Consider the following 111,661-nt stretch of genomic DNA (forward strand, 5'->3'; position numbering starts at 1 on the left):
TTATACCCCTGAAGCTCGCGGGTATGAATCACGCAGGCGGGATGGCGACAACCAAATTAATAGGTCCAGAACCTAGGTTAGGTGTTGCCGCCATACTAAACAGTGATTTAACCCGGTATAGCGCTGACTACCAAAGGCGGCGTTCTGCTCTAGCCAAATTGTCCGAAAGCCGCCGCCGCGCTATAGCTTCGTATCGATTGTCTCGTTCCTGTGTCCCGAAGGTCGCGTCCGGCTATACTGAAAGCTGCCACCGTACCACTGTCAATTGCCGCGCCGCGCTATACTGGGAAAGGCTGGGAGAGAGATGAAAGACAAGGATAGTTTGAAGGTTTGTTCGAACGCACGAAGTTGGTACGTGTTTGCAGGTGATCACATAATTTCTGATCCGGTTTTCAAGACACTCCCAGAAGCAGTTCAGCGCGATTTAGTTACGATTGTTCAAAATCCGGATCACCCCCTCCGGGAAGAAAGAGCTTCTGCAGTGTCTAGACACAACGCGCGTATCCAAGCTGTCGTAAAAACAAGAAGACAACGAGAGGAGGCAGAGATGGAGAACATCGAAGTTTTCTTCAGCAAAAAGACCTATGTTTGTATTGGTGTTTTGTGGCTTGTTCTCGCAATCGGTTCTATTGCAGGCCTTCTGATATTCGATTCATAGGCTACGACCTTCGTATTGTCCGGGAAATCGCTCCAAATTGTCCGAAAGCTACCGTCGCGCTACAACTACGGACTTTTTTTGTTGCTGGCATACGGGGGTTGGCAAAACTGCACCTCGCATCAGACTGACGACGCGCGTCCTGATTGCCGGTTCGCCCCAACTGCACTCAAAAATTGCGCAAGCGCGAAACGCGCCAAACACGATTGCCGATTAGGTTTTTGATTTGGATGGCAGGGGCAGCAGGGTTCGAACCCGCGACCTACGGTTTTGGAGACCGTCGCTCTACCAACTGAGCTATACCCCTGTAGTGCGCCCCAGATATGACAGCCGCGCGGCGGACTCAAGAGGCTTTTTCGGATTCCACACCACTATCTGAACCGACAAACAAGTTGCGCAAAATGTGCAGTGCGCTAAGACAAGGTCCGGTCAGCAAAAGGAACCCCGCGTGAACCTCCGCAAGAAGATCGCAGACAGCGAAGCCGTGCTGAACTGGGTGGCCCGACGGATTGCCACTTACATTCGATTGGTCAACCGCAACACACGCTGGCATCGCATAGGGTATGAAGAACTGGACCAGTTGGCCGAACAAGGTGAGCCGGTCATCGTTGTGCTCTGGCACCAGCGGCTGGCGCAGTCGCCCTATTTCTTTCCGCTGGACAAGGCGCGCATCTGTTCGATCACCTCCTCTGCCCGGGCGGGCAGTATGGTGGGCCGGGTACAAAAGTTGTTTGGCATGGATACGATTGCCATGGCCAGCAAGACACGCCACGTCGCCTTGTCACGCCAGGTTCTGGGCAAGATGAAGCAGGGTATCTCAATTGGGATCGCGGCAGACGGCCCGCGTGGGCCAGAACGGGTTCTGTCGACGGTTCCGTTGGTATGGGCGCGTACCTCGGGCAAGCGCGTATTCGGTATCACCTATTCAACAAAACATGGTCGCGAAGCGGGAACCTGGGATCACCTTCTGATGCCCCGCCCCTGGCGCAATGAGGGCGTGTTTCTGTGCCGGGAATGGACTGAAACAGTGCCCCGCAAGGCAAGCGAAGAGGAAATCGAGACCCTGCGCCTGAGCCTTGAGCAGCACATGAACGACATCACGGCAGAGGCTGACCGGATGGTCGGACGCGAGCCATGGTCGCCTGACGCCTAACCGCCCCTGAGACGTTGCATCAGATAGACTTCGCTGCCTTCGGGAATCGGCTCGGTAAGCCCGGTGGCAATGACGCGCCCGTTGATCGCGATGGAGACACCCGCATCAATGGGGGCCTGCAACTGCGGGTAGGCCCGGACCAAAGCCCGTAAAAGCTCTCCGGTGGTCTTGGCCTCGACCTTAACCACTTGCTGGCCCCCGGTCAGTGACCGGAGGCCGGACCAGAGGTGGACCTCAACCATTGTCCTTGAGCGCCGCAAGGATGCGCGGCGGAGACATCGGCAGTTGCGTCATCCGAACACCTGCCGCGTTGGACACTGCATTGGCGATGGCGGCCAGGGGCGGTACGATGCCCGTCTCGCCCACGCCGCGCACCCCAAACGGGTGGCCGGGGTTGGGCACTTCGACGATCACCGTGTCGATCATCGGCAGGTCGCTTGCAACAGGAACCCGGTAATCGAGGAATATCGAGTTCTGCAACCGACCATCCTCGCCATAGATGTATTCCTCGTTCAGCGCCCAGCCGATGCCCTGCGCGGCGCCGCCTTGGAACTGGCCTTCCACATAGGTCGGGTGGATCGCCTTGCCGGCATCCTGAATGACCGTGTAGCGGGTGATCGATGTCTTGCCGGTTTCCGGATCGACCTCGGCATCGACGATATGGGTGCCAAAGGATACGCCCGCGCCTTCGGGGGTAGCTTCGAAATGGCCCGAAATCGGGCCTCCGGTGGATCCCATATCCGCTGTGATATCGGCCAGCGGCAGCGGGTCGAAATCGCCAGCATTAGGCCCCGAGGGCACCGCGCAGCCGTCTTCCCATTTCACCGCATCAACCGGGATGCCCCACTTGGCCGCCGCACGTTCGCACAGTTTCTCGACCGCGTGTCTTGCGGCCTTGATCGTGGCGAGGCCCGACGCGTAGGTCACACGCGAACCATGGCTCACGTCGTTGTAGCCCAGTGTCGCCGTGTCGGCGATGGTCACGCGGATGTTTTCATACGGAATTCCCAGAACCTCGGCCGCCATCAGGGCCATGGACGCGCGCGACCCGCCGATGTCGGGTGTTCCGACCATCAACTGTGCTGAGCCATCCTCGGACAATGCCAGTGAAACGCTGGTCTCGCCGCCGTGATTAAACCAGAAGCCGCAGGAAACCCCGCGCCCCTGCCCCGGCTTCAGCGGGGCCGAGTAATGAGGATGCGCTTTGGCAGCCTCAAGGGTTTCGACCAGACCGATGCGCTCGTAGGTCGGGCCATAGCTGGCCTTCGTGCCTTCATGCGCGGCATTTTTCAGGCGCACATCGATAGGATCGAGGCCCAGCTTGTTGCAGAGCTCATCAATGACGGACTCAACGGCGAAGGCACCCATGGGTGCGCCCGGCGCGCGGTAGGCGGCCTGTTTCGGACGGTTCGACATCACATCGTAACCGATCTGCTTGACGTTGGTCAGGTTGTAGGGCGCAAAGGCACACATGGCCGTCATGTCGCCCGGGGCGCCGGGGAAGGCCCCACCTTGCAGGCGGAAGACACCCTGCGCCGCCGAGATCGTGCCGTCTTTCTTCATGCCGATCTTCACGTCCATTGACGCCGAAGAGGTCGGCCCGGTGGCACGGAAAACCTCGGACCTGGTCATCACGATCTTGACCGGACGGTTGGCCTTGCGGCTGAGCGCCAGCGCGACGGGTTCGATGAAGACCGTGGTCTTGCCACCAAAACCGCCGCCGATTTCAGACGCCGTGACGCGCAACTGAGAGGTTTCGATTCCCAGCAGCGCCGCACAGGTTTTTTGCGCTATCCAGTGACCTTGGGTTGTGCACCACAACTCGCCCTTGCCGTCATTGCCCAGCATGCCCAGGCAGGCATGCGGTTCGATATAGCCCTGATGGGTCGCCTCGGTGACAAAGCTGTCTTCGACAACCAGATCGGCCTCGTCAAAGCCCGCCTCGACGTCACCGTGACCGCTTTCGTGATAGCGCACGACATTCGGGTGCATCCCTTCTGGCACCGAATAGTCCGCTGCGCCTTGCCGGATCACCGGCGCATCCGGGGCCATCGCTTTGTCCACATCGGTGACGTGCGGCAGCACCTCGTATTCGACCTCGATCAGTTTCAGCGCATCACGTGCCGCCAAGGCAGATGTGGCCGCGACCGCAGCAACCGCGTGCCCGTCATAAAGCGCCTTTTCACCCGCCATGACGTTTTCCAGCACGTTCCAGAATTCGCCTTCGAGTCCGGGCTTGAACGGGACATTGGCGAAATCGGCGCGGGTCACGACGGCTTTGACATCCTTCGATGCCTCAGCTTTCGAGGTATCAATTCTGACGATCCGGGCATGGGCATGGGGTGAGCGCAGGATGGCGCCGTGCAACATGCCGGGGGCCGAGATATCCGCGCCGAACTTGGCCCGGCCTGTCACCTTGTCCAGACCGTCAGGGCGATTGGGGCGGGTGCCAACGAAAGTGAAATCAGTTTTGCGATCGTCCAGAGCCATTATGACGCCTCCCGCATCTCAGCCGCCGTGTCCATCACGGCGCGAATGATCTTGTCATAGCCGGTGCAGCGGCACAGGTTTCCCGCCAGCCAATAGCGCGTTTCTTCCTCGGTCGGATTGGGGTTCTTCTCCAACAGAGACTTCGCCGCCACCAGAATGCCCGGGGTACAGATGCCGCATTGAAGCGCGGCATATTCGATCATCTTCTTCTGCAACGGGTGCAGGACGTCACCATCCGCAATCCCTTCGACGGTCTCGATCTGCTTACCTTCGGCCTCGATACCCAGCATCAGGCACGAGCACACCAGACGGCCATCGACGGTGACCGAGCACGCGCCGCAATCACCGGTGCCGCAGCCCTCTTTGGCGCCGGTCAGGTTCAGCTTGTCGCGCAGACAGTCCAGCAGGGTTTCGCGCGGGTCACAGAGGTATTCAACCGCGTCTCCGTTCACGGTGGTGGATACGTGGAGCTTGCTCATGCGTTTTCTCCCTTCGCGCGGGCATAGGCGATTTTCGCGGCGCGCCTGGCCAGAACACCGGCGACTTCGGTGCGGAATGCGATCGTACCGCGTTTGTCATCAATCGGATTGCAGGCGGCCGACGCGGCCGCGGCCAGTGCGTCAAGGGCGGCATCGTCCAAAGTGCTGCCGATAATCGCGTTGGCACAGTCTTCAACCAACAGAACGGTCGGTGCCACGGCACCCAGCGACACGCGCGCCTCGGTGATGACGTCACCGTCCAGACGGAGGTTCACACCAACGCCCACGACCGCAATGTCCATTTCGGTACGGGGGATGAAACGCAGATAGGCATCGCCCCCATTTTCACCACGGGTAGGAATGTTGATGGCCGAGATCAGTTCGCCTTTCGCCAGCGAGGTCTTGCCGGGCCCGGTCGGGATGTCCTCAACTGCAACGTCACGCGTGCCATCGGGGCCGGTTACGGTGACGGTCACGCCTGCCGCCACCATGGCGGGCACGGAATCAGCCGCAGGGGAGCCGTTGCACAGGTTGCCGGCCAGCGTCGCGCGGCCCTGAACCTGAGTTGAACCGATCAGGTCCATCGCCTCGACGACACCGGGCCAGTCGCGGCCAAGCTCGGGGTGCTCGCTCATCTCGGCGCCGGTTGCGGCAACACCCAGCGTCCAGCCACCGTCGGCATTGCGGGTAATGTCGTGTACACCATTGATTTTCTTGATGTCGATCAGCGTATCGGGCGTCACGAGTTCCGAGCGCAGCTGCACCAGTACATCCGTACCGCCCGCCAGAAAACGTGTGATGCCCGTCGCGTTCGCGGCCAGAGCCGAAGCTTCGGCAAAGCTGACGGGGCTGTGATAATCCATGAAGCTACCTCGTACCTGTTGGTCAGGAATATCTGGGTTCGCGGCGACGTTAGTTCACCCCTCGTCCGGCGTCCATGGGCCGAGCGACCAAAATTCAACTTCCAAATGTCGCTTTTGGACAGGGTTCAGAGATCGATTTCGATCAACCCATCAGGTTCCGCCGCGCGGCTTTGGCACAAGATCATGGCGCCTTCGCGCTGTTTCCGGGACAAAACGAAATCCCGATGCTCGACCTCGCCCGAAATGACACCGCATTTACATACGCCACAGATGCCGTCAGCGCATTTCACATCCACATGAAAACCGGATTCGTTCAGAACCTGAGCCGCGTCCTTGTCTGCGGGCACAGGCAGTATCCGGCCCGAACGCGCAAGCTTGAGTTCAAACGCGTGGTTTTCATATTCAGGCGCTTCAGGAACGGAGAAATATTCCAGATGGCGCGCCTCTTCGGGAAAGCCTTGCTGCTCTGCCGCCTGAATCACACCGTTCATGTAACGATCCGGCCCGCAGGTGTAGACATGCCATCCATCCCGGTAGCCTGACAGAATCACATTCAGATCAGCGCGGGTGCCTTCGTCCGAGAAATAGAAATGAACGCGATCTGCCCAGGGCATAGCGGCCAGATCATCCAGATACCCCGCCCCGTCCCGTGTGCTGGCCGAATAGTGTAACTCGAACTCGCGGCCCAGTGCATGCAGGCGATGGGCAAAGGCGATCATCGGCGTGATGCCGATACCGCCGCCCATGAGGAATGTTCTGATTGCCGTTTCATCCAATTCAAAGTGGTTGATCGGTTTGGAAACGAAAACCTTTCGACCCTCGGTGAAGATGCGATGCAGCAGCGCGGATCCGCCACGCCCGTCATCCTCGCGCAACACTCCGATCTGATAGGTCGCACGATCCGACGGGTCGCCGGACATGGAGTATTGCCGCAGAAATTCCGGCGCGACCAGGACGTCCAGATGTGCGCCCGCTGTCCATCCCGGCAGGGGCGCACCGTCCAGCGATGTGAATTCGTATTTCGTGACATCCGCCGTCATCTTGTCGACCTTGGTCACGGCGACCCGCATCACAGGCGCATCACCGGCGATCTGATAGCGATGGATGATCAACATGTCCCCGCTTGCCTTGCGCGCCTTGTATTCGTCGGCCGTCACCATGGCCTCATAGGCTGCGATCCCGGCCTCTCGATCCATTGCAAAGGGATAGGGCCAGGGGTGCGGGGCCAGATAAGCGGGATAGACGGCGAGAGTCTGATCCTCATATTTCAGGTCCAGATCCTTTTGCAGATCGCGCCGGTTCAACGGGTGCGTCGTGGGGCGATAGGCGCCGTCAGGCTGCAACTCGATATCCCACCACCATTTCTTGATGTTGTTCAACCCGCCATTGCCGACCGCATCGTCCAGCCTGGCCAGCGCGGGCGCGGCCGAGGGGATTTTCATCGCAGCCCAACGGAAGGGGCGTTCCTTGAAGATGCCTTCGAGGTTCCACGGGCAGGTCTTCATGCAGCGCCCGCACATCGCGCCGCCCGGCGTCGTTACACGGTATGTGGCGCATTTCTGGCTGTCGGATTTCCAAATTTCATAACCGTTGAACATCAGCTTCGGTCCGGCGGTGATTGCGCCCGAGGGACATTCGCGGGCGCATTTGTTGCAGGACTCGCAAAAGGTCTGCAGGCCGAAATCGATGGGTTTGTCATGCGCTATCGGCATGTCGGTCGTCACCACGCCTGATTTCAGGCGCGGACCCAGATAGGGGTTTAGGATTACTTCTCCGATCCGGCTGACCTCTCCCAACCCCGAGAGCAGCAACAGCGGCGGTTGCAGCACCTCGCCATCCATCACTGTATGCGCCTTGGCCCTGTAGCCCAGGTTGCGGATCTGTTGGGCGATCACGCCTCCCAGCAGCGAAAACCGCAGGTAGGCGCGCATGGATTGGGCGACACTGATCCAGTCGTCGCCGCTGGCACCTTCCATCGTTTCATAGCCCTGATCGATGATCATGCTGATGGCCTGATCATGAGGCGGCACGATTTCTTCGCCAGTGGCGTCATGAGAATACCACGCCCATTCCGGACAGCGGCTGAGACCCACCGCATCGACGCCCAGGAAATAGGTCGCCGCTTTGATGTTTGCCGCATTGCGTCCGGCATCGGCAGGCTTACGCAGGTCAGCGCTTTCACCGTCCTGCAACAGAACGAATGCACCCAGCGCGCGGCGCTGGGCAAAGCTGGGCGCAGCCTTGCGCACGTAGTACCCGCCTTTCGCGGCGTCCTGCAGTGACTTGCCCATGTCGCCGAACTGGGCGCGGGCGAACATGTCGGCGCGCTTGGGAACGCGGGCGACATTTTCCTCGTCGACATAGGTTGTCGGGGTCTCGACCCGTTTGAGTTTTTCGAACGGATGGGCCCCGTCCACATAGCGTCTTTTGGCATATGGGTCACGGTTGAGGGCGTTCTTGGCAAATCCCGTTCCCAACCACCATGCCGGGCCTTGAGTCCGAAACCACGGCTGTTGCGCCATGGGCCTGAGCGGCCGGTCATGCGCGATGGGCATCTCGGTCGTCACGGCTGCAAGGCCAAACCTGGTGCCCAGCCACGGCGCAACCAGTTCACCGCTCTCGACCGTGGCCAGACCGGCGGCCACGGCCAGCCTGTCCAGATCGACTTCGGACGACATCACGCTGTGCGCACGGGCGTCAAAACCCAGCAGACGGATATAGTTGGCGATGACCACGGCATTCTCGGTTGCCAGCAGGCAGGCACGATGATCCTGCGCGTTGATGATCCAATCCGCACCGGGTTCGGAAGGGTCCGGATCGCGGTTATGTTCATAGAGAAAAACGATGGTGTGGCAGTGGTCGTCAATCGGCTTGGGCGCGGCCTCCATACTGTCTTTCAGATCCGCCATGATGAGATCGATCCCAGAGGCCAGCGTCTTGGTCTGGCGCGTTCGCAGCGCATGGGCAAGCCGGTCGATATCGGGGTTGCGGCGTGGTTCGTCCAACAGTGCATCTGACGGCAACGGCCCGCAGCCCATCATCGACGCATCGTTGAAATATCCGAATGCCTTCAGATGGTTGGCGCGTTCCTGCGGATCTGATGGGATCTCGGATGCAATCGGGTTCACCAACCCGTCGCGGATCGCGTCCAGCATCGCCTGAAATTCGCCCATGGCGTTGACGATGCTGTCGGGCCGTTCCGGCCGGTGGAAACTCAGTTCGCCCATCAAGGGCACACGCGACAAGTCCGGCATGGTATCTTGTCGGGTCAAACGCTCCAACGGGTATCGCCCCATGTGAACGGGCCGGTTCTTGTCCGAGAAAAAGCGGATTCCCATTATGCGCCTCCTTTTGCCACCCATCCCCTACCCCGTAATGGACAGCGAAACCATTCATGCATAATCATAAGTGGTATGAAGAAAATCGATTTCACTGATCTAGACGGCAAGGTTCTGCGCACGTTTCTGACCATACTCGAGGAAAGCTCGGTTTCGAAAGCTGCGGATCGGCTGGGCGTCACGCAATCGGCCATCAGCCACACGCTGGCCAAGCTCCGGCTGGTGCTGGGCGACCCGTTGTTTGTCCGGTCCGGTCAGGGCCTTACCCCGACCGAGCGCGCCTTGTCCCTGAAGGAGCCCACGCAAAAGGTGCTGGACGGAATGCGGGCGCTGACCGAAGGGCGGCCGTTCGACCCGCAGTCCGAACAGATCAGGATCCGCATCGCCACCAATGACATGCCGCGCGAGTTGATCTTTCCGCAGCTGCTTCGAGAAACACGTGCCGAAGGCGCAGGTCTGCGGCTGGAGTTCATTCCTTCAGGTGTGCCGGACCCAGAGCTTCTGCGCAGTGACAGATGCCAGATGATGCTGACTCCGTTGCCGCCGGACGGGCCGGATATCTTTCAGAAACACCTGATGACCAGTCCGCTGGTAGTGTTCTATGACGCCACGCAGCACTCACCGCCCGACAGTTGGGAAGCCTATTGCAACTGCGATCATGTCGAGGTGCGTTTTGCCGATGGCCGCAACGCCCGCGCCGTCATGCGTGGCGTCGATCAAAGCCAGATCAGGCCAGCGGTAGTAACCCTGCCGCATTTCAACGCCATCCCGGCCTTCATACAGGGCAGCGACCTGATCTCAACCGACACGGCGCTGATGAAACAGGGCCCGCTGGCTGGGCTGGATTGCGCACCACTGCCGTTCGAATGCGCGCCGGTGTCGATCTACATGGTCTGGCATCAGAGGTCGGCCAATGATCCGGCACATCGCTGGTTGCGTGCCCGGATCGAGGCAATCGCGGCATCTCTTCAGACCTGAGACAACAGCCAGTCTCGCATGATCTCGACCAGTTGCGGCTGGCGTGGCCTACGGGGCGCAACCACATAAAACCCCAGATCTTCAACCAGGACATCCGCAAGCGGCTGAACAAGACGGGCCGAGGCCACTTCTTGCGCGACAAGAGGCGCATTGGCCAGTGCAATACCCTGCCCCGAAACTGCCGCGTCGATCGCAAGACTGGTCTGGCTGAAGCTCATCATTCTGGGCTTTCCGCTCACCCCCACCCGTTCAAGGAACAAGGGCCACAATCCGTGGGTGTCGTTCAGCAATACCTGCTTCATCAAGTCAGAAGGGGTGCTGATTCCGCCCGCAACAGAAGGGCTGCATACCGGGATGAACTCGGTCGAGAACAAAGGCACCGCCTCCAGTTCCGCCGCAAAAGGCGCTCGACCCTGCCTGACTGCAAGATCGACGCCATCCGAACTGAAATCCGCCAGACGCTCGCGCGCATCCACCTGAACCGAGATGTCCGGATACAAGTCCGTGAAGCCCGACAAACGCGGCACCAACCATTTCGAGGCAAAGCTGGGTGTGACCGACAACGTGATCCGGCGGTCCGGAGACAGGTCTTCGACAGCCTCTTCGATCAACCTGAAGGCACGACGCAGGGGCGCGTGAAACTGCCGCCCGGATTCGGTCAGACGCAACCCACGCGGCAGGCGATCGAACAGAACCTCGTCCAATCGTGCCTCAAGCCCGCGCACCTGCTGCGCCACGGCGCCTTGTGTAACGCCAAGTTCCTCGGCGGCCAGTCGAAAGTTCAAATAACGCGCAGAAGCTTCGAAAGCACGTAAAGCGTTCAGGGGCGGAAGGGCGACCATAGTGTTGTCCTGTAGATTTTCTACAGCATAGAGCCAGCAGAACTGATTGGTCAAACCGCTCTCTGACCTCCATCCTGGGATCAACTGAAAACGGAGATGTCAGATGGAAAAAGTAGCACTTATTACAGCGGGCGGCAGTGGCATGGGTGCGGATTCCGCCCGGAGGTTGGCGGCGGGCGGGTTCAGGGTTGGCATTCTGTCTTCCTCGGGCAAGGGAGAAGCTTTGGCGAAAGAATTGGGCGGCGTCGGCATTACCGGCTCGAACCAGTCCACCGAGGATTTGCAGAAGCTTGTCGATGCGGCCATGGCCCATTGGGGGCGCGTTGACGTTCTGGTCAATTCCGCCGGTCACGGCCCCCGCGCTCCTATCCTTGAACTGACGGACGAGGATTGGCACACCGGGATGGATGTCTATTTCCTGAACGCGGTGCGCCCCACACGGCTTGTGACCCCGATCATGCAGGCGCAGGGGGGTGGATCGATCATCAACATCTCGACCTTTGCCGCGTTCGAACCGGATCCGGTTTTTCCGACCTCGGGCGTGTTCCGGGCCGGGCTGGCCGCCTTCACCAAGCTGTACGCGGACAAGTATGCCGCGGAGAATATCCGAATGAACAACGTTCTTCCGGGCTTCATTGACAGCCTTCCCGAGAAGGAAGAGTTCCGCAGCCGCATCCCAATGGGGCGATATGGGCGCAGTTATGACGAGATCGCCTCGGTCGTCGCTTTGCTTGCCTCAGAAGGCGGCGGCTATATCACCGGACAGAATATCCGTGTGGACGGCGGTATCACCCGGTCTGTCTGAACTCAGACCCGCGCCTTTATAAGATGTGTCAGCGCCGCGCCGGATTCGAAAAAGGCGCGGCGCACGCGTGTCCAGCTTTCTCGGTATTCCGACACGGCGAGAACCGGCAGAATCGAGAGATCATTGGCAAGAAGACTCTCGGCCATCATTCGGCCGAACACCGTGCCCGGGCCGATGCCGCGGCCCGAATACCCGTGTGCGGCCAGAGCGTTGGGGCCGATCCGCGTGATCTTCGGAATATGGTCCGACGTCATTGCGATCCGCCCGTGCCACCCGTGTTCCAACGGCTGGTCGGCCAATTGCGGATAGAGCTCGGCCAGCTTGCGCTGGACCCAACCGGAATGTGCAACCCGACCGGCATGTCCCAGATCCCCCATGCCGCCAATGATCATCCGCCCCGCCTGATCCAGTCGGAATGACGTCATGATCAGTCCGGTATCCCAGCACCCTTCTTTCTTTGGCAGGATACTGGCGCGCAAATTGTCAGTCAGCGGGGCTGTGGTGTACTGGAAATAGTAGACCGGCACATAAGCAGGCGCGGTATCCGGCAACGCATGATGATAGGCATTTGTCGCCTGAATGACCGACTTTGCCCGAACCGTCCCGCCTGGTGTCTTCAAAACCCAGTGCCCGCCCTCATATGTCATAGTCTGCACTGGGCTGCGCATATGTATCCGTGCCCCGGCCTGCGACGCCGCGCGCACCAAACCCATCGCATAGGCCAAAGGCTGAATGGTTCCTGCCCGTGGATCGAACAAGGCACCGTGAAAGGCTTGGCTGCCGGTGCGTTCACCGGCCTGGTCTGCTAACAGCAACTCAACCGGCGCTCCTGCTTCGCTCAACTGCGCATGACGCGTTTGCAGGTTCTTCAACCCGGACGCGGAATGCGCACAATGCAGGGTTCCGTTTCGCACTGGCTCACATGCAATGTCATATTCACCGATCAGAGCAAACACATCCGACGGCGCCTTGGCCAGCAAGTCGATCAAACGGTCTCCCGGCTCTGCACCGATACGCGCGCGGATATCGTCCGGCGGCAACCACAACCCGGCATTGACCAGACCTACATTGCGCCCTGATCCGCCAAACCCGATCTCTCGCGCCTCCAGCAGGCAGACCGACGCGCCGGCGCAGGCTGCGGTCAAAGCCGCTGAACACCCGGTGTAGCCACCTCCGATGACAGCCAGATCAACCGCTGCGTCAGCGGTCAGGGGCGGTGCTGTGACTGCCTCGGTGCAAGTGCTTCGCCACAGGGTATGTTCGGGATCGTTCACGTCGGGCCTCTGAGTCTTTTCGGCGGAACATCCTACCGATACCTCCCTTTATGCAAGCCTCCATTTAGCAATGTTGCGACAACGAAACAGACTCCGCAGGCACGGGCTTTGCCCGAGCCTGCCGGGCCCAACCGGAGGAGTCATTCCGTCATGAATGACGACACCGGGCGGGAGGACCCGCGTGGTGGGCTCAGACGTCGAGCGATCGCGCGATCAGCTCTTTCATGACCTCGTTGGTGCCGCCATAAATCATCTGCACCCTGGCATCCGCGTAAAGACGCGCGATCGGGTATTCCATCATGAACCCGTAGCCGCCGAACAGTTGCAGGCATTCATGCATGATCTCATTCTGCACCTCAGAGCCCCAGTATTTGGCCATCGAGGCCGTGGCCGCGTCCAGCTCGCCCACTTCCAGTTTTCCGATACAATCATTGATGAAACTGCGCAGAACCTCGGCCTTGGTCTTGCATTCCGCCAGTTTGAACCGAGTATTCTGAAAATCCATCACCCGCTGCCCGAAGGCTTTGCGTTCCTGCACGTATTTCACTGTTTCGGCGATGGCGAAATCGATCGCGCCCAGCGCCATGATAGCGATATTCAGCCGTTCCCAGGGCAGTTGTTTCATCAGCTGATAGAAACCCTGCCCTTCTTCGGGCCCCAACAGGTTTGTCATCGGCACTTTGACATCTTCGAAAAACAACTCGGCAGTGTCATTGCCCTTCATGCCCAGTTTCTTGAGGTTCCGCCCCCGGCGAAAACCTTCACACCCGTCAGTTTCCACCACAATCAATGAGACGCCGCGTGCGCCAGCGGACTTGTCGGTCTTGGCGGCCACGATAATCAGATTCGCAGTCTGTCCGTTCGTGATGAAGATCTTTGACCCGTTCAGCCGATAGGAGTTCCCGTCCTTCTCGGCGGTCGTCCGCACGGCCTGCACGTCCGAGCCGGTGCTGGGTTCTGTCATTGCTAGCGCGCCGACCAATTCGCCCGACGCCAGTTTGGGCAACCACTTCTTCTTCTGATCTTCGCTGCCATAGGCGGTGAGATAGTGGGTCACGATCGACTGAATGCCATAGCCCCAACCCGCATCTCCTCGCGCGCCCTGCTCATAAGCCGTGATGGCGTCAAAGCCCATGCCGCCGCCGACACCGCCATATTCTTCGGGGATCGCACCCGCCATCAGCCCGGTTTCGCCGGCCTTGCGCCAGAAATCGCGATCCACAACGCCGTTTTCAACCCAGGTTTCGATATTGGGCGACAGTTCGTCATCCATGAACCGACCAGCCATATCCGCGAACATGCGGTGTTCATCGGTGACCCATGCCGCAGTCGAAGTGAAAAGTGACATTGTACGCTCTCCAATCAGTCTTTCCGGAAAGGCTAGCGCTGTGTTCGACTCACGCCAATCCTTGTGACGCGGCGTCCCTTTGAGGAACAACGCAACGTTCATCAGCCTGCAATGTCAGAGAATCCCTTTTGACTGGCCGGGTTAAGCCAGTTCTTTGGCCAACAGGTGTTTGGCCGCATCCTTGGCGTCTTCAGCCGGATCGCAGTTCTTAAGCAGAACGGCGGATACGATTGCTCCCTCTTGCAACAGTACGATCTGACTCGCGAGTTTTCGAGGATCATGCGCGCCGGCCTGTTGGGCTATGATCGTAAAATGTTCCAGCAAAAGCTGTTTGTGCTCAGCGGCCTGCACATGGATGGGGTGATCCTTATCCTGATACTCAGCCCCGGCCTTGATGAACATGCAGCCCCGGAACCCGTCCTCTTCAAACCATTCCTTCAGGGCATCGAAGCTGACGATGATCTGTTCGGCTGGTGTTTCTGCCATCTCGTCGATGCGTTGAAAGAACCAGTTGCGGAAGTTCTCATCCCGTAGGCGCAGCGCGGCCACGATCAGGTCTTCCTTGGTGCGGAAATGCTTGTACATCGACGTCTTTGACACGCCTGTTTCCACAACCAGCTTGTCCATGCCGGTTGCGTGAAACCCGTCGCGGTAAAAGACCTTCAGGGCCTTGCTGACCAACTCATCCCGTTTGTTTGGGCGCATGATTCGGCTCCATGGTGTACCGTTCTGTACATATTATCATGAAGCGCGAAGTACAATGACCCAAAGCCAAAGCATTGTTTTAAAATAATTTTACCAGACGCCCAGTCTCATCGTGAAATTTCCACTTGCAAAAGTTTACAGATCGGTACACCTTATTTGTAAGTTAACCGATCTGTACACCCGAGGATTTGACCGATGAAACGTCGCGCCAGCATTTTTCCACCTCAGTACGTCCCCTTCCTTCTGACCATGGCTCTTCTTGCCGCCTCACTCACCTGAAAGCATTTGCAAAATGTCCAGACCCCCACTGCCCCCGTTCACCTTCAAAACCGCCACTCAAAAAGTGCGCATGGCGGAAAATGCCTGGAACAGTCGTGACGCCGACCGCGTGACGCCTGCCTACACCGAAGACAGTCAATGGCGGAATCGGGCTGAATTCCTGTCCGGCCATACCGACATCCACGCCTTTCTGACCCGCAAATGGCGGAAAGAACTGGAATATCGCCTGATCAAGGAACTGTGGGCCTTTGCCGGAAACCGCATAGCCGTGCGCTATGCCTATGAGTGGCGCGACGACAGCGGTCAGTGGTTCAGATCCTATGGCAATGAAAACTGGGAATTCGCCGATGACGGACGCATGTCACATCGCCATGCCTCGCTCAACGATCTTCCCATTGCAGAAGATGACCGGCTGTTCCATTGGCCCCTGGGCGAACGCCCTGAAAACCACCCCGGGTTGACCGAACTGGGTCTTTGAAAGGACATTCATGCCCCGCGCTTTTGCCAAACTGACGTTTACTCCCTCTGTCCGCGCTCATCAGGAGAGGATGGGATCTGCCAGAACCTATACAAAGTTCATTGAAGGTGGTCCCCAGCAAGGCCACCTGATCGGCGGCCCCGAGAAAGAGTTCATTCAGGCACGGGACGGGTTCTATCAATCCACCGTGTCCGAGACCGGCTGGCCCTATGTGCAGTATCGGGGCGGGCCAGCAGGATTTTTGAAAGTGCTGGGGCCCCGGACTATCGGATATGCGGATTTTTCGGGCAACAAACAGTACATCTCGCGCGGGAACCTGGACGGCAACGATCGCATCGCGATGATCCTGATGGATTACGCCAACCGACGCCGTCTCAAGATCCTAGGGCGCGTCGCATTCACGGAAGGCGAAGCAGCGGCCACTACCCTTTACCCGGAAGAGGCCGAGGCACGGGCCGAACGGGCCGTGATCATTCGCGTAGAGGCGTTGGACTGGAACTGCCCAAGCCACATCACACCGCGCTTCACTGAAGCAGAGTTGCGCCCTCATCTGAACAAGCTGGGGCAGCAGTTGGCAGAGTTGCAGGCGGAAAACCAAAGGCTGAAACAAGAGCTGGCAAAGTCAGGCTGACGTTTCAGACCTCACAGAATTTCCGGATATTTAGAGAAGGGAGTGTCGCAATGGTTCGCTCGGTCTTTCACCTCTCGGCGGCTTGTCTTGCCGGTACTGCCCTGATCATACTGATCATCATGTTCGGTTTTTTCGTCTCGCCCAGCGCCGTGCGAACGTCACCGCCATCCGTGTTCAGCAAGATTTTGTTCGAACATTTGCAGCAAGAGTGATGATCGGGCGGCCTTCCGACAGGCTTCCAGCAAGCGCCCGTATCGTTTCAAGCTAATTCCATCAATTCAGGCCCGGTGAGGCGCATGCTCTGAAAGACCGAATTCCTGGCTTCACCAGAGCAGCCCGATTCCAGGCATGCTCTCACCACAAGAATGGAGAGAGCACAAAAAGCCGTCAGGCCATGCTGCGCTTTTTCCGGCGACCCATCACAAACAAGCCACTGATGCCGCCAAGAAGCAGCCAGCCAGCGGCGGGCAATGGCACAGGGGCAATCGTGTATTGCCCGTACAGCGTCGCGACGTTTTGCATGTTTTCCGTTGTGCTGAAGCCGTTTGAAATAGTGCCGCCGCCGTTCTGAGAGAAGCCGAGGACTGAAAACACATAATTCTGCCCACCAAAGCTGAAGTTCTGTGAGCCCAAAGTATTGGTAATGGTCACGATGTCATCGCAAGGGGTAGAATCCGCCGGACAGTTGCTTGGACGATTCAATGTCTCGTTATGCGTAAGGGCAAATGACGAAGACACCAGAGGGCCACCACTGATCAGTATGTCGACAATGAGGTCGACGGTGCTCAGCGTTGTTCCCGTGATCGGGAAATTCAGATGCGAGAACTGTCCCAGAGCAAATGCCGTATCAGGCAACAGACCTGAAATCGGCGTGCCTGTTGGCGTGAAATCGTAACCGCTTGAGCTGCTGCCATTTCCCCACCGAAGAGAAATCGTTGGACCAGAGGTGCTTTCAGAAACGCCGGACGTTGGATTTACGTTTTGCCAAGAGGGCGAGATGCTGGAAATGGTCAGCGCCGAAGCACCGCTTGCAGCCATCACGCCTGCAACAGCAATCGCGGCTATGTTTCGTATGAATGTCATGTGCCCACCTTACGAATAAATACTTGTTACAAACCACTCTGTGAAAGAGCAGCACAACATAATTAAACTTTTAGCTCATGCGCCACATTGATGCCACGTTTTCACCTCAATCAAGGCGGAGGGCGCCCAAAAGATCGCTAAATGGGATACAATCATCCAGCCTGCGCCTACTGTCCGGATGCTGGAAACAGCTATTGGGAAAACCAGGGCGCCAACTCAACGATTGAACACACAGTCACGCGTCGCGTGAGGGTTCATTCACGACCAGATCGTACCATTGCTTCGATACCGGCGGCGCAAAAGTCCACCAGACGCTCCATGCCGGACACGTCACCGCCCTGCGACAGGGCTTCGACCCGCCATCCACTGTTGAGATGGGCCAGCATCGCCGAGACCGAATAAACTTGGCCACTTGCCAAAACGGCTGGATCGACATCCGGGTAAAGCGTGGCGATCTCGGTGATGAACAGCTGGGCGGTGGGGTCGAAACACTCTGCTGCGATATCGCGCCACCTGGGGTCAACCGATACGTGGGCCACCAACCGTCCATATGCCATCCATCCAGGCCCACCCTTCTCAGCCAGGTCCACATAGGGTCGAATAAAGCTGTCCAGAATGCTGTGAAGCGTCAGCGGAGCAACAGCCCTGGCCCTGTTCAACGCGTCGACCCGAAGCTGCGCCAGTTCGTCCGCACGCCGCGCGACGGTTCTGTAAAACAACTCTTCCTTGCCACCACCATGATGGTGCACAAGACCAATCTGAACCCCTGCCAATGCCGCGATATCCCGGATCGACGCACCTTCGAATCCCCGGTCGGCAAAGACGGTTTCAGCCGCATCCATGATCCTTGCCTTGGTCTCCAAAGACCGCTTGGACGCTGCTCTTTGCCTTGGCTTTTCTATGTTTTTCAGACTCATGATTTTCATCTTGCCTTATTTTGGTCGTTCGTTCAAGTTAAGCATCGCGAACTTCGGGAGGGTTCATGACACAGACGCGCAACGCATTCGCCCTGATCGGGGCGGGGCCGATGGGTTTGGCCGCAGCCAAGGTGCTGAAGGAACAGGGCATCGCCTTTCAGGGGTTCGAATTGCACTCGGATGTGGGCGGTCTGTGGGATATCGATGCCCCCAGATCGACCATGTATGAGTCAGCGCATCTGATCTCCTCAAAACGCATGACTGAATTCGAAGATTTCCCGATGGATGAGGCGGTTGCCGAGTACCCCTCGCACCGGGCGATGCGCGACTATTTCCGGGCCTTTGCCGATCGTTTCGGCCTGCGTGAAAGTTACAAGTTCAATGCAGAAGTCACCCGGATCACACCGCTGGGCGAATCTGGTGACGGTTGGCGTGTTTTCTGGCGCGATGCCGACGGCGAGCATCAGGCCGAATTCGCAGGGGTTCTGATTGCAAACGGCACCCTGTCAGAGCCGAATGTACCCAGCTTTCCCGGTACGTTTGACGGCGAATTGATCCATGCCTCGCAGTACCGGTACCCCAGCCAGTTCGACGGCAAGCGTGTGTTGGTCGTGGGCGCGGGAAATTCCGGCTGCGACATTGCGGTTGACGCAATCCATCACGCAAATCGCTGCGATCTGTCCATGCGTCGCGGCTATTACTTCGTGCCCAAATACGTCTTCGGCAAACCTGCCGACACGATGGGCGGCAAGATCCGCCTGCCCATGTGGCTGAAGCGTAAGGTAGACGGCCTGATCCTGAGCTGGTTTGTCGGCGATCCGCAGAAATACGGTTTTCCCAAGCCTGATTACCAGCTTTATGAAAGCCATCCGGTGGTGAATTCTCTGGTTTTATATCACGCGGGCCATGGTGATCTGCGCATTCGCCCCGATATCGACCGACTGGAAGGCCAAACCGTGCATTTCAAGGACGGCTCGAGCGAAGAGTATGACATGATCCTCGGCGCGACCGGATACAAGCTGCACTACCCGTTCATCGACAGGGACTTGCTGAACTGGCAAGGCGACGCACCACATCTGTACCTGAACGCGCTACACCCGGAACGGGACGATCTTTTTGTGCTGGGCATGGTCGAGGCAACGGGCCTAGGCTGGCAGGGCAGGCACGAGCAGGCCGAAATGGTGGCGCGCTATATTAAAGGTCTTCAGAAGGATTGCCCGGTGGCGGCCGATCTGAAAACCGAAAAGCAAAAAGACTATACGCGCGCCACCGGAGGCATGAGCTATATCGATCTGCCTCGAATGGCTTACTACGTGGACAAGGCCACTTACAGAAAGGCCGTTTCCGGGTGGATCGAACGGCTGCGGAAAGCCGACGTATGAGTGGTATCGACGAAGTCACACTGAATTTCAGCCCGACCTCCCTGACGCTGTTGAACGCGATACTGGCGATCGTGATGTTCTCGATTGCGATCGATCTGACGCCAAGGGATTTTGATCGTCTCAGGCGCGCGCCAAAGCCAGTGATTGTCGGGCTGGTTTCCCAATTCCTGGTCCTGCCGGCGCTGACTTTTGCGCTTGTATGGGTGACGGCCCCGCGACCGTCAATTGCGCTTGGGCTGATCCTTGTCGCCGCCTGTCCGGGGGGCAATATTTCGAACTTCATTACCCACCGCGCCGGTGGAAATGCGGCGCTGTCAGTGTCGATGACCGCCTTTGCAACCATCGGCGCGGTTTTCATGACGCCCTTTAACATTGCGCTTTGGGGCGGGCTGTATCCGCCGACACGCGCGATCCTGCAGCAGACCCAGATTGATCCGATGCAAATTGCAATCCTTGTCGGGCTGATGCTGATCTTGCCTCTGGTCCTGGGCATCGCACTGAACCAGCGCCGCCCAGCCCTGACAGCCCGCTTGCGCGCGCCGCTGCAATACCTGTCGATGGGTATTTTTGGGGCCTTCATCGTACTTGCCCTGGCCGCAAACTGGGGGTTTTTCCTCAGTTTTGCCGGGGCTGTTGCCGGGCTTGTGCTCCTTCACAACGCCCTGGCGCTGGGGGGTGGTTGGGTTGTGGCCACTCTGACCCGGCTGTCCCCCTTCGATCGCCGTGCCATCACCATCGAAACCGGCATTCAGAATTCCGGCCTTGGGCTGGTGTTGATCTTTGCCTTCTTCCACGGGCTTGGCGGCATGGCCGTTGTTGCGGCGTTCTGGGGCATCTGGCACGCGATCTCGGGGATTGCCCTGGCGTCGGTTATGGCCCGAACCGAGGCCGCGCGATGACCCGTATCCTGATCACAGGTGCCGCCGGGTTGGTCGGTCAGGCGCTGCTGCCCGAACTTCAGGGGCACGAGGTTTTTGCCACGGATCTTAAACACCCGAAAAGCATGCCGGAAAACGTCCACTATCTGCCCATGGATGTGACAACGGACGCCCCCGCTCGTGTAATCTGCAACGTGAAGCCGGATGTCATAGTGCATCTGGCCTCCATCGTGACGCCTCCGCCAAAAATGGAACGTGCGGCGGCATATGCGGTTGATGTCGAGGGCACCCGCAAGGTGGTGAACGCAGCCATTGCCAACGGGGTGCGCCGGTTGGTCGTCACGTCTTCCGGTGCTGCCTACGGCTATCACGCAGACAACCCAGTACCGCTGCGCGAAGGTGATCCGCTGCGAGGCAACCCCGAGTTTCCGTATTCCGATCACAAAAGGCAGGTCGAGGAAATCCTGGCCGAAGCGCGCAAAGCCACCCCCGATCTGGAACAGGTTGTTCTGCGCGTGGGCACGGTTCTGGGGGCTGGATCCGAAAATCAGATCACCGCCCTGTTCCACAAACCGCGCCTGCTGGGCGTGGTCGGCAGCGAAAGTCCGTTTGTATTCATTTGGACGCATGATCTGGCACGTATCCTTCGGCGCGCGGCAACCGACGGGCCGATTGGCGTTTACAACGTCGCCGGGGACGGCGCGATGGGTGTTACCGATCTGGCCCGCGCCATGGGGAAACCGGTTCTGCGCCTGCCCGCTTGGGCGCTGAAATCGGCTTTGGCCGCTGCGCGTCCGCTGGGTCTGTCCCGTTATGGGCCGGAACAGGTGCGATTTCTGCAATATCGACCGGTTCTGGATAACGCCGCCCTGAAATCCGACTTCGGTTACACACCCAAAAAAACCAGCGCCCAGGTGTTCGCGCTCTGGCAAAAGCAGGCCGGGCTATGAAGACGGCCGTCATATCCGGTGGAGCGGGCGGTTTGGGGCAGGCCCTCAGCCATGCTCTGCAAAGTCGCGGGTGGCGTGTGGTGCTGCTGGATCTCGATATTTCAGGTCTGGACTCCGGGTCGAACCAGCTTCCAATCGCGTGTGATCTGACGGACCCCGCGCAGCTTGCCAGCGCGTGCCAAAGGGCAATCACGACCTGCGACAGTATTGATCTGGTCATCTACAACGCCGGCGTCACGCAAATCCGGGGCTTTGAAAAGTCCGACTCGGCCAGCCACCGATCACTGTTTGATATCAACTACTTTGCGGCCGTTGAAATGGCCCGCGCGTTTTTGCACCCGGTTCGGGCGTCAAAGGGGACACATCTGGCCATCTCATCGGTGGCCGGTTTTGCTCCGCTTTACCATCGGACGGCCTATGCTGCCTCGAAACATGCGTTGGAGGGATTCTTCAAATCGCTACGCTCGGAAGAAGCCCCTCATGGCGTTCAGGTCCAGATCGCTGCGCCGTCCTTTGTGGCCACCAACCCCGGCAACGCGCAAGAGCAAACGGACGGAACCGCGCGGCCCGGATCGGCGAAGGACGGGATGGACGAGATGAGCCCCGAGGCCGCAGCCGAAACGATCCTGCGCGGGCTGGACAAATCGCAGCCCATGATCCCGGTTGGCCGCGTGGCGCGCCTGTCCTGGTGGCTCACCCGCCTTTCGCCACGCCTGTATCAGCGCATGATGGAGCGCAACATGCGCGACCCAGAACACTAAAATTACCCCAGGCCCTTGACCTTCCCGTCACTGGAACCCCCATCTGGGGCGTAAAGAAACCTCCGGGACGAGTCGCATGGGGCAAAAGGCACTGACAGAACTGAAAATCACCGGCATGGGATGCGCATCCTGTGTGGGCCGCGTTGAAGCAGCGTTGAGAGATGTGCCGGGGGTAGATGCGGCCTCGGTCAACTTTGCAACCAAGTCCGCGCAGGTGGCTTTCGAAGGGCCGGTTTCGGCCCTGACCAAAGCCCTGGATGCCGCAGGGTATCCGGCTGCGACCAGCCGGGCGGACCTGAGCATTGAAGGCATGACCTGCGCGTCATGTGTGGGCAAAATCGAGCGTGCGCTGACGGCCAGCCCCGGTGTGGTCGAAGCGCAGGTCAATCTGGCGACTCAAACTGCCACAGTGACTTACGCTGCGGGGGCAACAACGCCAGAGGCGCTGGCTCAGGTGGTAACTGAAGTCGGGTACCCGGCGCGGCTGCAAGGCGCTTCGAAACCTGAAAACCGCGAAGATGACGAAATTCAAAGGTTGACCCGGACCACGATACTGGCTGCCGTACTCGCCCTGCCTGTGTTCATTCTTGAGATGGGCGGGCACATGATTCCCGCTTTCCATCACTGGGTTCACGCCACCATCGGCGCGCAGAACAGCCAGTTGATTCAGTTCGCACTGACGTCGGCTCTGCTGCTGGGGCCTGGTCGTGTATTTTACAGCAAAGGCATCCCGTCGTTGCTGCGGGGCACGCCGGACATGAACGCGCTGGTCGCGCTGGGGACCGGGGCAGCCTATCTGTATTCGGTCACGGCCACATTTGCCCCCGGTGCGCTGCCGCAAGGTACAGCCAATGTCTATTTCGAGGCCGCAGCCGTAATTGTCGTTCTGATCCTTCTGGGCCGACTGCTGGAGGCCCGTGCCAAGGGCAAAACCGGGGCTGCAATCCGTAAGCTGGTGGGTCTGCAGCCCAAAAGCGCGCGGATCGAAGTCGATGGCCGGATAGAAGACCGTCCTATCGCCAAGATTGCGGTCGGCGATATCCTGCACATCCGCCCGGGCGAACGTGTGCCGGTGGATGCCGAAGTGCTCGAGGGCACCTCTTACGTCGATGAGAGCATGATCACGGGCGAGCCGATACCGGTTGGCAAATCAGCCGGCGCAGCGGTTGTTGGGGGAGCCGTGAATGGCACCGGTGCCTTGCGGGTTCGTGCGACGCGCGTGGGGGGCGACACGGTGCTGGCGCAGGTCATCCGCATGGTCCAGCAGGCACAGGGTGCAAAGCTGCCGATCCAGGGCCTGGTCGATCGGATTACATATCGCTTTGTCCCAGCGGTCATCCTGGTTGCCGTGATCACTGTCGCAGCCTGGCTGATTTTCGGCCCAAGCCCGGCCCTGCCGCTGGCGCTTGTCGCTGGTGTTTCGGTGCTGATCATTGCCTGCCCTTGCGCCATGGGGCTGGCCACGCCGACCTCGATCATGGTCGGCACCGGGCGGGCGGCCGAACTGGGTGTTCTGTTCCGCAAGGGCGATGCCCTGCAACAGCTTCAGCAGGCACGCGTCATCGCGCTGGACAAGACCGGGACCCTGACACTGGGCCGTCCGGAATTGGACAGTGTTTTGACGGCGAACGGATTTGACAGGGATGAGGTTGTACGGCTGGCCGCCGCCCTCGAGGCGCGGTCGGAACACCCGATAGCTTCGGCGATTACCCGGGCCGGGCCTGCGACGCTGCCCAAGGCGACAGACGTCCGGTCCCTGACCGGGCTTGGCGTGCAGGGGTTGGTTGAAGGCCGGAACGCGTTGATCGGGTCGCACCGGCTTATGCAACAACGCGGGATCGACCTTGGGCCCCTGGCAAGCGAGGCAGAGGCCCGCGCCGCCGAAGGGGCAACACCATTGTTCGTTGCGCTCGATGGGCAGGCTGCGGCCATGTTTTCTGTGTCCGATCCGATCAAACCCGGCACCGAAGAGGCGCTGGAGCGGCTCCACCAAATGGGTCTGACCGTGGCCATGGTCACCGGAGACAATGCGCGCACCGCGCAGGCTCTGGCTGATCGGCTGGGGATCGATCACGTCACCGCCGAAGTGCTGCCCGACGGCAAGGTGGATGCGATCATCGCCTTGCGGGACAAGTTCGGCACGCTGGCTTTCGTCGGCGACGGCATCAACGACGCCCCTGCGCTGGCAACGGCTGATATCGGCATCGCCATCGGGACGGGCACGGATGTAGCCATCGAAACGGCCGATGTCGTCCTGATGTCCGGTGATCTGCGCGGGGTTGCAAATGCGACTGAGATCAGCCGCCGGACAATGCGAAACATTCGCCAGAACCTGGGATGGGCGTTTGGTTACAACGTCCTGCTGATCCCCGTCGCTGCTGGCGCCCTTTACCCGTTCGGCGGCCATCTGTTGTCTCCGGCACTGGCGGCTGGCGCGATGGCGCTGTCCAGTGTCTTTGTCGTCTCGAACGCGCTGCGCCTGCGTCGCGTCCGAGCCAGCGTGCCGGAAACCCCGATCCCGCCCGCCAAGGAGGTGCACGCATGAATATCGGAGATGTGTCAGCCCGCACCGGCCTGCCTGCCAAGACAATCCGGTATTATGAAGATATCAACCTCATCAAACCGCTGCGCGATGACAACGGCTATCGCCGGTTTCGCGAACAGGACGTGCACAAGCTGAACTTTCTGGGCCGTGCCCGGGCGCTTGGGTTCACCATCGAGGATTGCCGGACATTGCTGGCGCTTTACGAGGATGAAACCCGCGCCAGCGCAGATGTGAAACAAGTCGCACGGGATCATCTGGCACAGGTCGAAGCCAAGATCGCCGACCTGAACGCGATGCGCGAAACGCTGAGCCACCTGATCGACGCCTGCGCCGGGGATGACCGGCCTGATTGCCCGATCCTGCAGGATCTGGGCGGGAAAGGCTGACTTGGGGTTGCCCTTTGGGCGCAGCTTTGCTTTGTCTTCGCCAAACAATTCGGTCAGGCACGCACCGCTGATGCCGACCGAACAGCGGAGAGGATCACAAAATGGCAAAAGTCGCGTTCCTTGGCCTGGGTATCATGGGCTATCCAATGGCTGGGCATCTTCAGGACGCAGGTCATGACGTCACTGTCTATAACCGCACGGCCGCCAAGGCCGAAGCCTGGGTGAAGCAGCATGGCGGGTCGATGGCGGCCACCCCGAAAGACGCGGCTGCAGGCGCCGAGTTTGTGATGGCCTGCGTCGGCAATGACGACGATCTGCGTATGGTTTGCACCGGCGGGGACGGCGCACTTCACGGCATGTCCAGCGGGGCTGTTTTCGTCGACCACACGACGGTGTCTGCAAAGGTCACGCGTGAATTGTACGCTGCCGGCGAATCACAGGGTATCGCCTTTGTGGACGCGCCGATCTCGGGCGGTCAGGCAGGCGCTGAAAACGGTGTTCTGTCAATTATGTGTGGCGGAGATCAGGCCGCCTATGATGCGGCTGAACCGGTGATGAATGTCTACTCCAAAATCTGCCGCCGGATCGGAGACAGCGGTGCGGGCCAAATGACCAAGATGTGCAACCAGATCGCGATCGCTGGTCTGGTTCAGGGTCTCAGCGAAGCGTTACACTTCGCCGAAAAGGCAGGTTTGGACGGAAGGGCCGTGGTCGAGGTGATCAGCCAGGGCGCGGCGGGCAGCTGGCAGATGGCAAACCGGTATGAGACCATGCTGGATGATCAGTTTGAACATGGATTTGCCGTCGACTGGATGCGCAAGGATCTGGGTATCTGTCTGGATACCGCCAATGAAACCGGTGCATCCCTGCCCGTCACCGCTCTGGTCGATCAGTTTTACAAGGATGTACAGAAATTGGGCGGTGGCCGCTGGGACACCTCGTCGTTGATCAAGCGCCTGCGGGCCATGGGGTAACGCGGGGGGCTGTCTGCCCCCCATCGCGCCAAGGTGCGATTCCCCCCGGGGATTTTTTTTGGCCAGATGAAGAGGGCTCCGGCGCGATCGGAGCGGAGACGGGAATGGACGATTTGAATGCTTTTTGGACGGCCGCGCTGCGGCGGCTCTGGGGGCTGGACGCCCGTTTGACGCGGTTAGATGGTGAATATGATCTGAACTTTCTGGTGCACGCCACCAATGGTCAGGACTATGTGCTGAAGGCCATGCGGGCCGGATGCGATGCCGATCTGGTTGATCTCCAGATCAAGGCCCTGGCGCATATCGCAACAGCTGCACCGGGGTTGCCGTTTCCCAAGGTGTTCCCCGATTTGACCGGCGCAATGCTGCCCGAGATTGCCGATTCTGAAGGACAGCGCAGGTTGGTTTGGCTATTGGAGTGCCTGCCGGGGCAATGTTACGCGAAGGCCGCCCCAAAATCCGAAGAGCTGATCCTGAAACTGGGGCGCGTTTTGGGGGCAACCGACCGGGCCTTGGAAGGGTTTGAGCATGAGGGATTGCACCGACCTGATTTCAAATGGGATCTGATGCAGGCCGGCTGGATTGCGGACAAGTTGGGCATAATCCCGGATCCCGCGCGACAGGAACTGCTAACGGAGATCTGTGAGGCGTTCGCTGCAATCGCGGACGTCCTTGCGGACCTGCCGAAACAGGCCATCCACAACGACGCCAATGACTATAACATTCTGGTCGAAGGGGAACTGAGCGAGCGGCGGCGGATCTCAGGCCTGATCGATCTGGGTGACATGTGCGCCGCACCGCGCATCTGCGATCTGGCGATTGCCGGCGCTTATGTCGTGCTGGATCACCCCAAACCGGAACGGGCTTTGGCTGCGTTGGTAAAGGGCTATCACGCGGCCAACCGGCTGCGGGCGGATGAGGTTGACCTGATCTGGCCTTTGCTGAGGATGCGGCTTGCCGTGTCGGTCGTCAACTCGACCCTGATGGCGGCCGAGAATCCGGATGATCCCTATGTGACCATCTCTCAGGCTCCCGCTTGGCGGTTCCTTGAGGACGCATCCGTCAATGGTGGGCTGATGTCGGCGCGGTTGCGGGCGGCATGCGGGTTGCCGGTTGTTGATGGGGCTGAACGTATCCACGTCTATCTACAGGACTATCGGGGGCAGTTTGCCGACCTGTTCGGCCAGGATCTGAGCGATGTGCCCATGGGCTCGCTTTCGGTCGAAAACTGCGCCTGGCCCCAAAACCCGTTCCACATGCCGTTGGCCGAGGCTGCGCGCGTAGGTGAAGAATACGGGCAAGACCCGTGGCTGGGTTACTACAACGAGCCCCGCCTGATCTATGCAGAGCCGGGGTTCCGCAAGGGTCCGTGGAAAGCCTCGGACAGGCGGACGGTGCATCTGGCGGTGGATGTGTTTGCACCCGCCGGGACGGTTCTGTACGCGCCGATGAGTGGGCGGGTTGAAGTGGTCGAGAACCGTGACCAGCATCTTGATTACGGCGGGGTGATCATCCTGCATCACGAAACGCCCGAAGGCGACCCATTCTATACGCTCTATGGCCATTTGGACCCGGAATGCTGTGACCGGTTGAAACCTGGCGACCCGGTGGCACAGGGGGCCGCGTTCGCCAAGTTGGGTGATGCCAGCCAGAATGGTGGATGGGCTCCGCATGTGCATTTCCAACTGGCGCTCACCACCGATGGCATGGAAGCGGACTGGCCTGGCGTCGGCGATCCGGACGAGATGGAGCTGTGGCACGCGGTCTGCCCGAACCCGGCAGCGTTGCTGAACCTGCCGGATGACAAGGTGTTCTATCAACCCACTGACAAAGCGGAAATCCTGAACAAACGGCGGGCGCATTTCGGGGGCAACCTGTCCTTGACCTATGACGATCCGGTCATGCTGGTGCGCGGCTGGAAGCATCACCTGTTCGACGAATGGGGCCGCCCCTATCTGGACGCCTACAACAACGTCCCGCATGTGGGCCACGCCCATCCGCGCATTCAGGCTGTGGCTGCGGGTCAGCTAAGGCGCATGAACTCGAACACCCGCTACCTGCACCCGGCCCAGACAGCTTTTGCCGACAAGATCCTGTCCAAGCTGCCGGATCACCTACAGGTCTGCTTCTTCGTCAACTCGGGAACCGAGGCCAACGAACTGGCCCTGCGGCTTGCCCGCACCCATACCGGGGCGAAAGGGATCGTGACGCCGGATCACGGCTATCACGGCAACACAAACGCTGCGGTGGCGATCTCGGCCTACAAGTTCAACAAACCGGGCGGCATCGGGAAAGCCGACTGGGTTGAACTGGTTGAGGTTGCGGATGACTATCGCGGGTCATTCAAGCGTGACGATGCGGACCGGGCGCAAAGATTTGCTGATCTTGTCGATCCGGCGATTGCGGCCCTTCGGGACAAGGGACAGGGCGTGGCAGGTTTCATCGCGGAAACCTTCCCGTCTGTCGGCGGACAGATCATTCCGCCCAAGGGCTATCTGCCTGCGGTTTACGAGAAAATCCGTGCTGCCGGGGGCGTTTGCATCGCCGATGAGGTGCAGACAGGTCTGGGACGTCTGGGTGAGTATTACTTTGGCTTCGAGCACCAGGGCGCGGTTCCGGATATCGTGGTGATGGGCAAGCCAATCGGCAACGGGCACCCGCTGGGCGTGCTGGTGACAACCAGAGAGATTGCAGACAGCTTCAACAACGGGATCGAGTTCTTTTCGACCTTTGGCGGCTCGACCCTGTCCTGCCGGATCGGCAAAGAGGTGCTGGATATCGTTGACGACGAAGGCTTGCAGGACAATGCCCGCCTGATGGGGGATCGTCTGATGGCGGGGCTGCGCCAGATCGAAGCCGACTTTGGTTGCGTTGGCGACGTGCGGGGTATGGGGCTGTTTCTCGGCGTGGAACTGATCAACCCCGACGGAAGCGAAGGCACGGAGATTTGTAGCTATGTCAAAAACCGGATGCGCGATCATCGCATCCTGATCGGCAGCGAAGGACCCAGGGATAACATTCTGAAAATCCGCCCACCGCTGACCATCGAGGCCGAGGATGTTGACATGATCCTATGGGCGTTAAGGGATGTGTTGTCCGAGGTAGGTGACTTCACCCCTGCCCTTGTTTGCGATCATGACCATCACCATGCCGGATGCGGGTGCTGCTGAGTGAAAAAACCCCGGCGTATTGCCGGGGTTTGGCCGTTCAACACTCAGGGTCAGTGGAGCACGGCCGAGGGAGTCTGGCTGCCGGTGATCGGCATTTTGAAACCTGCCGTCATACGTCTGAGAGTCAGGCCCAGTTCTTCCGACAGGGACGCCAAAGCGGGGGCAAAATCCGGACGTACGATCAAGGACGCCAGCATCATCGCATCTTCACGCGCCCCTTCGGACGCTGCCGCGATCATCTGGGCAAAGCAATTCTCATCCGCGCCAAGGCAAGCACATCCAAGACCATGCCGGATCAGAGGGCGGCGGCCATGGGTGGCGCATAGCGAACATAAGCGATCCAGGGTCAGCATTGCGGCACGCCCGCAATCCGAGCCCAGCGCGACTTGAAAGTCGCTGGCAGCATCGGCGCGGCCGCCCTCACCGTCGCTCCACATCCGCAGATACATCACGGCACTCGCTTCGACGGGTTCGAGATCGGCAAGACGGCCCACCGCTGCGCCACCGCGCTTGAAAGGCGCGCTCATTTCGTCAGGATCAGTTTGCCTGCGCGGGTGATGCGCAGGGTATAGAGCTGATCACCCAGTTCTATGTGGGCTAGGTTGCCGCCCTTGGTCAGATCCTCGGCCTTGTGCGCGGGAAGCATCGAGACAGCGTAACCTTGGGTTGGGGTCGGGTTCTGTACGTTCATCGGGACATCTCCAGAGCGTTTCGGCATGGTGCCATATCTATCGCGTTTCATGTGATCTGGCTGACCCCGAAAGGGCTGGCTTTCTGTTCCTGAAGCTTTATCTGATTATTTTAGTAAGGATTGTCAAGTGTCGTTTTTACACAAGCGATTGCGGACCGGCACAAGGCGCGTTAGGTCTTGGGCCAGATGATGAAAGGCGCGTAAAATATGACCGCAGCAGTTGTATTTGATCTGGACGGAACGCTGGTGGACAGCCTGGGGGATCTGGCGGCAGCAGCCAACCGCACGCTGGACGATGTTGGGCACGATCCCTTGTCGCATGACGTCATCAAAGGATTCGTCGGCAACGGCTTACCCAAACTGGTCGAGCGCATGATCCGCCATTGCGGCCTGCCGTTGGATCGCCACGCGGAGCTGACGCAGCTGACCCTGAAACATTACAATGCTGCTGCAAGCGAAACGACTGTTCCCTACCCCGGTGTCCCCGAAGCGCTGGTTGCCTTGCGACAGATGGGGTGCGCTTTGGGTGTCTGCACCAACAAACCAGAAGCGCCCGCACGGCATGTGCTTGAAGCACTGGACCTGTCCCAATATTTCGACGTTGTTCTTGGCGGCGACAGCCTTTCGACGCGAAAACCGGACCCAAACCATCTGTTCGCAAGCTTCGATGCGCTTCAAGCTTCTGGCCCACGTTTGTTCGTCGGCGACAGCGAAGTTGACGCGGAAACGGCCGCTCGTGCGAAAATCCCGTTTTTGCTGTTTACCGAAGGATATCGGAAGACGCCGGTCGCTGAAATTCCGCACAACGTGGCCTATTGCGCATCACAAGACTTGCCCGCGCTCGTCGCCGAGTTGATCCAAAGTTAACACAGCTCGGGAAGATCATCACGCCCTTCGACATTGGCAACGATCCGCAATGCCACTGCCCCCCAAAAGTTAAGAGGGGCCGGCCGAGGGGGTGTGGCCAGCCCCTCATCGGGGAAAGTAAATACCGTGTGTGTGTTTGTGTGGTAAGTACGGTAAGTTGTGTTTACCCCTGATTGTCGCCGCGCGAAATTGGGGGTTTCCCGTAGTTCTCCAAAAAACGTAAAAAATAAGGGAAATTTGGCGTTTTTCTGGCTCCGGTCATCTGCAATTTTTCGCATGCAAGATGGCTTTCTGGCCTGCAGCTTCGGACGCGTGAGTTGCAATCCGATTGTAGGTCAAGGCTAACCCTAGGAAAACCCGGCGGAAATCACCCATCCCTGAATTTACCTGAACAGAAAGGTGTTTTGTCAATTGACCGCACGAACCCGCCAGTTCAAAACTTGGGTGGCCTGACGAATGCGTGTGTGTGACACTCAAAACCAAACGATCTGCGTCAATCGTGGCCGAATTCCTCACCTCAGCGCGAAATTCCTTCCCGACTCCGATTATCCTGACTGCACCGTCCGAATCTTCTTTGTACCTGACAAGCGACGCTCATTCGGTTTTGGCCGCCCTCGCCGCACAAGTTGTTTTGTTTTCGTGGCCGCCTTCATGAGGTCAGAAGGTCAGGCGCCAACACCCTTTTCGCCAAAGCCCGGCGTGTGTGCCGTACGTTTTTACGGCACCCGTCCACGTCGGAAAAGCTGGCTATTGGTAATTCTTCGCCTTGGACATTTTGCCGATACCCGGATTGAACGCGTTGGTCGGGTCACAGCATTTGTAATGTGCCGCCAGGTCGGGCTTGGCCTTGTAAAGGTGTCCCACGTTATGTTCAGCAGGGTATTCCGCGCCGCGTTCGTCAAACAATTTCAACATTGCGGCCTTGAGCGCTTTGGGATCGGCCCCTTTTTTGACTATGTAATCCTGATGCATCACGTGGCACATGAAGTGCCCGTAATAGAGTTTGTGAACCAACTGCTCTTCGATTTCAGGCGGCAGCTTCTCCAGCCAGTCCTGGTCGTTTCGACGTAACGCGACATCCAGAGCGATGATGTCTTCGACATCGTCCGAATGAATCGCCATGTAACGCACGGCCGCGCCTGCCGCCGCGAAACGATGGAGGCCTGCAATCCTGGCCTCGCGCGCGTCACATTCGAAAAATCCGCCATCACGGTCCCTCAGAAATCGCGGCAACCACTCGGCGGCCTCGGACACACCTTCATCCTTCATTTTAAGGATAAGGTGGTGTTCAAACTTGTCGCGAAAATCCATCATCCGTTTGGGCAGGACACTTGGCCACAGAGCTATTGCTGCCTGCATGAAACGATCGGTGAGATTTCGCAACAACGGGATGCGCCGCAGGCGGGCATCCACGGCGCCCTTTATCGCAAAGAACATCGGCAGACGGTCCGTGCCAAGCTTGTCGATCATCACGACCGTGTCCTTGCCATAGCGTGCTGCAATATCGAACACTTTGCGATGCATGTATTCGGCCGAAACCGGCAGCGATTTGAACTCTGACAATATGTGGCGCCGCAGGTCCGCCAGATCATCGGGACTATTGGTGCCCACATAGAACACCTTCTCGACCTCGTTCTTGGGAAAGGTGTCAAGGCGCACAGCAAAAACGGCCAGCTTCCCGGCCGAGCCCGAAGATTCGAAAAGCTTGGCCTTGTCCGCATTGAACCGCGCAGGCGTATCCGCATTCACGTCCCGCACGATTTGTGCGTAGTCGCTGGCCGATGCGCGTTTGTTGGTTGCCCCGGGGTTGCGTTCAAATTTCCCTGCATCGAGGTTGGCGAGGATCTCTTCCGGCGTGCTGCCCAGATCGATGCCGAGGTGGTTGACCAATTCCAGATCACCCTGTTCTGTGATCTGCGCATAGACAGAAAGTTCCGTGTAAACCGGACCGCGTTCGACCAGAGATCCGCCGGAATTGTTGCATACCCCACCCACGATCGACGCGCCGATGCAGGACGAACCGATCACCGAATGCGGCTCGCGTCCCAGCGGGGCCAACAGTTTTTCCAGCGCAAAAAGCGTGGCGCCCGGAAAACTGACAATCTGCTCTGCGTCGTTCAACGGCACCAGAGTGTTCATCCGACGCGTATTGATCAGAACAACGTCCCGGTCATAGGTGCCGGACGGCGTAGACCCTTCGGTCAGGCCAGTATTGGCCGCCTGCATGATGACGATCTTGTCGGCTGCGACGCAGGCTTGCAGGATCTTCCATTGCTCCAGCAGAGTCCCCGACAGAACGACGCACAGCGCCTCACCCTCGCCCGAGCGGAAACCGCGCCGAAAACGCTCTGTCGCGCGCGCTCCGATCAGCACGTGACGCGTGCCGACGATAGAGCGGAAATGTTTGATCAACGCGTCATTGGTCATATTGGCCCCCGTTTCGGGTTAGGGATTGCGGAAACGAATATTCTCGCGGCTGAGCTGGCCAACACTGGTGACACCCATCAACTTCATGTCGCGCTCGATCTCGGCACGCATCAACCCAAGGGCCCGTTCGACCCCAGCCTGCCCTGCGGCAGCCAGAGGATACAGGTAGTGCCGCCCGATACCCACGGCTTTGGCCCCGATCGAAAGCGCCTTGAGCACATGGGTGCCACGCTGAATGCCACTGTCCATCATCACGTCCAGCTTGTCGCCAACGGCATCTACAATCTCGGCCAGCTGGTCAAACGGCGTGCGCGATCCGTCCAGTTGGCGGCCACCGTGGTTCGACAGGATGATGCCGGTACAACCAATCTCAGCCGCGCGTTTGGCATCTTCGACGGCCATGATCCCTTTCAGGCAGAACTGACCATCCCAGTCGCGCACCATCTGCGCCACGTCATCCCAGTTCATCGACGGATCGAGCATATCGGTGAAATACCCCCCGATCGAGCTGGCCCCACCGCCCATATCCACATGTTCCTCAAGCTGAGGCAGCCGGAACTTTTCATGGGTGACATAGTTGATGCCCCACATCGGCTTGATCGCAAACTGTATCATGCCGCTCAGCGTCAATCGGAACGGGATCGAGAACCCCGTGCGCAGATCACGCTCGCGGTTACCGCCAGTGATGCTGTCGACGGTCAGCATCATGACCTCAACACCCGCCTCTTTGGCGCGCTGCATCATGGCGGCATTCAACTCGCGATCCTTGTGAAAGTAGAATTGATAGACCTGCGGGTTCTTGTGTTTCCGGCGCAGCTCCTCCAGCGAGACGGTTCCCAGAGAGGAAACTCCGAACATGGTACCGTATTTCTCTGCCGCTGCCGCGACGGCGCGTTCACCCTGATGGTGGAACAGGCGCTGCAACGCGGTGGGCGAGCAATAGACCGGCATGTCCAGTTTCTGCCCCATCACCGTGACGGACATGTCCACATCCGCCACCCCCCGCAAAACTGACGAAAGCAGCTCACAGCGGTCAAACGCCTTGGTGTTTTCCCGATACGTCACCTCGTCATCCGCGCCGCCGTCGATGTAATTGAAGATCGGCCCCGGCAGCCGCTGCTTGGCCAGCCGCCGGAAATCGTGGAAGTTATGACACTGGCTCAGACGCATGGCGATAGCTCCTTAATAAGCGACTGACGGCAGCCATGTGGCCAATGTCGGCCACAGGAAGACCAGCGCGAGTCCTGTCAGTTGCAGCAAAACAAAGGGCACGATGCCTTTGTAGATATGCGTCAGCTTGATCTCTGGCGGGCAAACGCCTTTGAGATAGAACAAGGCAAAGCCAACGGGCGGCGTCAGGAAGCTGGTTTGTAGCGTCACAGCGACAAGAATCACGAACCACACCAGTGCCGGTTCATCCAGCACGCCAAAGCCAGGAATATCGATGCCCAGACCGTTCACAATCGGGCGCATCAGGGGCAGCACGATCAGTGTGATTTCAATCCAGTCCAGAACGAATCCCAGCAGGAAGACGATGAACAGGATGAAGAGGATCGTGCCGTTTGCCCCGAACCCGGTGGATTGCACCACATGTTCGATCAACTCGTCCCCGCCCAGTTCACGCAGGACATACGAGAATACGGTCGCGCCAAGGAAGATCGCGAAGATATAGGCGGTGGTGTTGAAGGTCGAAACCAGCACATTCCAGAGCTTCTGGAAGGTCAGCTTGCGATAGCCCAAAGCCAGCAAGGTGGCACCCAGCGCGCCGATGCCCGAGGCCTCGGTCGGCGTGGTCAGACCGGCGAAGATCGAACCCAGTACCGCAAGGATCAGCATCAGCGTCGGGATGACGGCGATCAGCACGTCCTTGACGGCGGCCCAATCGGGCGCCTTTGCACCCTCAGGCACAGGGGCCGCGTCGCGCTTCACCAGCGCGAGGATAAAGATATAGGTCAGGTACAGGCCGCCTATGATCACGCCCGGGAACACCGCCGCCATGAACAGGTCGCCGACTGAAAGCGCCATCTGGTCGGCCATGATCACCAGCATGATCGAGGGCGGGATCAGAATGCCCAGCGTCCCCGAGGCCGAAACCACGCCCGCCGCCAGCGTCGGCTGGTATTTCTGCTGCATCATCGACGGCAGCGACAGCACGCCCAGAAGAACCACCGAGGCACCAATGATGCCGGTCGAGGCCGCCAGAATGATCCCGATCAGGGTCACAGTGATGGCCAGACCTCCGCGCACTGTCCCGAACAGACGCTGCATCGAGGACATCAGACGCTCGGCCACACCGGATTCGTCCAGCATAAGACCCATGAAGATGAACATCGGCAGGGCAACCAGAACCGCATTGGACATGGTCGCGTAAACCCGGTTCACAACCGCGCCCAGCGTCAGATAATCGAGACCGGTAAATGTGCTCTCAAGCCCGGTCCACAGCATCAGATCGTTGTCGAACAGATAGGCCAGACCACAATAGGCGACGCCAACACCGGCCAGAACCCAAGCGACCGGGTAGCCGGTGAAGAGCAGCGCGATGAAGGTCAGGAACATCGCGATGACCAGCTTTTCCTCGGTCGTTTCGACCAGGAACGTCAGGCCTACACAGACGGCGGCGAACACGGCGAGCACCAGAAGAATACGGCGCAGTGGCGCGCCTTCACGTTCCGAGGCCGGTCCGTACATCAACGCGTGCCCGTCGTGGATCAAGCGTGCCAACGCGGCCAGCGCCAACAGAACAAAGCTGACGGGAATGACCGCCTTGAAGGCCCAACGCGCAGGCAGGCCGGTGGGGCTGTCAGAGCGTTCGTTGACGCGAAGGCTTTCGTAGAAATAGTCATAGCCCTGATCGACCATCAGATAGATGAACGGGGTCAGCAGGGTCAGGATGCCGATCACCTCGATGATCCGCTGCGCGCGGCGTGACAGTTGCATATGCAAGACGTCCACGCGCACATGGCTGTCGGTGATCAGAGCGTATGAGATGCCGATCATCGTGACGATCCCGTAGAAGTGCCACTGAATCTCGTCCAACTTGGGATAGTTCTGGCTGAACAGGTAACGCAGCGAGACCTGTGCAAAGATCGCGCCCATCAGCAGGACATTGGCCCACATGACCATATGACCCACCGCCTTGACCCCGGCATCGATCGCAACTGCGATTTTCTGGCGGTCGGTTTCGGGGTGTTCCAGGATGCCTTCATAGGCTTCGACCGGATCGTTGAGGTTGTTTTGGGTGGTCATGGTCATTCCTCGCTCAGCAACCCGGAATACGGGCAGTGAAAGGTTAGAAAGTCCGACGATCAGGAAGCAGGAACCGGAGCGGCGGATCAGGCCGCCCCGGCAACGTCAGTGAGGGAGAGATTACTGACGTGGGAGGAACGCGTTTGTCTTCCAGAGGTTATAGCCGTCACGGAACTCGTTCATGTCGGCCAGAACCTGTGCAAAGAAGGCATCATTGGCGGCCTCTTCAGTGGCAACCTCTTCCCAGGTTGCGCGGAAGGTATCCAGCATCTCGGGCGACCACTGCTTGATGGTAACGCCGTTGTTTTCAACGTTGTCGATCAGGGCCGCGTGCTGAATGGCTTCGCCTTCGGCAAAGCTGTCTGCCATCGAAGCCTTGCAGGCGTTTTCGATGATTGCCTTGTGCTGATCGCTGGATTCATTCCAGACGTCCTTGTTGATCAGCAGTTCAAATACGGTCGCCTGCTGATGCCAGCCGGGGAAATAGTTGAATTTGACCAGCTTGTGAAAGCCCAGACGCGCGTCGATCGCAGGCATCGAAAACTCGGTCGCATCAATCGCGCCTTTTTCCAATGCAGGGAATATCTCGCCACCTGGCAACAAAGAGGTCGCCACACCCAGTTTCTGCATCACCTTGCCGCCCAGACCAAAGAAACGCATCTTCAGCCCGTTCAGGTCTTCGGGCGAGTTGATCTCGGACGCGAACCAGCCCGAGGTTTCCGGCGCGATGATGGCGCAAGGCAGAACTTTGACGTTGAAGCCGGCCTGATCATACATCTCCTGATACAGGGTCATGCCGTTGCCATAATACAGCCAGGCCATGTATTCGCCGGCCTCGGGGCCGAACGGCACGGCCGAGAACAGCGGCGCAGCCGGGATTTTCCCGGCCCAGTAACCAGCCGTGGTGTAGCCCGAGTTGATCTTGCCGGTGGACACAGCGTCCAGAATTTCGAAGGGCGGCACCAGTTTTCCCGGCTCGTACACCTTCATCTTCAGCGTGCCACCGGACATCAGTTCCAGCTGATCAGCCACGCGAGGGATCGGCGAGCCCAGACCCGGCAACTCGGTTGAAAAGGCAATTGGTGTTTTCAGCAGCAACTTGTCCGCCGCAACCGCGGGTACAGCCAGCAGGCTGGCGACCATGGCCAGGCTCGTCAGGGTCTTCTTCATGAATTCTCCTCCAGGGTTGGTCGGTTTTTTTCCCGATCATTGGCGCAGGCTCTTCCAGCGCCGCTTCGGTGGTAAACTAACTTTACCAGATCAAACCAGTCAATAACTTTATTTACCAATGGACAAGTTTGAGTTTTGAGATCCGACTCAAAAAACTCCTGCAAAAACCCGGAGTGACTGCCTTAAAGCCATGCTGATTTCTCAAAAACCGTTCACAAACAAATGTGTACCTCATCCAAGGGAAGACCACCCTCGTGCTTGAAAATTGAACGGATATGGTTATGTTTGTTTACCAGTTATTCCGGGCTTTTTAGCGTCACACAGGGCAGTATCTCATGAACACCACGGCGATATTTGAACCGGTTGGACACGAATCGCTGGCCGATGCGGTGGTTTCACAAGTCGAGGACCTGATCGCGTCGGGCATCCTGAAACAGGGCCGGAAACTGCCCTCGGAGCGCGATCTGGCCGAGATGCTGCGCGTGTCACGCCCAAAACTGCGCGAGGCCCTTCAGGTGCTGGAAGAACGCGGTCTGGTCACAACTCAACACGGTGAAGGGACATTCGTCGCTGCCCTGACCGGACAAGCCATGATGCCCGCGCTTCTTGCTTTGTACGAACGCCATGAGCCGGCTTTTTTCGACTATCTGGAGTATCGCCGCGAACAGGAAGGTTTTGCCGCCCGCCTTGCCGCACGTCGTGCGACCAAGGCAGACAAGGAAAGGATTTCAGAAATCCTCCACGAAAACGAACGGGCATGGCAGGAGCAGGATGCCAAGGCTTCGCAAGAAGCAGACTTTGCCTTGCATTCAGCGATTGTTGATGCCAGCCAGAACGCGACCCTGATCCACATGATGGCGTCGATCTACGAACTCACCCGCAAGGGCGTTTTCTACAATCGCGACTTCCTGCGGACAATCGATGGGACCGGTGAAAAGCTGTTGCATCAACATCTCGAACTCGGCCGCGCAGTAATCGAAGGTGATGAGGAGCGGGCCGAAAAAGCGGCTACGGATCACATCGACTTTGTCGAAGAGTCCTTCAAACTCGGGATTGAACAGCGGCGACGCGAAGCCATGGCCGAAAAGCGCCGGATACTGTCGCGCTAATCGAATAGCCACTCACTTATTCTTCAGGTTGCGACGCTGATGGAATGGTATTGCTACCCGAGACATTGTTTTGGAGCTGGTCGGCCAGTTGGGTCGACATCAAGGGATTGACGTCAGATATCCTCTCCGGGCGGTTCCAGAAGGCCACCGGCTTCCAACAACGCCCGCTCTGACAGCCAGGGATTGAGTTCAAGCGCTGCGGACAGTGCTGTGCGCGCGTCTTCAAGACGTTTCAAACCCAGTAAAGACAATGCGCGTCCGCTGAGTGCGCCGATATGGTTTGGCGACATTTCGATCGTGACATTCAGGTCGCGCAGCGCCGCGTCAAAATCCTGTCTCAGGTAGTTTACAAAAGCCCGCTGATTGTAACCTTCGGCGTAATTCGGGCAATATTCGACGAGCTGGTTGAAGTCATCCAATGCGCCCGACAAGTCCCACGCCTCTCGTCGCGCCATTCCCCGGTCCAGCAGTGTCTGCGACCGAGCATCCGGCGCGTCTGTCCAGAGTTCCCACATTTGGTTCGAGATGACCCGGGCGTCGCTTTGCGATTGCGCCTTTTGGACCTGCTTGATCAGCGCATTCACCCCTTCAATATGATCCGGAGCAGTGGGGCATGTCTCGGCGATGGCCGAGCATGAACAAGCGATCAGAAAAAAGGTTGCAGCAAGCGTTCGCATCACGAAACAAAAGTGGGCCATACTTCCGCCGGGTCAAGGCTGATGTTCAAAACCACCCAGCATACCGGTTTCCTTCACGGCCTCCATCGCAACAAAAGTTGACGTATTGGCGACATGCGGCAGAGATGAAATCTTCTCGGCCAGAACACGGCGATACTCAGACATCGTTGCGGTGCGTATTTTCAAAAGGTAGTCAAAATTGGACGCGATCATATGTGCCTGCTCGACCTCAGCGGTTTTGCGGACGGCTGCGTTGAACTCGGCCAGAGCCTTTTCGCGGGTATCGGTCAAACGCACCTCGACAAACGCAACATGATCCAGGCCCAGTCGGATCGGATCCAGCATCGCCCGATATCCCTGGATTACCCCGCTTGCCTCAAGCCGCTTGAGCCGCGCTTGAGTCGGAGATTTCGAAAGCCCGATCTCGCGCGCAAGGTCGGCCACCGAGATACGACCATCCTCGGCCAGAATTCTTAGAATCGACCGGTCGAACCGATCCAGATCTGGAAAGCTCATTTGCGCTGTCTTTTGCCAAATTTTCAGAACACTGACCTTCCAATAGCCAATAATCGGTCCGTTGTCCTGAATTTTCCGCATTATATTATCACAAAGACCGGAGGACATATGTCACACAGCCTGCGCACACTCATCGATAGCTCAACCTACGCCGATCAGTCGGCGGTTCTTGATACCCTGATCTCGCAGGCAAACCTGACAGACACGGATCGCAGCGCCATCAGCACCGCCGCTGCGCAGCTTGTACGCGACATTCGGTCCAGTACTTCTCCGGGGTTGATGGAGGTATTTCTGGCCGAATATGGCCTGTCCACCGACGAAGGTATCGCCCTTATGTGTCTGGCTGAAGCGTTGTTGCGCGTGCCGGATGCCGACACAATTGATGCGCTGATCGAAGACAAGATCGCGCCATCCAATTGGGGCAAGCACCTGGGCCACTCTTCCTCGTCGCTGGTCAATGCCTCGACCTGGGCGCTGATGCTGACCGGCAAGGTGCTGGACGAGGGCAAGGCCTCCCCGGTCAGCGCCCTGCGCGGCGCCATCAAGCGGCTGGGCGAGCCGGTGATCCGCACCGCCGTCGGGCGCGCGATGAAGGAAATGGGCCGGCAGTTCGTTCTGGGCGAGACCATCCAGTCCGCCATGAAGCGCGCCGCGGGGATGGAGGCCAAGGGCTATACCTATTCCTACGACATGCTGGGCGAAGCGGCCCGGACCGAAGCGGACGCGGCGCGCTATCACCTGTCCTATTCCCGCGCCATCTCGGCCATTGCCGAGGCATGCATCCACGACGATATCCGCGCCAACCCCGGCATTTCGGTAAAACTGTCCGCCCTTCATCCCCGTTATGAACTGGCACAGGAACAGCGTGTGATGGACGAACTGGTGCCGCGACTGCGGGCGCTGGCTCTGCTGGCCAAGGCGGCCGGAATGGGCCTGAACGTCGATGCAGAAGAGGCGGATCGTTTGTCGCTGTCGTTGCAGGTGATAGAGGCGGTGATGTCCGACCCAGCCCTTGCCGGCTGGCACGGGTTTGGCATCGTGGTTCAGGCCTATGGCCCGCGTGCAGGTCTGGTCCTGGATACGCTGTATGGCATGGCCGAACGTCACGATCGCCATATTATGGTGCGATTGGTCAAAGGAGCCTATTGGGATACTGAGATCAAACGCGCGCAGGTCGAAGGGGTGGATGGCTTTCCGGTCTTCACGCACAAAGCCGCGACCGACGTCTCTTATATCGCCAATGCGCGCAAACTGCTGGGCATGACCGACCGGATCTACCCGCAATTTGCCACGCACAACGCCCACACGGTCAGCGCCATCCTTCACATGGCCGAAGATCAACCGTTCGAGTTCCAGCGCCTGCACGGCATGGGCGAGACCCTGCATCAGATCGTAATGAACAAGCAGACCTCCCGTTGCCGCATTTATGCGCCGGTCGGGGCACATCGCGACTTGCTGGCTTATCTGGTTCGACGCTTGCTGGAGAACGGTGCGAACTCATCCTTCGTCAACCAGATTGTGGACGAGGATGTGCCACCGGAACAAGTCGCCGCCGATCCGTTTGTTGCGGTCCGGACCCCTCCGCCAGCACTGCCGACCGGACCGGAACTGTTCCAGCCTGAAAGGCCGAATTCCAAGGGTTTTGACCTGCATCACACACCAACACTGGATCAGATTGATGCGACACGGGATCAGTTCCGCTCTCATCACTGGTATGCGCAACCATTGCTGACCGACACGGCCAAACCCGAAGCGGATGAGCCGGTGGTCAATCCGGCACGGCCTCAGGACAAGCCCGGCGCGGTGGCCGCGGCAAGTGCAGCGGACGTGGAGATGGCATTGGCTTCGGCCGACCCCTGGGACGCCCCTGCTGCCGAACGCGCCCGTGTCCTCAATGCCGCAGCCGATCTTTATGAAGCGCATTATGGCGAGTTGTTTGCGCTGCTGGCGCGTGAGGCAGGGAAGTCGCTGCCTGATGCGGTGGCGGAACTGCGCGAGGCGGTGGATTTCCTGCGTTACTATGCAGCCAACATCCCCGACGCCGATCCCGCGGGAATTTTCACCTGTATCAGCCCGTGGAACTTCCCGCTGGCGATTTTCTCAGGACAGATCTCCGCCGCGCTGGCCACCGGAAACGCAGTTCTGGCCAAGCCAGCGCCCCAGACGCCCCTGATCGCGCATCGTGCGATTCAACTCATGCATGAGGCAGGGGTGCCACGCGAAGTGCTGCAACTGTTGCCCGGCGGGCCTGCCGTGGGCGCGGCGCTGACATCGGATCCGCGTGTCTCGGGTGTGGCCTTCACCGGGTCTACGGCCACCGCGCTGAAAATCCGTGCGGCGATGGCCGGATCCATGCGTCCCGGTACGCCTCTGATTGCAGAAACCGGTGGTCTGAATGCAATGATCGTCGATAGCACCGCCCTTCCCGAACAGGCCGTGCAATCGATCATCGAAAGCGCCTTTCAGTCGGCGGGCCAGCGCTGTTCCGCGCTGCGGTGTCTGTATCTGCAGGAGGATATCGCCGACGACGTTCTGACCATGCTCAAAGGGGCGATAGATGCGCTGAGTGTTGCAGATCCGTGGCTGATCTCGACGGATTGCGGCCCGGTCATCGACGCGCAAGCCCGACAGGGCATCGCCGAACATGTGACCAGGGCGCGCCACGAAGGGCGGGTGCTGAAGGAGCTTCCGTTGCCGCCCGAAGGCATCTTTGTTGCACCGACACTGATCGAGATCCCCGGCATCGCCGCGCTGGAACGCGAGGTGTTCGGCCCGGTGCTGCACGTCGCCCGGTTCAAGTCGCAAGAGATCGACAAGATCATCGCCGATATCAACGCCACCGGATACGGCCTGACCTTCGGCCTGCACACCCGCATCGACGACCGCGTGCAGCATGTGACCGAGGCGATCCATGCGGGCAACATCTATGTGAACCGCAACCAGATCGGCGCCATCGTCGGCTCGCAGCCCTTCGGCGGCGAAGGATTGTCAGGCACCGGCCCCAAGGCGGGCGGGCCGAACTACATGATCCGGTTCTGTGCGCCCGACCGTCAAAGCACGGCGGATACCTGGGACGCCGTGGCTGATCTGCCTGCTGCGCAAGGTCAACCTGCGCCGGTCAAAACCCGATCCCTGCCCGGCCCGACCGGTGAATCGAACCGCCTCAGCGAGTATCCCCGTCCGCCCCTTCTGTGCATGGGGCCCGGAGAAGCCGCAGCGCGCGCGCAGGCCGATGCTGTATGTGCGCTGGGTGGCACCGCCATTCAGGCGACCGGGATGTTTGACCTGCACAGGTTGGAAAACCTGACCGGCATTTCGGGCGTGTTGTGGTGGGGAGATGACGAAACAGCGCGGCAGATCGAACAGCATCTGGCGCGCCGCGACGGCCCGATTTTGCCGCTTATCCCCGGTAAGCCCGACCGCGCGCGTGTTCTGGGTGAACGCCATGTCTGCGTCGACACGACCGCAGCGGGCGGAAACGCTGCATTGTTGGGAGGTGCGGCATAAGCTTGTCTTGACGCTGGTCACACAAAAGCCCAGCGTCACACCATGTTTCCGATCCGTGACCACAACCCTTCGGGGCGTACGCCTTATGTTGTCTATGCCTTGCTGGCGGCCAATATACTGATCTTCCTCAGCTATGTCGGAATCATGGATGATGGGCCGCGGATCAGCAGGCTGTTTTTCGACTATGCCATAATCCCGGCGCGGGTCAGCGACGGGTTCGGGCTGGAAACCCTCGTGACATCCATGTTCCTGCACGGGGGGTGGATGCACCTTGCCGGAAACATGCTGTTTCTGTGGATCTTCGGTGACAATCTGGAAGACGAGATGGGCCATCTGCCATTCCTGCTGTTCTATCTGGCAGCCGGGATTGGCGCGGGCCTGATTCACATCATCACCGGGCCGGACTCTCAGGTCCCCACAGTTGGGGCCTCGGGCGCGATTGCTGGCATTATGGGCGGGTATCTGCTGCTGTTCCCGAAAGCACGGGTGGATGTCCTGCTGATCCTGGTCGTTTATTTCAGGATCTTTACCATTCCCGCCTTCATCATGCTGGGCGTCTGGCTGGCGATACAGTTCTTTGGCAGCGTCACCAGCAACCCGGACGAAGGCGGCATCGCCTATTGGGCCCATACCGGGGGGTTTGCCGTTGGCCTGATCCTGTGCGTACCGCTGTGGCTGAGACGCGGCGGAATTCAGTTCTGGGATCGCACCCATGGACATCCGCCCCACCCGGAGGCGAAGTACAAGCTGTCACAATCCCGCATTCCGCGCGTTCCGCGTCGTTAAGGCCGGTCCAAAGGGCGTCTAGCCCCGGATCACCTTGGCGAACTGATCGAAGATCGGTTCGTTCGAACAGATCACCTCACCATCTTCCAGCACATTGCCTTCAGGGTTCAACGCCTGCACGAAACCACCAGCTTCTTTGATGATGATGACACCGGCAGCCAGATCCCACGCATTCAGGCGGCGTTCCCAAAAGCCCTCATACCGGCCGGCAGCCACATATGCCATGTCGAGCGCGGCAGCACCCCAACGACGGACACCGGCGCAGGCGGGCATCAGGCGCGCCAGATCCTGCAGGGTTGCTGGCAGATCCGAACGACCACCAAAGGGCAGACCGGTCGCGAAGACCGATTCAATCATACGGTGACGGCTCGACACGCGCATACGAGTGTCGTTCATCCAGGCCCCCTCACCTTTTTCAGCAAAGAACATCTCGTCCTTGGCGGCGTCATAGACCACGCCGGCAACGATCTTGCCCTTGTGTTCCAGAGCTATGGAAATCGCCCAATGCGGCAGGCCGTGCAGGAAATTGGTGGTGCCGTCCAGCGGATCGACGATCCAGCGGCGGGTTGGGTCTTCGCCGTCAAGGGCACCGCCCTCTTCGGCCAGCCAGCCATAGGTCGGTCGCGCGCCCAACAACTCTTCTTTCAGGATGGCTTCAGCGGCGATATCTGCCTTCGAGACAAAATCACCGGCACCTTTCATCGACACCTGCAGATTCTCGACTTCACGGAAATCCTTGACCAAAGAACGCCCCGCCTTGCGCGCGGCCTTGATCATGATGTTGAGATTTGCACTGCCAACCATTGTCAAAAGGCTCCTGTCCGGTCAAACCGCGCGTATACTGCCGCAATGCACCATTGCCAAGAGGAATGATGCGCATAACAGACCCGCAGGAAACGCCGTTACTGGGATTGCAGCTTGCGCGCCTCTTCCCGGGCCAGTTTCACCAGTTCCTGCACAAAGGGTTTCTCCAGATCTTCCGACCGGACAGCTGCGTAGAGACGCCGTGTAATGCCCTCTTTCGTCAGCGGTCGGGTGACGTAGTCCGAATTGTATTTGACCTCGCGCACGACCCAATCCGGCAGAACCGAAATCCCGCGATTTGACGCCACCAGAAGCAAAATGACGGCGGTCAGTTCAACCTGCCGGATCGTTGCCGGTTCAATCCGTGCAGGGATCAGCAACTGGCTGAACACATCCAGACGCGTGCGTTCGACCGGATAGGTGATCAGAGTCTGACCCCGAAAGTCCTCGGCCTCGACATAGTCTTTTTTGGCCAACGGATGGGTCGAAGCCGCTACAAAGACTGCGTTGTAATCAAAAAGCTCCACAAACTCGACACCCGGCAAGTCTTCGGGATCGGATGAGACCACCAGATCGACCTCTTCCTTCTGCAAGGCTGGCAGGGCGTCGAAAGCCAGGCCAGGACGAATATCGACATCCACATCGCTCCAAGACTTCCTGAAGGCCTCAAGAACAGGAAACAACCATTCGAAACAGGCATGGCATTCGATGGCAATATGCATCCGCCCCGTGCGCCCGTCCCGCAGCGATGAAAACTCACTCTGCGCGGCCTCGACCTGAGGAAGGATTTGCTCGGCCAGTCTCAAAAGGCGGAATCCGGCGGCTGACAGTTTCATTGGCTTTGAGCGACGCAGAAACAGTTCAACTCCCGCCTGATCTTCCAACCCTTTGATTTGATGACTTAATGCGGACTGGGTGATATTCAGCTGATCCGCAGCACGAGCCAGCCCGCCGCATTCGTGGATTGCCTTTATCGTACGCAGGTGCCGGAATTCAATATGCATTTCAAACAGCATTCATGTTATTGATGAGCAATATGAGTTTGTTTCACATTGCCCGTCGTGGCACAAGGGGCTCAGTTGATCCAGTGAGGCCACAATGTCCAATCCTGAAATTTCCTTCGAGTTCTTTCCCCCCAAAACTCTGGAAGCCTCTTTCCGCCTTTGGGATACGGTTCAGACATTGGCCCCCTTGGATCCCCGCTTCGTTTCCGTCACCTACGGCGCTGGCGGCACAACGCGTGAACTGACACGTGACGCGGTTTCAACCCTGCACAAGTCATCGGGTCTGAACGTGGCCGCTCATCTGACCTGCGTCGATGCTTCGCGGCAGGAAACCCTGGAGATCGCAGACGCCTTCGCACGCGCTGGGGTGCAAGATATCGTCGCCCTGCGCGGCGATCCGCCAAAGGGTCAGGACAAGTTTGTGCCGCACCCGGACGGGTTTTCCAGTTCGGTTGAGCTGATAGAAGCACTGGCCGAAACCGAAATGTTCAGCATCCGTGTCGGGGCCTATCCTGACACCCACCCCGAAGCCGCAGACATGGCTGCGGATGTGGACTGGTTGAAAGCCAAACTGGACGCTGGCGCAGACGAAGCGCTGACGCAGTTCTTCTTCGAAGCCGAGACCTTTTTCCGGTTCCGTGACGCATGCGCCAAGGCCGGGATCGACAAACCGATCGTGCCGGGCATCCTGCCGATCGAGAACTGGTCGGGTGCCCGCAATTTTGCAAAACGCTGTGGCACGCATATTCCGGAGTGGGTCGAACAGGCCTTTGAAAAAGCGGTGCGCGACGAGCGCGAGGATCTGCTGGCCACGGCAATCTGCACTGAACTGTGTTCGGACCTGATCGAAGGCGGCGTGGACAAGCTGCATTTCTATACCCTGAACCGCCCCGAACTGACACGCGATGTCTGCTTTGCGCTGGGCATTTCACCACGGGTCGAACTGGAAAACGTCGCCTAAAACCCAAAAACCCCAAAGATTCGCCCGGGTTACGTTTGCCCCGGGCGTTTTGACGTCTCGGAATGTGTGAACTGTTTCACAATCGCGCGCGCTGAACGCCGCCTTTACGGAACAATTGAATCTCCGCATCGTGATTGTCGTCGCAAGCCCTGCAAATCAGCCTCGAAATTTGACAAAACCACGACCCTGGCGACACTGGAAGAGTGTAGTTTGTAAAGAGTGTTTTGAGTATGGAACCTGTCGATAAAGTGCGGGCACGCACGAACGCGCTGGCAGATCTGGGTTTAACCCCCTGCGCCAATTCCAGTGAAATCAGAGAGGCTTGGCGGCAGATCGCCTTTCATTCGCATCCTGATCACAAGGACGGTGACAGTTCCGGGTTCTCGCGCGCCAAAGCGGCCTATGATTTTCTGCGCAAGGAAGGGTTGGCAACAAAAGCTGGTGCCAGTTCCGGTTCTCCGCAGCCGCGTCGACCCCGTTTGAAAAAACGCATCATCGAACTTCCGCAGGAAGACATCGCCGCCTGCAAGGCGATGCTGAACCCCCACCAGGTGCTGCCGCATATGCACAATGAGAGGGATGTCGAGGAAATGCCTGATGCAAGTGTCTCGGACCACGTTCCTGATGCGGTCGGGTGTTACGGGCGGCATTTGACCTATTTTGTAACCACGCCCGTGCATCATGGAGCAAATCGCGTCGCCTTGCCAACGACTGTCCTGAGCAGCACACGCCACACCGACGCTGAAATTCTGAGCTTTCAGTCCAAAGATACCGGTGCGGGGGAAGTCATCATCCCCGATACAATCCGCGAACGCAAGTTTCCAGGGGCCAAGAGTGTGCGGATCAGATTTGATGCTGATCAGGATATTCGGGATCAATTCTGGCTTGCGGGGTAAGGGCCTGAGCCCGGCTGAACCAGCCGGGCACTGATATTGTGTCGCCGGATCAGTTTGAAACCGGGCCTTCAGAGGTGAATTTCGGGATCACGTTGGTTGAGGCGTCGCTCGGTTCGATACCGGGCCAATTTCCTTCGGCAAGATTGATATTGCCCGGAATGTCTTCCTCAAAAAATCCCACAACCACGTCGGTGATGTTGAGATACAGCTTGTCATCCACGATCCGCCACAGGTTCGGGTTTGCCGGAACCTTGCCGCCACGCGACACGCCGTAAGCGCAGTGTCCATCATATTGCGGCGCATAATATGCAGGGTTTTCTAGGAACTTGGCGCGGTTTTCCTCGGTCGCAAAAGCCCAGGTCGCACCGTTGTACTCTGCGGTGATGTCGGCTTTTCCGCGCACACCTTCGTGCTGCGGCTGGCCAACCGGCACCTGATCCAGGCTGCGATAGGCAACGACGTCATATCCCGAGACAGCAAAACCTGTGCCGTCAACATATTGAGGTCCGGCAAAAGCCGGAACCGCCAGAACTATGGCCGCAGCGAGGGTCAATGCAAAGCGTTTCATGTGGTCCATCCTTTTCGGGTCAACTATGTCCGTGATGCCGTGCTGGCAGGTCTGTCAGGACAATATGCGATTCCCGTGCGGTGCGTAGTCCCCCTAACGCCGCTGTGACCTGGCACGAGAAAACGTGAGAGTTTGGCTGCGGAATGTTACAGAATAAGCCGGTCGCACCGGGTTGGACTCGGCGGTTTGCAATATTAGCTTTAAGGCAGTCCTGATATAGGCAAGAAAGGCAAGAGATGAGCGACCAATCCTCGTACACCCCACCAGCAGTCTGGACCTGGGACAGTAAAAGTGGCGGACAATTCGCCAACATCAACCGGCCGATTGCCGGTGCCACCCATGACAAGGACCTGCCGGTCGGACAGCATCCCCTTCAGTTGTACTCGCTCGCCACGCCCAATGGCGTGAAAGTCACGGTAATGCTGGAAGAGCTGCTGGCACTTGGTCATGAAGGTGCCGAATACAATGCCTGGCTGATCAACATCGGAGAAGGCGATCAATTCAGCTCGGGCTTTGTCGAGGCCAACCCGAACTCGAAAATCCCCGCGCTTTGGGATCGGTCGGGTGACAAACCTGTCCGTGTTTTTGAAAGCGCCTCGATCCTGTTCCATTTGGCTGAGAAATTCGGCGCGTTCCTGCCCGCCTCTGGCCCGGAGCGGACCGAGGTGATGAACTGGGTTTTCTGGCAGATGGGCAGCGCGCCTTACCTGGGCGGTGGCTTCGGGCATTTCTACGCCTACGCACCAGAGAAATGGGAATACCCGATCAACCGTTTCGCCATGGAGACCAAGCGCCAACTGGATGTTCTGGATCGTGAACTGGCGGATAAGACCTTCATCGCGGGCGAAAACTATTCGATCGCCGACATGGCGATTTGGCCATGGTATGGTCAGTTGGTTCTGGGCCGCCTTTATAGCGCGGCAGAGTTCTTGGACGTGGAATCCTACAAGAACGTCATGCGATGGGCCAAGGCGATCGACGCGCGCCCTGCGGTTCAGCGTGGCCGCATGGTCAACCGCGCCTTTGGCGAACCGCACACCCAGCTTCACGAACGCCACGACGCCAGCGACTTCGAAACCCGCACGCAAGACAAATTGGAAGCAGCCGCGGAATAAACAAGCCCCAATGCAACAACACGCGGTGCAGCTTGCGCCGCGTGTTTGCGTTTGGATGGTTATTTCAGAATGGGTGGGTTGTCCGGGTTGCTGCCGGGGGCTTCACGGACCGTTTCGGCAATTTGAGACTGAGGCAGATCAAACCGAAGCCCCACCTTGGCCAACAGCGCAGCGGCGGCCTCGCTTGCGGTGAAAAAACCGACATCCATCGCGCCTGCCTCGATCCCGGAAAAGGTCAGCGCCTCGGACGCGGCCTTGGCCAAAGCGGGCTCGGCCCCCTCGATCGCATCGACAAATCCCAACAGATGGCTCTGCGCGCCCGATTTGGACTTGGTGGCGACCAGATAAGCCGCGCTGGCAAGTCCGCCTGTCGTCGCCAGTTTCGCATCCAACGCGGTCAGCAGGTTCTGCGGCAGGCCGGCAGGGGGCAAAAACTCGGAAAGTTCTTCCTCAACCTCTTGCGGGCTGTGTTGCAATGTCTCGGCCAGCCAACCCAAAGCTTCTGCCGGAACAAGCATGGAAGATGGCGCCGTCTCCAGATTCAGACCAAGCCCGATGCCCTGCCCAGACAGCATCCCCGACAGCGCACGCCCCGACAACGCCACATAAGGCACGGGCTGCCCGGCAAACTGCGCCAGCCGGTCCTCACGGTCAAAGGCCAGAACAAAGCGCCCGTCAGCCACATCGAACAATTCGGGCGAGATATTTTCGTCCCGTGCTTCTTCGGTCAGCATCAGAAACAGCTCGCTGTCCGCGAGCCGTTCAAAGAAACGCAGCCGGGCGGCATCATTTTGCGGGTCCGCCTGCATCGCTGCATGCGCGGTGTCCAGCGCCGTGGAGTCAGTCATTCAGCACCTCTTGGACCCGTGCACGCAAAACAGGCAGCAATTCAGCCTCGAACCACGGGTTTTTCTTCAACCATGCCGTATTGCGCCAGGACGGGTGAGGCAAGGCAAAGACCCGCGGCGCATGGTCCCGCCAGTTGCGAACGGTGTCCGTCACCGACCCGCGCACGCCAAGATGAAACTTGTGCGCATGACCTCCGACCAACACGGTCAGCGGCACACGCCCCAGTTCCTGCATCACCCGGTCATGCCAGGTCTTGCGGCAAATCGCAGGTGGAGGAAGATCAGCATTGCGCGCATCATATCCCGGAAAGCAGAACGCCATCGGTACGATCGAAACGCGGTCGCGATCGTAAAAAACCGTCTCATCAATCCCCAGCCAGTGCCGCAGCCTGTCGCCTGACGGGTCGGTAAAGGGCCGCCCCGACTCGTGCACACGGGCGCCCGGTGCCTGCCCGGCGACAAGGATTGGCGTTCCGGGGCGGAACCAGACCACCGGGCGCGGCTCGTGTGCGGTTTCTGTTTGCGCGAACCTGTCAGCACACAAGCGGCAGGCGCGGATCCCCTGACGTAAAGCGTTCATCTGATCGTGAAGGCCCCTGCCCATCCAGACTGTTGTTGGTCGGTAAAACAGATAGTATCGACCGGACGCAGCACCAAGTGAATGGAATTTCTTGCTGCAACTGACCAGACAATCATGCGCATTACCGCGACGCATTGATCATTTGTTTCATAATTCGACATAATGTAGCCAACATGGGTCGGTAAAAAAATCCTTTCTGGCCGCCCGCAAGTGCGACAACACGACCAAAACGAGCAGCAGACCGCGAATGCTAGAGTTCGACAACGTCAGCAAATCCTTCTGGACCGGAACGCGCCGCAAGGTGATTCTGGATCGGGTCTCATTTCGGGTCGAACTGGGCACCTCGCTGGGTGTTCTGGCCCCGAACGGAACCGGGAAAACCACGTTGATCAACATGATGGCAGGTCTGGAAAAACCCGACGAAGGCGTGATCCGTCGCGAATGCCGCGTTTCCTTTCCCATGGGGTTCACCGGTGGCGTGTCGGGGAAACTGTCAGCGCTTGAGAACGCACGTTACATCGCCAAAATCTACGGTATGGACCCCGACTATATCGAGGCCTATTGCAAATGGCTCTGCGGCTTGGGCGAATATTTCGACCAGCCCCTCGCTACGTATTCCTCTGGGATGAGAGCGCGTTTTACCTTTTCTTTGATGCTGGCGTTGGACTTTGACATGTACCTCATCGACGAAGGGATGCCGGCGACAACAGATGTCGAATTCAACGTAAAGGCAGGGTCGATCCTGAAGGAAAGGTTGCGCACAACGACTTTGGTGATCGTATCGCACAGCCCGTCCGTGTTAGAGAAATTCGCCCGGAAAGCGGCCGTACTTCTGGACGGGCAATTGTATATGTTTGACTCCTTGGAAGAGGCGAAGCAGCTGTATGACTACGAAACCCAAGGTTAGAAAATATAACTGGCGCCACAAACGCCAGACTGAAAGTTCGGCTGAGGCGAGGTCGGACGCAATTTCGCGTATTCGCAACGCGACGCATGACCCTGCCGCCGCAGGCGAGGCGCAGCCGGGGACGCAGCTGGATGACATCAAGCGCGAAGGCCTGACGGGCCGTCAATTGCGTATCGCACGACGCTTGGCGCAAAAACACAATCTGGCTGCCACATCCGACTATGACGCGGTCCGGTTGCTGCGCAAAAAGGGCGTAGATCCCTTCCAGCGCACCAATCTTCTTGACCTTGCTGCCGCAAAACCATCGAACGGGGGTGACAAACCCAAGGACAAGATCAACGTTCAACTGCCGCAGGCCATGGGTGCCGAGAAAACAAACCTGCCCGGGCCCGAGCTCAGCCCAGCCGAACGGCGCAATTTCGAAATCGGCCAAATCCAAAAAGACATCGCCCGTCGCCGCAGGCGTAAATTGTTTGGACTGTTTGCGCGCTTGGCAGTCTTTGTATTCCTGCCGACCTTCATTGTCGGGTTCTATTTCTACCGCATCGCCACTCCGATGTATGCGAGCGATTCCGAATTCCTGATCCTGCAAGCTGATGGCGGGCCCGGCAATATCGGCGGTCTGCTTGCCGGCACGCAATTCGCCACCACGCAGGACTCGATCTCGGTTCAGTCCTTCCTGGAATCGAAAGAAGCTTTGCTGTTGCTGGATCGGGATGCCGGGTTTTCCGATGTCTTCAAACAGGAATGGATCGACCCGATTCAGAGACTGGCCCCGGACGCCACGCTTGAAGACGCCTACAAGCTGTTCAAACGCATGATCACCATCGGCTATGACCCGACCGAAGGGGTCATTCGGATGGAAGTTGCTGCCCCCGATGCCCAGACGTCGACCGAATTTGCCGAACGTCTGATCTCTTATGCAGAAGACAGGGTGAACGCCTTGTCCGGGAAAAAACGTGAAGACCAGATGCGCGACGCACTGCAAAGTTTCGAAGCGGCGCAGGAAGCGCGCAGACAAGCTCAGGAAGAATTGATCGAGCTTCAGCTTCAGGGCGCGGTTCTTGACCCCGAAAACGTCATTGCCAGCCTGCGCGCCCGCATCAACGAAATCGAAATTCTGGTTCAGGACAAAGAACTTGAACTCGCGGCGCTTCAGGACAACCTGCGTCCGAACAAAGCAAAGGTTGATGGCGTCAAAGCAGATATCGCCCGTCTTGAGAAGGTTCTGAAAGACCTAAATGCCGAGATGCAGGATGCCTCGGACGGCGAAAACTCGCTGGCGCGGTTGAGCGTGCGCATCCAGATCGCGCAGGCGGACCTGGCGGCGCGGGACATGATGCTGCAAACGGCAATGCAGCAAATGGAATCGACCCGGTCCGAAGCCAACCGGCAGGTGCGCTATCTGACCGTCTCGGTAAACCCGGTTCCCAGTCAGGAACCCAGCTATCCGCGCAAGTTCGAAAATACGATTTTGGCATTTCTGTTGTTTGCTGGTATCTACCTCATGATCTCGCTTACCGCGTCGGTCCTTCGTGAACAGGTATCCTCATAAGACTCATGAAACATGTAAAAATCTCCGACCTGACAGTCGGCAACGACCTTCCGCTGACCATCATTGCAGGCCCGTGTCAGCTTGAATCCGCAGACCACGCGCAAATGATTGCGGGCAAGATGAAAGAAGCCTGTGACGCCGCCGGGGCGCAATACGTTTTCAAGGCGTCTTATGACAAGGCAAACCGGACCTCTCTGTCAGGCAAGCGCGGCATGGGAATTGATGTGGGGCTGCAAGTGCTTGACGGCATCCGCAAGACGATGGGCATCCCGGTTCTGACCGATGTTCATACTGAAGCACAATGTGCCATCGCCGGCGAAGCGGTGGATGTTCTGCAAATCCCCGCTTTTTTGTGCCGTCAGACTGATATGCTGCTGGCGGCAGGCAACACCGGGAAAGCGGTAAATGTAAAAAAGGGGCAATTCCTTGCACCCTGGGAAATGACCAATATCGTCGACAAAGTTGAAAGCACCGGAAACGAGAACATCCTGCTGACCGAGCGTGGCACCTCATTTGGCTACAACACGCTGGTTGCCGACATGCGCGCGCTGCCTCAAATGGCGAAAACCGGGTATCCGGTCGTGATGGACGCCACCCATTCCGTGCAACAACCCGGCGGCAAGGGCGGGTCTTCGGGCGGGCAGCGCGAATTTGCGCCAGTGATGGCCCGCGCCGCCGTTTCTCTGGGTGTTGGGGCTGTGTTCATTGAAACCCATCAGGATCCGGACTCCGCCCCATCGGACGGGCCAAATATGATCCCGCTCGACCAGATGCCCCAACTTGTTGACACATTGATGCGATTTGATGCGCTGGCTAAAGCAAACCCTATTCAAATTTAACGATTGAGACTTGTTATGACCAAACCCCTTCCCGAGGTGACACCCAACAGCTGGAGCTTTCTGCGCGACGCAATGATCAAGCCCACCGGGTTCCGTGAATACGACGCCCGCTGGAAATACCCCGAAGAGATCAACCTGCCAGGCATGACCGCGCTTGGACTGGGGCTTGGCACGCAGATGCGCAGGCGCGGCATTGAGCCCGTGATCGCCGTTGGCAACGACTATCGCGATTACTCGCTGGCGATAAAAAACGCATTGATGCTGGGCCTGATGCAGGCCGGTATCCGTGTGAAAGACATTGGCCCTGCACTCAGCCCCATGGCTTATTTCGCGCAGTTTCATCTGGACGTGCCTGCCGTGGCGATGGTCACTGCCAGCCACAATCCCAACGGCTGGACCGGTGTAAAGATGGGTTTTGAGCGCCCTCTGACCCATGGCCCTGATGAGATGTCGGAACTGCGTGACATCGTTCTGAACGGCGAGGTACTGCCACACGAAGGCGGATCATACGAGTTCGTTGAGGGGATAAAAGAAGCCTATATCGACGACCTGGTGGGCGATTTCAAAATGTCCCGCCCGCTGAAAGTGGTCTGCGCAACGGGCAACGGCACAGCATCGGCCTTTGCGCCCGAGATTTTCGAACGGATCGGGGTTGAGGTTGTGCCCAGCCATAACCGTCTGGACTATACCTTCCCCAACTACAACCCGAACCCTGAGGCCATGGAAATGCTGCACGACATGGCCGCCATGGTAAAGTCCAGCGGTGCCGATATGGCGCTTGGGTTTGACGGTGACGGTGATCGTTGTGGTGTTGTCGATGACGAGGGTGAAGAGATCTTTGCCGACAAGGTCGGCGTCATCATGGCGCGTGATCTGGCCAAGCTGTATCCCGGATCGACCTTTGTCGCGGATGTGAAATCCACCGGTCTGTTCGCCAGCGATCCCGAATTGCAGGCCCTGGGCGTCAAAGCCGATTACTGGAAGACCGGCCACAGCCACATGAAGCGTCGGGTCAAGGAAATTGGCGCACTGGCCGGGTTCGAAAAGTCAGGCCACTACTTTTTGGCCGAACCGGTCGGGCGTGGGTACGACTGCGGGATGCGTGTCGCAGTCGAGATCTGCAAACTGATGGACCGCAACCCGGATCAGAGCATGTCGGACCTGCGCAAGGCTTTGCCCAAGACATGGTCCACACCCACGATGTCGCCCTATGCAGCCGATACCGAGAAATACGATATGCTTCAGCGACTGGTCGAAAAGCTGGTTGAGAAGGGCAACGCCGGTGAGACATTCGCGGGTCGCGCAATTAAAGAGGTGGTTACGGTAAACGGCGCACGTGTGATTCTGGACAACGGCAGCTGGGGTCTGGTGCGGGCTTCATCCAATACCCCCAATCTGGTCGTTGTCTGTGAAAGCAGCGAAAGCGAGGCTGAGATGCGCGCCATCTTCGCGGACATCGATGCCGTCATCCGCACCGAGCCCGGGGTCGGCGATTACGACCAAACCATCTGAAAACAACCGCTTGGGGCATATCCCAATGCCCCAAGCACGTTAGTTGTTCAATCCCCGCCAAACAGTTTGAGCAAACCTTTCTTGGCCTCTTCTTCAAGCTTGTCCTTGATTGCATCTTCGATCTGATCACTATCGGTGATCGTCGTGTCCAATTCGTTGCCGACCTTTTCAAAAACCTTCTGTTTGGCGTCGTCTTCCAGTTCCTTGACCTTCACATCCGCAGCCGCCTCGATCACCTTGGTCAGGTCCGGCTTGATCGACGGGTCGCTCCAAGGACCCACGATGCGAACGGGGACCGATATCCCCTGCCCGGAATTGGCACGCAACGCCACGGGCGTGAACAGGTAGTCGATATTGCGCCCCCCCAGATCCACGGCACCGGTGCCATCTGCGCGAAAATTCTTCAGTGACATGAGTAGATCGTTGTTCGTCAACACGCCCTGATCGATGGTGAAACTGGCCGTCGTGCTGTTGAACACAGTGGTTCCGCCTGATCCGGTGCCTTGCCCCATCAACCGGTCCAGATCGAGCCCGAAAATCACTCCGGGACCAACATCTAGGTTTCCCTTGCCGCTGAGGGACCGCATGATCTGATCCTCGGACTGACCAACGCCCAGAAACTCAAACGCGCCAGCAGCGGTTCCCGACAGGCGTTCAACACCGGCCATTGTGGTCAGCGCTTGTTTCAGGTCGATCCCGGTCGCGGTCACAGTACCGCCGACAGACAGGCCGTTGCGATTGTTGGCAACCACCTGACCCTTCAGTTGACCCGAAAACAGCGTGGCCGGATGCATTTCAAGAACGGCCCGCGACCGGTCCAGCGACAGGGTCAGGTCGCTTTTTCCGAACGTCATTCCGGGCACGGCGATCGAGTTGGCTGTCAGGCGAATCTTACCGTTCGCCAGTGCCAGAGCGGACGCGTCGATAGGGTCCTTCGACCACCCCTCAGTTGCAGGAGCGTTTGCCTGAGACGTGCTGCTTGGAGCAGAACCCGTTTCGGAAATCCGCGACAGATCCAGATCACCGGCATCCAGACGAGCCACGATCCGTGGCGGGTCCGAGATGGTGACATCCGCCTCACCTACAAACCGGTTGTCATCCAATTGCGCAGTCATGTTCCGCATGGAAATCCGCCCATCCTGCGTATATGTCATCTGCGCGGAAATGTCGGCGACTTTGCCCAATCCAGGCGGTACAGTCGTGCCAGCCTGACCGAAGGCGGCAAGCAACCTTTCGGTGTCCCGCGTCACGACCTTGATGGTTCCATCCATTTCACCCGTAAGATTGACGCGTCCTTCAAATCCGATCTCGCCGCCCGGAGCCGTCAAAGCCAGTTCCAGATCAGTCACTGACCCGGCCGCAAAAGCCGGTAAATCCGGGATTTTCAGATCAACCTGAACCGCCCCTCCGGGCACCGGCATGGCCGCCTTCATCACCATCGCGGCCGTGACCTCGGGCCAGCTTGCAGATAGCGTCACGTCCGAGAAATCCATCTGCTTGACGCCATTTTCCACGTAAATCAGCCGTGCATTTGTCAGCTCCAGCTGATCCAGAGTGACTTGCCCCGATGGTTCAGCTGGCGTGGAGCCCCCGGTCGTGGCCGCAGTTGCCTCGGTTGTCGGGGCGCTCAACTCCCAATTGCCGCGCCCATCTGATCGTTCCAACCGCAACACGGGATTGTCTGCAAAAACACGTTTGATTCGCAGATCCCCGTTCAACAGCCCGGCAGCGTCCACCCCGACGGCAAGGCTATCCGCGCTGAGCATCGGCTCCGGTCCGGCCCAGCTTGCATTGCCGAAACGCACCGGCCCGGTTTCCATCCCCACCACCGGCCAGAAGGATATGCGCACATCGCCGGTCAGTGTCAGATCCCGCCCGGTCTGGGCCTTGACCTGCTCGGCCAGAATCGCGGCAAGCTTCTCCCCCGGCATCAGCAACAGCGCGCCGATAATCAGCGCGACCACGGCCACAACAATAAACAGGATGCGCATCAGCCATTTCATATTCTGCTCTCCGCCTTTTGGCTTGTCATTGCCGTGATCATTCAAATCACACGTCACATTTGCAAGGGGAAGCTTTCCCCACTATATGCCGCGCATGACGACGAACCCGCCAAACCTCCGCCCCGACCTGGCGCCTGCTGCCCGGATCACCGAGACGCCCCAATCAAACCAGCCGACCATCGGTATGGTGTCCTTGGGATGCCCAAAGGCGTTGGTCGACAGTGAACGCATTCTGACCCGGCTGCGTGCCGAAGGGTACGGCATTTCGCCAGATTATGCCGGGGCCGATGCCGTCATTGTGAACACCTGCGGGTTCCTTGACAGCGCCAAGGCGGAATCGCTGGACGCTATCGGAGAGGCGCTGGTGGAAAACGGCAAGGTCATCGTGACCGGCTGTCTGGGAGCAGAACCGGATTACATTCGCAAACATCACCCCCGCATCATGGCTGTCACCGGCCCGCACCAATACGAGCAGGTTCTGGATGCGGTGCACGCCGCCGTGCCACCCGATCCTGATCCGTTCGTGGACCTGTTACCCGCCAGCAGCGTGCAACTGACCCCGCGCCATTACAGTTATCTGAAAATCTCTGAGGGCTGTAACCACAAGTGCAGGTTCTGCATCATCCCTGACATGCGCGGAAAGCTGGCCAGCCGCCCCGCGCATGCGGTTCTGCGCGAGGCGGAAAAGCTGGTCGACAATGGCGTGCGTGAATTGCTGGTGATTTCGCAGGACACCTCGGCCTACGGGCTGGACCGAAAATACGATGTGAACCCTTGGAAAGACGGTGAAGTACGCAGCCATATCACCGATCTGGCGCGTGAACTGGGGCAGTTGGATGCCTGGGTGCGCCTGCACTATGTGTACCCCTATCCGCATGTGCGTGACCTGATTCCGCTGATGGCTGATGCCGGGTGCAACGTACTGCCCTATTTGGATATCCCGTTTCAACACGCCCACCCGGACGTTCTGAAACGCATGGCCCGCCCGGCTGCAGCGGCCAAAACACTGGATGAGATCAAGGCGTGGCGCACGATCTGCCCGGATATCACCCTGCGATCTACCTTTATCGTTGGCTATCCGGGCGAGACCGAAGCCGAATTTCAGACCCTGCTGGACTGGATGGACGAGGCGCAACTGGATCGTGTCGGCTGCTTTCAATATGAAAACGTCGAAGGCGCGCGCTCGAACGACCTGCCCGATCACGTCCCGGCAGAAATCAAGCAAGAGCGCTGGGATCGTTTCATGGAAAAGGCACAGGCGATCTCGGAGGCCAAGTTGCAGGCGAAGGTCGGACAGACGCTTGAGGTGATCGTGGACGAGATCGACAACGAGGCCGCCACCTGCCGCACCAAGGCAGACGCGCCCGAGATCGACGGCAACCTGTTCATCGATGAAGGATTCGAAAACCTCAACCCCGGTGACATCGTCACGGTCGAAGTGGACGAGGCCGGAGAATACGATTTGTGGGGCAAGCCCGTCTAAGGTCTGACAATGCGTCAGAAACACGTCATATGGACAAAGCGTGAAGCGAGTTTATTGGCAGAACACGCGGTCAGACCCGATCTTGGACTGAAAGCCGAACACGGAGGTTTTCATGTCTCGTTTCTTCAAGCTTGGCCTGAACGGCGTAATTATCCTAATGGCCGCGCATTTCTTAGCCACCCCCGGTCACGCCCAGCCCACACAGGTCGGTTCTGCCGGATTTATTGTGGTCGGCGGCAAACATCTGAGTTTTCATAAAAACGGCCGTCACAAGATAAACCGGTATTTCGTGGCCCCGAAAGCCAAGTCACATGCCAAGCACCCCAAGGTGCATACCAAAAAGCCGACCCCGGTTTATCGATACACCGCCCCCAAACGGCGTGTCCTCGGGCATATCCCCTATGGATCGGTCAAGAGACACAAATTCAAATCATTCAAGTTCAAGCATTCCTACGGCTTCCAAAGGCACTAAACGGTGTTTGCGCACTGCAAAAAGCAGCCTGCCCGATAGCCGCAAAACGCAGGCAAGAAAAAAACCGCCTCGAATGGCGGCTGCAATCCCCAGATTGGTGCAGGCGGTCCGCATCCGGGCCGCCTGCGAATGGCTTATTGAGTAATCGGGTCGCAGACCGTCTGACCAGCCTCGGTTGTGGCCAATTGATAACCGCCCGGGCAGCTAGGTGTGCCGGCTTTGTCATAGCTGGGCTGAACGTAAACAGGTGTCGGTTCTTCCTGCTGCGCGCAGGCAGTCAGGATCAGTGCAAATGCGCCAACAGCAGCGAGTTTCAGTTTCATGTCCGTCAATCCTCTATTACTTTTCTGATATTGCCCAGCTTTTCGGGGCCAGCTTCAGAATACGGGCTGAACGACAATCTGGCAACTGACTCGATCACGTCTTTGTGAGTCACAGCGAATCCATGCCAATCCGAGGCCGCAGTGGTGAGTATTGCAGCGTCGCAACTATCCTTTTGGCGTCAGCGCCCTAAAATGTTGCAGCGAGATCAGCAAAAGACGGAGAAGCCACATGTCAGACGCACCCATCATTGCCCAGAAATCACCTTTTCCGTTCGAGGTGGTCGAAGGGAAAACCTATTTCTGGTGCGCCTGCGGAAAATCCGGCCGCCAGCCGTTTTGCGACGGATCGCATAAAGGCACCGGATTTGAACCCGTGAAATATACAGCGGATAAAAGTAAAAAGGTCTTCTTTTGCGGGTGCAAACACAGCTCGAAACCGCCTTTGTGCGACGGAACGCACAGCGGGCTTTGATCAGGTTTTCAGTCCATTCAAGGTCTCGGCATTTGGGCAAAAATCCGGGGCCGTGGCCGCCTGGCCCTGCTGCCGGGCCAGCCAGTATTCGCATTGCACGTCACATCCGGCAGCGCGGCACCGCGTGACAAGCTCGGCGTATTGTTCCGGCGAAAGGCGTCCGTCGGCCATCACTTCGGTCATGGAAATGCCCATACAGCGCGAAACCGAGCGTGTAAGCCAGAAATGCTTTTCGATTTCCCCTAACGCGACCTGAGACATCAAGCGTGCTCCTTCTGCTTGGCTTTGAGGGCGGCAAAACACTTGCGATTCGGGCATGAAAACGGGGCCTGTTCGACCTGCTCACGCCGTTCCAACCACTCCGGGCAGTCCTTGGCCCAGGAACAGCCGCGGCACTGCTGCACGATTTCCGCCCATTCTTCTTGTTTCAGATGACCGCTCCGATAGGCTGCGGCCAAATCGGTTCCGGTTGCTCGCCCCATGCGCAACACCAAACGCAGATGGGTCATGATTTCGCCCAGACGTGTCATGGCACACCTGTATGTTAAGGCAGGAGATTGTCGAGCAATTCCTGATTTCGGCAGTATTCGGGCGTACGCCGAGCAGAACCGGGATTGTTCAGCAAACTCTTGCAGTGATCCGGGTTCGGGCAGTCGGTACAGCGCAAAACAGCGTCAGAGATCTGGTCCACAGAAACGGAGCCATCAATGGCGGCTTCCTCAAGATCAATGTCCAGCATTCTGGCCATATCGTCCACCAATCCGGCATGCAGCCGCAGGGTCTCTTGGGTGGGCATGCTGTTTCCTTTCGCTTTCACGCTGTGTCCAAAGGGTAGCGCATCCGCGAGGGCAAACATTGACTCAGGTCAAGATTGGACGCCGATGTGATCCAGATAGGCCCGCGTGGCATCCTGAACACGGCGAAAGCGATCCCCGCCCAGTTTCTTGCCGCCGTACCAGCGCGTCACGATAATTACATGATCTTTCAGCCCGGCGCGTTCGATCATACGTAGGATCACCATGCCCGCCCCGCTTTCCCCGTCATCGGCTTTCAACGCGCGGGTCGGCAAAGCCGCGGCCCAGGTGTTATGGGTGGCTTTGGCATAGCTCTTGTCGGATTTCAAATCGTCCAGAACGGCGTCGATTTCAGCCCGCGTCGTGACCTGCGCCCCGGACACAGCGTATTTCGAACCGCGATCCGTCAAGATAACCCCCAGACATGTAAGCGCGGTCATTGGGACAGACCCAGTTGCTCTGCTGTTTCCAGCACGATCTGAACGCGTTGAGCATTTGGCGGGTGGGTTCCCAAAAATCTGTCACCGGGATCCGGGATCCGATCAAAGAATTTTGCCCCAACCAACGGATTGTATCCCGCGTTATAGGTGATGATGGTTCCCAACTGGTCTGCCTCCAGCTCAAAGTCTTTCACGTAGGCCTGAACACCGACCTGCGCACCCAGCTTTTGCGCTTCCTCTATTGCAGCGGCGTCCCCGCCACGCAACTGCGCCACCCGCCCGAACTCGGCCGCGCTGGCGCTGGCGATTTCACTCTGTCTGGCGATATGCCCCAACACGTGGTGGGCTGCTTCGTGCCCCATGACAAACGCCAGTTCATCCGCGTTCTGGGTGGATTCGATCATCGAGCGGGTGAATATGATCACCGGCTGCTTTTTGTTGTCCAGCGTCTGAAACGCATTGGCCGAGGCCTGAGGGTTCAGGTCAACAAGAATCCGGAAGTCGCAATTCTGCCCAGTCGTCTGTTTCAGGCACTGGCTACGGGCTTCGGCCCCGACCGCCCGGCTGACCTCGCGAAAGGTCCGCACCATGGGTTCGGCCTCTGGTTCATCCCCCAGCCATTCCTCGGCGGGTTGGACACGCAAGGCCCCCTCTCCGCACGCAGCAAGCAGCAGGGACAGCAATAAAACAAACCATCTGTGCATGTCATATCCTTTGAGGTCGAATGGCCGTAATTTCAACATAGTACGAGCGTACCGGCGAAACCACACCGCCGGTTCAACGAACGGCTTGCATTGCGCCTCGGCGGCCTGCACTCTGGTCTCATGTTTTCGATTGAGCATGAATTCGACTCGACGGTCATTACGCTTGTGGACGAAGGTGAAAAACCTTTGCAGGAAGATGTTGTGATCAATAATTTCGCCGAATGCGTCACGCTGGAGCAACTGGATCCCCGTACGGATCAAATACAAAGGATCACTTTGTCACCGGAGCAGGTGCGGGATCTGGCGGCCGCGCTGGACCTGCCCGAAGGCGTTTATCAGATTCGCGAAACCGGGCCTCAGGGGTCATAGACAAACACCTTGATTCGTGCGGATTGCCCGTGTTTCAGTGTCAGGGTTGAAGGCGCAACACCAAGGCATTTTGCAAGTAGTGACTGCACAGCGCTATTGGCTTTACCGTTTTCAGGTGGGGCTGTCACGAAAACCCTAATCTGATCTTCTTCAACGATCACGCGATCACGGGCCGCCTTTGGCGTCACCTTCAGTTTGAACGTAGCCTCTGCCCGCGCCAGCGCGCTGAGGTCCGGCAAATCGCGCAGTTTGGATTTCGTCATTGTATCCCCTTCTTTCAATAGTCTTGCATGAAGGACATCGGAATGAAATTGATCCACGCAATCGATCGGCGCGCCCTTGAAACGGGCTGAACGCCGACCAAGATACAGAGTCGTGATGTAAAGGAAGTTAACATATGTCCCTGAAAAACCCCGCCGCTCTGGAGTTTTTACAGTCGCGCCGGTCCCGGCCCGCCAAGACACTGGTTGCACCGGCCCCGACCCGGGAAGAGTTGCTGCCCCTGCTGACGGCCGCAGCGCGCAGCCCCGATCACGGCAAACTGGAGCCGTGGCGGTTCATCGTTCTCGAAAAGGGCGCCATGCCTCGTCTGGCGGCCCTGACCGAGACCTGCGGACAAAAGCTGAACAAAAGCCCGGAAGACATCACCAAAGCCCGCAGCCAGTTCGATATGGGGCATCTGGCAGTTGCGATCATCGAGGTTCAAAAACCATCCGAGAAGATTCCGGCCATCGAACAAACCTACTCCGCTGGCGCGGTCTGTCTGGCCCTGCTGAACGCCGCGCTGGCTGCGGGCTGGGGCGCAAATTGGCTGTCGGGTTGGCAAACACATGATCGCGAATTCTGCGTCGACGCATTTGGACTTGCTGAAAACGAACGTGTGGCCGGGTTGATTCATATCGCAACCGAGGGGACGGCCCCGCCGGAACGCCCGCGGCCCGATGTGGCCGCGCTGACAGAGTGGGTTACGAAATGATTATCCTGAACGCCTTTTTCAGCGCACTTGGCCAGATCGGAGATCCCAAGTTCCGGGCCGTTTTGCTGCGCGGTGTGGGGTTGACCATTCTGTTGCTGGTTCTCGCCTGTGCAGGTGCGATCTGGTTGATCAACTGGTTGTCAGGCAGTGAAATCTCTCTGCCATTTGTGGGTGCTGTCCCGTGGCTGAACGACGTCCTGAACTATTCCGGTATCGTCCTTGTCCTTGTTTTGCCTGTTTTTCTGATGGTGCCGGTCGCATCGGCCATCACCTCGATCTTTCTGGACGAGGTGGCACAGGCGGTTGAGGACAAGCATTTTCCGGCTTTGCCGCCCGCACGACGCATCCCTGTCTCGGAGGCGGTTATGGACGGTCTCAGCTTTCTTGGAGTTCTGATTGTAGCAAACCTGCTGGCGCTGATCCTGTACGCAATTTTCACCCCGCTTGCGCCCTTCATCTTCTGGGCCATGAACGGGTTCTTGCTGGGGAGGGAATATTTCACCCTGGCTGCGATGCGAAGAATCGGGCGCGACGGGGCACGCAAGCTGCGGTCCAAACACTCGACAACGATCTGGGTGGCGGGCACCTTGATGGCCGTTCCTCTTTCAGTGCCGCTGGTGAACCTGGTGATCCCGATCATCGGGGCCGCCACGTTCACCCATATATATCACGCCGTGTCCGGCCAATAGGCCTGACGGGGATTACCTTGGCTCCAGCTGATTCAGCCAGTCGAAATCCCGCACCGAGATCACGCCCGACAGGATGATCCCGGCGATGATCGCCCACAGAACCACAGAGATACCGGTGGTGATCCACATCTTTCTTTTCATGTGATGCACTTCCGGCGCGCCCGCATGCGTGCCGGGAACGATATCACCCAGATCGCCCTGGGTTTTGATGCGAATGGGCAGCACCACCAACAACGTCATGAACCAGATGACGGCGAACAACACCAGTGCGGCAGTAATGGTCATTTCAGGCCCTCCGAGGGTGGGGGATTACACCTGCTCCAGTTCGACCAGGCAGCCGTTGAAATCCTTGGGGTGCAGAAACAGAACCGGTTTTCCATGCGCACCGATCTTGGGCTCACCTGATCCCAGAACACGCGCGCCGGTTGCTTTCAGATGATCGCGGGCAGCGATGATATCCTCGACCTCATAACATACATGGTGGATGCCGCCGGACGGGTTCTTTTCCAAAAATCCGTTGATCGGGCTGTCATCGCCCAGTGGGTACAAAAGTTCGATCTTGGTGTTTGGCAACTCGATGAACACAACCGTGACACCGTGATCCGGCTCATCCTGCGGTGCGCCGACCTTGGCGCCCAGCGCATTGCGGTATTGCTCGGACGCCGCCTCAAGATCGGGTACGGCGATGGCTACGTGGTTCAGGCGTCCAATCATGTCTCACTCCTGCTGTCCTGCGTTGGTTGGGTTATGGGGGCTGATCCGCCAAAGGACAAGTGCGCCAAATCGCGCGTTAACGTCGTGTTAGCCAGAAGTTCCTAGCGTGAGGCATCTGCTGCATAGGAGAGCTGCCATGGACGATTCGGGCCTACTTGCCACCACCACCGCCGCGCCCACCGCGACTCGACCCTTGCTGGGTCAGACCATACTGGTTGTCGAAGACAGCCGGTACGCTTGCGACGCCATCCGCCTGATGTGCCTGCACAGCGGCGCACGTATTCGCCGCGCGGATTGTCTGAAATCGGCTCGAAGGCATTTGCAGATCTATCGGCCTTCGATCATTCTGGTCGATATGGGCCTGCCGGACGGGTCCGGTGCCGACCTGATCGCCGAATTGGCAGAGGCCACGCCCCGTATCAGCGTCATCATGGGCCTGTCGGGCGATGACGCCAGCGAAGACGTGGCTCTTGCGGCCGGAGCGGATGGATTTTTGTCCAAGCCTCTAAAATCAATGTCTTATTTTCAGAAATCCATTCTGGAACGCCTGCCGGAAGATCGGCGGCCTTGCGGGTTGCATGCGGTACGCGATGAAATCATCCACCCGGACCCTCTGGCCTATCAGGACGACATGGCCCACATCGCCGATGTGCTCGCAGGTCCCAACGATCATCGCACATTGGACTACGCCGCACAGTTCCTACAGGGAGTCGCGCGCGAGGCAGACGACAGACCCCTGGCGGAAGCCGCGCGAAAGCTGGCACTGTCACGCGCAAACGGGACACCGATCACCGCGCAGGCAGCGCAGGTTGCCGGGATGGTACAGAACCGTCTGGAACAGCGAGAGGCAATTTGAAATGGTCACAGCCTATTTCATCACTGCGACCCTTTTGTGCGTTTGGTTTTACCGCCAGACACGGCATGCAGCGCGTTCCATTCGTGTCAATCGGAACAATCTGAAAAATCCGCTGGACTGACACGCGAAACCTGCGTGGAAATACCGCCCGCTTTTTAGCGGGCGGTCATTGATCAGTCCTGAGGGATAATGCGAAGACCCAGCTCCATCAACTGATCCGAGGTCGGATCCGAAGGTGCGTCCATCATCAGATCTTCAGCGCGTTGGTTCATCGGGAACATCATGACTTCGCGGATATTGGCCTCGTCCGCCAGCAACATCACGATCCGGTCGATACCGGCCGCGCAACCACCGTGTGGCGGTGCCCCGTAGTGGAAGGCGTTGAACAGGGCGCCAAAGCGGGATTTCACTTCATCCTCGCCATAGCCAGCCAGTTCAAAGGCCTTCAGCATGATTTCCGGCTTGTGGTTTCGGATCGCGCCTGAAACCAGCTCGTACCCGTTACACGCCAGATCATACTGATAACCGCGCACATCCAGCGGGTTGCCCTGCAACGCGTCCATGCCGCCCTGCGGCATCGAGAACGGGTTATGTTCAAAGTCGATCGCGCCGGTTTCTTCATCCTGCTCGTAAATCGGGAAGTCCACGATCCACGCAAACGCAAAGCGGTCTTTTTCGGTCAGGTTCAATTCCTCACCGATCACGTCACGTGCCTTACCGGCGACCTTTTCAAAGGCCTTCGGCTTGCCACCCAAGAAGAACGCCGCATCACCAACGCCCAGACCCAGTTGCTGACGGATCGCCTCAGTCCGCTCGGGGCCGATGTTCTTGGCCAGCGGTCCCGCAGCCTCCATCCCTTCACCCTGATCGCGCCAGAAGATATAGCCCATGCCCGGCAGACCTTCTTTTTGGGCAAAGGCGTTCATACGGTCACAGAACTTACGGCTGCCACCAGTTGGGGCCGGGATGGCTCGGATTTCGGTGCCTTCCTGCTCTAGCAATTTGGCAAATATCGCAAAGCCAGAACCACGGAAATGCTCAGATACAACCTGCATCTTGATAGGGTTCCGCAGGTCGGGCTTGTCGGTGCCGTACCAGAGCGCTGCATCCTTGTAGGAAATCTGCGGCCATTCCTGATCAACCTTGCGGCCCCCGCCGAACTCTTCGAACACACCGGTTAGAATGGGCTGGATCGTGTCGAACACATCCTGCTGCTCAACAAACGACATCTCAAGGTCAAGCTGGTAGAAATCGGTGGGCGAGCGGTCAGCACGCGGGTCTTCATCACGGAAACACGGCGCGATCTGGAAATACTTGTCAAAGCCCGACACCATGATCAGCTGTTTGAATTGCTGCGGGGCCTGCGGTAGCGCGTAGAACTTGCCCTGGTGCAGACGCGAAGGCACCAAAAAGTCGCGCGCGCCTTCCGGTGAGGACGCGGTGATGATCGGCGTCTGATACTCGCGGAAACCCTGATCCCACATCCTTTTACGCATGGATGCGACAACGTCCGAGCGCAGGGTCATGTTCTGCTGCATAGCCTCGCGGCGCAGGTCCAGATAGCGATAGCGCAGGCGGGTTTCCTCGGGGTATTCCTGATCACCGAAGACCATCAGCGGCAATTCGTCGGCGGCCCCCAGAACTTCCAGCTCGCGTACATAAACTTCAATCTCGCCGGTGGGCAGTTTCGGGTTCACCAGGTCCGTGTCGCGGGCTTTGACGGTGCCGTCGATGCGGATACACCATTCAGACCGCACCTTTTCCAACTCGGCAAAGGCGGCACTGTCGCCGTCGCACAGGATCTGAGTTACGCCGAAATGGTCGCGCAGGTCGATGAACAGCACGCCCCCATGATCTCGAACCCGATGCACCCAACCGGACAGGCGAACGGTTTCTCCAACATTGGCGGCGGTCAAGGCGGCGCAGGTGTGGCTGCGGTAGGCGTGCATGGAATATCCCTTCGGGCGCAGAATTCGTCGCGCCGATACACCCTGTCAGACCCGGAAAGTCAAGGCAGGTCGCCCTTTCAAAACGGCCTTTGCACATTGCCTGAGTAGAAATAGACACCCAGCCCCACCGCAAAGATGATATTGCCTGCAATCGCGTGCAGCAGTACCGCATAGAAGAATGACCCGCGCTGCCGGTAGGCCCAGGTGAACAGTAGCCCGCCGACAAGTGTCATCAGGGCGACGATCCAACTCCAGTACATCAGGTGTGCGAACGAGAATATGGCCGCGTTCAGCAGATAGGCCGCGCGCCCTTCTGGCAGGATCGCGTGATAGCGGCGAAAGAACAAAGGGCGGAACAGCAGCTCCTGTGGCAGCGCTGACAAAAGTGGGTAGCCGACCCAGATGAGGGCCAGCATTTCGGGGCGGTGCATAAGCAGGAAGAACGCGGCATCCGGACGTGTGATCTGTATCAGTCCTACGCAAAAGACGGTCACGATGGCAGAGAACAGAGCAATCTCGCGCAGGGTCCAGCTGGCCCAGCCATAACGAAGCTCAGCCCATTGAAATCCGGGCGTCCGGTGCAGAAGAACGATCCCTAGCCCGGTCAGTGCAAACAGGGCCGGAAACATCCAGTTCGGTGGAAAGAGAACAGCGATCAGCAACGGGAAGCCGATATAGAAGATGCCGAATTCCAGCCGCAGCCGTCGCAATGCTACCGGCGGTCCGACCATCGTGCTGTTTTTTGTCACCTGTCTATAAGCTCCACCTCGATCAGTCCGCGCAATGAATTGCCCATGTATACAGTTTGGGCGTTTTTCAGGTCGGTCAAGGTCAGAACGGCTTCGGTGACCGTTTCATTATCCAGCAGTTCTTCCCGCAGTATCCCCGGCAAAAGCCCGCTGGACAGAGCGGGTGTCAGAACCCGGCTATCAGGCATTTTCAAAAACAAATTCGTGATGGTGCCTTCACACAGCTCATCCAGTTCATTCAGAAACAACAGCTCATCCACCCCCTCTGGCAGTGCGGCGCGCGCAGAATCATAGAGCGCACGGCGCGTGGTCTTGTGACGCAACCACAGGTCATTCGAAGCCAGACGCTGATCTGACACAGCGACGCTCCAGATTCTGGGATTGCCCACCAGTTCGCCGGTCGACAGATCGAACGAGCCCGTCACATCCAGCGTAAGGCGGCAACGCAGCGGGGAGTCACAAGCCGCGCTATTCAGCCGGGCGGTCGCTTCATCCGGATTGAAAGGAATCTCGAACACCCGCGCAGTACGGGCCATTCGTGCAAGATGGCGGTCCAGCCTGACAAAGCCCTGATCCGGGCGGAAGGCCAGTGTTTCAATCAGGCTGAAATCAGGTTCAGCTGGCGGGCGAAGCGGGCTTTCCATAACGCCTCCTCATACTCTGATGGGGCGGTGCTGTCCCAAACGACACCGCCGCCTACGTTCAGAGTGGCCTGATCATCTTCAAGCATCAAGGTTCGGATGGCCACGTTGAACTCGGACCGGCCATCAGGTGCGGCCCAGCCAATTGTACCGCAATAGATGTCGCGCGCCCATGGCTCCAGTTCCGCCAGAATTTCCATCGCGCGGATCTTGGGGGCTCCGGTGATCGACCCGCAGGGAAACAGTGCTGTCAGAATTTCACCCAACCCCACGCATTTGTGCAGCTGCGCCCGCACCAGCGAGACCATCTGATGTACGGTGGCATAGGTTTCCACCCGGAACAGGTCAGGCACATGAACGGATCCGGGCAGCGCGACGCGGCTGATGTCGTTTCGCAGCAGGTCGACAATCATCAGATTCTCGGCCCGATTCTTTTCGTCCGTGGTCAGAAAAGCCCGGCGGCGCGCGTCCTCATCCGGGTCTTCACTGCGCGGTTGCGTGCCCTTCATCGGTCGGGTTTCGATCCGTCCACCCTCATCGGTGCGGAAAAACAACTCCGGCGAGCGGCTGAGCAGATCGGGCAACCCATCCTGCTGCACCAGCGCTCCGTGGCCTACTGGCTGCCCCACCGCCAGCGCGGCATAGAGCGTTTCGCTGTTGCCCGAGACGGTCAGATCAATCGGAAAGGTCAGGTTGGCCTGATAGATGTCACCAGCACCGATGGCGTCATGCACGGTCTGATACGCCTTGCTGTAACGCGCTTCATCCCAGCGGGGCCGGAATGCGCCCACGTCACCCGCAGGCGACGGAAGGGCGACCCGATCCGGTGCATCATAGACCCCAAAGCACACCAAAGGCAGACGTCGTTCTTCCGGCAAAAGACCGTTGAGCCGGGGCTCGAGCGCATAGCCCAGCTCGTAACTGGCATACCCTGCCAGCCAGGCACCACCTGCGCGCGCCTCGTCCAGTGCCGCCAGAGCCTGGGGCACGTCTTCCGCCACATCCGCGCGGATCACCTGAGACGGACGCTGAAACCGGGTTCCTCGCCCGGCCGGTCCCTGATCGAAACGAATACGCACTTGCATCCTCATTTGCCGTGAGGGGCCGTATAGAGAATACTCTGCCAAGTGAAAGAGGGGAAAGCGGCAATTTCGCCCCTGTTTCCGATACCTCTTGCACCTTTTTGCGCGGTCCCTATAACGCAGGACAATTTGGGCGCTGGGGCGGTGCCCTGACTCGCGGACAATCGAAGGAACAAGGCCATGCCGAGAAGAACCGACATCCAGTCGATCATGATCATTGGGGCGGGCCCCATTGTTATCGGTCAGGCCTGCGAATTCGACTATTCCGGCGCTCAGGCCTGCAAGGCCCTGCGCGAAGAAGGCTACCGGGTTATTCTGGTGAACTCAAACCCGGCGACGATCATGACCGACCCCGGCCTGGCAGATGCCACTTATATCGAGCCGATCACGCCCGAGGTTGTCGCCAAGATCATCGAGAAAGAACGCCCCGACGCCCTGTTGCCTACCATGGGCGGGCAGACCGGCCTGAACACCTCGCTGGCACTGGAAGAGATGGGCGTGCTGGAGAAATTCGGCGTCGAGATGATCGGCGCCAAGCGCGAGGCCATCGAAATGGCCGAGGACCGCAAGCTGTTTCGCGAGGCGATGGATCGACTGGGTCTGGAAAACCCCAAGGCGACCATCGTGACCGCCCCCAGGCGCGAAGACGGAACCACCGATCTGGACGCCGGTGTGCAGATGGCGCTGGATGAGCTGGATGAAATCGGCCTGCCCGCCATCATCCGTCCGGCCTTTACGCTGGGCGGGACCGGCGGTGGCGTGGCCTACAACCGTGAGGATTACATCCATTTCTGCCGCTCTGGCATGGATGCCTCGCCGGTAAACCAGATCCTTGTCGATGAAAGCCTGCTGGGCTGGAAGGAATACGAGATGGAGGTGGTGCGCGACACCGCCGACAACGCCATCATCGTCTGCTCGATCGAAAACGTCGATCCGATGGGCGTGCACACAGGTGACTCGATCACCGTGGCCCCTGCCCTGACGCTGACCGACAAGGAATACCAGATCATGCGCAACGGCTCGATTGCCGTTCTGCGCGAGATCGGCGTCGAAACCGGTGGTTCGAACGTGCAATGGGCCATCAACCCCGAAGACGGCCGCATGGTCGTGATCGAGATGAACCCGCGCGTGTCCCGGTCTTCTGCATTGGCCTCGAAAGCGACCGGTTTCCCGATTGCCAAGATCGCAGCCAAGCTGGCCGTTGGCTACACGCTGGACGAGCTGGACAACGATATCACCAAGGTCACGCCCGCCTCGTTCGAGCCGACCATCGATTATGTTGTAACCAAGATTCCGAAATTCGCGTTCGAGAAATTCCCCGGCTCGGAACCCTACCTGACCACCGCTATGAAGTCGGTGGGTGAGGCGATGTCCATCGGCCGCACGATCCACGAATCGATGCAGAAAGCTCTGGCGTCGATGGAATCGGGCCTGACCGGCTTTGATGAGATCGAAATCCCCGGCCTGAACGTGGGCCTGTGGGACGAAGCCGACGACAAGGCCGCCGTGATCAAAGCGATCAGCCAGCAAACGCCTGACCGTCTGCGCACCATCGCGCAAGCGATGCGTCATGGCCTGACCGATGACGAGATATTTGGTGTCACCAAGTTCGACCCGTGGTTCCTGGCCCGCATCCGCGAGATTATCGAGGCAGAACGTCAGGTCCGTAAAGACGGTCTGCCCGTCACCGAGGACGGCATCCGAAAGCTGAAAATGCTGGGCTTCACCGATGCGCGTCTGGGCAACCTGACGGGCCGCGACGAAGACAACATCCGCCGGGCGCGCCGCAATCTGGGCGTTACAGCCGCGTTCAAACGCATCGACACCTGCGCCGCCGAGTTCGAGGCGCAGACGCCCTATATGTACTCGACCTACGAAGCCCCCATGATGGGTGACGTAGAATGCGAGGCGCGTCCGTCTGACCGTAAGAAAGTCGTCATCCTTGGCGGTGGCCCAAACCGGATCGGTCAAGGCATCGAGTTCGACTATTGCTGCTGCCACGCCTGTTTTGCGCTGACCGAAGCAGGCTATGAAACCATCATGATCAACTGCAACCCCGAGACCGTGTCGACCGACTACGACACCTCGGATCGTTTGTATTTTGAACCGCTGACTTTCGAACACGTCATGGAAATCCTGACCAAGGAACAGGAAAACGGAACACTGCACGGTGTGATCGTTCAGTACGGTGGTCAAACCCCCCTGAAACTGGCCAACGCACTGGAAGCCGAAGGTATTCCGATCCTGGGCACCACTCCGGATGCCATCGACCTGGCCGAAGACCGCGAGCGGTTCCAGGCGCTGGTCAATGAACTGGGCCTGAAACAGCCAAAAAATGGCATCGCCTCGACCGACGAACAGGCGCTGGAGATTGCCGAAGAGATCGGCTTCCCACTGGTCATCCGCCCCTCTTACGTACTGGGCGGCCGTGCGATGGAAATCGTGCGCGATATGGATCAGTTGAGACGCTACATCAACGAAGCCGTGGTGGTCTCGGGCGACAGCCCGGTTCTGCTGGACAGCTATCTGTCTGGCGCCGTGGAACTGGATGTCGATGCCCTGTGCGATGGCACCGATGTACACGTCGCGGGCATCATGCAGCATATCGAAGAAGCCGGCGTTCACTCGGGCGACTCGGCCTGCTCGCTGCCGCCCTATTCACTGTCGAAAGAGATCATCGGGCAGATCAAGGATCAGACGTTCAAGCTGGCCAAGGCGCTGAACGTTGTCGGCCTGATGAATGTCCAGTTCGCGATCAAGGATGACGAGATCTACCTGATCGAGGTGAACCCGCGCGCCTCGCGCACCGTGCCGTTCGTGGCAAAGGCCACCGACAGTGCGATTGCGTCCATCGCCGCGCGCGTCATGGCAGGCGAAAAGCTGGCGAGTTTCCCGCAGCGCCCGCCATACAAGACCGTGGACGACACCAAGATCGCCGATCAGATGACGCTGGCCGACCCTGATATGCCGTGGTTCTCGGTGAAAGAGGCGGTTCTGCCCTTCGCCCGTTTCCCGGGCGTCGACACGATCCTGGGTCCGGAAATGCGCTCGACCGGCGAGGTCATGGGCTGGGACCGCGATTTCCCGCGCGCCTTCCTCAAGGCGCAGATGGGCGCGGGCATGGTCCTGCCGACCTCGGGCCGGGCCTTTATTTCGATCAAGGATGCCGACAAGGGCGCGGCGATGCTTGAGGCCGCACAGGTTCTGGTCGAACAAGGCTTCACGCTGGTCGCCACCCGCGGCACGCAAAGCTGGCTGGCGGAACAGGGTGTGCCATGCGATGTGGTCAACAAGGTCTATGAGGGTCGCCCGGACGTGGTCGACATGCTGAAAGACGGTCAGGTTCAACTGCTGATGAACACCACCGAAGGCGCACAGGCGGTAGAGGACAGCAAGGCCATCCGGTCCATCGCGCTCTATGACAAGATCCCGTATTACACCACTGCGGCCGCAAGCCATGCTGCCGCTCTGGCAATCAAGGCGCAGGCTGAAGGGGATGTCGAGGTGAAATCCCTTCAGGGTTAACTTGCTTGGCCTGAGCCACAATTGGCTCATTCATGAACGTACAGATGCGCGCCCGTTGACCTGATCTCAACGGGCGCGCATCTAATTCGGGCACAAGGAAAGTGGATCAATCCGCATATTTCTGGTTCTCACGTTACATACAGTTCTGGCTGCATGTGATGTGCCGTTTGTCCCATTGATCTGATCCAACCGGGTCCGTCCGATCAAGCCCGGACCCGGTCACAGACCGTTTTCAGACTGCCTGTGCCTCGCGTTTTTCATCCCGCGCAAAGAAGAGCAGGTAGAACACCGGCGCGGCAACCATTGTCAGGACGGTCGCAAAAGCCAGCCCGCCCATGATCGTCACCGCCATCGAGACAAAGAACGCGTCCGTCAGCAAAGGCGCCATACCCAGAATGGTCGTGATGGCCGCCAGCATAACAGGACGCAAACGTGAGACGGAGGCTTCGACGATGGACTCGCGCAGGGGTTTACCTGTGGCGCGAACAAGGTCGATCTCTTCCACCAGAACGATACCGTTCTTGATCAACATTCCCGACAGGCTGAGCAGACCCAGAAGGGCCGTAAAGGTGAAGGGCAAACCTGTTCCCAACAGGCCAATCACCACGCCGTTTACCGACATCGGAACCAGCAGCCAGATGATGATCGGCTGACGGATTGCATTGAACAGCAGAACCGAGATCAACACCATTATCAGCAGGCTCAGCGGCAATTGCTTACCCAGACTTTCCTGCGCATCGCGCGAGTTTTCGAACTCGCCACCCCATTCCATCTTGTAGCCCGGTGGCAGTTCGATTGCCTCGATGGCGTCCCGCACTTCGGCATGCACATGTGCAGCCGTCAGATCGGGCGGGATGTCAGCGCCGACGGTGATGGTCAGAACACGGTCGCGACGGTGAACCAGCGTATTGAGGGATTTGTACTCGAATCCATCGACCATCTGTTCGATTGGTACAAATTTCCCGGACTGATCCGAGTACACCACCTGATCGACAATCGAGTAATCTCCATCAGCCGGTCGGCGCAGGATGATCGGAATCAAACGATCCCGTTCGCGGAACACGCCGCCGGTGATGCCGTCGGTCGAGAATTGTAGGGTGGCCGCGATATCCTCGCGCGTGACACCCGCGGTCTGCGCCCGTTCTGTGGCATAGATCGGTTGCACCGCCAGTTCCTGTTCGCGCCAGTCATGATGAACGAGCAGCGCGTTGGGCGACGCCGCTGCCATGCGCTGCACGGCCTCGTCCGCAAGTTGTCGCAGAACCACCGGATCGCTGCCCGAGAACCGGGCCTGAATCGGATCGCCGCCACCGGGGCCAAAGACCAGACGCTTGGTTCCGAACTCTCCTTCCGGGAACTGGACCGACCCGAACGCTTCCAGGTCCGCCTGCAATGCCGGGATGTCATCCAGGCTTTCCGTGCGGATGATCATGTGGCCATAGCTCGGGTTCGGTTTTTCCGCCGAATAGGTCAGCATGAACCGGGTTGCCCCCTGACCGACGAATGTCGTGACCGAAACCACATCTTCGCGTTGGGCCAGCCAGTCTTCGAACACCGCCATATCCTGCGCCGTACGTGCAATCGGTGTGCCCTGTGGCAGCTTGTAATGCACAAAGAACAAAGGCGTGTTCGAATTGGGGAAGAACTGCTGTTTCATCAGCCCAAACCCGGCGTAGCACACCACCGTTACTCCAACGAGCCCGGCAACAACCAGCCAGCGGAAGCGCAGCGCAAAGCGCAGGATCGCACCATAGGTGCGGAACAGGATGCCTCCGTAAGCGTCGATCTCACCTTCCTTGCCTTGCTTGAAGAAATAGTGGCCAAGCAAGGGCGTCACAGTGATGGCAAGTATCCAGCTGAGCAGCAATGAGATACCGATCACCGCAAACAGAGAAAACAGAAACTCACCCGTCGCATCCGGGCTGAGCCCGATCCCGGCAAAGGCCATGATGCCGATCACGGTGGCCCCCAGAAGGGGGATCTGGGTTTTTGCCGCCACATCTTCCGCCGCATCGCGCGAATTTTTTCCGCGCAGCATCGCGATCTGCATCCCCTCGGCCACGACGATGGCATTGTCTACAAGCATCCCCATGGCGATGATCAGTGCACCCAGCGAAATCCGCTCCATCTCGATTGAAAACAGCGACATGAACAGAAGCGTGCCGACCACTGTCAGCAGCAATGTCGAGCCGACGACGATGGCCGCGCGCCACCCCATGAAGATACCCAGCACGGCGACCACAATCGTCACTGACATGGCCAGATTGACAAGGAAGTCGTTCGAGGCCTGCTCGACCACCACATGTTGCTGGTAGATCGGCAGAATATCGACCCCGAAGGGGATGTTCGTCTCTAGCTCAGCAAATTTGGCGTCAGCCCGTTTACCGACCTCGACGATGTTTTCCGTGGCCAGACCAGCGATGCCGAGGGTGAACGCTTCGGTACCGTTATACCGGATCACGATGTCCGGATCGTTCTGACGCGCGCGATAGACATCGGACATGTCGAACAGGTTGATCACCTGCCCTTGCGAGCCGACGGACAGGCCCGCAATGGCCGAGACACTGTCCGAGCCTTCGGCGGTCAGAATGGTGGTGCGGTCGTTTTCAGAGCGTAAGGACCCCGAGGAATTCACCGAGTCCGCATTGGCGATAGCTTCGTTGATTGCTTGAAGCGGGACGTTCTGGTTCACCGAAATCGCAAGGTCGGGTTCGACAAAAATCGCCTCGTCCGGCAGGCCCTGAACCTCGACATCGGCGACACCGTCCACGGTCAGCAATTCCCGTCGCAGAAACGTTGCCAGTTCATGCTTTTCGGCGTCCGAGAACCCTTCGGCGGTCACCGCATAGAACAGGCCGAATACATCACCGAACCCGTCATTCACGTAAGGTTGGCTGACACCCGACGGAAGCCCGCGGGCGGCATCACGCACCTTGGCCCGCAGGCGGGTCCAGATATCGGGTAGTTCGGTGCCGTCGTAAGTCGACTTGATCTCTACCTCGATCAACGATTGTCCGGGTTGGTTGACCGAGGTTATGACATCCACCTCGCCCATTTGCTGGATCGCGGATTCCAAGGGCTCGGACACTTCCAGCGCCACCTGTTCCGCCGTCGCACCGGGATACTGCGTGGCGATGACCGCGTTCTTGATGGTGAAAGCCGGGTCTTCCAAGCGACCAAGCGACGTGAACCCCCAGATGCCCCCAAACAGAGCGATTAGGATAATCAGCCATGTGTAAAGCGGTCGATCGATCGAGGCGCGCGCGATGTTCATCTGTCAGCCCCTCAGTTCGCGAAGCCGGTGAACCGGCGCACGGGCTGACCGTCTGTCAGCACGGCGCCGCCAGCCACAACAACTTCGTCATCGTCGGACAAGCCCGTCAAAACCCGAACATCGCCCGTCTGCGTGGGCTCAATCGTCACCGGAACGCGGCGGACCGTGCCTTCATCCGCACCAACCGGCGAGAACACCATGACGCTCAGCTCGCCTGTTGCATCAGCAACAACGGCCGTCGCTGGCACAACAATGCCTGTGCGTTCATCCTGAACCTTTACGTTGACGGTGACGGACGAGCCGGGAAGAATTTGCAGCCCCTCGGGCGGGGTCAGGCCGAACTGGATGCGGAAGGTCTGCCCGACGCTGGAGGTTTCAGCGTCGAATTCACGAATTTCCAACGGGAAGACTTCATCACTTACGGGGAACTTGGCAGTGATGGTGATGTCGTCATTCTGGCCTGAGCGTTGAAACAGGATCTCGGGAACGTCGACCTCGATGCGCAATTCGGACATGTCGTGAATGCGGACGATGGGCGTGCCTGCCGATACGGTGGTGAAAGCCTCGACCGCGCGGCTGGAGACCAGCGCGTCAAATGGCGCGGTCAGTGTTGCGTGTTCCAGCTCGTATTCCGCGTCGCGCAGAGCGATCGCGGCCAGTTGCGCTTCGGTCTCTGCGTCATCGACCGCCACCTGACTGGCCGTGGTGCCACGCAAACGCGACAGGCGCGCTACGGTTCGGTCGGCCTGTTCCTTTTGAAGCTGCGCCCGCTCAAGCCGCAGTTCGAATGGCTCCTGATCCAGTCGCGCAATCAGGCCGCCTTTGGCGATGACAAACCCTTCGTTGACCGGCATCTCGACGATCTGACCGGCGACCTGAAAGGCAAGATCGACCGTCTGCCGCGCCGCAACACGGCCGAAAAACTGTCGGGTGAAGCCGGGCGCCGTTTCGCGCACCTGCATCAGCTTTACCGGTTTCTGAGTATCTTGAGCGGCAATCGGAGTTGCCAGAACGGCCAGTGCAAGGCCCAGAGAGGTCAGGAGTTTCATTTCTTCAGTCCCTCGGGAATTCCCGTTTTCAAAACGTTGTCACGGATTTTGCGCGCCAGTCGCGCGAATTCGGCTGTTTCTTCTTCGTTCAGACCCGAGGCCCTGTGAAACAGGTCTCCGGCCTCGGCCACCAGCATGTTGCGGACCTCTTCACCCTGCTCGGTCAGCACCAGCAACCAGGCGCGGCGGTCTTCGGGGTCATGCTCGCGCGTCAGATAGCCTGCTTTTTCCAGGGAATCCGCGGTTGCGGTGATTGTGGACGGTACGCTCAGCATGTCAGCAGCCAGGACCCCCATGCGTTTCGGCTGATCCAGCTTGATCAGCATGTGGCATTCGGGGTGGCTCAGGTCGGTCTCGATGCAGTCAAATGTCTCTTCCAGTTTCCAGTACAGGGCATACACCCCCATGATCGCCTGAATCTCGGGGCTGAGGCGGCCAAGTCTGGAACTGATATCGTCGGGCATGGGGGATCTCCGCGCGCTTGGAGGGGTCATATACTTCAGTTTCTGAACTATTCAAGATATGAAACTGCCGCGCTGCGCGCATTCCCTTAGGTCAACATGCCTTGATCAAATCACACCATGACTGCATTTTGGGCAAATCCGAAACATTCAGGGCCCGCCATGTATACCCCCGCCATCACCGGTACCGGTGTCTTCACGCCTCAGAACGTCATCACCAATGCCGAGCTTGTCGAGGCATTCAACGCTTATGCCGACAAGCAGAACGCGAAGAATGCCGAAGCCATCGCCGCCGGGCAGATGGAGCCGATGCAGCATTCATCTGAAGAGTTCATCGTCAAGGCATCAGGGATCGAGAACCGTTACGTGATGGACAAGAGCGGTGTGCTCGACCCGGACGTGATGCACCCGTCTCTGCGGCAGCGCAGCGATGACGAACCCGGCATCATGACCGAGATGGCGGTGGACGCCTGCAACAAGGCGCTGGCACAGGCGGGGCGCACCGCGGCGGATATTGATCTGGTGATCTGCGCGGCCTCGAACCACGAGCGCGCCTATCCGGCAATTGCGATCGAAATTCAGCAGGAACTGGGAATCGACGGATACGGCTTTGACATGAACGTCGCCTGTTCGTCGGCCACGTTCGGTATTCAGGCTGCGGCGGATATGGTGCGGTCGGGATCGGTGCGTGCGGCGTTGGTGGTGAACCCCGAAATCTGCTCGGGCCATCTGGAGTGGCGCGACCGGGATTGTCATTTCATCTTTGGCGATGTGGCAACAGCGACGCTGATCGAACGGATCGAAGACGCCCAGGGGCCGCATTTCGAGATCTTGTCGACGCGTTGCGCCACGGTGTTTTCCAACAATATTCGTAACAACAACGGCTTTCTGCGCCGCTCACTCCCTGACGGGCTGGCCGACCGGCGTGACATGCAGTTCATGCAAAACGGTCGGAAAGTGTTCAAGGAAGTACTGCCGATGGTCAGCAAGCATATCAGCGACCATATGAATGCCGAAGGGATCAGAAACACCGACCTGAAACGCCTGTGGCTGCATCAGGCCAACAAGACGATGAACGACTTCATCGGCAAGAAGGTTCTGGGCCGCGAACCCGAGGCGGGCGAGCAACCAAACATCCTTCAGGATTATGCCAACACGTCATCTGCGGGGTCGATCATCGCGTTTTCGAAGTATTCCGACGACTTGCAGGAAGGGGATCTTGGCCTGATATGTTCCTTTGGTGCTGGGTATTCCGTTGGGTCGGTGATCGTGAAACGCCACGCTTGATGGCAGGTTTTGTCCGGCCTAGCGTAGCGCTGTCACTTTGAAGACCTGGAACGCCGCATCTTCCGTAGTTTGTACCCGCATGAGGTAGTCAGGGATTTCACCTGCAACCAAGTGCGATTGCAAACCACGACCCTGTGAGGCCCAGAACCAGAATTCGGCCCGCGGCGCGGACGTGCAGAGCATGACGTAATCCACATCCAGCTCAGTCAGACGTGACCCGATCTGAGAGGCATCCGAGCGGAACAGTTCGATCTGCGCCAAAATTCCAGCCTGATTCCGATGGTAATTGCCCGCCAGAACAGAATGGTCGGTATGGCGCAGAACGTTTGCGGCAAAGTCGAAATCAACAAGAACTCTCCCGGCTGGAAGATCACGCAGGGCCGCATAGGCTTCGGGCGTTTTGCAGGATGCCCCGGAGTTTTGCCGTGACTGTCGGGCCGGCAGCGCCGGTGCGGCAAGAGACGGCCCGGCAAAACGCCCCAGTTGTTCCTCGATACTTGCACCGATTTTCGGTGAGATGCAGAGAACAAAAGCAACCATCGCAAGCCCAGATACCGCGCGGCGACTGCTCGCATAGCGGGTGTACAGGACACGCAGGATCTGCGCCTGGACAGCCACCAGCGAAACACCCAGGAACGTCATCATTCTGGACTGATAGAGGAACACCATCAGGCCGGTCACGATCAGTGCCAGAAACAGGGCGTATTCCAATCTGAAAGGCGACCTGACTGCAAAGATCAGGGCGGCTGCCATGGTGACGAACGACATTGCGATCAGGGCCAGAACTTCGCCCCTGTGCAGCTCCAATATGACACTGATTTTCTGCGCTTCTGCCACCTGGCTCAGCCAGTAGTCCCGCATGTCCTGAGGCAGGGCTTCGATCGGGTTGCTGAGGCAATGCGGGGCAAAGCTGTAAGCGCAGGCCAAGGTCATCGCACCAACCGCAAGGAACGCACTGATGCGGCCCCAAAGCGGCCAAGCAGACCCGACCCGGGCTGCAGCGCAAAGACCCATCGCGGCGACGCTTGCCGGTAACGCCACACTGAGTGTCAGGGCGTCACAGCTTGGGAACAGAAAGGCCTTTTGTCCTGTAGTTGCAAGGCTGATCAGCACAAGCGTCACGGTCAGCCCTACACCAAATGCCATGGTCGGGCGGCGGGCCGGTTCACCATTGATGATCCAATCAACGGCAAAGAATATTGCGACAAGCGCGATCTGCAATATCGATTCGGTGCCTATCGATACCGAAAGCGCCAGGCAGGCACCCAGCAACCATCCGGCATATGGTTTGTCCCTGCGCAATGCGAACAGCATCAGGGCCGTGGCGAACAGAAGAATCTGAGCATTGTGGTGATCAAACGAAAAATAGTCGAACTTCCGGGAGTGTTCGAGCGCCAACACACCCACAACCAGCGCCGAAACAGCACCTTCCCGCGCGCCCAAAACGCTTCCCGTCACGGCAAAGGCCCACAAGGTCAGACCCGCCAAAAGTGAGGGCCAGACAAAAGCCGTCACGTGAAGGGCCATATCAGGCTGCAAGACCAACCCGAATGTTCTGTAGAGCAAGGCAATCGGCGCGTCGATCAGTCGAGACCAATGCATCAGCGTACCGCCCTCGGGCCCCAGCCGATACTGTCGGCTGTCGAACCAGCCCTGCCCCTGCAACAGATCCTGCACGACCACCCAGCGCATTACGTCGTCAGAGCCTTCCTGATGACCACTTAGGGCCATAAGAACCAGAAGTACCGCATAGGCGCATACAAAAAATCGCAGAACCAGCCGGTCTGCGAAAAGACTGTATGTTCCCTGCGAATTCTGCATGGTCCTCTGCCCTTGACGATCTTGCCCGCGACGGACCTTACAGGACAGACGTGACTGAATTGAGGCAAAAGGCCCAGTCAGCGTTTCTTCCTTTTGACGAGTGAATACAGCTAAGCCATACAGGCGGAATGTGGCCAGTCATGGGCGCAACGGCTCCGGATCCCGGCTAGCTGACGCTTTCTTCTTCAAGATGCAGTTTCATCTCGATCAGAACCTGTTGCAGCAAGCTGGTTTCTTTCAGCAGCCGCTTGGCTTCGTTGACCGTGATGATTCCGTCTTCGATTGCGGCCTGATACTCGGTCATCAACATCGCAAACCGCTGGCTGAGCGCTATGACATCCGAATTAACACCACCGGTGCGGGGTGTGGCTGTGTTGCTGTCGCAATAGGACAAGGTGATGTTCTTCAGATCTGCCAAAGCCGACGTTACATGCGGAAATGTCGCCACGTTTTCAAGGCGGGCCACCGCGTCCACAGGCATGAACCTGTCCTCGTGTTCAGCATTGTCGGAATAGTACCGTCCTAAAGTCGCCTTGGATTTTCCTGTAATTTCGCACGCGGCTTCGATTCCAACATCTTTAACCAGCGCTTCTGTGTGTTTTTTCAGATAGGCCCCGATATCTGCCATTGTTTTACCTTTGTTACCTGCAAACGCCTGCCCGTTGTCCAAACAGGGGAAAGCGTGGGTAAATTTCCCATAACCAAGTCATAATTGAAATGTCATACATTGGCTATCCCTCAGATATGCGGGGGATTTTGTGAGTGAGTGGCGGCAGTTCAAGCCGGTAATGAGTGATTGCAGGGTGATATTGTTAAACCTTGCTGCGTTTTGGCCACATGTTGGCCGACGGCGTCGCTGTTGCAGATGTGGGGGTTCCATCCCCTAGAGCGTAGCTCGGCCTCTGCGAACGCAACGGCGACGTCGCTCCACCAAAACGATTGATATCTTGTTCCTTTTCCACAAGCGTTTTAGACCCGCGTCATGGCAAAGCTGTACTTCAACTATTCAACCATGAACGCGGGGAAATCGACCGTGTTGCTGCAAGCCTCGCATAACTATCGCGAGCGCGGGATGCAGACCTACCTGATGACCGCAGCCATTGACGGAAGGGCGGGTGCCGGACGGATCGCATCGCGCATCGGCATCTCGGAGGAGGCTGATACCTTCACACCCGGCGACGACGTCTTTGCGATGATCCGAAATCGTCTGAACGAAGGTCCCGTAACCTGCGTGTTCATCGACGAGGCCCAGTTCCTGTCCGAAGCGCAGGTCTGGCAATTGGCGCGCGCCGTCGACGATCTGGACGTACCGGTGCTGGCCTACGGGCTGCGGGTGGATTTTCAGGGCAAGCTGTTTCCGGGATCAGCGGCGCTGCTGGCGCTGGCCGATGAGATGCGTGAAGTCCGCACCATATGCAAATGCGGACGCAAGGCCACGATGGTGATACGTCAGGACGAAAACGGCAAAGCCATCACCGAAGGTGCCCAGGTTCAGATCGGAGGCAACGAGACCTATATCTCACTCTGCCGCAAGCATTGGCGCGAGGCGGTGGGCGACTAGACCGGGTTGGGCAATGCCTCGCCCGCCACAAAGGCCGCTACGTTATCCAGGGCCATGTGTCCCATGCTGCTGCGCACCTCTTCGGTGGCTGTGCCCAGATGGGGCAGCAGGGTGACGTTTTCCATTTCACAGAGCGCCTGTGGTACTTCGGGTTCGAACTCGTAGACATCCAGCCCCGCCCCCGCGATCTGACCTTTTTGCAACGCCGCGACGAGGGCCGCTTCATCTACAACCTCTCCCCGCGCGATATTGACCAGAATGGCCGAAGGTTTCATCGTCTCAAGAACCTGCGCATCGATCAGGTGTCGGGTTTCGGCACCGCCGGGAACGGCGAGCACAAGGAAATCGACCGAGGCGGCGAGTGCTTTAAGGTCAGGTGTGAACTCGGCCGGGAAGCCCAGTTTCTTGGCGCTTCGGGATTGATAGGCCACCTGCATTTCAAAACCGAAATGGCACCGGCGCGCGATGGCCTGCCCGATACGGCCCATCCCGACGATACCGACGCGTTTGCCCGTTACATGGTGACCCAGCATTTGCGTGGGATGCCAACCCTGCCATTGGCCTGCGCGGACCAGCCGTTCGCCTTCGCCCGCGCGCCGGGCCGTGCTCAACAGCAGGGTCATGGCGATATCCGCCGTGGCACCGGTGACTGCGCCGGGCGTGTTGGTCACTGCGACTGATGCGGCGCGCGCTGCCTCGACATCGATGTGGTTGTAGCCGACGCCAAAATTGGCCAGTAGCTTGCATCGAGGCGAGCCTGCATCCGCAAATATCCGAGCCGAGAACTGATCGCCCAGCGTGGGCACGACCACGTCGAAATCCGTCAGAGCGGACAGCATTTCCCGGCCCGTCATGGGCGCCGTATTTTTACGAATCTCAACGTCAAACGCGGCGCGGGCGCGGGCCTCGACTGCCGGCGTCATCGGGCGTGTGATCAGCAGTTTCATCAGTGCATCCGCCCGCCTGTCGGAACTCTGCCGTCGGGACCGATCAGAACAATCTCGCCGTTTTCATCGGGCAGACCCAGCACCAGAACCTCGGACATGAACCTCCCGATCTGGCGAGGGGGAAAATTGACCACGGCCATGACCTGTTTGCCCACCAGAGTCGACGGATCATAATGCGCGGTGATCTGGGCCGACGTCTTGCGCTCGCCGATCTCATCACCGAAATCGATCCACATCTTGATCGCGGGCTTGCGGGCTTCGGGATAAGGTTCAGCGCGGATCACCTCACCCACGCGGATATCGACCTTGAGAAAGTCGTCGAAAGAAATCTCACTCACGTGACAGCTCCTTGGATCGGTCGGTTGCGGCCTTGACCGCACGGTGCAGCAAGTCAGGGAAGCCGCGTTCTTCATGCATCAGCACCTCAAGCGCGGCCTGGGTCGTGCCGTTCGGCGAGGTTACATTGATCCGCAGTTGTGACGGATCCTCGTCTGCGGCCTTTGCCAGCGCTCCGGCCCCGGCCACCGTCGATTTGGCCAGTTTCATCGCAAGGTCATGTGGCAGGCCGTGCGCCTCGCCGGCTTTGGCAAGCGTTTCAATCAGATGAAACACATAGGCGGGCCCGGATCCGCTGAGGCCGGTGACCGCATCCATCTGCGCCTCATCCGTCAGCAGTACCGTTTCGCCAATGGCCGAGAGCAGGTTTTCCGCAAGCGTCAGATCATCAGGTGATGCGTTTGAATTCCCGATCAGCGCGGTAATGCCCTGACGGATGGCGGCGGGCGTATTGGGCATGGCGCGAATGATCGGGGTGTCGCTGCCCAGAACGGATTCGAACGTGGCAATCGAGGTGCCCGCCGCGACCGAAATAAATAGACTGCTGCCACCACCCAGCGCCTGAATGGCGGGCAATGCCTCGCCCATCATCTGCGGCTTGACCGCGACCAACACCACGGCGGGGGCTTCGGGCAGGGGTGTGTTGATGTTGACGCCCTGCGCCTTCAGCCAGTCGGATGGGTGTGGGTCGATCACCCAAACGGACGCTGGCGGGAGGCCGTGTTCCAGCCATCCCGCCAGCATTGCGGACCCCATCTTTCCGCACCCCAGAAGCACAAGCCCCTGTTCGGCCACACGCGTCATGTCCATTTGCCCCTCCCGCTTTACATGTCGGTTTGGGGCAAGCTTTACGCCCGGCCGTAGGCCTCTGCAATGGCCACTTGCATGGCTTCTTCTGGTCCTCGATTTCCCCAGGTGACCAGTTGGATCGCCGGGTAGTACCGTTCTGCGCTCATGACGGCAGCGGTGATCATCGTGTCGATCTGCTCCGCGCTGGCTGTCTGTCCGCCGGCGAGGACCAGCCCATACCGGTACACCATCAGCTTCTGGTTTGCCCAATAGGTAAAGGCACCTGCCCAGCACTGATCATTCATCTTGTTGAGCAGCTCATAGAGCTGCATTTCCCGCTCGGCCGGCGGTTCCATTTCGAACGAGCACACCATCCGCAGCGTTTCGTCATAGTTGGACCAGGCGAGTGTGATCGAATAGGTGCGCCACTGGCCTTCGACAGCCATGGCAATCTGATCGTCCCCTATACGATCAAAATCCCAGTCGTGATGTTCGGCCAGATGTTCAACAATGTCGATCGGATGAATGTCTTCTTCGAGATACTGCTCGGAAAGGGCCATAATGCCACCTCACTAATCTCTAGCATTTCGGGGCTGGCAGCGCCCCAGCGCTAGTTGCCTGCTCTACAAACCGGGCTTCCCCCATTGGCCTGTACTAAATATGGTGCGATGCGGCGCTGGTTCTGGCAACCCTATTTGTTGGGGATAACAGCAATAAGTTGTGGACAGAAAGCAACGGGGATCAAAATATTGACTCTTGAACCAGCTTTGTCTTGATTAAATCCCGCGATGCTTCAGAATGCACGGCGCCGTACAATCCCGGCTGGATTGCGCGGCGTCAGAGTTTGTCCAAAATTGTGAAAACAGGAAACGCTCGGGGCGTCACTTGTCCTGTTTTGCCTCAAGCGCGGCAATGCGGGCTTCGAGAGCGGCGTTTTCTTCACGCGCTTTCTGGGCCATGGCGCGGACGGCGTCGAATTCTTCACGCGTGACAAAATCGCGATCGGCAAGCCAGCGATCGATCATCGACTTCATCGCATTTTCGGCCTCTTCCCGCGCGCCCTGCGCGACACCCATGGCGTTGGTCATCAGCTGGGACACGTCGTCCAGTATCTTGTTGCGGGTTTGCATATCTTTACTCCGGTATCGCGGTTGATCTCTATATGGGGAAAGATTGCCGCATGCTCAAGGTTGACTTGTCCTGCAATCCCCGGGCAATGAGACGCACATGCAGGCTGTTCTGAATTTCCCCGATCTGTCGCCCGAACTGTTCTCGATCTCGCTGTTCGGGATGGAGTTCGCGTTAAGGTGGTATGCGCTGGCCTATATCGCGGGCATCCTGATTGCGTGGCGGCTGGCGGTCGTGGCTTTGCGCCGCCCTGCCCTGTGGCCAGCCGACGGCCCACCGATGAAACCGGACCAACTGGAGGATCTGGTCACCTGGATCATTCTGGGCGTGATCCTGGGCGGGCGGCTTGGCTTTGTGCTGTTTTACCAACCCGGCTATTACCTGTCGCATCCGTTTGAGATATTGAAGGTCTGGCAAGGCGGCATGGCGTTTCACGGGGGTCTGCTGGGCGTGATCCTTGCCTCTTATCTGTTTGCCCGACGCCATCGGATCCCGACCCTGTCCCTGGGCGATCTGGTTGCTTACACCGTTCCACCCGGCCTGCTGCTGGGACGGCTGGCCAATTTCGTCAATGCCGAGCTGTGGGGCCGTCCGAGCGACCTGCCATGGGCCGTCATCTTTCCCGGTTTTGCCGCGCAGGACTGCCCCGGCGTGGTAGCAGGAATGTGCGCGCGTCACCCATCGCAGTTATACGAAGCAGCACTGGAAGGTGTGTTGCTGGGCGCGCTGTTGCTGTGGCTGGTTTATCGACGCGGCGCGTTTCACAAACCGGGCTTTGTCATGGGCCTGTTTCTGGTGGGCTACGGTGCGTCGCGCTTTGTCGTCGAGTTCTTCCGTCAGCCGGATGCGCAGTTCGTGTCGCCCGGCAATCCGATGGGGCTTGCCTTGCATGTGGGCGGATATGGTCTGACCATGGGGCAAATCCTGTCGCTGCCCATGATCGCGCTTGGCCTGTGGTTTGTCCTGCGCGCAGGGCGGGCAAAATGAGCTTGAAAGACCACCTTGTCGCCCGCATCCGTCAGGATGGGCCGATGAGCGTGGCCGATTACATGGCCGAATGTCTTCTGCATCCCACGCGGGGCTATTACACAACACGCGATCCGCTGGGGGCTGCCGGGGATTTCACCACGGCACCGGAAATCAGCCAGATGTTTGGCGAGCTGATCGGGCTGTGCCTTGCGCAAAGCTGGATGAATCAGGGGCGGCCCGCGCCGTTCACCCTGTGCGAGTTGGGACCCGGGCGCGGCACTCTGATGGGCGATATACTGCGTGCCACCCGAACCGTGCAGGGATTTCACGATGCTGCCCGGATTGTGCTGGTCGAGGCCTCGCCTGCCCTGAAGCAGGTGCAGGCGGACACCCTGAAGGATTACACACCGAACTGGGCCGACAGCGTCGCAGAGTTGCCGGACCAGCCACTGCTGCTGGTGGCGAACGAGTTCTTCGACGCGCTGCCTGTCCGGCAGTTCCTGCGCGACAGTGACGGCTGGAATGAACGTCTGGTCGGCGAACGCGACGGCGAATTGCTGTTTGGGCGGGGGCCCAACGGGCCGCAAGTGGCGCTGACTGACAGGCTTTCGGACACCAGGGATGGTGATCTGGTCGAGCTGTGCGCGGCAGCGATCCCCATTCTGACCGTGATTGCCGGTCGGGTCGCCAGCCATGGAGGTGCCGCGCTGATTGTCGACTATGGCGACTGGCATTCATTGGGCGATACGCTGCAAGCCCTGCAAAACCACGAGCACGCCGATCCGCTGGCGGCACCCGGTCAAGCCGACCTGACCGCGCATGTGGATTTTGAACCTCTTGCCATCGCGACCCGCGCCTGTGGTTGCTGGCACACACGCCTGACACCGCAGGGCGTGTTTCTGGAACGGCTCGGCATAACTGCCCGGGCACAGGCTTTGTCCCGTGCGCTGAGCGGTTCCGAGCTGGATGCCCTGATTGCAGCGCATCGCCGGTTGACGCACCCGGACGAAATGGGAAATCTGTTCAAAGTGATGGGCCTCTATCCGGCCTATGCTGCGCCACCGCCAGGATTAGAGCCATGACACTGGAAATTCTGACTTCAGACTTGCTTTCCCCATTTCGTCATGGGTTCTTCACCCGTCGCGGCGGAGCTTCTTCCGGTATCTTCGACGGGTTGAATTGCGGCTTTGGATCGTCAGATCAGACCGAAGTTGTTGCACTGAACCGTCGGCGGGTTGCTGATGCGATGGGTGTTGCGCCCGAGGCGATGATCGGCGTGCATCAGGTGCATTCCCCAACAGTTCTGACGGTTGAACAGCCTTTGGAAGGTGAAAAGCCGCGCGCGGATGCCGTCGTAACGGCGACACCCGGTCTGGCGCTGACGATTCTGACGGCAGATTGCCAACCGGTTTTGTTTGCCGACCCGTCGGCCAATGTGATCGGAGCGGCCCATGCAGGTTGGCGCGGTGCGCTGGACGGTGTGCTGGAGACGACGCTGGACGCCATGGAAGCGCTTGGCGCAAGGCGCCAGAATATCAACGCCGTCATCGGTCCCTGCATTTCGCAACGCGCGTATGAGGTCGGGCCTGAGCTCCTGGACACCTTCATGACCGATTCTCCGGACAACTCGCGTTTTTTTGCCAATGGTCAGGATGACCGGCTGCAATTCGACCTGCCCGCTTTTGGTTTGCACCGCTTGCGGCAGGCCGGTGTCGGGCAGGGGGAATGGACCCGGCACTGCACGTATTCTGACCCGGACCGGTTCTATTCCTACCGCCGCACAACGCACGCAAACGAGGCCGATTACGGGCGGCTGATCTCGGTCATAAGATTGTGATGTTGGACCAGATTTAGGCGTCGCGCCACTTTTCCGCCACATTTGTTGTGTTTATCGGAATCAGAATCGTAACGAGTTTTGTCAGCAATCAGATGGTCATCTGACGTCCATGTTCCGGACGCTGGCGCGTTGAGTGGAAGGATAGACCGATTATAAATTTCTTGTCTGCAAAACATCCCGGATAAGCCTTATCCATGCCGCAAACGCGCGTCAAAAAAGGGTCATAACGGATGCGGGAAACAAACCCGTTCAGAGCAGGACCAGAAAATGAAAACCAAGTCTCGCTTTCTCAAAGCCATGGTCGCCGCCACGCGGAGCCAGAAGCTGGAAATGCCGTGGAAGCGGGTATCAAGCCATTCTGTCAGGGTCGCCAGTCGCATCGCGGCACGACGCTGAGGCAGAAGCACCCTGAGGCCAAGCTGCCGGTCTCGATGGGGTGAACGCATAACGGGCTTGCTCCTGCCCGATGTGTAGAGCGTCACGATCTGAGGGGGTCGGGACGAGTTTAGGAGTTGTGTGTGTGCGGGCAATTTTCGCCCGTGAAGTACGAGTTTGTCTGGGGGGTCAATGTGTTGACCATTGGAAAGCGCAATTTTGTCGCCATGCGGGGTCTGACCGACTGCCGCCCATGGGTCACCCATTTGTTTCAAGACAAAGAACCAGTTCGTCAGGTTGGCCTGTACGGGGATACGCCGCGCTTGATCGGACATTTTGAGGGGACGGAATATTTATGACTATTCCTAGTTCACTGGCCCGCGCGGCCAGAAATGCAATCGAAACGACGGCCATGCTGCGGGACGCACCGCGCCCGGTTGCAAAACCAAAGGCCCAGCTGCGCCGGTATGAAGTCAGCAGCCTGTTGAAAAACGGGAACATTGTTCAGACCAGACACATCGCGCCGGCCCTGCCGATGTTCGAAGATGCCTTTTGCGCCTTCACGCGTGGGTCGCTGGTTGAAACCGAACATGGGCCGATGGCAATCGAAGACCTGATGCCGGGGGATACGGTCCTGACTCAGGAAGGCGCGTCCGAAACCGTGCTGTGGAAGGGATCTGTCACTCTGATCCCGGGACGTCCGGATTCGCGGGGCCGCACGCGGCCGCTTACGCGCATCATGGCGGATACATTCGGGATGCAAAAACCGATGTCGGGTGTAATCGCCGGGCCTGCGGCGCGGATCGTGGGCACGCCGGCGCATTTGCGGCATCTGCATGGGAATAGCCCGATTCTGACACCTGTATCCGAATTCCAGGATGGAACGGGCGTGATTGAAACAATGCCACCGACGCCAGTTGAACTGTTTCACATTTGTCTAAAACGGCATTCCGTTATTCGGGTAGATGGTTTACAGTTCGAAACGTATCACCCAGGTGTGAACGCGGTCCGGATGATCAGCCACTCGTTACGGTCGGTTTATCTGAACCTGTTCGCGCATATCGAATCGCTCAACGATTTTGGCCCGCTGCTGATGCCGCGCGCCGGAGACGGGGAAATTGACGCGATGACAGCCTGAGTGCGATAGCGATTACTGCATTATGGGGGGCATCATGCAGCTGGTACTAAGTTGGATTCTATCCTTGGCGGTGGCTGCTATGCTGCCACCGAACACCGCACAGACAAAACGTCTGGGCGTTACGCCGTCCGGTTCATTCGTTCTTCCAGAACGTCGAACGGCACGCCTGGTTCGTCTTTTGCGCCGCGGATAACAAGCGATGTCTTGACGCTGGCCACGTTTGGCGTGGTCAGCAGTTCACCGGTCAGGAACTGCTGAAAACTGCTGAGATCAGGTGCGACGCATTTCAGGATGAAGTCCACCTCGCCGTTCAGCATGTGACATTCCCGGACCAGTGGCCATTCACGGCAGCGTTCTTCGAACGCGCGCAGCTCGGTTTCGGCCTGACTGTCGAGCCCGACCATGGCGAACACCTGCACTTCAAATCCCAGTTCGCGGGAATTCACCTCGGCGTGGTAGCCGGTGATATAGCCGGATTCTTCCAGTGTGCGCACCCGGCGCAGACAGGGCGGCGCCGAGATTCCGACCCGTTTTGCAAGTTCGACATTGGTCATCCGACCGTCTGCCTGCAATTCCGCCAGAATCTTGCGGTCGATATCATCCAACCGAGTCGTGACCATCAAATGCTCCTGATTTTTGCGGTTCTTATATCAGCCCCCCACGCGCACGCAATAATGTTTCGCACATGCGCAATTTTCTTTGTTTTCAAATCCCTCATTTTCCCCGCACCCTTCGCAGGGTCGCTTGCGAAGTCATAAACAGTAAGGGGCTTTAAGCCGGGTCTGTCGGTCGCTATATCGGGGCGACGGGCCAAAGGCCCAATTCAGGCAATTCGAGCGGGGATACCATGGCCGACACACGACACACCAAGGTTCTGATCATCGGATCGGGGCCCGCAGGATACACCGCGGGCGTTTACGCAAGCCGCGCCATGCTGGAACCCATTCTGGTACAGGGCATCGAGCCCGGCGGCCAGCTGACGACAACGACCGAAGTCGAGAACTGGCCCGGCGACACCGAGGTACAGGGCCCCGACCTGATGGTCCGGATGCAGGATCACGCCAAGGCGATGGGCTGTGAGGTGATCGGCGACATCATCAGCGATCTGGACCTCAGCCAGCGCCCCTTCACCGCCAAGGGCGACAGCGGCACCACATACACGGCGGACGCCGTCATTCTGGCGACCGGCGCGCGCGCCAAGTGGCTGGGCCTGCCGTCGGAAGAGAAATTCAAGGGCTTTGGCGTTTCAGCCTGCGCCACCTGCGACGGGTTCTTCTATCGCGGACAGGAAATCGTGGTGATCGGCGGCGGCAACACGGCCGTGGAAGAGGCCCTGTTCCTGACCAACTTCGCCAGCAAGGTGACTCTGATCCATCGCCGCGATGAGCTGCGCGCGGAAAAGATTCTGCAAGACCGGCTTATGAAGAACGATAAAATCGAACCACTGTGGTTCCACCAGCTGGAAGAAGTGATCGGCACCGATGCGCCGCTTGGCGTTGAGGGCGTTCGCGTCAAACATGTCAAAACCGGAGAGATCACTGAAATCCCCTGTAAAGGCGTTTTTGTTGCCATCGGCCACGCGCCTGCAAACGAGCTGGTCAAGGACACGCTTGAAACGCATATGGGTGGCTATGTTGTCACCAAGCCGGGCAGCACCGAAACCTCGGTTCCGGGCGTGTTCGCAGCAGGCGATCTGACCGATCACATATATCGTCAGGCGGTCACAAGCGCCGGTATGGGCTGCATGGCGGCACTGGATGCCGAGCGGTTCCTGGCGGAAAACGAATAACACGGGCTCGGAATCTTCCGGGCTGCTTCGGAAAAATCAGATCCGTCGGTGATCAGAGTTTCAATGACAGTGCCCCAAGGTTTCGTGGGGCACTGTACGAATTCAGCTGCAACGTGATCGTTGCCCGACAACAGCAACAACTGCCAATCCCTTGACCGCCAGCCAGCAGCGTATCAGGATTATCTTAGGAAAAGCGAAGAACAGGTGAGCATTTGAACAACGCTCTTTGGCGCGGCGGGTGGTCAACCCGACTCAGGATCGGCAGTGGTCTTGTGTTGTTTGTCTTCGCGTTCTTCCATTTCATAAACATTGGCTTAGGCCTGTTTCATACCGATTATCTGCACGGGATGCAGGACGGTCGGAAGGCCATCACCCGCCACAATGCCATCAGCGTGCTTTTCTATGCTGCCCTGTTCACGCATGCTGGTCTGGCCCTGACGTCGATCGCGCAACGCAGAACCCTGCGGATGCCCTTCAGCACGGCCTTGCAGGTCGGTATGGGCTTGCTGATTCCGCTGCAACTGATCTCGCACATCGTGCAGACGCGGGTCGCGCACGAGGTCTACGACGTCAACGACGAGATGGGATATATCATCATTCTGATGTGGCCCAGTATCGCCGTATGGATGCAAAGCGCCTTGTTGCTGATCGTTTGGATACACGGGTGCATCGGCTTGCATATGTGGCTGCGGCTGACCCGGTGGTGGTCGCGGGTCGCGCCCTATCTGATTGGTGTTGCAGTTTTCGTGCCTTTTTTCGCACTGGCCGGCCTGTTGACCGAAGGGCGTCGCATATGGGCCGACTTTGCTGATGAATTCCTGCGCGATCAATATATTGAGCACTACAACTGGCCATCGCCCGAGGCCTTCCAGACCCTGTTCAGTGTAAAAGACTATGGCCTTATGTTTTTCTGGCTGGCCCTTGGGGCAACGGGACTGGTTTACATCGGGCGCAAACTGTGGCGGCGCAGGCATTCGGTGCGCGTGAATTACGCCAAAGGGCCCGAGGTGGTCGCGGAAAAAGGCTTGACCTTGCTTGAGATTTCCCAGGTGAACGGCGTGCCGCATGCCGCCTTGTGCGGTGGAAAGGGGCGCTGCACCACATGCCGTGTCATTGTAGAGGATGGCAGCGACGCCCTGCCGCCGCCCGGCGACGTCGAAGCGCGCAGCCTTGCTGCTGTGGGCGCCTCGCCGCAGACACGACTGGCCTGCCAGATACGGCCAACGGAACCCACCACCGTTTTTCGGGTCTTCAGGCCAGATGGCGGACGCATACGCGGACATGCCAGTCAGGGTCAGGAACGCCAGTTGGCCGTTCTGTTTCTGGACATGCGCAGCTTTACCGCGCGTACGACCGGCCAATTACCCTATGACATCGTATTCCTGCTGAACCGGTTTTTCGACGCGGTCGTGCCTGCCATCACCAATGAAGGCGGTGTTGTGGATAAATATATGGGAGACGGGCTGCTTGCCGTTTTTGAAAAGCCGAATGCGGCGGCGTCCGCCCGTGCCGGGTTGAAAGCCGCCATCGACATCAGTCACGCCCTCGACAATTTCAACGCACAGCTCGAGGCCGAAGGCAGCCCCGGAATTCGCATCGGAATGGGTCTGCATCTTGGGGACCTGGTCGTTGGTGAGATCGGCGCGGCGGGGCATGCGTCGAAAACCATAATCGGCGACGCCGTCAATGTCGCCAGTCGTCTGGAAAGCGAAACCAAGGCGCTGAAGGTCGAATTGCTGGTCTCGGAAGAGTTGCTGAAGGCCGCAGGTGTCGTCGTACCACAGGACGAAATCAGGTTGTTCCAGCTGCGCGGCGTGTCTGAACCGATTCCCGCCCTGCTCGTCACCCGTGCATCGACGCTTGAGCAGAACGCCACAAAACAGGAACAGTAATTCTCTGCATGAAACAATAACCTCCGATCGCAAGGATCAGATCATCGATTTGATTTGCGATTTAGAAATTCCTTCCATTTCAACAATATTCGACGCATATCCTCCTTTGTTACATTCACGCTTGTGGACTTCGCCTGTCAATCGGTGCAAACGCCGCGAAACCGCCTGATATCCACTGGCAAATCAACACTGCGATAAGAGTATTACGATGACAATGTTAAGCAATCTGACCCCGATCCCTGAACTGTATGTGTCTTACGACTCGGCGCAAAAGCTCAAGATGGAAGCCGCCGACCTGACCAGCTGGGATCTGAGCCCGCGGCAGATTTGCGATCTGGAGCTTTTGATGAATGGTGGGTTCAACCCGCTGAAAGGGTTCCTGAGCGAAGCGGATTACGACAATGTCGTTGAAAACATGCGCCTGGCAGATGGTACGCTCTGGCCGATGCCGATCACGCTGGATGTCAGCGAAGATTTTGCCCAGAGCATCGAGCTGGGCCAGGACATCGCCCTGCGTGATCAGGAAGGCGTAATCTTGGGCACCATGACCGTGACTGACCGCTGGACCCCGGACAAGGCGCGTGAGGCCGAGAAGGTTTTTGGCGCCGATGACGATACCCACCCGGCGGTCAACTATCTGCATAACGTGGCGGGCAAGATTTACCTGGGCGGACCCGTGGTTGGTATCCAACAGCCTGTGCATTATGACTTTCGCGGACGTCGCGACACCCCGAACGAAATGCGCGCCTATTTCCGCAAGCTGGGCTGGCGCCGCATCGTCGCCTTCCAGACCCGCAACCCGCTGCACCGCGCGCATCAGGAGCTGACCTTCCGCGCCGCCAAAGAGGCACAGGCCAACCTACTGATCCACCCGGTTGTCGGCATGACCAAACCAGGCGACGTCGATCACTTTACCCGCGTGCGCTGTTATGAGGCGGTGTTGGACAAATACCCAGCCTCAACCACCTCGATGAGCCTGCTGAACCTGGCCATGCGTATGGCTGGCCCGCGCGAGGCGGTCTGGCACGGTCTGATCCGCGCCAACCACGGCTGCACACACTTCATCGTGGGCCGTGACCACGCTGGCCCAGGCAAGAATTCGGCCGGTGAAGATTTCTATGGCCCTTATGACGCACAGGACCTGTTCCGCCAGTTCCAGGACGAAATCGGCGTCGAAATGGTCGACTTCAAGCACATGGTCTATGTGCAGGAACGCGCCCAGTACGAACCGAACGACGAGATTCTCGACAAGGATGACGTCACCATCCTGAACATCTCGGGCACCGAGCTGCGCCGCCGTCTGGCCGAAGGTCTGGAAATCCCCGAGTGGTTCAGCTTCCCCGAAGTGGTAGCCGAGCTGCGCAAAACCAAGCCGCCACGCAGCCAACAGGGCTTTACCGTGTTCTTCACAGGTTTCTCAGGTTCGGGCAAATCCACCATCGCAAACGCACTTATGGTCAAGTTGATGGAAATGGGTGGCCGACCGGTGACGCTGCTCGATGGCGACATTGTTCGTAAGAACCTGTCGTCAGAACTGGGTTTCTCGAAAGAGCACCGCGACCTGAACATCCGCCGTATCGGCTATGTGGCCAGCGAGATCACCAAGAACGGCGGCATCGCCATATGTGCCCCGATCGCGCCCTATGCCACGACACGCCGCGCCGTTCGGGAAGAGATCGAACAGTTCGGTGCCTTTTGCGAGGTCCACGTCGCAACCAGCATTGAGGAATGCGAACGCCGCGATCGCAAGGGCCTTTACAAGTTGGCACGTGAAGGCAAGATCAAGGAATTCACCGGGATCTCTGACCCCTACGATGTTCCAGAAAACCCGGAACTGCGCGTCGAAACCGAGAATGTCGAGGTCGACAACTGCGCCCATCAAGTGCTGCTGAAACTGGAAAGCATGGGCCTGATCGCAGCAAACTGATTGCGGTCTCTTCTGATTGTATTGGGCGGCCTCCGGACATTCCGGCGGCCGTTTTTATTGGCTTCCAATTGACGATTGCCGATGGTCCTGATGCTGTTCAGGAACTCGTGGCGGGTGTGAAACTGAGATGGCGAACTGGTCTCCGACCATTGTCAGTTTCTGGTTGGGATCCGATCTGAGCTTGTCGGAGCAACTATGCCTTCAGTCCTTTCCGGATCAAGGACACCGCTTCGTCCTGTGCGTCGCGCACGAGGTCGGAGACCTTGGAACAGATGCTGGATTTCGTTATGTCGGCAAACCCGATCCAACCCTGGCGTGGACCCAGATGACGGCTGGGCTGGATGCAACCCGCCGCCTCCGGCCAGAATACCGGGGGCAGCCCTCGGTTAGCGTTTGCTCATTTTATCGGCGTTTCCGGCAGGTCAACCTGCCCGCGCATCAGAACATACCCCTGACCGGACACCTTGATGCCCGTCATCGCATCAGGCGGGCCGACACGCGTGACGATGGCCTTCCCGGGGCGGCCCATATCGTGACCCTGCTCGGCGATGAAGCTTTCCTTTTTCATCAATCCGTGTTTCCACAAATAGGCGGCCATCGCACCGGTGGCAGACCCGGTAAACGGATCTTCAGGCGGGCTGGGCGGAGCCAGAAGAAGGCGTGAAAACGTATCCCCCTCATCGGTTGCCCCTTGCAGCGTGACAAGAAACGGTTCGGCCATATCCGAGCCGGAATAACCCGCAGCTTCAGCCACTTTGCGCAATGGGCCCTCAACCAGTTGAGCGGCCCGCAATGCCGTATGATCCCGCAGAACGGTGATGCAGAACGGCAAGCCGGTTGATACCATCTGAGGCGGCGAAATGATGGCTTCCTGTGGCAGGCTGACCGCTCCCGCCACCAGTTCCGCGGGGACGAGCGCACCGAATTGCGGTGCGACCTGAGTCATTTCGATCTGTTCACCCTGCAACCGGATCGAGACCAGACCCGCACCGGTTTCCAGCGTCAGACTGTCGCCCGAGATCATGCCGCGGGATCGCATCGCCGCGACAGTGGCGATAGTCGGATGCCCCGCGAAGGGGATTTCGCGGCTGGCCAGAAAATAACGGACGCGGATGTCGGCCACCTCGGACGGGCCGGTAAAGGTGCATTCGACCAGAGAGGTTTCGCGCACATAGGCCATGCAGACTTCTTCCGTAAGGCGCGCACCTTCGTGGACTACAGCACATCCGTTGCCACCAAATGCGCGATCACTGAAGGCGTCCACCCAGTCAAAGTCAAACCAGCCCATGATGCCGCTCCTGCCTTTGCATCTGCGGCAAGATCACCGCATGAAAAGAAAATGCCACTTCGTTTCAGCAGAGTTTTCGGTCGCCTAGTGAACGGCCACCGGAGACAGATCATGTTCTCGCGCCAGCACAAAGGCCAGCTTGCGGTCTGCGACCAGCGCCAGTTGCTGCCCGTCGGAATCGTGGACGGCGTAAAGCTGATCCAGATCGCCTGCCTGTTCACGAACTTCCCGAGGCAATTCAGAAACTTCAACCGTTTTGACATAGACAATACGGTTGCCTTCGGTGTTGATTTCAATCGGTGTATTCATTGCTCTTACCCCTTCCGTATGTTGATCGTCTGAACCACGGTTTCCGGCACGGCGCGGGTCAGATCCACGTGCAGCAGACCGTTTTCCATGATCGCCTCGCCCACTTCGACACCGTCGGCCAGCACGAACATGCGCTGGAACTGACGCGCCGCGATGCCACGGTGCAGGAATATGCGCCCCTCGCTGTCGTCGCGCTGACGGCCCCTGATCACCAACTGGCGATCCTCGATCGTGATTGACAGATCCTCTTCGGCAAACCCGGCCACCGCAAGAGTGATACGATAGGAGAAATCCGAGGTCTGTTCGATGTTATAAGGCGGGTACCCTTCATTTCCGGCCTTTGCAGACCGTTCCAGAAGGCGTTCCAACTGCTCGAACCCCAATAGATGCGGGTATGAGCCAAGAGTGAGTTTCGACACGTATTTTCGTCCTTCATTGTCAAAGCGACGTGGTGTGCGGCCCCGTTCTGGCAACCGCGTGCAATAGAATATGGGAAGAAACCAGGATGTCCACAAGGTCTGGCGCGATAACGTCTGACACACTATCTTGTTGGCCAAGCACCACAACCAACTCGAGTCGCCAATGAACGCGCCTACCGATCTTTCGATGAAAACAGATGAAGTATTGCGTGTTGAGCTTGAGGTTTTCCGCCGACAGCACCGCGATCTGGATGAGGCGATCGAAGCGTTGCATGAAAAGGGAACGGCCGATCAACTGACCTTACGGCGCCTGAAAAAAGAGAAATTGCGCCTGAAAGACATCATCCGGCTGATCGAAGACCGCCTGACCCCCGATATCATCGCCTGAACGGCCCTGTACCGCATTGCCAGTCAACCGGATTTGGCTATAGTGCGCGCTCTTTCTGAGCGCGGGGACGTATGCGGATGAGCGATGTGAAAGTGGGGATCATCATGGGCAGCCAGTCGGACTGGCCCACGATGAAGGAAGCCGCAGATATTCTGGACGAACTGGGCGTCGCCTACGAAGCGCGTATCGTATCGGCCCACCGCACGCCGGACCGGTTGTGGGACTATGGCAAGACCGCAGTCTCGCGTGGATTGCAGGTGATCATTGCAGGTGCTGGCGGGGCGGCGCATCTTCCGGGTATGATGGCGTCGAAAACGCGGGTACCAGTCATTGGCGTCCCGGTGCAGACCCGCGCCTTGTCGGGCGTGGATTCTCTATATTCCATCGTGCAGATGCCCAAGGGGTTCCCGGTGGCGACCATGGCGATCGGGTCCGCCGGCGGGGCCAATGCCGGTCTGATGGCAGCGGGCATCCTGGCATTGCAGGATGATGCTTTGGCCGAACGGCTTGACAACTGGCGTGACGCTCTGTCAGCGTCGATCCCCCAGGAACCGCAGGGATGAGCCGGATCGGATTTATCGGCACCGGCCATATCGCCGCGCCGATCGCGCGGCTAATGGCCGCCAAAGAGCACCAGATCAGCGTGACCGAGCGCAACGCCACAGTTTCATCTGCCTTGAAGGCGGAACTGGGCGCAACTGTCGCTGCACCTCAGACCGTGCTTGACACCTCGGACATCGTGTTCCTGTGCCTGCGCCCGCATATTGCGGCCGACGTTCTGGACCCGCTGATCTTTCGTGCCGATCAGCAGATCGTTTCCGTCATGGCGTCGGTGCCCGCCGAGCAACTGGCCGCGCTTTGCGCCCCTGCGTCGGATTTCGTGCAGACCATCCCGCTGGGCTTTCTGGAAACCGGCGGCTGCCCGATGGCAGCTTTTGGCAATGATCGCCTGCTGGCCGATCTGTTTGAGCCCGAGAACCCTGTGGTCAAGGTTGCGGATGAAGCCGCGCTGAACGCGCATTTCGCCATTTGTGCCATGGTTCCCGGCATTCTGGACCTGATGGCCACCGGTGCCAAATGGCTGGGTGACGCAACCGGGGATACGGACGGGGCCGAGTTCTATACAACGCAGTTGATGGCGGGCTTTCTGGCCTCGATGGAAAAAGGCACCGCCGGGCGATTGGCGCAAGAGCGTGACGCCCTGGCGACAGAGGACACGCTGAGCCTGCAAATGACGGACGCCCTGAAGGATCAGGGCGCGCACGAGGCGCTGCGTTCCGCGCTTGGCGATATTGGCAAACGTTTGGAGAGTTGAAGATGGCGGAAATGCTCGCCCAAGGTGCAGTGATCGGGATTCTGGGGGGCGGTCAGCTGGGCCGGATGCTGTCTGTGGCAGCCGCCAGACTGGGTTTTGTCAGCCATATCTACGAACCGAGTGCAAACCCGCCGGCGGCGCAGGTTGCGGATCGCGTCACCACCGCGGCTTACGACGATGCAGACGCGCTGAAAGCCTTTGCCGATGCGGTCGATGTCATCACCTATGAGTTCGAGAACATCCCGACCGAAGCGCTGGACATTCTGGAAGCGCACCGCCCGATCCGCCCCGGGCGCGAGGCATTGCGGGTCAGCCAGGACAGGTTGACCGAGAAGGCATTTCTGCAAGAGCTGGGCCTGAAGACGGCCCCGTTTGCGGATATTGCCGACCTGACCAGCCTGAATGCGGCGATCGAGCAGATCGGAACGCCCGCCATCCTGAAAACCCGTCGCTTCGGCTATGACGGCAAGGGACAGGCCCAGCTGCGCAACCCTGAGGATGCCGAGGCCGCTCTGGCCGATATGGCCGGTGCACCAACTATTCTGGAAGGGTTCGTGGATTTCTCGCACGAGGTGTCGATCATCGCGGCCCGCGGTCTGGACGGTCAGGTCGCCTGTTTCGATCCGGGTGAAAATGTGCACCGCGATGGCATCTTGCGTACCACCACCATCCCTGCCCGCTTGTCTCCCGCCCAGCGCACAGACGCAATCCTGCTCGCAGCAAACATCCTGAACGCACTCGAATACGTCGGCGTGATGGGCGTTGAGCTGTTCGTGACGCCCGGCGGTCTGATCGTGAACGAAATCGCGCCGCGGGTCCACAATTCGGGCCACTGGACGCAGAACGGCTGCGCTGTCGATCAGTTCGAACAGCATATCCGCGCCGTGGCAGGCTGGCCATTGGGGGACGGACAGCGCCATTCCGATGTGGTGATGGAAAACCTGATCGGCTACGACATGGGCCGTGTACCTGAGCTGGCCCGCGAGCGGGATGTGGCGCTGCATCTCTACGGCAAGGCCGAAGTCAAGGCCGGTCGCAAGATGGGGCATTTCAACCGCATCAAACGTTGACGAAACGTGAATATGCGGCGCGCTTCAGTTCACGAAGCGCGCGGCGACATCACCCGACATATAGCTGATGCGCCCACCGGCCAAGGTGGCCGCGACGCGATGGGTATCCGCATCCAGGATGACCAGGTCCGCGCGTTTTCCCGGCGCGAGCGTGCCCCGGTCCTGCATGTCCAGTACCCGCGCGGGGCCGGACGAGATCAGCGCCCAGGCACCGGCCAAATCCAGCAGACCGGTTTTGGCCAGCATCAACGCCGCGCGGCGCGGGCTGGGATAGTGGTAATCCGAGGCCAACGCATCACAAAGCCCCATGGCAATCAGTTCAACCGCGCTGGCGTTCCCCTTGTGCGACCCACCCCGCACAACGTTGGGAGATCCGAGGATAACGTGATCCCCGGCGGAAAGCGCGGCCTCGGCAGCCTCAAGCGTTTCGGGGAATTCGGCAATGCGCACGCCCCGGTCGCGCCACCATGCCCGCGTCTCGGCGGTTGCGTCATCATGGCTGCCCAGACGCACACCCATTTCGACAAGTGTGGCGCTGAGTGCTTCGACGGCGGCAGGCACTTCGTTCCTACGGGCGTGCATGCCAAGCAGCATCTCAAAATGCGCATCCGGATTGCGCCCGGCCTTCAACGCTTGCCCGGTCAGGCGCGGAGGCTTTTTGCCCTGCGCCAAACGATCATGCGGCAGGTGATCATTGAACACCACATAGGGCACCTGCCATTCGGCGATACGCCGCGCCAGACCGGCATAATCCTCAAGCATGTTGGTCTCGAACCGCAATTGCGGGATCAGATCCGTGACTGCGCTGTCCTTGACCGCAGCGATTGCCCGAAACACCTGCGCGGCAAACTCCGGGCCGCGCACGCCACCTTCCCAACTGTAGAACTGGGCCAGCACAGCGGTGGTGATGCCATTGGCGGCCAGTTCGGCCTCGACTGCCAGAATACCTTCGTTCATCTGCTTCATCGCGCCGCGCCGAGGGGCGATGTGGCGTTCGAACCCGTCCCCGTGCAGATCGACGATACCGGGCAGGACAAGATAACCGGTCAGATCAATCCTGCGCCCGGTCGGATCATGCTTAACAACGCCGTCCGCTATCGAAAGATCGTAGCGCGACAGACCATCCCCCGGCAACAGGACCTCTGCGCCGGTCATTGTCAGGTCCAGTGCGGTCATCGTGTGGGCTCCGAGTCAGGTTCCGAACAGTCCTGCCCGATGCAGATCTCGTCGATTATCTCCATCACGCCGTCGAGCCAGGTGATCTTTGGATCGAATTGACCAAATTCGATAAAATGCAGTGCCTGCGCCATAACGCGCGGGTTGTTCATCATGAAGGTGTGGGTCACAGGCAGAACAATGTGATCGGCCATCCCTTCGACCTTGGTGGTTTCAATCGAAACCTTGCCGTCATCCCGCCCGTCGATCAGCGACGAAAACAGCGGGTTGAGCGAGTTCTCGCCCGCAATCACCCCCAGTTCAAAATCCACCGGCGGCAGGCGGCGCGGAATGCCTTCGGGACCGGTGCCCAATTGCAATCCCGCAGGGCCGTTCAGATACCCGAACACTTCCCATGCGCTCAGCTCATCGACCAACTGGCTGCCCTGATTGGGCGGGCCGAGCATGACGACACGACCCAGGTTTTCAGGCCGATGGTCCTTGAACCAATAGCGCAACAGGATACCCCCCATGGAATGCGCGACGACATTGGCCTTGTCGTCACCACAAGCTGCAAGCGCGTCCGGTATGGTTTGCTCTGCCAGTTCGGGAATGCCGATTTCGGTCGATGGATACCCGTGGCGCACAACAATATAGTCATGCGCCTTGAACAGCTGCTCCATCACGGTAAACGACGCCTCTGTGCGCGCCAGACCATGCAGGAGGATCACGCATTTCGCGCTGGCTGCGGCGGGAGCGAGGCAGAAGAACAGGGCAATCAAAAGTTTCATAACCGCCAGATAAAGCCTATGAGCCTTCGATAAAAGCCCTAGCCCTTTTGACGTCGCAACACGGCCAGCGCGATACCGCCTAATACAAGCACGGTGCCGATGATCAGCCGTGTTTCGGCAACCTCGCCCAGAAAGGCGACACCGCCGAGAATTGCAATCACCGGCACGCTGAGCTGAACGACAGCCGCCACAGACGGGGCCAGTTGAGGCAAAACACGATACCACAAAGCATAACCGAGCCCTGAGGTAACTCCACCGGACAGAACAGCCAGCAGATACCCCGCCCCGTTCATCTGCCAGACGCCGCCGGTGGCAAGCATCGCCAGGGCAGTCAATGGCAAAGCTACAATGAAATTGGCGGCCGTTCCCTCCAGAGGGTTTGTTTCAGATCGGCCCGCAATCGAATAAAGGGCCCAACCAATACCAGCGGCGACCATCAAAGCCGCGCCGTTCAGGTCGACCTGAACGGAGTCAGAGGGCCAGAGCACATAGGCCAGACCTGCAAGCGCAACCCCTGCCCCCGCCACTTGCCGCGCGGTCGGAGTCGCACCAGTCAAGGCGCCGATCGAAAACATCGAAATTTGCACCGTGCCAAACAGGATCAAAGCACCCAATCCGGCATCCAGCGTCAGGTAGGCGATCGAAAACCCGATCATGTAGAGCGTCAACGACCCCGCACCAACGATCCGTCTTCGACTGCGCAGTGGAAGATGCCCCCCGCGTGCAAGCACAAGAGTGGCCAGCACCACGGCCCCGGCCAAAACCCGTACGATGGCAAATCCAGTCGGATCGCTGGCTCCGCTATCGATAGCCAACCGATTCAGAATGGAATTCGCAGCGAAGGCGCACATGGTCAGGGCGGTGAGCAAAAACAATTTCATACGAACCGCATAGCCGTTTGGGCCGGGTTTGCACACTCACTTTCCCGAAGGGCGTAAGATCAGACCAGCTGCGCTTGTTGAAGCTGCGTCGCAACCCGCTGACAAAGCAGAACGGTCAATACAAAACGGGGCCGCCCGAAGGCGACCCCAAACTTAAGTTCCAAGGCTTCCCCCTCGGCAGCTTGGCCTTACAGCCAAGCGCCTGTCGGGACCGTCAGAATTCGCCGAGGCGAATTCGACGTGCTTACATCATGCCGCCCATGCCGCCCATGTCGGGCATGCCGCCGCCAGCAGGCGCGCCTTCTTTGGCAGGCTTGTCAGCAACCATTGCTTCGGTGGTGACCAGCAGGCCAGCAACCGACGCCGCGTCTTCCAGTGCTGTACGGACAACTTTGGCCGGGTCGATCACGCCGAACGAGAACATGTCGCCATATTCTTCGGTCTGAGCGTTGAAACCGAATGCAGCGTCTTCGTTTTCACGAACCTTGCCAGCAACAACCGCACCGTCAACACCCGCGTTCTCGGCGATCTGGCGCAGAGGCGCTTCGATGGCTTTGCGAACGATGTTGATGCCTGCATCCTGATCAGCGTTTGCGCCTTTCAGCGACTCCAGTGCTTTACCGGCCTGAACCAGAGCAACACCGCCACCGACAACAACGCCTTCCTGAACGGCTGCGCGCGTTGCGTTCAGAGCATCGTCAACACGATCTTTACGCTCTTTCACTTCAACTTCGGTCATGCCGCCGACGCGGATAACGGCAACACCGCCTGCCAGTTTGGCAACGCGTTCTTGCAGCTTCTCACGGTCGTAGTCCGACGAGGTTTCTTCGATCTGAGTGCGGATCTGAGCAACACGTGCTTCGATCTCGGCTTTCTCGCCAGCACCGTCAACGATGGTGGTTTCGTCTTTGGTGATTTCGATTTTCTTGGCGGTGCCCAGCATGTCCATGGTGACGGACTCGAGCTTCATGCCCAGATCTTCGCTGATAACCTGACCGCCGGTCAGGATTGCGATGTCCTGCAGCATGGCCTTGCGGCGATCGCCGAAGCCCGGTGCTTTGACAGCAGCAATTTTCAGGCCGCCGCGCAGTTTGTTGACAACCAGAGTTGCCAGCGCTTCGCCTTCAACATCCTCGGCAATGATCAGCAGCGGCTTTTGCGACTGGATCACCTGCTCGAGCAGCGGGACCATCGGCTGCAGCGAGGACAGTTTCTTTTCGTGCAGCAGGATCATGCAGTCTTCGAGCTCTGCAATCATCTTGTCTGCGTTGGTGACGAAGTAAGGCGACAGGTAGCCACGGTCGAACTGCATACCTTCGACAACGTCGGTCTCGGTTTCCAGACCTTTGTTTTCTTCGACGGTGATGACGCCTTCGTTGCCGACCTTCTGCATCGCGTCTGCGATCTGCTGGCCGATTTCGGCTTCGCCGTTGGCCGAGATGGTGCCAACCTGAGCAACTTCTGCCGAGTCTTTGACTTCGCGCGAGGCTTCTTTGATGCCTTCAACAACCTTGGCGGTTGCCAGGTCGATGCCGCGCTTCAGGTCCATCGGGTTCAGACCCGCTGCCACCTGCTTCAGGCCTTCTTTTACGATCGCCTGTGCCAGAACGGTTGCGGTGGTGGTGCCGTCGCCGGCTTCGTCATTGGTGCGGCTGGCGACTTCTTTCACCATCTGCGCGCCCATGTTTTCGAACTTGTCTTCCAGTTCGATTTCCTTGGCAACCGATACACCGTCCTTGGTGATGCGCGGTGCGCCGAAGGATTTGTCCAGAACCACGTTGCGGCCTTTGGGGCCCAGGGTCACTTTAACAGCATCGGCCAGGATGTTCACACCTGCCAGCATGCGGTTACGGGCATCGGTGTCGAACTTGACGTCCTTTGCAGCCATGTCGTTTCTCCTTGAGAAAATGTATTGTGATGAAGGTCAGAGGAAGCGGGATCGCTTACTCAATGATCCCCATGATGTCGCTTTCTTTCATCATCAGCAGCTCTTCGCCGTCGACCTGAACCTCGGTGCCCGACCATTTGCCGAACAGGATCTTGTCGCCAGCTTTTACAGCCATCGCGATCAACTCGCCGCTGTCCTTGCGCGCGCCTTCGCCGGTTGAGACGACTTCGCCTTCGCTGGGCTTTTCTTTTGCGCTGTCAGGAATGATCAGGCCGCCTGCGGTTTTCTCTTCGCTTTCGGTACGGCGAACCAGCACACGGTCATGAAGCGGTTTCAATGCCATCTTTGTAGCTCCTTGGGCTCAAAGTTTGTTTATCCTCCCCTCGCCTTTCGACGAGGCGTTAGCACTCGGGGTGTGTGAGTGATAACGACGCATAGCTAGGGAGTCTAAAACTCCGAGTCAACAAGTTGTGAGAGATTTTTTTGCAGAATGGATCAGTCAACCTGTTCCCAACTGTAGGCCCAGTGCTTCAAGCCTTCCGCTCCTGCGGACGTAAGCCCGTATATGCCTTTTTCAACCTTCTCAAACCACCCATAGTGGTTTTCCCGCATAAGCCGGGTGGCAACCGGGACGCCGACCGACTTGGCGACGTCTGATCCCTTGGTCGGGCCATTCTCGGCCAAAAAGGCCGCACATTTCAGTGCATCCTGCCGATAAGCCGTCACGATACCATGGCGCGTCGCGCCCCCGGCGTTTGGGTCACCTTCCAGCCGGTCGAATTCCCGCAGCATCCGTGCGGCTCCGGCTTTGTTCTTACGGGGCGCATAGGGGCCGGGATCGCATTGCACCTCAACCGTGCCATCAGCCCGCACGGTGATCAGGCCCAGGCCAAGCCTTCGACACAATGCCAGATTATCTTTCAGGGCCCGCCGGGCCGTTCGACCCGTGGGTTTGCTGACCGCGATGTAGACCAGATCGGTGAGTTTCAGCCGGGTGATCGCCTGATGAAACAGGGCCAGCGTGAACCGAAGTTTCAGTTCGACAATCACCGGAGCATCCCCATCGCGCACCGCAACGATGTCGGCTGCGCCGACTTCTCCCTTGACGGCGTATCCCTGCCGCTCCAGCAGCGCCTTGACCGGGGGGTAGAGATCCTGCTCGCGGTTCATGCGCCCATGCTACGCAGATTGTCGAGGAATACCAGACGGGCTGCTTGAACATCGGCTGGTGGCGTGGCTAAGTCTGGGTTCAACTTCTTGACACCATTCAGGCTGGCTCCATGCGTTTGCTCACTTTTCTTGCGTTCCTTCTGTTTCCGATCTCGGCTCAGGCCGCGTGCGAGGGGGTGGACCTGCGGCCGCAACTGCCTGAGGAAACCCGGGCCAGATTGCAAAGTGCAGTGGCCGAGATCGCTTATCCCGAAGGCAATCACTGGATTGCACGCAAGGGCGATACGGTTTTGCACATCATAGGAACGCTGCACACCTTCGATCCGCGCATGGAGGAGGTCATTGATCGCCTGTCGCCCGAACTGAACAAGGCTGACGCCTTTTATTTCGAAGTCACTCAGGAAGACATGAACGCCTTCGAACAGAACATGGCCAATGACCTGACTTCGGTGATGATTACCTCGGGCCCTACGTTGATCGACCTGATGACGGAAGACGATTGGGATGCGCTTTCCACAGCTCTGGCCCAGCGCGGCATCCCCGGCTGGATGGCTGCGAAGATGCGCCCGTGGTTCCTGACCATGATGCTGAGCATCCCGCCCTGCATGATCCAAGACCCGAATGCAACTTATGGAATGGACGCTCGCCTGAACGATCTGGCCGTCGAAAAAGGTATCCCACAGCACTCGCTGGAACGGATCGAAGACCTGATGGCCATGTTCGACAGTCACCCGCTGGAAAAACAGGTCGAGTCGCTTGTGCGCCTGTCCGGAGCCATGCAGGGCAATGCCGACCAATTGGTCACCATGGCCAATGCATATATGGAAGAAAAGCACGCCGAGATCATACAGTTTGCCCACCTTCAGGGGCTTGAACAGTCGGGCCTGAGCCCCGAGGCCTTTGACGCGGAATGGCGCAATTTCGAGCAGCAGATGCTGGTGCAACGAAACGCCAACTGGATGGCGCAGATTCTGGACATCAGGGATCAGACAGTTGTGATTGCGGTCGGCGCAGGGCACCTGAGTGATGATTACGGCCTGTTGAACCAGCTGGAAAAAGCCGGATACGTTCTGACACGCGCCGCATTCTAAATTGACCCTGCGGTTTGCAGACCAAGCGTCGCAGACGGTGGGCTGCAGCGTGACAACTGCATTTACCCGCCCTATAAGGCGCGCAAATTTCCATTCCGCAGGACACTGACATGACCACTCTAGTATTTGGCCACAAATCCCCCGACACCGATTCTACAGGCTCACCGATCGTGTGGTCCTGGTACCTGAACGAAGTCAAAGGCGAGCAGACCGAGCCCGTACTGCTGGGTGAGCCCAACACCGAAGCAGCATTCATGCTGGAGAACTGGGACCTGCCCAAGCCGCGGATCATTGAAGACCTTGCCGCAGGTACCCCGGTGGTTATCGTCGACACCAATAACCCGGCCGAACTGCCGGCAAACGTCAACGACGCGGATATCCGCGCCATCATCGACCATCACAAGCTGGTTGGCGGTCTGGAAACCAAAGGCCCGATCGATATCACCGTGCGCCCCTTGGCTTGCACCGCAACCATCCTGTTTGATCTGATGGGCGAAGATACCGCCAAAATGCCCGACGCCATCAAAGGCGCTGCGCTGACCTGCATTCTGTCTGACACACTGGAGTTCCGCTCTCCCACCACCACGGCGCATGACCGCGAGGTTGCGGAGCGCCTGGCCGCTGAGCTTGAGCTGGACATTTCAGTATATGCAGCTGACATGTTTGCGGCGAAATCGGATGTCTCTTCCTTCTCGGACGCCGAGTTGATCCGCATGGACAGCAAGGAATACGAGGTCGACGGCACCAAGTTCCGCGTCTCGGTTCTGGAAACCACCGCCCCCGGCGTTGTTCTGGACCGCAAGGCAAGCCTGGCAGACTCGATGGTGGATGTTGCCAGGGAAGACGACGTCGATCAGGTGCTGCTGTTCGTGGTTGATATCCTGAACGAAGAGGCCACGCTGTTGGTGCCGAACGATCTGGTTAAAACCGTCGCCGAGAAGAGCTTTGGTGTTACCGTTGACGGCGACGCTGTCGTTTTGCCGGGTATCATGAGCCGCAAAAAGCAGATTATTCCAAATCTAAAGGTCTGATCGTCTGCCAACCAGATCGAAAGGCGTCCAATTCGGGCGCCTTTTTTCTTTCTTACCGGCCATTTCCGGAAAAGGTATCGGTTGTTAGTCTGGCCGTGGGCACGAAGCCTATCCCAGGGTCAGGTAACTACAATGGTCGTACGAAAACTAAGCACCACCCGCAGCATCCTTCTTTTTGAAGGTGCCGACAAGGCTGCGTATTGGCGACGCTTTGCAATGCTGCTGACGCTGTCGGTCGTAATCGCCACCATGGGTTTGCTGCGCAATTCCGGGGCTGTTGTGATCGCGGCCATGCTTGTGGCGCCGCTTATGACCCCGATCCTTGGGGTGGCCGCGGCGATGGTCATGGGGTGGCTGAAACGCGCAGTGACGCTGGCGCTTACGGTTTGTCTGGCCGCCATTGCCTGCGTTATGATGGCATGGCTTCTGGTCTATATCGCTGACGTGCCTCGTGGCATTTTGATCCCCGATCAGGTCCTTGCGCGCACCGATCCGGGCACCGAAGATCTGATCGTCGCTCTCGCTGCCGGTGTTGCCGGGGCCTATGTTCAGATCAACAAATCCGAACTGAGCCTTTTGCCCGGCGCGGCCATCGGCGTTTCACTGGTTCCGCCCCTCTCGGCTTCGGGCATCCTGCTGTATTTTGACGAACCCGCCGAGGCCTATGAAGCTGGGCTGCTTTTCGCAACGAACCTTGGCGCGATCATTCTGTCAGCCTGCGCGGTATATCTTGTCTATGCCGCGCGGTCCGTGGTTTTCAGCAAGGGAAAGCGCAAGCTGAACTTTACAGCCAGCGTCTTCGTCGCGATCGCGTTTCTGGTCGTCGTCGTCCTGCAACTTGGGAAATCCACCTATAACCGTTATCTGGAGACGCGGACCGAGGCACAACTGGCCGATGCCATTCGCGAATGGGCCGATCCGGTTTCCGTGGAAATCATCCGCATCGACGTCAACGCTCAGCGCAAACGGGCCGAGGTTTGGCTGATCGTCGACCTGCCGGCCGAAGCGCAGTTCAAAGTTTCTTCCATTGCCGGTTTGCTGCCACCCAAGCTGCGTGAAACCCCTCTTGTTGGGGTGTTGGAGGAGGAACTGGGACCCGGATACCTGGCCATTATCCGGTATCAGCCGCGTATCGGGGCCCAGATCATCCTGGGAACGGAAAACGTTCAGCAGGCCCCGGATGTCACAGAAATTACCGAAGACGAGTAGCAGATTCACCTGTTCCTTCCCGCAAACGGGAATGCGGGATGGTGTTCGGGCCCAAGCTTTGCCATAGCTGTCGCCAGCGCGATATCAGACCCAGAGGCCCCCATGACCCAGATCGTTTCCTCGCTTTCCGAGATCTCCGACCGTTACAAGGCATTGTTCGTCGACCTTTGGGGTTGTGTTCACAATGGCATCACAGCCTATCCCGAAGCCGTCGAAGCGCTGAAGGCCTATCGCGCAAAAGGTGGACTTGTTGTCCTGGTCACGAACTCTCCCAAACCTCGCGCCGGCGTGGCAGAACAACTCGTGCAATTCAATGTTCCCGCCGATGCGTATGACACCATCGCCACAAGTGGGGATTCCGCGCGATCTGCGATGTTCCGGGGCGCTGTGGGACACAAGGTTTACTTCATGGGCGAGTGGCAGCGCGATGCGGGCTTTTTCGAACCGCTGAAATTGCTGGATCATCCCATCCATATCGAGCGCGTGCCGCTGAAGGAAGCCGAAGGTATTGTATGCTGCGGCCCGTTCGACCCAATGGCCGACCCGGATGTGAACCGGCCGGAATTCCTGTACGCCAAGCAGATGGGCATGAAGCTTCTCTGTGCGAACCCTGACATTGTTGTCGACCGCGGAGAGGTGCGTGAATGGTGTGCCGGCGCTTTGGCCAAACTGTACACCGAAATGGGCGGTGAAAGCCTGTATTTCGGCAAACCGCACCCACCTATCTATGACCTGGCCCGTCGCAGGTTGCAGGAACTGGGACACGATACCCCCGACAACGACATTCTGGTTATCGGCGACGGCCCCCATACGGACATTCTGGGCGGCATGGGAGAGGGCATTGATTCTCTGTTCATCTCGGGCGGGCTGGCTGCGGCCGAGACAA

The 111,661-nt window shown here is 58.7% G+C and carries 110 protein-coding genes and 1 tRNA gene (1 of these 111 cut by a window edge); 52 read left to right on the forward strand and 59 right to left on the reverse strand.

Going from position 1 to position 111,661, the window contains the following annotated elements; translation table 11 throughout:
* Positions 1–304: 304 nt before the first annotated feature.
* Entirely contained in the window at positions 305–658 is a 354-nt protein-coding gene (locus AC2FEB_RS15225) for a hypothetical protein (protein WP_496674451.1), read from the forward strand.
* Between the two features lie 228 nt (positions 659–886).
* Here the strand turns inward: AC2FEB_RS15225 and AC2FEB_RS15230 are convergent.
* Positions 887–962: transfer RNA gene (locus AC2FEB_RS15230), tRNA-Trp, on the reverse strand.
* 141 nt (positions 963–1,103) lie between these two features.
* Between AC2FEB_RS15230 and AC2FEB_RS15235 the strand changes: the two genes are divergently transcribed.
* Positions 1,104–1,808 (forward strand): lysophospholipid acyltransferase family protein, encoded by a 705-nt coding sequence (locus AC2FEB_RS15235; RefSeq protein WP_496674449.1) that lies wholly within the window; start codon positions 1,104–1,106, stop codon positions 1,806–1,808.
* On the opposite strand, the gene AC2FEB_RS15240 is transcribed toward AC2FEB_RS15235, so the two are convergent.
* The 5 genes from AC2FEB_RS15240 to AC2FEB_RS15260 all read right to left on the reverse strand — a co-directional run bounded on the left by AC2FEB_RS15240 (position 1,805) and on the right by AC2FEB_RS15260 (position 8,978).
* Positions 1,805–2,050, reverse strand: a complete 246-nt coding sequence (locus AC2FEB_RS15240; RefSeq protein ID WP_496674446.1) for a MoaD/ThiS family protein — start codon at positions 2,048–2,050, stop codon at positions 1,805–1,807. The two genes, AC2FEB_RS15235 and AC2FEB_RS15240, sit on opposite strands and share 4 nt — an antisense overlap.
* Positions 2,043–4,298 (reverse strand): xanthine dehydrogenase family protein molybdopterin-binding subunit, encoded by a 2,256-nt coding sequence (locus AC2FEB_RS15245; protein ID WP_496674443.1) that lies wholly within the window; start codon positions 4,296–4,298, stop codon positions 2,043–2,045. The genes AC2FEB_RS15240 and AC2FEB_RS15245 overlap by 8 nt, the downstream gene beginning before the upstream one ends.
* Positions 4,298–4,777, reverse strand: coding sequence for a (2Fe-2S)-binding protein (locus AC2FEB_RS15250; protein ID WP_496674440.1), 480 nt, complete (start codon positions 4,775–4,777; stop codon positions 4,298–4,300). Before AC2FEB_RS15250 ends, AC2FEB_RS15245 begins: the two co-directional genes overlap by 1 nt.
* On the reverse strand, positions 4,774–5,640 hold the full coding sequence (locus AC2FEB_RS15255; protein ID WP_496674437.1) for an FAD binding domain-containing protein: 867 nt from the start codon (positions 5,638–5,640) through the stop codon (positions 4,774–4,776). Before AC2FEB_RS15255 ends, AC2FEB_RS15250 begins: the two co-directional genes overlap by 4 nt.
* Before the next feature lie 125 nt (positions 5,641–5,765).
* Positions 5,766–8,978 (reverse strand): reductive dehalogenase, encoded by a 3,213-nt coding sequence (locus AC2FEB_RS15260; RefSeq protein ID WP_496674434.1) that lies wholly within the window; start codon positions 8,976–8,978, stop codon positions 5,766–5,768.
* A 75-nt stretch (positions 8,979–9,053) separates the two neighbouring features.
* On the opposite strand from AC2FEB_RS15260, the gene AC2FEB_RS15265 reads away from it, so the two are divergent.
* Complete coding sequence (locus AC2FEB_RS15265; RefSeq protein ID WP_496674431.1) at positions 9,054–9,956, forward strand: LysR family transcriptional regulator; 903 nt, start codon at positions 9,054–9,056, stop codon at positions 9,954–9,956.
* Here AC2FEB_RS15265 and AC2FEB_RS15270 read toward each other — a convergent pair.
* Complete coding sequence (locus tag AC2FEB_RS15270; protein ID WP_496674428.1) at positions 9,947–10,798, reverse strand: LysR substrate-binding domain-containing protein; 852 nt, start codon at positions 10,796–10,798, stop codon at positions 9,947–9,949. The two genes, AC2FEB_RS15265 and AC2FEB_RS15270, sit on opposite strands and share 10 nt — an antisense overlap.
* A 103-nt stretch (positions 10,799–10,901) precedes the next feature.
* On the opposite strand from AC2FEB_RS15270, the gene AC2FEB_RS15275 reads away from it, so the two are divergent.
* Complete coding sequence (locus tag AC2FEB_RS15275) at positions 10,902–11,603, forward strand: SDR family oxidoreductase (RefSeq protein ID WP_299895275.1); 702 nt, start codon at positions 10,902–10,904, stop codon at positions 11,601–11,603.
* Between the two features lie 2 nt (positions 11,604–11,605).
* Here AC2FEB_RS15275 and AC2FEB_RS15280 read toward each other — a convergent pair whose 3' ends face one another.
* From AC2FEB_RS15280 to AC2FEB_RS15290, 3 genes are all read right to left on the reverse strand, one after another.
* On the reverse strand, positions 11,606–12,877 hold the full coding sequence (locus AC2FEB_RS15280; protein WP_496674425.1) for an NAD(P)/FAD-dependent oxidoreductase: 1,272 nt from the start codon (positions 12,875–12,877) through the stop codon (positions 11,606–11,608).
* Between the two features lie 190 nt (positions 12,878–13,067).
* Positions 13,068–14,225, reverse strand: coding sequence for an acyl-CoA dehydrogenase family protein (locus tag AC2FEB_RS15285; protein WP_496674422.1), 1,158 nt, complete (start codon positions 14,223–14,225; stop codon positions 13,068–13,070).
* A gap of 141 nt (positions 14,226–14,366) precedes the next feature.
* On the reverse strand, positions 14,367–14,930 hold the full coding sequence (locus tag AC2FEB_RS15290; RefSeq protein WP_496674419.1) for a TetR/AcrR family transcriptional regulator: 564 nt from the start codon (positions 14,928–14,930) through the stop codon (positions 14,367–14,369).
* A gap of 292 nt (positions 14,931–15,222) precedes the next feature.
* Between AC2FEB_RS15290 and AC2FEB_RS15295 the strand changes: the two genes are divergently transcribed.
* The 3 genes from AC2FEB_RS15295 to AC2FEB_RS15305 all read left to right on the forward strand — a co-directional run bounded on the left by AC2FEB_RS15295 (position 15,223) and on the right by AC2FEB_RS15305 (position 16,530).
* Positions 15,223–15,687 carry a nuclear transport factor 2 family protein gene (locus AC2FEB_RS15295; protein ID WP_496674416.1) on the forward strand — a complete coding sequence of 155 codons (465 nt, stop codon included), beginning with the start codon at positions 15,223–15,225 and terminating at the stop codon, positions 15,685–15,687.
* Between the two features lie 70 nt (positions 15,688–15,757).
* Positions 15,758–16,318, forward strand: a complete 561-nt coding sequence (locus AC2FEB_RS15300; protein WP_496674413.1) for a pyridoxamine 5'-phosphate oxidase family protein — start codon at positions 15,758–15,760, stop codon at positions 16,316–16,318.
* A gap of 50 nt (positions 16,319–16,368) precedes the next feature.
* A complete protein-coding gene (locus AC2FEB_RS15305; RefSeq protein WP_162896721.1) occupies positions 16,369–16,530 on the forward strand; it encodes a hypothetical protein in 162 nt (53 codons plus the stop codon).
* Positions 16,531–16,705: 175 nt separating this feature from the next.
* Here AC2FEB_RS15305 and AC2FEB_RS15310 read toward each other — a convergent pair whose 3' ends face one another.
* Both AC2FEB_RS15310 and AC2FEB_RS15315 read right to left on the reverse strand, forming a co-directional pair.
* Positions 16,706–17,401, reverse strand: coding sequence for a THxN family PEP-CTERM protein (locus tag AC2FEB_RS15310; RefSeq protein ID WP_117868017.1), 696 nt, complete (start codon positions 17,399–17,401; stop codon positions 16,706–16,708).
* A gap of 254 nt (positions 17,402–17,655) precedes the next feature.
* Positions 17,656–18,318, reverse strand: coding sequence for a TetR/AcrR family transcriptional regulator (locus tag AC2FEB_RS15315; RefSeq protein WP_117868015.1), 663 nt, complete (start codon positions 18,316–18,318; stop codon positions 17,656–17,658).
* A 65-nt stretch (positions 18,319–18,383) separates the two neighbouring features.
* Between AC2FEB_RS15315 and AC2FEB_RS15320 the strand changes: the two genes are divergently transcribed.
* The 8 genes from AC2FEB_RS15320 (at position 18,384) to AC2FEB_RS15355 (ending at position 29,364) form a co-directional block, all read left to right on the forward strand.
* On the forward strand, positions 18,384–19,700 hold the full coding sequence (locus AC2FEB_RS15320) for a flavin-containing monooxygenase (protein ID WP_496674408.1): 1,317 nt from the start codon (positions 18,384–18,386) through the stop codon (positions 19,698–19,700).
* Complete coding sequence (locus AC2FEB_RS15325; RefSeq protein ID WP_496674405.1) at positions 19,697–20,599, forward strand: bile acid:sodium symporter family protein; 903 nt, start codon at positions 19,697–19,699, stop codon at positions 20,597–20,599. Before AC2FEB_RS15320 ends, AC2FEB_RS15325 begins: the two co-directional genes overlap by 4 nt.
* On the forward strand, positions 20,596–21,528 hold the full coding sequence (locus AC2FEB_RS15330) for an SDR family oxidoreductase (protein WP_496674402.1): 933 nt from the start codon (positions 20,596–20,598) through the stop codon (positions 21,526–21,528). Before AC2FEB_RS15325 ends, AC2FEB_RS15330 begins: the two co-directional genes overlap by 4 nt.
* On the forward strand, positions 21,525–22,289 hold the full coding sequence (locus tag AC2FEB_RS15335; protein WP_496674399.1) for an SDR family NAD(P)-dependent oxidoreductase: 765 nt from the start codon (positions 21,525–21,527) through the stop codon (positions 22,287–22,289). Before AC2FEB_RS15330 ends, AC2FEB_RS15335 begins: the two co-directional genes overlap by 4 nt.
* 76 nt (positions 22,290–22,365) lie before the next feature.
* Positions 22,366–24,834, forward strand: coding sequence for a heavy metal translocating P-type ATPase (locus tag AC2FEB_RS15340; RefSeq protein WP_496674396.1), 2,469 nt, complete (start codon positions 22,366–22,368; stop codon positions 24,832–24,834).
* Positions 24,831–25,220 (forward strand): Cu(I)-responsive transcriptional regulator, encoded by a 390-nt coding sequence (gene cueR / locus AC2FEB_RS15345; RefSeq protein WP_117868001.1) that lies wholly within the window; start codon positions 24,831–24,833, stop codon positions 25,218–25,220. The genes AC2FEB_RS15340 and cueR overlap by 4 nt, the downstream gene beginning before the upstream one ends.
* A gap of 101 nt (positions 25,221–25,321) precedes the next feature.
* Complete coding sequence (locus tag AC2FEB_RS15350; protein ID WP_496674393.1) at positions 25,322–26,194, forward strand: NAD(P)-dependent oxidoreductase; 873 nt, start codon at positions 25,322–25,324, stop codon at positions 26,192–26,194.
* Between the two features lie 104 nt (positions 26,195–26,298).
* Positions 26,299–29,364 (forward strand): aminotransferase class III-fold pyridoxal phosphate-dependent enzyme, encoded by a 3,066-nt coding sequence (locus tag AC2FEB_RS15355; protein ID WP_496884203.1) that lies wholly within the window; start codon positions 26,299–26,301, stop codon positions 29,362–29,364.
* Positions 29,365–29,414: 50 nt separating this feature from the next.
* Here the strand turns inward: AC2FEB_RS15355 and AC2FEB_RS15360 are convergent, their stop codons facing one another.
* Together AC2FEB_RS15360 and hemP are read right to left on the reverse strand one after the other, a co-directional pair.
* Complete coding sequence (locus AC2FEB_RS15360; RefSeq protein ID WP_496884204.1) at positions 29,415–29,891, reverse strand: hypothetical protein; 477 nt, start codon at positions 29,889–29,891, stop codon at positions 29,415–29,417.
* On the reverse strand, positions 29,888–30,055 hold the full coding sequence (hemP, locus tag AC2FEB_RS15365; RefSeq protein ID WP_083445319.1) for a hemin uptake protein HemP: 168 nt from the start codon (positions 30,053–30,055) through the stop codon (positions 29,888–29,890). Before hemP ends, AC2FEB_RS15360 begins: the two co-directional genes overlap by 4 nt.
* Positions 30,056–30,262: 207 nt before the next feature.
* Here hemP and gph point away from each other — a divergent pair, with 207 nt between their 5' ends.
* On the forward strand, positions 30,263–30,922 hold the full coding sequence (gph, locus tag AC2FEB_RS15370; protein ID WP_496674384.1) for a phosphoglycolate phosphatase: 660 nt from the start codon (positions 30,263–30,265) through the stop codon (positions 30,920–30,922).
* A 747-nt stretch (positions 30,923–31,669) separates the two neighbouring features.
* On the opposite strand, the gene dld is transcribed toward gph, so the two are convergent.
* From dld to AC2FEB_RS15390, 4 genes are all read right to left on the reverse strand, one after another.
* Complete coding sequence (dld, locus tag AC2FEB_RS15375; RefSeq protein ID WP_496674382.1) at positions 31,670–33,349, reverse strand: D-lactate dehydrogenase; 1,680 nt, start codon at positions 33,347–33,349, stop codon at positions 31,670–31,672.
* A gap of 18 nt (positions 33,350–33,367) precedes the next feature.
* Positions 33,368–34,519, reverse strand: a complete 1,152-nt coding sequence (locus AC2FEB_RS15380; protein ID WP_496674379.1) for an alpha-hydroxy acid oxidase — start codon at positions 34,517–34,519, stop codon at positions 33,368–33,370.
* Positions 34,520–34,531: 12 nt separating this feature from the next.
* Positions 34,532–36,595, reverse strand: a complete 2,064-nt coding sequence (locus tag AC2FEB_RS15385) for a TRAP transporter large permease subunit (protein WP_496884205.1) — start codon at positions 36,593–36,595, stop codon at positions 34,532–34,534.
* 120 nt (positions 36,596–36,715) lie between these two features.
* On the reverse strand, positions 36,716–37,765 hold the full coding sequence (locus tag AC2FEB_RS15390) for a TRAP transporter substrate-binding protein (RefSeq protein WP_496674366.1): 1,050 nt from the start codon (positions 37,763–37,765) through the stop codon (positions 36,716–36,718).
* A gap of 335 nt (positions 37,766–38,100) precedes the next feature.
* On the opposite strand from AC2FEB_RS15390, the gene AC2FEB_RS15395 reads away from it, so the two are divergent.
* Positions 38,101–38,874: a FadR/GntR family transcriptional regulator gene (locus AC2FEB_RS15395; protein ID WP_496674363.1), complete on the forward strand. Its 774-nt coding sequence runs from the start codon at positions 38,101–38,103 to the stop codon at positions 38,872–38,874.
* Between the two features lie 113 nt (positions 38,875–38,987).
* On the opposite strand, the gene AC2FEB_RS15400 is transcribed toward AC2FEB_RS15395, so the two are convergent.
* Positions 38,988–39,572 carry a tetratricopeptide repeat protein gene (locus AC2FEB_RS15400; RefSeq protein ID WP_496674360.1) on the reverse strand — a complete coding sequence of 195 codons (585 nt, stop codon included), beginning with the start codon at positions 39,570–39,572 and terminating at the stop codon, positions 38,988–38,990.
* Positions 39,573–39,584: 12 nt separating this feature from the next.
* Positions 39,585–40,067: an Lrp/AsnC family transcriptional regulator gene (locus tag AC2FEB_RS15405; RefSeq protein ID WP_299639108.1), complete on the reverse strand. Its 483-nt coding sequence runs from the start codon at positions 40,065–40,067 to the stop codon at positions 39,585–39,587.
* Between the two features lie 108 nt (positions 40,068–40,175).
* Here AC2FEB_RS15405 and putA point away from each other — a divergent pair, with 108 nt between their 5' ends.
* Together putA and AC2FEB_RS15415 are read left to right on the forward strand one after the other, a co-directional pair.
* Positions 40,176–43,574 (forward strand): bifunctional proline dehydrogenase/L-glutamate gamma-semialdehyde dehydrogenase PutA, encoded by a 3,399-nt coding sequence (gene putA / locus AC2FEB_RS15410; RefSeq protein WP_496674357.1) that lies wholly within the window; start codon positions 40,176–40,178, stop codon positions 43,572–43,574.
* A gap of 42 nt (positions 43,575–43,616) precedes the next feature.
* The gene (locus tag AC2FEB_RS15415) at positions 43,617–44,360 is read left to right on the forward strand and encodes a rhomboid family intramembrane serine protease (RefSeq protein WP_117867980.1); all 744 of its coding nucleotides are present in this window, start codon (positions 43,617–43,619) and stop codon (positions 44,358–44,360) included.
* 18 nt (positions 44,361–44,378) lie between these two features.
* Here AC2FEB_RS15415 and AC2FEB_RS15420 read toward each other — a convergent pair whose 3' ends face one another.
* A complete protein-coding gene (locus AC2FEB_RS15420; RefSeq protein ID WP_117867978.1) occupies positions 44,379–45,164 on the reverse strand; it encodes an inositol monophosphatase family protein in 786 nt (261 codons plus the stop codon).
* A gap of 98 nt (positions 45,165–45,262) precedes the next feature.
* Positions 45,263–46,168 carry a LysR family transcriptional regulator gene (locus AC2FEB_RS15425; protein WP_117872567.1) on the reverse strand — a complete coding sequence of 302 codons (906 nt, stop codon included), beginning with the start codon at positions 46,166–46,168 and terminating at the stop codon, positions 45,263–45,265.
* A gap of 94 nt (positions 46,169–46,262) precedes the next feature.
* On the opposite strand from AC2FEB_RS15425, the gene metF reads away from it, so the two are divergent.
* Both metF and AC2FEB_RS15435 read left to right on the forward strand, forming a co-directional pair.
* Positions 46,263–47,129 carry a methylenetetrahydrofolate reductase [NAD(P)H] gene (gene metF, locus AC2FEB_RS15430; RefSeq protein WP_117867975.1) on the forward strand — a complete coding sequence of 289 codons (867 nt, stop codon included), beginning with the start codon at positions 46,263–46,265 and terminating at the stop codon, positions 47,127–47,129.
* A gap of 230 nt (positions 47,130–47,359) precedes the next feature.
* Positions 47,360–48,025: a J domain-containing protein gene (locus tag AC2FEB_RS15435; protein WP_496674350.1), complete on the forward strand. Its 666-nt coding sequence runs from the start codon at positions 47,360–47,362 to the stop codon at positions 48,023–48,025.
* Between the two features lie 49 nt (positions 48,026–48,074).
* On the opposite strand, the gene AC2FEB_RS15440 is transcribed toward AC2FEB_RS15435, so the two are convergent.
* Positions 48,075–48,593, reverse strand: a complete 519-nt coding sequence (locus AC2FEB_RS15440; protein WP_117872564.1) for a YHS domain-containing (seleno)protein — start codon at positions 48,591–48,593, stop codon at positions 48,075–48,077.
* A 236-nt stretch (positions 48,594–48,829) separates the two neighbouring features.
* Here AC2FEB_RS15440 and yghU point away from each other — a divergent pair, with 236 nt between their 5' ends.
* On the forward strand, positions 48,830–49,708 hold the full coding sequence (gene yghU / locus AC2FEB_RS15445) for a glutathione-dependent disulfide-bond oxidoreductase (protein WP_496674347.1): 879 nt from the start codon (positions 48,830–48,832) through the stop codon (positions 49,706–49,708).
* A 59-nt stretch (positions 49,709–49,767) separates the two neighbouring features.
* Here yghU and AC2FEB_RS15450 read toward each other — a convergent pair whose 3' ends face one another.
* Positions 49,768–50,556: an SseB family protein gene (locus tag AC2FEB_RS15450; protein ID WP_496674344.1), complete on the reverse strand. Its 789-nt coding sequence runs from the start codon at positions 50,554–50,556 to the stop codon at positions 49,768–49,770.
* On the reverse strand, positions 50,549–51,136 hold the full coding sequence (locus AC2FEB_RS15455; RefSeq protein ID WP_496674457.1) for a uracil-DNA glycosylase family protein: 588 nt from the start codon (positions 51,134–51,136) through the stop codon (positions 50,549–50,551). Before AC2FEB_RS15455 ends, AC2FEB_RS15450 begins: the two co-directional genes overlap by 8 nt.
* Before the next feature lie 247 nt (positions 51,137–51,383).
* Between AC2FEB_RS15455 and AC2FEB_RS15460 the strand changes: the two genes are divergently transcribed.
* The 4 genes from AC2FEB_RS15460 to AC2FEB_RS15475 are packed head-to-tail and all read left to right on the forward strand — an operon-like array spanning position 51,384 to position 55,949.
* A complete protein-coding gene (locus tag AC2FEB_RS15460) occupies positions 51,384–52,043 on the forward strand; it encodes an ABC transporter ATP-binding protein (RefSeq protein WP_496674341.1) in 660 nt (219 codons plus the stop codon).
* Positions 52,021–53,598, forward strand: coding sequence for a KpsE/RkpR family capsule polysaccharide export protein (locus AC2FEB_RS15465; RefSeq protein WP_117867964.1), 1,578 nt, complete (start codon positions 52,021–52,023; stop codon positions 53,596–53,598). Before AC2FEB_RS15460 ends, AC2FEB_RS15465 begins: the two co-directional genes overlap by 23 nt.
* A 5-nt stretch (positions 53,599–53,603) precedes the next feature.
* Positions 53,604–54,437 (forward strand): 3-deoxy-8-phosphooctulonate synthase, encoded by an 834-nt coding sequence (gene kdsA / locus AC2FEB_RS15470; protein ID WP_496674338.1) that lies wholly within the window; start codon positions 53,604–53,606, stop codon positions 54,435–54,437.
* Between the two features lie 15 nt (positions 54,438–54,452).
* Positions 54,453–55,949, forward strand: a complete 1,497-nt coding sequence (locus AC2FEB_RS15475; protein ID WP_496674335.1) for a phosphomannomutase/phosphoglucomutase — start codon at positions 54,453–54,455, stop codon at positions 55,947–55,949.
* A gap of 47 nt (positions 55,950–55,996) precedes the next feature.
* Here AC2FEB_RS15475 and AC2FEB_RS15480 read toward each other — a convergent pair whose 3' ends face one another.
* A complete protein-coding gene (locus AC2FEB_RS15480) occupies positions 55,997–57,952 on the reverse strand; it encodes an AsmA family protein (protein ID WP_496674333.1) in 1,956 nt (651 codons plus the stop codon).
* 94 nt (positions 57,953–58,046) lie between these two features.
* Between AC2FEB_RS15480 and rimO the strand changes: the two genes are divergently transcribed.
* Both rimO and AC2FEB_RS15490 read left to right on the forward strand, forming a co-directional pair.
* Positions 58,047–59,435, forward strand: coding sequence for a 30S ribosomal protein S12 methylthiotransferase RimO (gene rimO, locus AC2FEB_RS15485; RefSeq protein ID WP_496674454.1), 1,389 nt, complete (start codon positions 58,047–58,049; stop codon positions 59,433–59,435).
* A 112-nt stretch (positions 59,436–59,547) separates the two neighbouring features.
* A complete protein-coding gene (locus AC2FEB_RS15490) occupies positions 59,548–59,907 on the forward strand; it encodes a hypothetical protein (protein WP_496674330.1) in 360 nt (119 codons plus the stop codon).
* 134 nt (positions 59,908–60,041) lie between these two features.
* Here the strand turns inward: AC2FEB_RS15490 and AC2FEB_RS15495 are convergent, their stop codons facing one another.
* On the reverse strand, positions 60,042–60,230 hold the full coding sequence (locus AC2FEB_RS15495) for a hypothetical protein (protein WP_050604769.1): 189 nt from the start codon (positions 60,228–60,230) through the stop codon (positions 60,042–60,044).
* A gap of 229 nt (positions 60,231–60,459) precedes the next feature.
* Here AC2FEB_RS15495 and AC2FEB_RS15500 point away from each other — a divergent pair, with 229 nt between their 5' ends.
* The gene (locus AC2FEB_RS15500) at positions 60,460–60,702 is read left to right on the forward strand and encodes a CDGSH iron-sulfur domain-containing protein (protein ID WP_496674327.1); all 243 of its coding nucleotides are present in this window, start codon (positions 60,460–60,462) and stop codon (positions 60,700–60,702) included.
* Here AC2FEB_RS15500 and AC2FEB_RS15505 read toward each other — a convergent pair whose 3' ends face one another.
* The 5 genes from AC2FEB_RS15505 to AC2FEB_RS15525 form a co-directional block, all read right to left on the reverse strand.
* Positions 60,703–60,963, reverse strand: coding sequence for a DUF6455 family protein (locus tag AC2FEB_RS15505; protein WP_117867949.1), 261 nt, complete (start codon positions 60,961–60,963; stop codon positions 60,703–60,705).
* Entirely contained in the window at positions 60,963–61,232 is a 270-nt protein-coding gene (locus AC2FEB_RS15510) for a DUF6455 family protein (protein WP_117867947.1), read from the reverse strand. The genes AC2FEB_RS15505 and AC2FEB_RS15510 overlap by 1 nt, the downstream gene beginning before the upstream one ends.
* 14 nt (positions 61,233–61,246) lie before the next feature.
* On the reverse strand, positions 61,247–61,498 hold the full coding sequence (locus tag AC2FEB_RS15515) for a DUF6455 family protein (protein WP_117867945.1): 252 nt from the start codon (positions 61,496–61,498) through the stop codon (positions 61,247–61,249).
* A 69-nt stretch (positions 61,499–61,567) separates the two neighbouring features.
* Positions 61,568–61,936 (reverse strand): YigZ family protein, encoded by a 369-nt coding sequence (locus tag AC2FEB_RS15520; RefSeq protein ID WP_496674323.1) that lies wholly within the window; start codon positions 61,934–61,936, stop codon positions 61,568–61,570.
* Entirely contained in the window at positions 61,933–62,640 is a 708-nt protein-coding gene (locus tag AC2FEB_RS15525; RefSeq protein ID WP_496674320.1) for a M48 family metallopeptidase, read from the reverse strand. Before AC2FEB_RS15525 ends, AC2FEB_RS15520 begins: the two co-directional genes overlap by 4 nt.
* Before the next feature lie 120 nt (positions 62,641–62,760).
* Between AC2FEB_RS15525 and AC2FEB_RS15530 the strand changes: the two genes are divergently transcribed.
* Positions 62,761–63,009, forward strand: a complete 249-nt coding sequence (locus AC2FEB_RS15530; protein ID WP_299642146.1) for a DUF8831 family protein — start codon at positions 62,761–62,763, stop codon at positions 63,007–63,009.
* Here AC2FEB_RS15530 and AC2FEB_RS15535 read toward each other — a convergent pair.
* Entirely contained in the window at positions 62,997–63,272 is a 276-nt protein-coding gene (locus AC2FEB_RS15535; RefSeq protein WP_117867941.1) for a DUF167 domain-containing protein, read from the reverse strand. The two genes, AC2FEB_RS15530 and AC2FEB_RS15535, sit on opposite strands and share 13 nt — an antisense overlap.
* Before the next feature lie 134 nt (positions 63,273–63,406).
* Between AC2FEB_RS15535 and AC2FEB_RS15540 the strand changes: the two genes are divergently transcribed.
* Together AC2FEB_RS15540 and AC2FEB_RS15545 are read left to right on the forward strand one after the other, a co-directional pair.
* Positions 63,407–63,985 carry a nitroreductase family protein gene (locus tag AC2FEB_RS15540; protein WP_496674316.1) on the forward strand — a complete coding sequence of 193 codons (579 nt, stop codon included), beginning with the start codon at positions 63,407–63,409 and terminating at the stop codon, positions 63,983–63,985.
* Entirely contained in the window at positions 63,982–64,674 is a 693-nt protein-coding gene (locus tag AC2FEB_RS15545; protein WP_496884206.1) for an EI24 domain-containing protein, read from the forward strand. The genes AC2FEB_RS15540 and AC2FEB_RS15545 overlap by 4 nt, the downstream gene beginning before the upstream one ends.
* A 12-nt stretch (positions 64,675–64,686) precedes the next feature.
* Here the strand turns inward: AC2FEB_RS15545 and AC2FEB_RS15550 are convergent, their stop codons facing one another.
* Together AC2FEB_RS15550 and mce are read right to left on the reverse strand one after the other, a co-directional pair.
* Positions 64,687–64,959 carry a DUF1467 family protein gene (locus AC2FEB_RS15550; protein ID WP_117867937.1) on the reverse strand — a complete coding sequence of 91 codons (273 nt, stop codon included), beginning with the start codon at positions 64,957–64,959 and terminating at the stop codon, positions 64,687–64,689.
* Between the two features lie 24 nt (positions 64,960–64,983).
* Entirely contained in the window at positions 64,984–65,388 is a 405-nt protein-coding gene (gene mce, locus AC2FEB_RS15555) for a methylmalonyl-CoA epimerase (RefSeq protein WP_117867935.1), read from the reverse strand.
* Between the two features lie 136 nt (positions 65,389–65,524).
* Between mce and AC2FEB_RS15560 the strand changes: the two genes are divergently transcribed.
* Entirely contained in the window at positions 65,525–66,244 is a 720-nt protein-coding gene (locus tag AC2FEB_RS15560) for a response regulator (protein ID WP_496674309.1), read from the forward strand.
* Between the two features lie 173 nt (positions 66,245–66,417).
* Here the strand turns inward: AC2FEB_RS15560 and aspS are convergent, their stop codons facing one another.
* The 4 genes from aspS to AC2FEB_RS15580 form a co-directional block, all read right to left on the reverse strand.
* Positions 66,418–68,193 (reverse strand): aspartate--tRNA ligase, encoded by a 1,776-nt coding sequence (gene aspS, locus AC2FEB_RS15565; RefSeq protein WP_496674306.1) that lies wholly within the window; start codon positions 68,191–68,193, stop codon positions 66,418–66,420.
* A gap of 77 nt (positions 68,194–68,270) precedes the next feature.
* Positions 68,271–68,942 carry a CPBP family intramembrane glutamic endopeptidase gene (locus tag AC2FEB_RS15570; RefSeq protein ID WP_254683762.1) on the reverse strand — a complete coding sequence of 224 codons (672 nt, stop codon included), beginning with the start codon at positions 68,940–68,942 and terminating at the stop codon, positions 68,271–68,273.
* Positions 68,939–69,586 (reverse strand): aminotransferase class IV family protein, encoded by a 648-nt coding sequence (locus AC2FEB_RS15575; RefSeq protein ID WP_496884207.1) that lies wholly within the window; start codon positions 69,584–69,586, stop codon positions 68,939–68,941. Before AC2FEB_RS15575 ends, AC2FEB_RS15570 begins: the two co-directional genes overlap by 4 nt.
* A complete protein-coding gene (locus tag AC2FEB_RS15580) occupies positions 69,541–70,668 on the reverse strand; it encodes an aminodeoxychorismate synthase component I (RefSeq protein ID WP_496884208.1) in 1,128 nt (375 codons plus the stop codon). The genes AC2FEB_RS15575 and AC2FEB_RS15580 overlap by 46 nt, the downstream gene beginning before the upstream one ends.
* Before the next feature lie 177 nt (positions 70,669–70,845).
* Between AC2FEB_RS15580 and carB the strand changes: the two genes are divergently transcribed.
* A complete protein-coding gene (gene carB, locus AC2FEB_RS15585) occupies positions 70,846–74,190 on the forward strand; it encodes a carbamoyl-phosphate synthase large subunit (protein WP_117867925.1) in 3,345 nt (1,114 codons plus the stop codon).
* A gap of 232 nt (positions 74,191–74,422) precedes the next feature.
* On the opposite strand, the gene AC2FEB_RS15590 is transcribed toward carB, so the two are convergent.
* From AC2FEB_RS15590 to AC2FEB_RS15600, 3 genes are read right to left on the reverse strand one after another with little or no spacing between them, the layout of a single operon-like run.
* Positions 74,423–77,464, reverse strand: a complete 3,042-nt coding sequence (locus AC2FEB_RS15590; protein ID WP_496674295.1) for an efflux RND transporter permease subunit — start codon at positions 77,462–77,464, stop codon at positions 74,423–74,425.
* 11 nt (positions 77,465–77,475) lie between these two features.
* Positions 77,476–78,513, reverse strand: a complete 1,038-nt coding sequence (locus AC2FEB_RS15595; RefSeq protein WP_117867920.1) for an efflux RND transporter periplasmic adaptor subunit — start codon at positions 78,511–78,513, stop codon at positions 77,476–77,478.
* Positions 78,510–78,977 (reverse strand): MarR family winged helix-turn-helix transcriptional regulator, encoded by a 468-nt coding sequence (locus tag AC2FEB_RS15600; RefSeq protein WP_299895400.1) that lies wholly within the window; start codon positions 78,975–78,977, stop codon positions 78,510–78,512. Before AC2FEB_RS15600 ends, AC2FEB_RS15595 begins: the two co-directional genes overlap by 4 nt.
* 159 nt (positions 78,978–79,136) lie before the next feature.
* On the opposite strand from AC2FEB_RS15600, the gene AC2FEB_RS15605 reads away from it, so the two are divergent.
* Entirely contained in the window at positions 79,137–80,261 is a 1,125-nt protein-coding gene (locus AC2FEB_RS15605; RefSeq protein ID WP_496884209.1) for a beta-ketoacyl-ACP synthase III, read from the forward strand.
* 18 nt (positions 80,262–80,279) lie between these two features.
* Here the strand turns inward: AC2FEB_RS15605 and AC2FEB_RS15610 are convergent, their stop codons facing one another.
* Together AC2FEB_RS15610 and AC2FEB_RS15615 are read right to left on the reverse strand one after the other, a co-directional pair.
* Positions 80,280–82,082: a hypothetical protein gene (locus tag AC2FEB_RS15610; RefSeq protein WP_496884210.1), complete on the reverse strand. Its 1,803-nt coding sequence runs from the start codon at positions 82,080–82,082 to the stop codon at positions 80,280–80,282.
* A gap of 166 nt (positions 82,083–82,248) precedes the next feature.
* Positions 82,249–82,710, reverse strand: a complete 462-nt coding sequence (locus AC2FEB_RS15615; protein WP_117872550.1) for a hypothetical protein — start codon at positions 82,708–82,710, stop codon at positions 82,249–82,251.
* 354 nt (positions 82,711–83,064) lie between these two features.
* Here AC2FEB_RS15615 and AC2FEB_RS15620 point away from each other — a divergent pair, with 354 nt between their 5' ends.
* Positions 83,065–83,643 (forward strand): thymidine kinase, encoded by a 579-nt coding sequence (locus AC2FEB_RS15620; protein ID WP_496674285.1) that lies wholly within the window; start codon positions 83,065–83,067, stop codon positions 83,641–83,643.
* Here the strand turns inward: AC2FEB_RS15620 and AC2FEB_RS15625 are convergent.
* From AC2FEB_RS15625 to AC2FEB_RS15645, 5 genes are all read right to left on the reverse strand, one after another.
* Entirely contained in the window at positions 83,640–84,590 is a 951-nt protein-coding gene (locus AC2FEB_RS15625) for a 2-hydroxyacid dehydrogenase (protein WP_496674282.1), read from the reverse strand. The genes AC2FEB_RS15620 and AC2FEB_RS15625 overlap by 4 nt on opposite strands.
* Positions 84,590–84,928: a tRNA-binding protein gene (locus AC2FEB_RS15630; protein ID WP_117867910.1), complete on the reverse strand. Its 339-nt coding sequence runs from the start codon at positions 84,926–84,928 to the stop codon at positions 84,590–84,592. The genes AC2FEB_RS15625 and AC2FEB_RS15630 overlap by 1 nt, the downstream gene beginning before the upstream one ends.
* The gene (gene proC, locus AC2FEB_RS15635; protein ID WP_117867908.1) at positions 84,921–85,736 is read right to left on the reverse strand and encodes a pyrroline-5-carboxylate reductase; all 816 of its coding nucleotides are present in this window, start codon (positions 85,734–85,736) and stop codon (positions 84,921–84,923) included. The genes AC2FEB_RS15630 and proC overlap by 8 nt, the downstream gene beginning before the upstream one ends.
* A gap of 38 nt (positions 85,737–85,774) precedes the next feature.
* On the reverse strand, positions 85,775–86,275 hold the full coding sequence (locus AC2FEB_RS15640) for a type III secretion system chaperone family protein (protein WP_117867906.1): 501 nt from the start codon (positions 86,273–86,275) through the stop codon (positions 85,775–85,777).
* 321 nt (positions 86,276–86,596) lie between these two features.
* Positions 86,597–86,845, reverse strand: a complete 249-nt coding sequence (locus AC2FEB_RS15645; protein WP_117867904.1) for an accessory factor UbiK family protein — start codon at positions 86,843–86,845, stop codon at positions 86,597–86,599.
* A 97-nt stretch (positions 86,846–86,942) separates the two neighbouring features.
* Here AC2FEB_RS15645 and lgt point away from each other — a divergent pair, with 97 nt between their 5' ends.
* The 5 genes from lgt to AC2FEB_RS15670 all read left to right on the forward strand — a co-directional run bounded on the left by lgt (position 86,943) and on the right by AC2FEB_RS15670 (position 91,162).
* On the forward strand, positions 86,943–87,830 hold the full coding sequence (gene lgt, locus AC2FEB_RS15650) for a prolipoprotein diacylglyceryl transferase (RefSeq protein ID WP_117867902.1): 888 nt from the start codon (positions 86,943–86,945) through the stop codon (positions 87,828–87,830).
* A complete protein-coding gene (locus AC2FEB_RS15655) occupies positions 87,827–88,894 on the forward strand; it encodes a class I SAM-dependent methyltransferase (protein ID WP_496674274.1) in 1,068 nt (355 codons plus the stop codon). The genes lgt and AC2FEB_RS15655 overlap by 4 nt, the downstream gene beginning before the upstream one ends.
* Positions 88,891–89,649 carry a peptidoglycan editing factor PgeF gene (pgeF, locus tag AC2FEB_RS15660; RefSeq protein ID WP_496674271.1) on the forward strand — a complete coding sequence of 253 codons (759 nt, stop codon included), beginning with the start codon at positions 88,891–88,893 and terminating at the stop codon, positions 89,647–89,649. The genes AC2FEB_RS15655 and pgeF overlap by 4 nt, the downstream gene beginning before the upstream one ends.
* A gap of 267 nt (positions 89,650–89,916) precedes the next feature.
* Positions 89,917–90,045: a hypothetical protein gene (locus tag AC2FEB_RS15665; RefSeq protein WP_256367481.1), complete on the forward strand. Its 129-nt coding sequence runs from the start codon at positions 89,917–89,919 to the stop codon at positions 90,043–90,045.
* A 334-nt stretch (positions 90,046–90,379) separates the two neighbouring features.
* Complete coding sequence (locus AC2FEB_RS15670; RefSeq protein WP_496674265.1) at positions 90,380–91,162, forward strand: Hint domain-containing protein; 783 nt, start codon at positions 90,380–90,382, stop codon at positions 91,160–91,162.
* Between the two features lie 119 nt (positions 91,163–91,281).
* Here the strand turns inward: AC2FEB_RS15670 and AC2FEB_RS15675 are convergent, their stop codons facing one another.
* A complete protein-coding gene (locus tag AC2FEB_RS15675; protein ID WP_152458979.1) occupies positions 91,282–91,782 on the reverse strand; it encodes an Lrp/AsnC family transcriptional regulator in 501 nt (166 codons plus the stop codon).
* A 227-nt stretch (positions 91,783–92,009) separates the two neighbouring features.
* On the opposite strand from AC2FEB_RS15675, the gene trxB reads away from it, so the two are divergent.
* The 3 genes from trxB (at position 92,010) to AC2FEB_RS15690 (ending at position 96,770) form a co-directional block, all read left to right on the forward strand.
* Positions 92,010–92,951, forward strand: coding sequence for a thioredoxin-disulfide reductase (gene trxB / locus AC2FEB_RS15680; protein WP_117867888.1), 942 nt, complete (start codon positions 92,010–92,012; stop codon positions 92,949–92,951).
* Between the two features lie 212 nt (positions 92,952–93,163).
* Positions 93,164–94,843 (forward strand): adenylate/guanylate cyclase domain-containing protein, encoded by a 1,680-nt coding sequence (locus AC2FEB_RS15685; RefSeq protein ID WP_496674260.1) that lies wholly within the window; start codon positions 93,164–93,166, stop codon positions 94,841–94,843.
* Positions 94,844–95,051: 208 nt separating this feature from the next.
* A complete protein-coding gene (locus AC2FEB_RS15690) occupies positions 95,052–96,770 on the forward strand; it encodes a bifunctional sulfate adenylyltransferase/adenylylsulfate kinase (protein ID WP_496674257.1) in 1,719 nt (572 codons plus the stop codon).
* A gap of 397 nt (positions 96,771–97,167) precedes the next feature.
* Here AC2FEB_RS15690 and AC2FEB_RS15695 read toward each other — a convergent pair whose 3' ends face one another.
* The 3 genes from AC2FEB_RS15695 to AC2FEB_RS15705 form a co-directional block, all read right to left on the reverse strand.
* Positions 97,168–98,058 carry a PhzF family phenazine biosynthesis protein gene (locus tag AC2FEB_RS15695; protein WP_117872548.1) on the reverse strand — a complete coding sequence of 297 codons (891 nt, stop codon included), beginning with the start codon at positions 98,056–98,058 and terminating at the stop codon, positions 97,168–97,170.
* A gap of 84 nt (positions 98,059–98,142) precedes the next feature.
* Positions 98,143–98,367 (reverse strand): DUF1150 family protein, encoded by a 225-nt coding sequence (locus AC2FEB_RS15700; RefSeq protein WP_117872546.1) that lies wholly within the window; start codon positions 98,365–98,367, stop codon positions 98,143–98,145.
* 5 nt (positions 98,368–98,372) lie between these two features.
* On the reverse strand, positions 98,373–98,786 hold the full coding sequence (locus AC2FEB_RS15705) for an Hsp20 family protein (RefSeq protein WP_058275530.1): 414 nt from the start codon (positions 98,784–98,786) through the stop codon (positions 98,373–98,375).
* A 163-nt stretch (positions 98,787–98,949) separates the two neighbouring features.
* Here AC2FEB_RS15705 and AC2FEB_RS15710 point away from each other — a divergent pair, with 163 nt between their 5' ends.
* From AC2FEB_RS15710 to AC2FEB_RS15725, 4 genes are all read left to right on the forward strand, one after another.
* The gene (locus tag AC2FEB_RS15710; protein ID WP_117872544.1) at positions 98,950–99,174 is read left to right on the forward strand and encodes a YdcH family protein; all 225 of its coding nucleotides are present in this window, start codon (positions 98,950–98,952) and stop codon (positions 99,172–99,174) included.
* Between the two features lie 77 nt (positions 99,175–99,251).
* Positions 99,252–99,737, forward strand: coding sequence for a 5-(carboxyamino)imidazole ribonucleotide mutase (gene purE / locus AC2FEB_RS15715; RefSeq protein ID WP_117872985.1), 486 nt, complete (start codon positions 99,252–99,254; stop codon positions 99,735–99,737).
* Positions 99,734–100,489: an NAD(P)-binding domain-containing protein gene (locus AC2FEB_RS15720; RefSeq protein ID WP_496674251.1), complete on the forward strand. Its 756-nt coding sequence runs from the start codon at positions 99,734–99,736 to the stop codon at positions 100,487–100,489. Before purE ends, AC2FEB_RS15720 begins: the two co-directional genes overlap by 4 nt.
* Before the next feature lie 2 nt (positions 100,490–100,491).
* A complete protein-coding gene (locus AC2FEB_RS15725; protein WP_496674248.1) occupies positions 100,492–101,559 on the forward strand; it encodes a 5-(carboxyamino)imidazole ribonucleotide synthase in 1,068 nt (355 codons plus the stop codon).
* A gap of 24 nt (positions 101,560–101,583) precedes the next feature.
* On the opposite strand, the gene AC2FEB_RS15730 is transcribed toward AC2FEB_RS15725, so the two are convergent.
* The 6 genes from AC2FEB_RS15730 to AC2FEB_RS15755 all read right to left on the reverse strand — a co-directional run bounded on the left by AC2FEB_RS15730 (position 101,584) and on the right by AC2FEB_RS15755 (position 107,444).
* Positions 101,584–102,735 carry an alpha-D-ribose 1-methylphosphonate 5-triphosphate diphosphatase gene (locus AC2FEB_RS15730; RefSeq protein WP_496674245.1) on the reverse strand — a complete coding sequence of 384 codons (1,152 nt, stop codon included), beginning with the start codon at positions 102,733–102,735 and terminating at the stop codon, positions 101,584–101,586.
* Positions 102,732–103,505: an alpha/beta fold hydrolase gene (locus AC2FEB_RS15735; protein ID WP_117872536.1), complete on the reverse strand. Its 774-nt coding sequence runs from the start codon at positions 103,503–103,505 to the stop codon at positions 102,732–102,734. The genes AC2FEB_RS15730 and AC2FEB_RS15735 overlap by 4 nt, the downstream gene beginning before the upstream one ends.
* 38 nt (positions 103,506–103,543) lie before the next feature.
* Entirely contained in the window at positions 103,544–104,386 is an 843-nt protein-coding gene (locus AC2FEB_RS15740) for a DMT family transporter (RefSeq protein ID WP_117872534.1), read from the reverse strand.
* Positions 104,387–104,630: 244 nt separating this feature from the next.
* Positions 104,631–106,274, reverse strand: coding sequence for a chaperonin GroEL (groL, locus tag AC2FEB_RS15745; protein ID WP_117872532.1), 1,644 nt, complete (start codon positions 106,272–106,274; stop codon positions 104,631–104,633).
* Between the two features lie 55 nt (positions 106,275–106,329).
* On the reverse strand, positions 106,330–106,617 hold the full coding sequence (locus tag AC2FEB_RS15750) for a co-chaperone GroES (protein WP_117872530.1): 288 nt from the start codon (positions 106,615–106,617) through the stop codon (positions 106,330–106,332).
* A 152-nt stretch (positions 106,618–106,769) separates the two neighbouring features.
* Positions 106,770–107,444, reverse strand: a complete 675-nt coding sequence (locus AC2FEB_RS15755) for a DUF2161 domain-containing phosphodiesterase (protein WP_496674240.1) — start codon at positions 107,442–107,444, stop codon at positions 106,770–106,772.
* A 110-nt stretch (positions 107,445–107,554) separates the two neighbouring features.
* Here AC2FEB_RS15755 and AC2FEB_RS15760 point away from each other — a divergent pair, with 110 nt between their 5' ends.
* The 4 genes from AC2FEB_RS15760 to AC2FEB_RS15775 form a co-directional block, all read left to right on the forward strand.
* Positions 107,555–108,535: a TraB/GumN family protein gene (locus AC2FEB_RS15760; protein ID WP_496674237.1), complete on the forward strand. Its 981-nt coding sequence runs from the start codon at positions 107,555–107,557 to the stop codon at positions 108,533–108,535.
* A 110-nt stretch (positions 108,536–108,645) separates the two neighbouring features.
* Positions 108,646–109,566, forward strand: coding sequence for a manganese-dependent inorganic pyrophosphatase (locus tag AC2FEB_RS15765; RefSeq protein WP_496674234.1), 921 nt, complete (start codon positions 108,646–108,648; stop codon positions 109,564–109,566).
* A 132-nt stretch (positions 109,567–109,698) separates the two neighbouring features.
* A complete protein-coding gene (locus tag AC2FEB_RS15770; protein WP_496674231.1) occupies positions 109,699–110,775 on the forward strand; it encodes a DUF389 domain-containing protein in 1,077 nt (358 codons plus the stop codon).
* A gap of 102 nt (positions 110,776–110,877) precedes the next feature.
* Positions 110,878–111,661: the 5' portion of a TIGR01459 family HAD-type hydrolase gene (locus tag AC2FEB_RS15775; RefSeq protein WP_496674228.1), read on the forward strand. The gene runs 92 nt beyond the window's last position; 784 of the gene's 876 nt are visible here — the first part of the coding sequence; its start codon is at positions 110,878–110,880; the stop codon falls past the right edge of the window.

The sequence above is a fragment of the Ruegeria sp. YTSC106 genome, from assembly GCF_059609765.1.

What these genes read in the sequence shown, in the direction of transcription:
- AC2FEB_RS15225 (WP_496674451.1), top strand. Translation starts at nt 305, where the DNA reads ATGAAAGACAAGGATAGTTTGAAGGTTTGTTCGAACGCACGAAGTTGG.
- AC2FEB_RS15240 (WP_496674446.1), bottom strand. Translation starts at nt 2,050, where the DNA reads ATGGTTGAGGTCCACCTCTGGTCCGGCCTCCGGTCACTGACCGGGGGC.
- AC2FEB_RS15245 (WP_496674443.1), bottom strand. Translation starts at nt 4,298, where the DNA reads ATGGCTCTGGACGATCGCAAAACTGATTTCACTTTCGTTGGCACCCGC.
- AC2FEB_RS15250 (WP_496674440.1), bottom strand. Translation starts at nt 4,777, where the DNA reads ATGAGCAAGCTCCACGTATCCACCACCGTGAACGGAGACGCGGTTGAA.
- AC2FEB_RS15255 (WP_496674437.1), bottom strand. Translation starts at nt 5,640, where the DNA reads ATGGATTATCACAGCCCCGTCAGCTTTGCCGAAGCTTCGGCTCTGGCC.
- AC2FEB_RS15260 (WP_496674434.1), bottom strand. Translation starts at nt 8,978, where the DNA reads ATGGGAATCCGCTTTTTCTCGGACAAGAACCGGCCCGTTCACATGGGG.
- AC2FEB_RS15265 (WP_496674431.1), top strand. Translation starts at nt 9,054, where the DNA reads ATGAAGAAAATCGATTTCACTGATCTAGACGGCAAGGTTCTGCGCACG.
- AC2FEB_RS15270 (WP_496674428.1), bottom strand. Translation starts at nt 10,798, where the DNA reads ATGGTCGCCCTTCCGCCCCTGAACGCTTTACGTGCTTTCGAAGCTTCT.
- AC2FEB_RS15275 (WP_299895275.1), top strand. Translation starts at nt 10,902, where the DNA reads ATGGAAAAAGTAGCACTTATTACAGCGGGCGGCAGTGGCATGGGTGCG.
- AC2FEB_RS15285 (WP_496674422.1), bottom strand. Translation starts at nt 14,225, where the DNA reads ATGTCACTTTTCACTTCGACTGCGGCATGGGTCACCGATGAACACCGC.
- AC2FEB_RS15290 (WP_496674419.1), bottom strand. Translation starts at nt 14,930, where the DNA reads ATGCGCCCAAACAAACGGGATGAGTTGGTCAGCAAGGCCCTGAAGGTC.
- AC2FEB_RS15295 (WP_496674416.1), top strand. Translation starts at nt 15,223, where the DNA reads ATGTCCAGACCCCCACTGCCCCCGTTCACCTTCAAAACCGCCACTCAA.
- AC2FEB_RS15300 (WP_496674413.1), top strand. Translation starts at nt 15,758, where the DNA reads ATGGGATCTGCCAGAACCTATACAAAGTTCATTGAAGGTGGTCCCCAG.
- AC2FEB_RS15305 (WP_162896721.1), top strand. Translation starts at nt 16,369, where the DNA reads ATGGTTCGCTCGGTCTTTCACCTCTCGGCGGCTTGTCTTGCCGGTACT.
- AC2FEB_RS15310 (WP_117868017.1), bottom strand. Translation starts at nt 17,401, where the DNA reads ATGACATTCATACGAAACATAGCCGCGATTGCTGTTGCAGGCGTGATG.
- AC2FEB_RS15315 (WP_117868015.1), bottom strand. Translation starts at nt 18,318, where the DNA reads ATGAGTCTGAAAAACATAGAAAAGCCAAGGCAAAGAGCAGCGTCCAAG.
- AC2FEB_RS15320 (WP_496674408.1), top strand. Translation starts at nt 18,384, where the DNA reads ATGACACAGACGCGCAACGCATTCGCCCTGATCGGGGCGGGGCCGATG.
- AC2FEB_RS15325 (WP_496674405.1), top strand. Translation starts at nt 19,697, where the DNA reads ATGAGTGGTATCGACGAAGTCACACTGAATTTCAGCCCGACCTCCCTG.
- AC2FEB_RS15330 (WP_496674402.1), top strand. Translation starts at nt 20,596, where the DNA reads ATGACCCGTATCCTGATCACAGGTGCCGCCGGGTTGGTCGGTCAGGCG.
- AC2FEB_RS15335 (WP_496674399.1), top strand. Translation starts at nt 21,525, where the DNA reads ATGAAGACGGCCGTCATATCCGGTGGAGCGGGCGGTTTGGGGCAGGCC.
- AC2FEB_RS15340 (WP_496674396.1), top strand. Translation starts at nt 22,366, where the DNA reads ATGGGGCAAAAGGCACTGACAGAACTGAAAATCACCGGCATGGGATGC.
- cueR (WP_117868001.1), top strand. Translation starts at nt 24,831, where the DNA reads ATGAATATCGGAGATGTGTCAGCCCGCACCGGCCTGCCTGCCAAGACA.
- AC2FEB_RS15350 (WP_496674393.1), top strand. Translation starts at nt 25,322, where the DNA reads ATGGCAAAAGTCGCGTTCCTTGGCCTGGGTATCATGGGCTATCCAATG.
- AC2FEB_RS15355 (WP_496884203.1), top strand. Translation starts at nt 26,299, where the DNA reads ATGGACGATTTGAATGCTTTTTGGACGGCCGCGCTGCGGCGGCTCTGG.
- AC2FEB_RS15360 (WP_496884204.1), bottom strand. Translation starts at nt 29,891, where the DNA reads ATGAGCGCGCCTTTCAAGCGCGGTGGCGCAGCGGTGGGCCGTCTTGCC.
- hemP (WP_083445319.1), bottom strand. Translation starts at nt 30,055, where the DNA reads ATGAACGTACAGAACCCGACCCCAACCCAAGGTTACGCTGTCTCGATG.
- gph (WP_496674384.1), top strand. Translation starts at nt 30,263, where the DNA reads ATGACCGCAGCAGTTGTATTTGATCTGGACGGAACGCTGGTGGACAGC.
- dld (WP_496674382.1), bottom strand. Translation starts at nt 33,349, where the DNA reads ATGACCAATGACGCGTTGATCAAACATTTCCGCTCTATCGTCGGCACG.
- AC2FEB_RS15380 (WP_496674379.1), bottom strand. Translation starts at nt 34,519, where the DNA reads ATGCGTCTGAGCCAGTGTCATAACTTCCACGATTTCCGGCGGCTGGCC.
- AC2FEB_RS15385 (WP_496884205.1), bottom strand. Translation starts at nt 36,595, where the DNA reads ATGACCACCCAAAACAACCTCAACGATCCGGTCGAAGCCTATGAAGGC.
- AC2FEB_RS15390 (WP_496674366.1), bottom strand. Translation starts at nt 37,765, where the DNA reads ATGAAGAAGACCCTGACGAGCCTGGCCATGGTCGCCAGCCTGCTGGCT.
- AC2FEB_RS15395 (WP_496674363.1), top strand. Translation starts at nt 38,101, where the DNA reads ATGAACACCACGGCGATATTTGAACCGGTTGGACACGAATCGCTGGCC.
- AC2FEB_RS15400 (WP_496674360.1), bottom strand. Translation starts at nt 39,572, where the DNA reads ATGGCCCACTTTTGTTTCGTGATGCGAACGCTTGCTGCAACCTTTTTT.
- AC2FEB_RS15405 (WP_299639108.1), bottom strand. Translation starts at nt 40,067, where the DNA reads ATGAGCTTTCCAGATCTGGATCGGTTCGACCGGTCGATTCTAAGAATT.
- putA (WP_496674357.1), top strand. Translation starts at nt 40,176, where the DNA reads ATGTCACACAGCCTGCGCACACTCATCGATAGCTCAACCTACGCCGAT.
- AC2FEB_RS15415 (WP_117867980.1), top strand. Translation starts at nt 43,617, where the DNA reads ATGTTTCCGATCCGTGACCACAACCCTTCGGGGCGTACGCCTTATGTT.
- AC2FEB_RS15420 (WP_117867978.1), bottom strand. Translation starts at nt 45,164, where the DNA reads ATGGTTGGCAGTGCAAATCTCAACATCATGATCAAGGCCGCGCGCAAG.
- AC2FEB_RS15425 (WP_117872567.1), bottom strand. Translation starts at nt 46,168, where the DNA reads ATGCATATTGAATTCCGGCACCTGCGTACGATAAAGGCAATCCACGAA.
- metF (WP_117867975.1), top strand. Translation starts at nt 46,263, where the DNA reads ATGTCCAATCCTGAAATTTCCTTCGAGTTCTTTCCCCCCAAAACTCTG.
- AC2FEB_RS15435 (WP_496674350.1), top strand. Translation starts at nt 47,360, where the DNA reads ATGGAACCTGTCGATAAAGTGCGGGCACGCACGAACGCGCTGGCAGAT.
- AC2FEB_RS15440 (WP_117872564.1), bottom strand. Translation starts at nt 48,593, where the DNA reads ATGAAACGCTTTGCATTGACCCTCGCTGCGGCCATAGTTCTGGCGGTT.
- yghU (WP_496674347.1), top strand. Translation starts at nt 48,830, where the DNA reads ATGAGCGACCAATCCTCGTACACCCCACCAGCAGTCTGGACCTGGGAC.
- AC2FEB_RS15450 (WP_496674344.1), bottom strand. Translation starts at nt 50,556, where the DNA reads ATGACTGACTCCACGGCGCTGGACACCGCGCATGCAGCGATGCAGGCG.
- AC2FEB_RS15455 (WP_496674457.1), bottom strand. Translation starts at nt 51,136, where the DNA reads ATGAACGCTTTACGTCAGGGGATCCGCGCCTGCCGCTTGTGTGCTGAC.
- AC2FEB_RS15460 (WP_496674341.1), top strand. Translation starts at nt 51,384, where the DNA reads ATGCTAGAGTTCGACAACGTCAGCAAATCCTTCTGGACCGGAACGCGC.
- AC2FEB_RS15465 (WP_117867964.1), top strand. Translation starts at nt 52,021, where the DNA reads ATGACTACGAAACCCAAGGTTAGAAAATATAACTGGCGCCACAAACGC.
- kdsA (WP_496674338.1), top strand. Translation starts at nt 53,604, where the DNA reads ATGAAACATGTAAAAATCTCCGACCTGACAGTCGGCAACGACCTTCCG.
- AC2FEB_RS15475 (WP_496674335.1), top strand. Translation starts at nt 54,453, where the DNA reads ATGACCAAACCCCTTCCCGAGGTGACACCCAACAGCTGGAGCTTTCTG.
- AC2FEB_RS15480 (WP_496674333.1), bottom strand. Translation starts at nt 57,952, where the DNA reads ATGAAATGGCTGATGCGCATCCTGTTTATTGTTGTGGCCGTGGTCGCG.
- rimO (WP_496674454.1), top strand. Translation starts at nt 58,047, where the DNA reads ATGACGACGAACCCGCCAAACCTCCGCCCCGACCTGGCGCCTGCTGCC.
- AC2FEB_RS15490 (WP_496674330.1), top strand. Translation starts at nt 59,548, where the DNA reads ATGTCTCGTTTCTTCAAGCTTGGCCTGAACGGCGTAATTATCCTAATG.
- AC2FEB_RS15495 (WP_050604769.1), bottom strand. Translation starts at nt 60,230, where the DNA reads ATGAAACTGAAACTCGCTGCTGTTGGCGCATTTGCACTGATCCTGACT.
- AC2FEB_RS15500 (WP_496674327.1), top strand. Translation starts at nt 60,460, where the DNA reads ATGTCAGACGCACCCATCATTGCCCAGAAATCACCTTTTCCGTTCGAG.
- AC2FEB_RS15505 (WP_117867949.1), bottom strand. Translation starts at nt 60,963, where the DNA reads ATGTCTCAGGTCGCGTTAGGGGAAATCGAAAAGCATTTCTGGCTTACA.
- AC2FEB_RS15510 (WP_117867947.1), bottom strand. Translation starts at nt 61,232, where the DNA reads ATGACACGTCTGGGCGAAATCATGACCCATCTGCGTTTGGTGTTGCGC.
- AC2FEB_RS15515 (WP_117867945.1), bottom strand. Translation starts at nt 61,498, where the DNA reads ATGCCCACCCAAGAGACCCTGCGGCTGCATGCCGGATTGGTGGACGAT.
- AC2FEB_RS15520 (WP_496674323.1), bottom strand. Translation starts at nt 61,936, where the DNA reads ATGACCGCGCTTACATGTCTGGGGGTTATCTTGACGGATCGCGGTTCG.
- AC2FEB_RS15525 (WP_496674320.1), bottom strand. Translation starts at nt 62,640, where the DNA reads ATGCACAGATGGTTTGTTTTATTGCTGTCCCTGCTGCTTGCTGCGTGC.
- AC2FEB_RS15530 (WP_299642146.1), top strand. Translation starts at nt 62,761, where the DNA reads ATGTTTTCGATTGAGCATGAATTCGACTCGACGGTCATTACGCTTGTG.
- AC2FEB_RS15535 (WP_117867941.1), bottom strand. Translation starts at nt 63,272, where the DNA reads ATGACGAAATCCAAACTGCGCGATTTGCCGGACCTCAGCGCGCTGGCG.
- AC2FEB_RS15540 (WP_496674316.1), top strand. Translation starts at nt 63,407, where the DNA reads ATGTCCCTGAAAAACCCCGCCGCTCTGGAGTTTTTACAGTCGCGCCGG.
- AC2FEB_RS15545 (WP_496884206.1), top strand. Translation starts at nt 63,982, where the DNA reads ATGATTATCCTGAACGCCTTTTTCAGCGCACTTGGCCAGATCGGAGAT.
- AC2FEB_RS15550 (WP_117867937.1), bottom strand. Translation starts at nt 64,959, where the DNA reads ATGACCATTACTGCCGCACTGGTGTTGTTCGCCGTCATCTGGTTCATG.
- mce (WP_117867935.1), bottom strand. Translation starts at nt 65,388, where the DNA reads ATGATTGGACGCCTGAACCACGTAGCCATCGCCGTACCCGATCTTGAG.
- AC2FEB_RS15560 (WP_496674309.1), top strand. Translation starts at nt 65,525, where the DNA reads ATGGACGATTCGGGCCTACTTGCCACCACCACCGCCGCGCCCACCGCG.
- aspS (WP_496674306.1), bottom strand. Translation starts at nt 68,193, where the DNA reads ATGCACGCCTACCGCAGCCACACCTGCGCCGCCTTGACCGCCGCCAAT.
- AC2FEB_RS15575 (WP_496884207.1), bottom strand. Translation starts at nt 69,586, where the DNA reads ATGGAAAGCCCGCTTCGCCCGCCAGCTGAACCTGATTTCAGCCTGATT.
- AC2FEB_RS15580 (WP_496884208.1), bottom strand. Translation starts at nt 70,668, where the DNA reads ATGCAAGTGCGTATTCGTTTCGATCAGGGACCGGCCGGGCGAGGAACC.
- carB (WP_117867925.1), top strand. Translation starts at nt 70,846, where the DNA reads ATGCCGAGAAGAACCGACATCCAGTCGATCATGATCATTGGGGCGGGC.
- AC2FEB_RS15590 (WP_496674295.1), bottom strand. Translation starts at nt 77,464, where the DNA reads ATGAACATCGCGCGCGCCTCGATCGATCGACCGCTTTACACATGGCTG.
- AC2FEB_RS15595 (WP_117867920.1), bottom strand. Translation starts at nt 78,513, where the DNA reads ATGAAACTCCTGACCTCTCTGGGCCTTGCACTGGCCGTTCTGGCAACT.
- AC2FEB_RS15600 (WP_299895400.1), bottom strand. Translation starts at nt 78,977, where the DNA reads ATGCCCGACGATATCAGTTCCAGACTTGGCCGCCTCAGCCCCGAGATT.
- AC2FEB_RS15605 (WP_496884209.1), top strand. Translation starts at nt 79,137, where the DNA reads ATGTATACCCCCGCCATCACCGGTACCGGTGTCTTCACGCCTCAGAAC.
- AC2FEB_RS15610 (WP_496884210.1), bottom strand. Translation starts at nt 82,082, where the DNA reads ATGCAGAATTCGCAGGGAACATACAGTCTTTTCGCAGACCGGCTGGTT.
- AC2FEB_RS15615 (WP_117872550.1), bottom strand. Translation starts at nt 82,710, where the DNA reads ATGGCAGATATCGGGGCCTATCTGAAAAAACACACAGAAGCGCTGGTT.
- AC2FEB_RS15620 (WP_496674285.1), top strand. Translation starts at nt 83,065, where the DNA reads ATGGCAAAGCTGTACTTCAACTATTCAACCATGAACGCGGGGAAATCG.
- AC2FEB_RS15625 (WP_496674282.1), bottom strand. Translation starts at nt 84,590, where the DNA reads ATGAAACTGCTGATCACACGCCCGATGACGCCGGCAGTCGAGGCCCGC.
- proC (WP_117867908.1), bottom strand. Translation starts at nt 85,736, where the DNA reads ATGGACATGACGCGTGTGGCCGAACAGGGGCTTGTGCTTCTGGGGTGC.
- AC2FEB_RS15640 (WP_117867906.1), bottom strand. Translation starts at nt 86,275, where the DNA reads ATGGCCCTTTCCGAGCAGTATCTCGAAGAAGACATTCATCCGATCGAC.
- AC2FEB_RS15645 (WP_117867904.1), bottom strand. Translation starts at nt 86,845, where the DNA reads ATGCAAACCCGCAACAAGATACTGGACGACGTGTCCCAGCTGATGACC.
- lgt (WP_117867902.1), top strand. Translation starts at nt 86,943, where the DNA reads ATGCAGGCTGTTCTGAATTTCCCCGATCTGTCGCCCGAACTGTTCTCG.
- AC2FEB_RS15655 (WP_496674274.1), top strand. Translation starts at nt 87,827, where the DNA reads ATGAGCTTGAAAGACCACCTTGTCGCCCGCATCCGTCAGGATGGGCCG.
- pgeF (WP_496674271.1), top strand. Translation starts at nt 88,891, where the DNA reads ATGACACTGGAAATTCTGACTTCAGACTTGCTTTCCCCATTTCGTCAT.
- AC2FEB_RS15665 (WP_256367481.1), top strand. Translation starts at nt 89,917, where the DNA reads ATGAAAACCAAGTCTCGCTTTCTCAAAGCCATGGTCGCCGCCACGCGG.
- AC2FEB_RS15670 (WP_496674265.1), top strand. Translation starts at nt 90,380, where the DNA reads ATGACTATTCCTAGTTCACTGGCCCGCGCGGCCAGAAATGCAATCGAA.
- AC2FEB_RS15675 (WP_152458979.1), bottom strand. Translation starts at nt 91,782, where the DNA reads ATGGTCACGACTCGGTTGGATGATATCGACCGCAAGATTCTGGCGGAA.
- trxB (WP_117867888.1), top strand. Translation starts at nt 92,010, where the DNA reads ATGGCCGACACACGACACACCAAGGTTCTGATCATCGGATCGGGGCCC.
- AC2FEB_RS15690 (WP_496674257.1), top strand. Translation starts at nt 95,052, where the DNA reads ATGACAATGTTAAGCAATCTGACCCCGATCCCTGAACTGTATGTGTCT.
- AC2FEB_RS15695 (WP_117872548.1), bottom strand. Translation starts at nt 98,058, where the DNA reads ATGGGCTGGTTTGACTTTGACTGGGTGGACGCCTTCAGTGATCGCGCA.
- AC2FEB_RS15700 (WP_117872546.1), bottom strand. Translation starts at nt 98,367, where the DNA reads ATGAATACACCGATTGAAATCAACACCGAAGGCAACCGTATTGTCTAT.
- AC2FEB_RS15710 (WP_117872544.1), top strand. Translation starts at nt 98,950, where the DNA reads ATGAACGCGCCTACCGATCTTTCGATGAAAACAGATGAAGTATTGCGT.
- purE (WP_117872985.1), top strand. Translation starts at nt 99,252, where the DNA reads ATGAGCGATGTGAAAGTGGGGATCATCATGGGCAGCCAGTCGGACTGG.
- AC2FEB_RS15720 (WP_496674251.1), top strand. Translation starts at nt 99,734, where the DNA reads ATGAGCCGGATCGGATTTATCGGCACCGGCCATATCGCCGCGCCGATC.
- AC2FEB_RS15725 (WP_496674248.1), top strand. Translation starts at nt 100,492, where the DNA reads ATGGCGGAAATGCTCGCCCAAGGTGCAGTGATCGGGATTCTGGGGGGC.
- AC2FEB_RS15730 (WP_496674245.1), bottom strand. Translation starts at nt 102,735, where the DNA reads ATGACCGCACTGGACCTGACAATGACCGGCGCAGAGGTCCTGTTGCCG.
- AC2FEB_RS15735 (WP_117872536.1), bottom strand. Translation starts at nt 103,505, where the DNA reads ATGAAACTTTTGATTGCCCTGTTCTTCTGCCTCGCTCCCGCCGCAGCC.
- AC2FEB_RS15740 (WP_117872534.1), bottom strand. Translation starts at nt 104,386, where the DNA reads ATGAAATTGTTTTTGCTCACCGCCCTGACCATGTGCGCCTTCGCTGCG.
- groL (WP_117872532.1), bottom strand. Translation starts at nt 106,274, where the DNA reads ATGGCTGCAAAGGACGTCAAGTTCGACACCGATGCCCGTAACCGCATG.
- AC2FEB_RS15750 (WP_117872530.1), bottom strand. Translation starts at nt 106,617, where the DNA reads ATGGCATTGAAACCGCTTCATGACCGTGTGCTGGTTCGCCGTACCGAA.
- AC2FEB_RS15755 (WP_496674240.1), bottom strand. Translation starts at nt 107,444, where the DNA reads ATGAACCGCGAGCAGGATCTCTACCCCCCGGTCAAGGCGCTGCTGGAG.
- AC2FEB_RS15760 (WP_496674237.1), top strand. Translation starts at nt 107,555, where the DNA reads ATGCGTTTGCTCACTTTTCTTGCGTTCCTTCTGTTTCCGATCTCGGCT.
- AC2FEB_RS15765 (WP_496674234.1), top strand. Translation starts at nt 108,646, where the DNA reads ATGACCACTCTAGTATTTGGCCACAAATCCCCCGACACCGATTCTACA.
- AC2FEB_RS15770 (WP_496674231.1), top strand. Translation starts at nt 109,699, where the DNA reads ATGGTCGTACGAAAACTAAGCACCACCCGCAGCATCCTTCTTTTTGAA.